This is a genomic window from Acinetobacter sp. YQ_14 (genome assembly GCF_043102985.1).
Lineage (GTDB): Bacteria > Pseudomonadota > Gammaproteobacteria > Pseudomonadales > Moraxellaceae > Acinetobacter > Acinetobacter venetianus.
In genome coordinates, this window is the sequence record NZ_JBICJJ010000024.1 from 346030 (window position 1) to 441030 (window position 95001).

A 95001-nucleotide genomic window follows, 5' to 3' on the forward strand; every position below is an offset into this window, starting at 1 on the left:
CAGCCCCACCTGCACGAATTTTTTGCTCACTATAACCCCCATAAATTTCATCTTCATCACGTTGCGAATATAAACCATTGGCCTTGAAAGATAAAAGATTTGCAATTAAAGGCCCTGCAATATATGCATTGGTTTGATAAATATTTCCTGATTTTGAGTTTTCTTGTAATGTCGTATCTAGCTTAATTGATCCAGTCCATTCATTGGTATTTTTCTTGGTAATAATGTTAATTACCCCGCCCATGGCATCAGAACCATATAAGCCTGACATTGGACCACGAATCACTTCAATTCGCTCAATCGCACCAATATTAGGTAACCATCCCTGTTCAATTCCAGAGTTATCACTATTTGGTCTTACAGAACGCGTGTTTACTTTTTTTCCATCAACCATGATGACTGTGTAAGCACTCCCCATACCACGGATACTAATATCACTTGAACTTCCACCGCCCGTGACCACAACCCCAGGTACATCTTTCAACGCATCAGTAACATCGCGATAAGCTTTTTTATTAATTTCTTCTTGTGTGAGAACTGAAATAGAAGCAGCAGCTTTTTTAATATCTTGCTCAAAACCACTTGCTGTGATCACAATTTTTTCTAGTTGAGTAACTTCGTTTGTCTGAGTATCGTTCGCATTCGCGATTGCCATCATACTACCAAGAACAGAAATGGCGAGTAGTGATTGACGAGCTAATTTATTGGACATATTCCCACCTAAACATGACAAACCTTAAGATTTGCTTAAAAAATTTAGGAGAATTCTAACAAAAAATAAATAAAACTCAATACAAATGATAATTATTATTATTTATATATTCATCTTTTTTTTCCTACATCTTGTTATGAAACAAAGAAAAATATTTACTGATATTTTTCTGACATGAAAAAAGCCCTCGAAAGGGCCTTTTCCAATAGATGATATTTCAAGTTTTTTTACTTAAAATATGCGCCTTCTGCTTGGCTATGGTCAGTTTGATCAACGACACGCTGTAACTCAGGAACGTGTTGCTTTAATGTGGTTTCAACACCTTGCTTCAAAGTTACATCAATCGCTGAACAACCTTGGCAACCACCACCGAATTTTAATACAGCAGTTAGACCGTGTTCTGCATCATCCTGAACTTCAACAAGACTACAGTTACCACCATGCCCTTCTAAGCTCGGGTTAATTTCAGATTGAAGTACATAAGTAATACGCTCTTCAATTGAAGCATCGGGACCAACACGTGGAACCTTCGAGTTAGGTGCACGGAATGTTAATTGTCCACCAAAACGATCTTTGTTGTAGTCAATTACAGCATCAAGCAAATATGGAATTGATGGTGCATCTACATAGGCTGGAAAGTCTGGATAATCCTGCTTATAGTCTGTTGGCACAACTTCTTCAGGTGCACTATAAGCCATACAACACTCTGCACGTGGTGTACCCGGATGCTCTACAAAAACACGAACGCCAATTCCTGGAGTATTTTGCTTTGCTAATAAATCACGTAAATACTCTTGTGCAGAGGGAGTAATCAAAAGGTTTGGAATTTCTTCTGCGACAGCAGTGTTGGTGTTCTCAGTCGACATAACAATAATCCTCAAGCTGATGTCGTTATATTAACCGAAGATGGAGGGTAATTAAAAAAAATCAACCATTTTTGTAGGAATTATATGCAAGATCATTGTTTATTAAGTTTTTAATGGCATTATTGCTTAGACACTGATCAATTTAAAACATTTATGTTACATCTACCCTTTAGCCATACTGTGACTCTTATCATTATCACAGTTGCAATTTCTTTATTGGCATTCTCCAATCAGGCAGTGATGAACCGTCTGATTTTTTGGCCTCCTGCAATGCAACGTGGTCAATTTGATCGTTTCATTACCCATGGTTTTGTCCATGCTGATGGTACACATTTACTTTTTAATATGATTACCCTGTTCTTTTTTGGGAATATCATTGAAAGTTTTTATCGTCAATTTTTTTACGACATGGGCTTTGTGTTGTTTTATCTTGGTGGTTTGATTTTTGCGATATTACCAAGCTATTTGAAACATAAAAATGATATACGTTGGGCAAGTCTTGGGGCTTCTGGGGCCGTATCTGCAGTTTTATTTGCCTATATTCTGTTTCAACCTTGGAACTTAATTTTTGTATTTTTCATTCCAGTACCCGCGATTATTTTTGCAATTTTATATGTCGCTTATAGCATCTGGTCAGGGAAACGCGGCAATAGCAACATCAATCACAGCGCTCACCTTTGGGGAGCTGCTTATGGTGTCGTCGTGACAATCTTATTAGAGCCTAGAGTCATTCCACACTTCCTTAATCAACTGACTAAATTACCTTTTTAAAATCTGAAAATAAATTCAATTGAAAATAAGCCTCATATTTGAGGCTTTTATATATCGTGATTGATACAAATATCAGTTAAAAATTTCATTTTTTATCTAGTAGAAAATCGAATATACCCTTAAAGTTTTTATGGAATAAACATAAAGATTGGGATGAAATCATGAAAAAAACTTTATTGTGTTTGAGTGCATTATTCTTTGTTGGATTATCAGGTTGTGCTGTACATACACCTCACGGCAGTGTTGTCGTTGATCCAGATCATAATCATGGTGGTTCAGGTAATTTCTGTCCTCCTGGTCAAGCGAAAAAAGGTCGCTGTTAATCAGTTTCCCACCTAAGCTCATTGCAATGGGCTTAGGTATTCTAAACCTCCTACTAAGCATCTAAAATAAGATTTACTCCATCAGATAATTGCAAAAAACATCACAATTTTTCTTTTCGTAGATTTCATTTCCGTAAAACCCATATACTATATAGGGAAATGTATTTTATTCATTTTTATGGGATTTCTAAGATGAATCTAATCCAGCCCTGTGTCGTTACCGAAATATTGAATAAGGTTCAACATGCAGATGATTGGATTAATTTTCTAGAACAGCTCAATCTCCATTTTAATGTTCAAGCATCACAGCTTTTAGCCGTTGATCTGGAAGTACAAGCTCTGTCTTTCAGTGTCCATCACGGCGTAAATCTTGATGAAAATCAACTCGAACAAGCCGCTTTAAAACAAATCCGTCTAGCCATAGATGATGACCCTCGCTTAAAAAAAATGTTACTAGCACCAATGAATGGTTGGATGCATTGTTCACAACATTTTCAAGAACATGAAATCACCCGAACTGAAGTCTATCAACAAGTATTACAACCCCTAGATTTAAGATTCTGTTCTGCGATTCAAGTCATATATGATCAAAAAGTTTGTGTTATTTTAGCTTTCCTCAGTAGCCAAGATCGAGGTAGCTTAAATTGTTCAGAATTACAACCGATCTATGAGATTTTGCCAGTTTTACAACAAAAAATTCAGCAATATCGACATCATTTTGAATATTCTACAATGACGCTTCTCGGATCACAATTGATCCAAAAGATGAAGCAGCCGATTGCGATTATTAATCTAAATGGTGATATCTTAGAGATAAATGCTGAAGCAGAACAATTATTTGAAAATAATGAGCTGATTCAAATTAAACAGCGTCGTTTTAGCCTGAATGAACATCATCAGCAGCTGTTTGATCAAAACCTAATAGAATTAGAAAGAAATTATAAAAATCATAGACAACTTGATTGTAAAGTACAGACGAAAATCATGATGCTCAGCGATGATTTATTTCTAACATTAGACTTACTTAGCCCAGAAAAGACGCATAAAATTTTTGGATTACGTCCCGTTTTACTTGCAACATTTTCTGGGCTTCAACACCGCCCTAAATATCAGAAAGAGCTTTATACACAATTATTTATGTTTACACCTGTGGAACATAAGATATGTGAGCAATTACTAGAAGGCAAAACGACCAAAGAAATTGCGCTCTCTCATGAAATCCAGTTAGATACGGTTAAAAAACATCTAAAATCTATTTTTAAGAAGACCAAAACCAATCGGCAAGCTGGATTGATCCAGCTATTAATGCAGTTTCTATAAATAGTTTAAAGATCTTTTTACTATGCAATTTCAGCTGGAAATGCAATCACTTGGTCTATCTTCATCTTATTCATCGAGACCATCAACAAACGATCTATTCCCAAGGCTATTCCTGAACATTCAGGCATATTAGGTAAAGCCGCTAATAAGTTCTGATCAGTCGGAATTGTTGGCAAACCTTGCTTTAACCGCTCAGTATTATCGGCTTCAAAACGAGCGGCTAAAACATCTGCATCTAACAATTCATCATATGCATTGGCAAGTTCTAAACCTTCGATATAAACCTCGAAACGCGCTGCAACAAGTTCCCCATCTTCATCTTGTTTTACCTTCGCTAAAGAGGCCATTTCAGGAGGAAAATCAGTCAGAAAAACAGGCCCATCAAAACCTAAGCTCGGCTCAACAAAATGGGAAAATAATAAATCCATATACGCTAGGCGATCATCACCTAGATCAAGATTCAATCCAACTCGATTTGCTACGCTCTTCAACTGCTCTAAGCTTGCTTGTAAAGGATTAATCTCTAAACGATCTTGGAATGCATGCTTATAGCTTAAAAGATAAGGACGAACTTCACCAAAACGGTGTGATAGGCAAAGCCCCAGTAAATCAGCTGTTTCATGCATTAATCCTTTTAAATCTAAAGCTGGCCGATACCATTCCAACATTGTAAATTCACTATTGTGCTTACGACCATGTTCATCATCACGAAATACTTTACAGATTTGATAAATTGCCCCACTACCACTGGCCAATAAACGTTTCATTGGAAATTCAGGTGAAGTCTGCAAATATTGCGTGTTTAACTTGCCATAAATATGACGCTGCACTTGTACTGATGCTAAATGAACATCCGTCACGCCTGCCTGTGAGAGAATAGGAGTTTCCACTTCCAAAACACCACGCTCAGCAAAAAACTGACGGATTTTTTGATACATTGCTGCACGTGCTTTGAGTGCATCGATAGAACATGTCGGTTGATAACGATTCATAGCCCCACTCACGCTTTAGGTCCTCCATGTGCAGCCCATTCACGGCGCAATGGATAATTCTTACGCAGTAGATCAAACGCTGTTTGTTCAACCTTGCCCGCATCAACACAAGCACGAAGTTGTCGATCATCTTCAGCAATATTATAAATTTGAGTCAAATGCTGTTTGAGCGCAGTTTTTAAATCACGCTGCTCAAAATACTGTTCTACATGAGGCAATTGGCTTTCAAATCGTTTCGATGCCTTATAACCGAAGGTATTACAAAATGCCTCATAGATCATCTGTGTACCTCTCGCTTTACCTTCCAAGCTATAACCTGCGATATGTGGCGTTACCAGAGCGAGCTGATCGAGTAATTGCTGTGAAATTTCTGGCTCAAACTCAAACACGTCTAATACCACTTGGCGTTTTGTCTGCTCAATATTTTCAATTAATGCAGATTGCTGAATCACAGCTCCACGCGCACTATTAATTAAAATTGTTGAATTTTTCATTTGAGCAAAGGCAGCTTGATTAAATAAATGCTGTGTTGGATATTCACCTGAATTTGTTAATGGTACGTGGATTGAAATCGCATCAGCTCTTTTTAAAAGCTGCCCAAAAGCGACATTTTCAATTCCATCAAGTTGTACATATGGATCATAACCGATCACATGCCAACCAAGGAGTTGTGCCATTACAGCAAGACGGCTTCCAACATTGCCCAGACCAATAATAGCTAAAGTAAAGGCTTTATTTTTTTCTAATAGATCAATATTTAAATGCAATAAAGCAGTAATTACATATTCAGCTACGGCTTGAGCATTACAACCCGCGGCATTACTCCATCGAATATGTTTTTGCTCTAAAGCTTGAATATCTAAATGGTCAGTCCCAATCGTTGCGCTCCCCACAAACTTAATTTTTGTTTGATCAATAAGATCATGATTTACTTTTGTGACTGATCGCACTAGCAATGCATCAGCATTTTCAACATCAGCATGTGTAAGTGTTCGTCCAGCTTTATGCTGAATTTCTGCAAATTCCGCGAAGAAATAATCGGTAAATGCCAAATTTTCATCTGCGATAATTTTCATGCAGAACTGTCCTATAGAAAATCAGCACTTATTATCCTTAGCATAGGCAAAATTGACAATTCAAATCTGTTTAACTTGCATACAATATTGCAATAAGCACTAAAATTTTGGTGCATTGTTGCGATGTATTGCCAATCCCGAATCCTATTTTTAATTTTATAATAGGCTTATCCCCCTTTCTTTCTCCTTTCACTATGTCTCTTTATTCTCCTTATAAAGGCAAAAATGGTCTTAAACGAATCTTTGACGCGACAGGCTATTCACTTGCTGGATTCAAGGCCGCTTTTAGCCATGAAGCCGCGTTTAGACAAGTCATTTTGCTCAATATAATTCTGATTCCATTGAGCTTCTTTGTTCATGTATCGGCGTTAGAACAAGCATTAATGGTCGCTGTTTGCCTATTAGCAATTATCGTTGAGTTATTTAATTCAGCTATCGAAGCTGTTGTAGATCGTATTTCTTTGGAAAAACATGAATTGTCTAAGAATGCGAAAGATATGGGGAGCGCAGCTCAATTTGTTTCTTTAGCCATTATTTTCTTTACTTGGGTAATTATTTTATTTAAATAAAAAAGGGGTTGTCTCTTTACTGGGTAGAAACAACCTTAAAAATGAACTGTTTTAAAAGAAAACCTGAATTTATTTATAAACTCAGGTTTTCTTAAGTATTTTTTACTATTACTTACCGCCAAAAACGTAAGCAACACCTACACGACCACCGAATTCATTACCACCTGCGAAACCCAAAGCCCCGCTAGCAGAAATACGATCAGTAAATGATGTTACGACACCAATAGAACCGGCAGTTTCACCTTCATAATGGCCTACACCACCAAATACAGCAACTTGACCTGGTTGAATACTAGGTACAGCTTGTTGAGCTGCCAATGCAATTGCAATACCACGGTAAGCTGTACGCTCTACATCATCAACTCTAGTATTTAACTGATTAACACGATTGTTTAATTGATTAATACTACGATCAAAAGTAGCTACACGAGTGTCAGTGTAGCCTTTAGCACTGGCCAGAGTTGCTTTATCACCATCAACAATAGCTTTGTTGACACGTGTACTTTCTACTGCTGCCTCATGGCGCAATGTTGTTGCGGTATTATCCGTATGCATTTTTGCAGATACTAAAGTTGCCGTATCCGCCATATTCATTTGTTTAAGATTTACTGCATCTGAATCTGCTGTAGCGGCAGCTACATGAATAACCTGACGTTCACCACCAACAGAGCCCACTGAAACCGTATTATCTCGATCAGATGTGGACGCATTTCCTAACACAACTGCATTGGTTGCATTAGTATTTATATCGTTACCCAAAACGAAAGTATTATCTCCATTTACTGTATTGTTATTACCCACAGCATAACTAGCATTGCCACTGACGACGTTTGGATCACCAATTGCACCCGAATGATTCCCAGTGACTTGATTTCCCACACCTATCGCAATTGACTGCTCACCTTGTGCAACAGCACCAACGCCAATTGCGATAGATTGCATCCCTTCTGCTTTAGCTAACTCATCACCATCATTACTTTGCAGTGCTACAAATGGCGAACCATTTGCATTTGCATCCGTATATGCTTTCGCCTGTTCTAAAACAGATGAACTGCTTTGGTCTGTATATTGTTTAGCATTGTTTAAGGTTGTGGCTGCTATACTATTTGTATGTGCCTTGGCATCTGCTAATGTTTTTGCGTTGGTATCCTTCACTTCATTGCGAATCACTGTAGCCATATCTGCCGTCGTTTTATTCGCAGATGCTAATGTTGACGCATTTCCATCTGCAATTGCTTGATCTAAACGTGCGGATTCAGTTGCCGCTTCAGAACGTAATGTTGTTGCTGTATTATCAGTATAAGTTTTTGCATTTGCTAAAGTTGATGTATTTCCATCTGCAATTGCTTTATCTAAACGAGCAGACTCGGTTGCAGCTTCAGAACGTAATGTTGTTGCCGTATTATCTGTATATGCTTTTGCATCGGCTAATGTCTGAGCATCACCATTTGTCACCTTTGCAATTTCCTGATCTAAACGCTCGGTTTCGGCTGTAACTTCTGCTCTTAATGTCGTCGTCGTATCATCAATATATGTTTTGGCATCAGCTAATGTTTGAGCATCCTGCTCTTTAAGTTGTTTTAAATTGACAGCTTGATAATCAGTAGTGGCTTCTGCTAAATGATTAATATTTGTGTAAGCTGCATCTGCATTATATAAAGAAGCATCTGTTAATCGTCCCTTTGATGATAAAAGTATACCTTCCTTACCCACAGAAAACTGACCATTATCAATATCTGCATCACCAACAAGTAAGTCTTCATTAACTTTGAGCTCTCTAGCATCAACCTTCCCAGTGCTAATAAAGCCCTCTTTTTCTGTTGAAAAGAGTTTATTTTTCACACCTAACTGTGTATAAGTTGTCCCACCAAATTCAGTAATATTTAAACTTTTAGTATCAATCCTTTGATTTGCATTAACTCTATCAGCAAACACATTAGGCGCTTGTACAGAATTTGGAGCATTTACATCTTCTTCTATCAATGCAAATGCACTATTCCCCGTCATGGTTGCTGTTAGAACAACAGCCAATATTGAAAGCTTAGGTACATAAAGTTTATTGCATTCTTTGTTTCCATCACCATAATTTTTTTGATGTAAACATCTATTCCATAATTGATTCATATATTCACTCCTACACTTTTCTTAAATACTCCATTAATGATTTCTGATATATAAATATTAGGAATTATTAAGGGAATGTATTAAACATTGTCAGTAGGTAATACATTACTGAATCATAATTTTGTGATCCATTCCCCAATTGGGGTATAAAAATACTTGATATAAGCTTAAATAAATTTATTTTTTAATTATTTTTACAGGTTAATTTTCGTAACATTCGGCATATATCTAACATATTGTTAAATATATGCAGATATAAAAATGATCTAAAATGCGAAGCCAATCCCTACTACAAGGCCTTTCTGCTCAGTATCCCATTTAAAACTACCACTTTTATAATCCTGAGATACATAACGATATCCAACTCTAAAGTTGATAGGTGCTGAAAATATTTTCTGGCGATATCCTACATATGCTTGAGCAATTTGTGTTTGTTCAGTGCCATAAGTATATTGAGCAGCAATGTTCCAAGGAGATTCAGTATTGTAACGCAAACGCGCACCACCAAAGTATTCAAACCAATCTTTTCCTACAGCAACCACTTTCCCCAAAGCGCCTAAATTCCCCTCTAAATCCGTATAGTTAAATCCCAAAGTAGGTTCAATCACCAAACCTTTTCCCTGCGGATACTGCTCATAGGCTCGATAATAAATTCCTAAATTACTTAAATTCACTTTTGTTGATAATGCAATCGGATATGAATAAACCTGTTTTTCTTCTTCAGTCTTCACGTATTGAATATCTGAATAAACGCCCCATTTACCTTTAGCAACTTCAAAATGTCCCATTAATGCTTTATCTAATGAATCTAGCGTATATTTGAATGGTTGATCTAAATGATAATTCATTCCTTGATAACCAATTTTTCCATCAATATCCGCAGCAAACCCATAAATATTTACAAACACTTTGGTATCACCAATGAAAGAATCTTTGAGACTTTCTGCTTGTGCATGGGGAATAAATAATCCACAACTCAGAATATACAGGCAATATTTATACATTTATTTCTCCAAAAACCGTTTATAAAAATTTAAGTATGATTCATGTATTTTTAATATGAATTAATTTATTAGTAACGTTTTCTCAGAATATTTTCTATGTTAGAAACGTAAAAAATCCCTGCATTTGCAGGGATTTTTTACGACTTAGACGATGATGTGATTACATCATGCCGCCCATACCACCCATACCGCCCATATCTGGAGCAGCTGGTTTATCTTCTGGAATGTCAGTAATCATACATTCTGTAGTCAACATTAAACCAGCAACAGAAGCTGCATGTTCAAGTGCAGAACGCGTTACTTTAGCAGGGTCAAGAATACCCATTTCTAACATATCGCCATATTCACCAGTTGCAGCGTTATAACCGAAGTTACCTTCACCCGCTTTAACTGCATTGATTACAACTGAAGGCTCATCACCTGCATTTGAAACGATTTGACGAAGTGGCGCTTCGATTGCACGACGTAAGATGTTGATACCAGCTGTTTGATCTTCGTTAGCGCCTTTTAGGCCATCTAACACATTTACAGCTCGCACTAATGCAACACCACCACCAGCAACAACACCTTCTTCTACCGCTGCACGAGTAGCGTGAAGCGCATCATCTACACGGTCTTTCTTCTCTTTCATTTCAACTTCAGTTGCTGCGCCGATTTTGATCACTGCAACACCGCCAGCTAATTTAGCAACACGTTCTTGAAGTTTTTCTTTGTCGTATTCAGAAGTAGACTCTTCGATTTGAGCGCGGATTTGCTGTACACGCTCAGCGATTTGCTCAGCATTACCAGCACCATCAACGATTACAGTATTTTCTTTAGATACAGTAATTTTGTGTGCAGTACCTAGATCTTGTAGAGATGCTTGCTCTAAAGACATGCCCACTTCTTCAGAAATTACAGTCGCACCAGTCAAGATCGCGATATCTTGAAGCATTGCTTTACGACGGTCACCAAAACCAGGTGCTTTAACCGCACATACTTTGATAATACCGCGCATGTTGTTTACAACAAGTGTAGCAAGCGCTTCGCCTTCAACATCTTCAGCGATGATAAGAAGTGGTTTACCTGTTTTAGCAACAGCTTCTAATACGGTAATCAATTCACGGATATTGCTGATTTTTTTATCAACAAGAAGAATGAATGGGTTTTCAAGTTCAGCAGTCAACGTATCTTGCTTGTTCGCGAAGTATGGAGAGATATAACCACGATCGAACTGCATACCTTCTACAACGTCTAAAGCGTCTTCGAAGCCAGAACCTTCTTCTACAGTGATAACACCTTCTTTACCAACTTTTTCCATTGCTTGCGCAATAAGCTTACCAACAGTTGTGTCAGAGTTTGCAGAGATTGAACCCACTTGTTCAATTGCTTTGAAGTCATCAGCTGGTTTAGCGTTAGTACGGATATTTTCAACAACAGTTTTTACTGCGATATCGATACCACGTTTCAAATCCATTGGGTTCATACCAGCAGTTACTGATTTGATCCCTTCATTTAAGATTGCTTGTGCAAGTACAGTTGCAGTTGTTGTACCGTCACCTGCGATATCATTTGTTTTAGAAGAAACTTCACGAACAAGTTGAGCCCCCATGTTTTCAAACTTGTCTTTTAAAGAAATTTCTTTAGCAACAGTTACACCATCTTTAGTGATGTGTGGTGCACCGAAAGAACGATCGATAACAACGTTACGACCTTTAGGTCCTAAAGTTACTTTTACTGCATCCGCAAGTACGTTTACACCTGCAATCATTTTTGAGCGAGCTGAATCACCAAATTTTACGTCTTTAGCTGACATATTAAACTCCGAATCTTTTTAAATACTTAATCTGATAATAAATGTGAGTTATGTGTCGATTAGCCTTCAAGCACAGCTAAGATGTCTGACTCTTTCATGATTAAGAGTTCTTCACCGCTTACTTTAACTGTTGTACCCGCATAAGTACCAAACAATACTTTGTCGCCAACTTTAACGTCTAAAGCACGAACACCGTTGTCAGTGATCTGACCATTACCCACTGCAATTACTTCACCTTGAGACGGTTTTTCAGCGGCAGAACCTGGAAGTAAAATACCACCAGCCGTTTTCGTTTCTTCTTCTACACGACGAATCACAACACGATCATGTAATGGACGAATGTTGCTCATAATTAACTCCATCAGACTTAGTCTTTTTTGATAAATTGTTATGACAAGTCAAAAACGCCATAACAAATTTTGATATGCCACTTTTTTGGGGATGAAAAAAAAGGCTTCAAGGGGAAAAGTGAAAAAAAATCTATTTTTTGATGCTTTTTCAAACACTGATTTCAATCACATTGCATTTATCTGGAAATCAGTGCTTTTCGAAGCTGTTTTTATCCTCATTAAACCAATAATGTTCAATCACACCATTATCCAATATCACGTTAAAACTATTAGAAAATCCAAAACGTAATCGATTTGATGTTGCCGTCCCAGCATGGATATCAAAAATAGGATATTCAAAACCCAATTGAAAAATTTGATTTAAATCGTGGACAGCAACTTTATGCAAGTGCCCATGCAATAAACCAAAAAGGTGAGTCTTACCCCACTGCTCTAAAGCCATTTTCCCAAGCACTGGACAATCTTTATCGCCATGATCGTTTGGAAATGTATAAAACGGTTGATGAAATACCACTAGTTTTAATTTATGGGCAGGAGCATGTTTGAGTTTTTCATAAGTTTCATGAATTTGCTCTAAAGAAATATGTCCTCGCGTATGGTAACGACGACGAATGCTGTTCATTCCCACAATATAAAAATGCTCTGTTTCCATAGTCGTTTCTAAACGACCAAAAAAAGCTTGATAACGAACAAATGGTGAAAAAAAACGATTCCAGACATGATAAAGCGGAATGTCATGATTACCAGGCACAACTAAGTACGGAATCGACAACGAGTCTAAAAACTGTCGACATGCATAAAACTGATTAAATCGAGCGCGTTGTGTTAAATCACCACTCACTACAATCGCTTCTGGACGATATTGTTTACAAAACTTTCGTATTGCATCCAGACAAACATCTCGCTCAGTTCCAAAATGCAAATCAGAGAGGTGTAATAACATTTGGAACCATAACTTTTAAAGATGATTTTTGAACTGAGAAATTTAGTGGTGTCTCCAACTCCATAAGTTCTCCATCAATCGCAACCGTAACTTTATCTTTTTTGCAGCCAACTGTAATATTTTCTGCACAAAAAGTATAAACATCAGGCGTTTGCTCTATTTTCCCTTGAATTAATTTTAATAACATTTTCAATAAACTAAACCGATCACTTTTGGCTACAACTACACCAGCTAGTTTTCCATTGGCCGCGCATTCAGCAATTCTTAATTTCATATCACACAATTGCAATTGATTATTTCCAAAGAAAATCAAGGGAGTCGCGACTGGATATTTCTGCCCATCAACATTAATAGACAGTTTCAAAGACTTATGTTCACGCAATAACACATCAAGTCCTGAAGTGTATGCATTTAAGGGAAAACGCCCGAAGTGCTGATTATATAGTTCTCGTTTTTTGATAAATAAAGGATAAAGCCCAAGGCTAGCATTATTTAGATAAATCTGATCATTAATTGTAGCAACATGAACTTCACGAAATTTACCCGTTGCAATCACGTCTGCTGCCGCAAAGACATCAATTGGAATATCTAAAACACGGGCAACATAATTAAAAGTTCCTAATGGAATAACCCCCATCGGAATATTGGTATGCATTAATCTTTTCGCAACTGCATTTAATGTTCCATCTCCACCAGCAGCCACCACAACACCACGTAAATCAGCCTGTTGATGACGTGAAAGCACAGATTTCATCATCTCGTCAAAATCAACCTTTTGATTTAGTTCAAAAACCTGTATTTCAAAACCATGCTGCGTCCAAAACGTCATTAAGCGTTCATAGACTTCATCTTGTTGCGCAGCATGAAATCCAGATTTTTGATTGTAGATAATCGATAAGGGGCGCAAATTTTGATTCACTCAGTTCACCCTTTGAAATTGTGCCTCCATATTTTTGTGCATAAAATCAACAAATAAAAGCCCGTTTATGTAAATTTTGGATGATGATTATTCAATTTATCAATAATAATTCTCAAAAAAATAAAATCAAATAAACAGTTGTTTTTAAATAAAATTTTTAATAAAAATAACATGCATAAAAAAAACATATAAGCCTAAAAAAAACTGACAAAAAACTTAAAAACAATAACTTAAGAAAAAATATACAGCTTTTCATTAACCTGCCATATGATCCAATAGTCTTATTTTTTTTATGATTTTGTGCTTTAATACAGCCACTTTTTTTACTTCATCTATTTTCATTGTAAACCAATGAATAGAATTGTACGTCGTACACACTTTAAAAAGGCATGACCATGACCCAAGTGAACGCACCAGAATTCGTTCGTCACCCTAAGCTTATTGCATGGGTGGAAGAAATTGCAAAATTAACCAAACCAGCAAAAATCGAATGGTGTGACGGAAGCGAAGAAGAATATCAACGTCTGATCGACTTGATGATCGCTAACGGCACCATGCAACAACTTAACCAAGAAAAACATCCTGGTTCTTATCTTGCAAATTCTGACCCTTCTGACGTTGCTCGTGTTGAAGACCGCACTTACATCTGCTCTGAAAAACAAGACGACGCTGGTGCAACAAATAACTGGGTTGCTCCTGCAGAAATGCGTACAAAATTAAATGGTTTATTTGATGGTGCAATGGAAGGTCGTACAATGTACGTGGTTCCATTCTCTATGGGTCCTTTAGGTAGCCACATTGCACACATCGGTATTGAATTAACTGATTCTCCTTACGTTGCTGTTAGCATGACTAAAATGGCTCGTATGGGTAAAGCGGTTTATGACGTGCTAGGCACAGATGGCGAATTCATCCCATGTGTACACACAGTTGCTGCTCCACTTAAAGATGGTCAGAAAGATGTTGCTTGGCCTTGCAACAACGAAAAATACATCGTTCATTACCCAGAAACCCGTGAAATCTGGTCTTACGGTTCTGGTTACGGCGGTAATGCTTTACTTGGTAAAAAATGCTTAGCACTTCGTATTGCATCAGCAATGGGTCGTGAACAAGGTTGGTTAGCTGAGCACATGCTTATTTTAGGCGTGACAAATCCACAAGGCGAAAAACACTACATCGCAGCAGCATTCCCTTCTGCATGTGGTAAAACAAACTTCGCAATGTTAATTCCACCAGCAGGCTATGAAGGCTGGAAGATTGAAACTGTAGGTGACGATATTGCTTGGATCAAACCAGGTGAAGATGGTCGTCTATATGCGATCAACCCAGAAGCTGGTTTCTTCGGTGTAGCACCTGGTACAAATACCAAGACTAACCCAAACTGTATGGCGACACTTCATAAAGATGTAATTTATACAAACGTAGCTGTTACAGACAATGGCGAAATTTGGTGGGAAGGTCTGTCTAAAGAAGTTCCAGCTAACTTAACCAACTGGAAAGGTCAACCACACGTTGATGGTGAAAAAGCTGCACATCCAAATGCACGCTTCACTGTTGCAGCAGGTCAATGCCCATCTATCGATGCTGACTGGGAAAATCCAGCTGGTGTACCAATTTCTGCGTTCATCTTTGGTGGTCGTCGCGCAGACACTGTACCTTTAGTATCTGAAGCTTTTGATTGGGTTGATGGCGTTTATAAAGCTGCAACAATGGGTTCAGAAACTACTGCTGCTGCTGTTGGTCAACAAGGTATCGTTCGTCGTGACCCATTTGCAATGCTTCCATTTGCGGGTTACAACATGGCTGATTACTTTGGCCATTGGTTACAACTTGGTCAAGAAGTTGGTGCTAAAGCTGAAGCTGCTGGTAATAAATTACCAAAAATCTTCAATGTAAACTGGTTCCGTCGCGATGCTGAAGGCAACTTCGTATGGCCTGGTTTTGGTCAAAACATGCGTGTTCTTGAGTGGATTATTGATCGTTGTGAAGGTCGTGCAGAAGCGACAGAAACTCCAATCGGTTTAGTTCCTACATATGAACAGTTGAATTGGGCTGGTATCGACTTCTCTAAAGAACAGTTTGATACAGTAACTTCTCAAGACAAAGATCAATGGATCAAAGAGATTGAAAGCCACACTGAGCTGTTCACTAAACTTGGTGCTCGCTTACCTCAAGCACTTAAAGATCGTCAAAATGAATTATTAAATGCAGTAAAATCTGCTTAATTCATTTTTCCTCTTGCACAAAGAGGGATTAAGAAAAATTAAAAGGTCGCTACGGCGGCCTTTTTTTATGGCTTTTCGAAATTATCAATTAATCCCCTAATTAACCACAACTATTCCCATTAAGCTTTAGAGGAAATAAATTGCAAAATTAACAAATATTAACAATAATGATAATAATAGTATTTCTCATTTATTTTATATGGTTGTCGGTATGAGTTCTTCCCCTCTGTTCAAACGTAGTCGATTGTTTTTAGCTATCTCAACGTTAATTAGTATTAGTTCATATAGTTATGCACTCGATGATGAGACACAACAACTCCCAACGATTAAAGTTCAAGCCACTCAAAATGACGACAGCAGTGAAAAAACTAAAGCTTACAACATTAAAAATAGTTCAAGTGCAACTAAACTCAATATTGAAGCCAAAGAAATTCCACAAACGGTCAATGTGGTAACACGTCAACAGATTGATGATTTCGGACTGACTAGCTCAAGAGATATTTTAAACAACACCCCAGGCGTAACCGTTAATTCACTTGAAACCGAACGCTCAGTGTATATGGCACGAGGATTTGAAATCTCCAACATTCTCGTTGATGACATAGGCTTCCCTTCAAGTGTATGGAATTATAATGACACCAATCCAGATAGCTTCTTTTATGATCGTATTGAAGTGATCAAAGGAGCAGATGCACTGACCAATGCTTTCGGTGATCCAAGTGCGACTATTAACTATATTCGTAAGCGTCCAACCAAAGAGTTTCAAGCGAATGCTGGATTGAGCTATGGTTCATGGGATACGCAACGCTATGAAGCCGATGTATCAGGTAGCTTAACACCTAATGGTAATATTCGAGGTCGCCTCAGTGCTTTTGAACAAACTGGCGACTCACATTTAGATCGCTACTCTTCTGAGAAAAATGGTATTGCAGGCGTATTGGAAGCCGATCTTACAGATACTACGCTATTGACCGTTGCGGCCAGCCAAGAAAAAAATAAGCCCAATGCCAATAACTGGGGTGCTTTACCTCTGATGGATTCTTCAGGCAAACAAATTAGTTATGATCGCTCATACAACCCAAACCCAGACTGGGCTTATTGGGACAATACATCTCGAAATGCATTCATCGAGTTAAAGCAAAAGTTCTTCGAAACTTGGTCTGCTAACCTAAGTTACAACTACAATGAAAAAGAACGCCAAAGCCAGCTACTTTACTACTATGGCTATCCAAATGCGGATGGTTCAAATGTAGATCTTACAGCTTGGGGTGGAAAAGAACATAACAAGTTACAAACTGCTGATTTTAACTTACAAGGCAAGTTCGATCTTTTAGGGCGTGAGCATGAAGCAATTTTAGGCTATACATTCTCTCAAAGTGAACAAAATGATAAGCAAAAATCTGGGACTATCCTCGATAGTAATATTGGAACATGTACCAGAGGTATAGTACCAAATACCTATGAAGCACAATGTACAACAGGCTGGGCAAGCTGGACACCAAACAATGTTTCATGGAGTGCTTTTTCAGATGCAGCAGATTACACGCAACGCAATCAATCTGTTTATGCAGCAACACGCTTACATTTAACGGAAGATCTCAAACTCACATTAGGTGCGAACTATGTTCAAGCCAAAAGTGAAGGGACAAGTTATAGTGCGCCAATGAATTATGATGAAAGCAAAGTTTCACCATATGCTGGTATTACCTATAACTTCACGCCTGAGTATACAGGCTATATGAGTTATACCTCTATTTTCCGTCCACAAACCTCAATTGATGAGACAACTGGTAAAGTAGCGGATCCAATTGAAAGCAAAAGCTATGAAATTGGAGTAAAGAGTGCATGGTTAGACAACAAACTTACAGGTACACTTGCTATCTTTAGAACTGAAGAAAATAATTACCCACTTAGACCAACTGATAGCCATCCGCTTAATCGTACCTCTGCAATCAGTGACTTACGTTCACAAGGTGTAGAATTTGGTTTAGCAGGACAATTAACTGATCAAGTCAATGTATCTTTGGGTTACACTCAATTTAGTCTCCAAGACTTAAAAAATGGTGGTGCAGCCCGAACCTACAATCCGACCCAAAGTTTCAACTTACTAACAACCTACTCCCCTACCCAATTACCGAAATTAAAAGTTGGTGCTGGCGTAAAATGGCAGAGCAAAATTACACGCTTTGATCCGACTTACTCGACTTATCTTAAACAAAGCGATTATGCCTTGCTGAATTTAATGGCGAGCTATGAAGTTAGTCCAAACTTTACCATTCAAGCTAATGCAGATAATGTCACCGATAAAAAATACCTCAATAGCTTCACTGATGGGCAGGCATTTTACGGAGAACCAGCCAACTATACGGTAGCTCTTAAATTTAAATACTAATAAAAAAAGCCCTCTTAGATAAGAGGGCTTTTTTTAAATGCTTAAGCAGCCACTGTGGTATTTGGTTTATTTGCTAGATAAGCTTCTAAACTTTCAACTTCGCTCGGTGCAAAATTCAAACCCAACTTAGAACGTCTCCACAAGACATCCTGACTGTTCGCCACCCACTCAAAACGGCATAAATAATCTACTTCACGAGCATACAAACCTTGTCCAAAGTGCTGTCCAAGTTGCTCAACTGAACTTGCCTCGCCCAGAATATCCCAGATACGTGAACCATAAGCTGAAGCCCAACGTTTAGCAAGCGCTTCTGATGCATCAGTGACCTGAGCACGAATTTCAAGAATTAACTGCTCTACTGACTCCATATTTTCGCCACCAGGTAAAGCTTCTGTTGCAGTCCAACTTCCTTTCATTTCAGGGAAAAATGCTTTTAACTGCTGCATAGCCGACTCAGCCAGCTTACGATAAGTCGTCAACTTACCGCCAAATACTGAAAGCAACGGCGCTTGATCTTCTGACTCTTTTGATAAAGCCAAAGTATAATCACGAGTGATCGCAGATGGATTATCCGACTCATCATCACACAATGGGCGTACACCAGCAAAAGTCGAAACAATATCCGCTTGAGTCAATTGTGTTTTGAAATGCTCATTACTGACCTTAATCAAATAATCTGTTTCTTCCTGCGTAATTTTTACTTGTGCTGGATCACCTTGATACTCACGATCTGTAGTTCCAATCATCGTGTATTGGTCTAAATATGGAATTGCGAATACGATACGACGATCATCATTCTGCATGATAAATGCTTTATCACCTTCATATAGCTTCGGCACAATGATATGACTACCTTGAATTAGACGGATACCATAAGGTGATTTCAGCTGTAAATCTTGTTTAATGAATTGTGCAACCCAAGGTCCAGCAGCATTCACTAATGCCTTGGCCTTAATCTGGAATTGACCTTTTTCATTTTCTAAATCAATAATCCAGTATTGACCTTCACGTTGAGCAGACAAACAACGTGTACGTGTTACAACATCTGCACCTTTTTCACGCGCATGCATTGCATTTAACACAACAAGTCTAGAGTCATCGACAGCACAGTCTGAATACTCAAAACCACGGGTAATAGCTGCTTTTAACGGACTATCTTCTTTAAAATAAACGTTATTTGAACCTAATAGCTTTTCACGCTTACCTAAATGATCGTAAAAGAACAAACCAGTACGAATCAGCCATGCAGGACGTAAATGAGGACGATGCGGCATGATAAAACGCATTGGTCGAATAATATGAGGTGCTTTTGCCAATAACACTTCTCGTTCAGCCAATGCCTCACGCACTAAACGAAATTCTTTATGCTCAAGGTAACGTAAACCACCATGAATGAGCTTACTGCTTGCAGATGATGTATGGCTTGCTAAGTCATCTTTTTCGCATAAGAACACAGATAAACCACGCCCAGAAGCATCCGCAGCAATACCAACACCATTGATACCACCACCAATAACCGCAAGGTCATAAACTTTGTCATTTGACTGAGGAGAAGTTTGCATAAATCACCGCAAATTTTCATTATTGTTCAATATTGAAAATTAAAGCATATCAAATGAAAATAAACAATTAAAATTAGCCAAAAAAATGCCAATTAATAGACATTTTTAGATGAATGGTAAAAAATGAAAATGATTTAATGAAATTATGAAAATTAACTGTAGGACTGATTGATAAAGCGTTATGTTGTATTAATCTATAAAAAAATTGAGCCAAACTTTCGCTGGCCCAATAAAAGTAACAATTTTTCGAAAATGAATATTTATTTGGCGATAATTAACCCGATTCCTAAATCTCGGATGATTTTAGTATATTGTTCGTTAGGTTGCTGATCAGTAAAAATACAATCCACTTGCTTAAGCGAACCTAAACGAATCATGGCATTACGACCAAATTTGGTACTGTCCGCAGCAAGAAAAACTTGTCTCGCACTTGAAACGATTTCCTGAGATACACAGACTTCCTGAAAATCAAAATCGAGTAAAGTCCCATCTTCATCAATACCACTAATTCCAACCAAAGCATAATCCGCTTTAAATTGTTTGAAGAAATCAGCTGTTGCCTGTCCAATTACACCACCATCAGGACGAACACGACCGCTAGCAATCAAGACTTCAAAGTCTTCTTTGGTGCTTAGAATTTTCGCAACATTTAAGTTATTGGTGATGATTTTTAACCCCGTATGATTCAGCAATGCATGAGCAATGGCTTCTGTCGTGGTCCCAATATTAATAAACAGAGAAGCATGGTCTGGTACTGCCGCGGCAACAGCTGCTGCAATGATCCTTTTTTCCTCAAGCATATGACCTACGCGCATTGTATATTCAGTATTTTCAACACTTGAATCATGCGCCGCACCACCATGATAACGACGTAACAAGCCTTCATCCGCCAATTGATTAATATCACGACGGATAGTTTGAGGCGTAACATCGAAATACTGAGCAAGTTCTTCAATACTTATATAGCCACGTTCTCTCACTAACTCGAGGGTTTTTTGTTGGCGTAGTATCAAGCTCATGCTCATTCGTCCTATGTTATTTTACGTCATAAAATTTGGGCTATTTTAACTTAATCCTCTGCCCAATCTCGAGTACGTCCAACAGCTTTTAACCAACCCTTATAGAGTTTTTCAGTTTCAGCTTGTGAACACTCAGGAGTGAAAGTATTTTCGATGGTCATTCTACTCTTTAATTCATTGAGATCCGACCAGAAACCGACAGCCAAACCAGCAAGGAAAGCAGCACCCATGCCTGTTGTTTCTTTCATTGCAGGACGTTCAACAGATGTTCCCATGATATCCGCTTGGAATTGCATCAAGAAATTATTCGCTGTTACACCACCATCCACACGCAAGGTACGTAACTTTTCACCCGAATCTTGCTGCATCGCATCCAAAACATCACGCGTTTGGTAAGCAATCGACTCTAATGTCGCACGGATAATATGTTCGATACTGACCCCACGAGTAATACCTAAAATTGCACCGCGCGCTGTTGGATCCCAATAAGGTGCACCTAGACCTGTAAATGCAGGTACAACATAGACGCCATTGCTATCTTTGACTTTGGTTGCATAGTATTCAGAATCATGCGAATCATTGATCGCTTTCAGTTCATCACGCAACCACTGCACGCATGAACCACCATTAAATACTGCACCTTCTAGCGCATAATTCACTTCACCACGTGGGCCACATGCAATCGTTGTTAATAGACCATGCTCTGATTGAACAATACGTTTTCCAGTATTCATCAATAGGAAGCAGCCAGTCCCATAGGTATTTTTCGCCTGTCCAACTTCAACACACATTTGACCAAATAATGCAGCTTGTTGATCACCAGCAATACCAGCGATAGGAATACCAACTTCTTGACCGCTAATGGTATGTGTATAACCGTAGACTTCTGAAGAGCTTCGAACTTCAGGCAGCATTGCTTTTGGAATATTTAAGGCTTCAAGCAACTTATCATCCCACTCAAGCGTTTCAATGTTAAACAACATCGTGCGTGAAGCATTGGTATAGTCAGTTACATGAACTTGGCCATTGGTCAATTTCCAAAGCAACCAAGTATCGATCGTACCAAATAAAAGCTCGCCACGTTCTGCACGTTCACGGCTGCCTTCAACGCGATCAAGAATCCACTTAATTTTAGTCGCTGAGAAATACGGATCAAGAACCAAACCCGTTACTTTATGAACGTAATCTTGCCAGCCCTCTTGACGAAGTTGATTACAAATCTCATTGCTTTGGCGGCTTTGCCATACAATTGCATTGTAAATAGGTTTACCTGTCTTTTTATCCCAGATGACGGTAGTTTCACGTTGGTTGGTAATACCAATCGCTGCAATTTGGTCACTTGAAATACTCGCTTGCGCTAAGGCTTCAACCCATACTGCGCTTTGAGTTGCCCAGATTTCCATAGGATCGTGCTCAACCCAACCCGGTTGTGGGTAAATTTGCGTGAATTCACGCTGAGCAATACTGATGACATTTGCATCGTGATCCAATACGATCGCACGTGAACTCGTTGTACCTTGATCAAATGCAACCACATATTTTTTTTGACTATCTGTAGAGATCATGACATACCTATCCAGACTTGCTTTCGTCTAGTGCAATAAATTAAACGCCCGTTAAAAAACGGGCTCCAATACTGCAAAAAAGCAATGACTTCTGTATTAAATAAAAAACTTGGCAGATTATATGCAAAATTGTTCGAAAACGAAAATTCTTTTCTATAACTTTGAACCTAAATTCGATGAATAGCCTTTGTTTTAAAGAATCCTCACAATTCAAAATCTATTTTATGCGATACTTGAACCAGAAATAACAGGACCATTGATATGAAAAAAACGAATTTATTTTTTATTATGAGCGGAACCCTTTTGATCGCGGCATGTCAAAGCAGCCCACACCAATACAACGGCGTGACCGGTTATCAAATTGAAAGTAAAACAGCAACTTCTGCAACGCTTGCATATACATTGGCTGGTCGTAGCAATCGTGATATTGATGAGAAAAAGCTCCAACATGCCTGCAAACAAGTGCTGGGTGTAGAGAAAAATTACAAACTTTCAGTGCTGAGTGTGAATGAAATTGTGAATCCAACACAAGAAGAGCAATACGGCGTAAAAATTGGAAACAGTCGCGCAACTTTTGGTCTATCGAACTCTCCAGATTTAAACAATAGCGAAGGTTATGCAACACGTCAGGCACTTGAAACCCGCCCTTCAACGCTAAAAGTCGTTCGTTATACTTGCTCTTAATAAAATAAATTCAATAATAAAGGATGTGTGAGCCGTTCTTGACTCACACATCACATCATTTTTATATTTTTAAAACATCGTGAATTGAAGCGTCTTTATCAAAAACAGATTTCGCAAATGGACATAAAGGAATAACTTTTACTTGGCGCTCCCTTACAAAAGCAATCAATTCATCTAAAAGTTGTCGCCCCACGCCTTGACCTCGAAAGCGCTCGTTTACATCTGTATGATCAATGATCAGCATTGAATCACCCGCCCATGTATAAGCCATTTCCCCTGCGACTAAATCACCTTGAATCAGTTTAAATACACCATGCTTCCCATCATCTACTTGCTCAAAACTCATAAATCACCTTTATTCGCTAAATGCGTCATCAAATCAAATTTGATTTCACATTGATGTTTTAGCATGAGGTTGAACGAGCTTGTGTTGAGTTTTGATATCGTAGTTGAAAAATGATTCAGGCAGTAAATTACTATTTCGTGCGATAAAAACTCACATTGCGAAACTCTTTTGCCTCATCTAAATCTGGCCAAGTCGTCGCACTCCGCTCATCTATTTTTAAATATTGAGGATGACTAAAATTTTTAACTCGACTATCTGCAACCCAAACTTCTGGCGCGAATTTTAAAAACTCGTCTAAAAAGAAACGATTACATTGATCATAAAGCACATCAGCAGCAAGCAGTACATCGACTTGTTCTGACTTGTACAAATCATCAAGGTATTCAAGTTCAACATTATTCAATAATGCATTTTCGCGACATGATTCCAAACTAATTTGATCAATATCACAGCAAATTACGCGCTTTGCTCCTGCCATTTTTGCAGCAATCGCAACCACACCTGAGCCAGCCCCAAAATCAAGCACAACTTTATCTTTCACATGATGTGGTTCAGCAAGTAACCATTGCGCCATCGCCAGCCCTGATGCCCAACAAAAGATCCAATACGGTGTTTCATTCCAAATACGGCGGATGACTTCATCATCCAAACGATCTGTGGGAAATACTGGAGGAATTAACCACAATGAAATCGGTGTTTCAGGTAACTGCTGTGCCAATAAATCAGTGTTTGGAATAACTTCATGCAAAGCTTTAAGCAATTGCTCAGGTGCTTTCGCAAATTGAAAAGTACAACTCATATTTCTTTCATTCTTGAAAAAAGCCCCTCTATTCAGAGGGGCTAAAATATTAACCTAAAGCTTTTTCTGCGGCTTCTACCGTTTGACGAATCAAAGTGGTAATTGTCATCGGGCCAACACCGCCAGGTACAGGCGTATATGCAGAAGCAATTTCTTCAATACCTACCAGTTGAATATCACCAACACCACCGCCATCACGAGGATGGAATCCAGCATCAACAACAACTGCACCTTGTTTAATCCAATCTTTTTGGATCAATTCTGCTTTACCTACAGCACCCACGATAATATCGGCTTGTTTAACAAACTCAGCAAGGTTCTGTGTACGTGAATGGCAAATCGTTACCGTTGCGTTCGCTTCCAATAACATAGCAGCCATTGGTTTACCTAAAATAGCTGAACGACCAACAACAACAGCATGTTTACCCGCGATTTCGATATTGTTTTCTTTTAAAATCGTCATGATACCTGCTGGCGTAGCAGAACCATAGGCTGCCTCCCCCATTGCCATGCGACCATAACCAAGGCAAGTTACACCATCTACATCTTTTTCTAAAGAAATCGCATCGAAACACGCTCTTTCATCAATTTGTTCAGGTACTGGATGTTGAAGCAAAATGCCATGAACATCTGGATTGGCATTTAATTTTTCAATTTCAGCAAGTAATTGTTCAGTTGTGGTTTCTTTTGGAAGTTCTACTTTCAAAGAATCCATGCCCACACGACGGCAAGCATTCCCTTTCATACGCACATAAGTTGCAGATGCACCATCATCACCAACTAAGATTGTTGCTAAAATTGGGGTACGACCCGATTTTGCTTTTAATGCTTCTACACGTACCAACAAATCCGTTTCAATTTGTTTTGCCAATGCACGACCGTCTAAAACCAATGCCACAGCGCATCTCCAAAGTGGGTATGAATCAATTGTGTAAATAATACATGATAATTTCGCCAATATTCTTTTAGATGTTGTTTTTATGTGCATATTCGCTATAAACACTATTGTTTTTTTTCTAAAGATTGCTAATATGTGCATCACCAAGAGATGGCGGGGTGGCAGAGTGGTCATGCAGCGGACTGCAACTCCGTGTACGCCGGTTCGATTCCGACCTCCGCCTCCATTGGTAAAGCCCGAGTGGTGAAATCGGTAGACACAGGGGATTTAAAATCCCCCGCCCACAAAGCGTGCCAGTTCGAGTCTGGCCTCGGGCACCATCTTTCAACTAGTGTTTGATGGTGCAAATAAAAATCCAGCGTAAGCTGGTTTTTTTATGTCTAAAATTTAAAGAAATAAAAAGCCAAGTATTGAAACTTGGCTTTTTGCATTACATAACTAAGCCACTTGCTGTGCTGTATTCACTGGCATAAGATTCGCATCTAGACTAAGTTGATGCTGTCTGCTTTCATCAACAATATAAGTTGCTTGCTTAATAGAATCTACAAAATTCCATTGAGATTGTACTTGTGCATTATCAAATTGTACGACCAAGTAACCTCTTTGATTTAAATTACAATAATTTAGTTCATCAATTAATGTTTTAAATGCAAATTCAAACTGCTGCAATTGCGCCAAAGGAATATTGAGGTATTTTTCAAGTCCCGGTGAAGACACCGAACTCGTTGCCAACTCGACACCAACATATGCCCCATCTTTACTATATAAATTTGAAGACCAAGCATTGTGCGTATCTCCTGCCAAAACAACAATTTTCTTTTTCAACTGCGCTAATGTACCGTAGAAAATTTCACGTTCAGTGAAATAGCCATCCCAAGCATCTAAATTATAAGGTGCAGTGGTAAGGACTCGTGCTTTTTCTTGTTCTGTAAGTGTTGGATCATTATTTTGCAAACGAACTTTTAGTGTTACCAGCTCAGTGATTTGCGTATTCATTTTTGTAAGCGTGTCAGCACTTGGATTACCAGATGTAATTTCAGCCAAAGAAAGTAACAACTCAGCTGGAATAAACATTTTCGCCATTAAAATCTGCTGACCTAGCACATTCCATGTTGCAGTTGACTGTTGTAATTTTCCAAGCAACCAATCACGTTGTTCGAACCCCATTAAAGTACGTGCTGGATTGGTAAGGTCTGCTTGGAATTTAGTAATATCTAAGCCTGTAGCTGTTAAATAATTTGCATAATCCAACTGTTCATCGCGTGCAATAATACGTGTATCTAGCATAGTGAGTTGAACAAGATTACCGAAATCGAATTGGCGATAGATTTTTACATGCTGGTCATCAACAGGACGAATTGGCATCCACTCAAAATAGGCTTGTAGAGCCGCCAGTTTACGATCCAAGAAAGAACCTTCATTTTCTTGATGATTCTCCGCCCCATCTTTCCACGTATCATTCGCTAACTCATGGTCATCCCAAATCACAATAAATGGATGACGATGATGAGCAGCTTGTAAGTCTTTATCTTTACGATACAGTGCATAACGTTTGCGGTAGTCATCTAATTTAATAATTTCTTTATTGTTATCCGCTGGCAAAGTACGACCAAGTTTTTCGGCATCTTCAGTTGCATAACCATCAGCGCCATATTCATAAATGTAGTCACCCAAATGAATAACCACATCTACATTTTGCTTTGCCATTTCACGATAAACGTAAAAATAACCCGCAGGATAATTGGAACATGAACAAACAGCAAAACTCACTTTAGTTGTTGTTGTTGGCAAAGTTTTGGTCTGTCCTACTGGAGAAATCTTATCTCCAAAAATAAAACGGTAAAAATAACTTTGATCAGGAATGAGGCCTGTTGCATCCACCTTTACGGTAAAATCTTGTGATGCGGATGTTGTCACTTTATCTGTTTTAATGATTTGTTTAAATTCTTGATCTTTTGCGATTTGCCATGTCACTTGCAAACGTGCGCTCGCCTCATTCGGGGTTAAACGAGTCCATAAAATTACGCGATCTTGCAGTGGATCACCACTTGCTACTCCATGTTCAAAATTCACCTGTAATGTCGATGATTCCTTGTCAGAACTATCATTACATCCTGTAATCCCAACCGATAAAGATAATGCCCCAAAACCAAATAAGCTGTTTTGAATGAGTGCCCGTCTCGAAATTTTTGCTGTCATTTGATAGCTACCTTCGTTTTATAACTATAAATGATTGAAATTACGCTGCTTAGATGAACTTTTGATCTCAGTTTGATGAAAGAATCATGAAAACACCCTCATATCGCTCACTTTTCATCAGATAAATGCATGAATTGATTGAAAAGAAAGCAAATAACAAGTTTAACTCTTGCCAAGTTTTAAAGTGTCCTCTATTATTGCGCACATGCCCGAGTGGTGAAATCGGTAGACACAGGGGATTTAAAATCCCCCGCCCACAAAGCGTGCCAGTTCGAGTCTGGCCTCGGGCACCATCTTTCAACTAATGTTTGATGGTGCAAATAAAAATCCAGCGTAAGCTGGTTTTTTTATGCCTAAAATTTAAGAGAATAAAAAACACCTTAATTCAAAATAAACTAAGGTGCTGTATATTTATCAATAGACTACATCATTCAATACCAATAATTTTACCATTCGCATCATGATGAATGACTGTTATCTTCTGTTGGCGACCACTCTGAATCTGTTGCTCTGGCATTTCGAAATAACGTGCGTAATCGACCAGTCCTTTTTGAACAACATGCGTTTTATGCACACGCTTGGCTGGTAAAAAACCCCACAACAGCAATGCTACTGCACATGCAAATAAAGCCGTTGCACCATGCTCAACACCATTACTGAAAGCCGCCATGAGACGTTGCGCCAAATGCGTTTTCTGAAATTCGACCAGCAACCAAATTAAAATAAATGGGCGCCATAATAATAACCACCCACCCCACATCATTGCAGTCGTCGTGGTAGAAGCATAACGCTTATGCCAAGGAAGCTGACGACGTAAATCAATAATCAAACTATTTGCTTTCATTGCTCTTTACTCAGCAAAATAAGTCTTTCGACTCAACGAATTCCACGATCTGGGCTAATCCAACGCGCTCGCTTCTCTTCACCACGTACTAACACCTTAGGAAAGGCGACAATCGTTGCCGTTATCGTAATTAACCAAAATACAAAGGGATACCAGATCATCCAATAGTAGTTTTTCCCCAAGTTCGGTTCATAACGACTATCCATCCATTTGCTTAAGGCAAACTGAATTAAACAGGTCGCCCCTAACCAAATGCCGCTACCATATGGTAAAAAAGGTGAACTCACAACCGCTAATGCAGGTATTGCCAAGACAAAATGCAGCAGCCAAATTACAGCTATAATAAGCATCAAATATGACCAAATGAGTGTCAAACAAAGTTCAAACATCAAAGGCCATAAAAAATTTAATTTAGGAATAAAAAATACATCAATGTTTTTAACGAGGACTTGTGCTCCCCCCATTGCCCAGCGTAGACGCTGTTTCCATAAGCCATTTAAGGTTTCTGGCATGAGTATCCAAACTAATGCATTCGGTTCAAATCGCACGTCCCAACCTGCACGCTGTAATTTCCATGTGATATCAATATCTTCCGTCAACATATTTGGAGACCAATAATCGACTTGATGCACTGCACTTTTACGAAATGCTGTTATCACACCTGATACGGTAAATAAACGCCCAAAAGTTCGTTGTGCACGCTTGATCATACCGACAATCGAAGAAAACTCTCCAACCTGAATCCGTCCTAATAAAGTTGATCGGGTACGTATACGTGGATTACCAGTGACTGCAGCAACCGTTGGATCTTCTAAGAAATGACGGATCATCCATTTGGCAGCATGCGGATCCAATAAAGCATCACCATCAATCCCAATTAGAAACTCAGCATCCGTCATCAAACTACCCGCCTGTAAGCCCATCGCCTTGCCTTGGTTTTGTGCTAAATGAACAACTCGTAGTTTTTCATATCGTGCTGCAAGCCGATCTAGTACCTCACCAGTATTGTCAGAACTACCGTCATTGATCGCAATGACCTCGAAGTTAGGATAGTCCAATTGCAAAGCATGACTGATGGTTTCTTCTGCATTGTCGCCTTCATTAAAGCAAGGAACTAATACGGCAACTTTTGGATACTCAGCCAAGGCCGCAGTTTGCTGATATGGTGGTTCCTGACGCTCCTTCCAATAAAAAATAATTGCCCCCATCATCCATAGATAAGACATGAATAATGGGTAATAAAATACGAACTTGATGGCATGCGCCCACAATGATGCAATAATAGTCATTAAGTTGACTCCATTAAGGCACAAGCTGTGGTGATTTTAATGCGAAAGCCTTATGCATAATCTCTACATCAGGATGTCCTTTAATTGGATCATCTGGATAATAAGCAACATGCATAGCTCCTTGCTGATAAAGGGACTTGATGGTTTCAGCCATTTCTTCAGAAGGAACTTTTTGATCGTTACGCCAATTAATGGCTTGTAACTCCATCACCGTTTTCTTAATCCCATTAGGATATTTTTTGACGCGATTTAAAATATCGGTATAGAACTGATTTGGATTTTTTGACTGCTCCATATAAGGCATTGCCATAATCGCAGTAAAATCATAACGATTTAATGACTGTTCCAACGATTGTGCATACCAGTTTTCTGCATAAGGATTAAGTGCAACTTGTGCATAGAGATTACGAGCAGTCAATAAATAAGGTTGATATAGACGAACCTCAGCGGCTAACTGCATTGCAAAATCATCTAAGTAATTTGTTTTGTAGGCAGTCCACTTTTGTAATTCTGCATCATTACTTCGTATTTCTGCTAAATCAGTTGGTAACCCCTGCTTTGCGTAGGCAGCCAAAGCATCAGAGCTTGCATCTTCATAATCTGACAAGGTCACATCATCATGAAACAACAGACCATCAAACGGCGTTGATTTAGCTAAATCTTGGTAAATCTCTTTGATCGTTTGACGCGCGTCAGGAGAGAATGGACTAAGACGGATATATCCCATATTTAAATGTTCGCCAGTTTTGGCTTGTTGGGTCTCCACTAAATCCTTTGAGACAGGATCTGTTTTCGGTAATTCCCAAGCCAATAATGGCATCCACGCATATAAACGTTGCACTGGTGTACGGGTCTGAATTTGCCATGCAACACGATTGAACAAATCAGCACGCATTGGAATATGACGATTTGGAAAATACACCATATCCGCAGAACCATTGGCATCAGGATCAGAAAAAGCTTGTAGATAAACAGTATTTACACCCATCGCGTTAATTCGATCGAGCAAATTTCCTAGATTACGTTCTTGTTGTTGAGGATCTGGATCATAGATGTAATCCAAATCGACATGCATAATCTTCTGCGGACGATTATTGTCATTTAAATTGAGTTCACGGTTTTTAATTTCTTGTGCCAATGCACTCGTCGACATATTTCCTTGTACAAGAATACGGCTCATATTCTGCAACGATTGTTTTGCATGATCCGCACCATCATCCAGCGTAATCGTAATCGGCATTCCCAACTGTTTGGCAGTTTGTACCAGTTGCATATTATAGCGACCATATGGCCAAACCATGACACGCGGAGAACGAAGTCCATGTGATTTCAATAAATCATTATTCTTTTTTAAATCTTGGAATATACGAGACTGATAGTGCTCGTCACTTTCATAGGTTTTACTAGCAGAATCATAAATACGTGTAATCGCGGCAGGTTCTAAATTACCTTGCGGATTTCCAACAATTCCTTGATGTAGATGATAACTATGGCTAGCGATTTCAACTAGTCCACTATTTTGCATCTCTTTAAGTTCTTTCCAACTTAAAATTTTATCTCGTGAAATTGCTTCACCACCAAAGTCAACTTTCTGACTTTCTTTAGGCTCCAACCAAGAACCAACAACAGCAAGAACAACAGGAACTTTTTTTGCGCGGATAATAGGATATGCATTTTGATAAAATGATTGATAACCATCATCTACGGTCAGTAAAACAGGTTTACTCGGTAAACTATATTTACCTTCATGCGCCTTTATAAGTTGATCAACATTGATAAAGTGATAGCCATTATTTTTTAACCAATCAAGATGTTCACTAAACTGTTGGGATGTGACCGCATAACTTGTAATCAAAGCATCTTTTCGATCAGTAATTTCATGGTATCCAATAATAGTTAATGCTGTCGCATCAATTTTAGGTGTTGCTGCTAAGAGAGTTGTATTTGCAGCAACACCGACGACTAGACCTATAATCAATTTATAGGTCGACGATACGATACCTGTTGGCATAGGGATATTTTCTCAAAATTAGAAAATGATTGACTGCAAAACATGCCTTTGAATTTTACATTTTATTGGCAGGTAAAATTTATAGTACGTTAGCTGTCATTTAGGAAGGTATTTATAATTTTGAAAGCTGAAAACAATCTTAAAATTTAATGTGAAATTTTATATATTGATATGATTTTTTATTATAAAAAATACCCCCAATATTCAAAATATTAGGGGTATTTTAAATTAGTATTCAATGAGCTGAAAATTGGGGTCTTCTGCGCGATCTTGTAGATAACAACGCTCTTTACGATAGAAATAACGATACAAACGATTTACCCAATCTCCTCGACGAAAAGTTTGGATACGTTTGTTTACTCCATCATATTCAAGTAGCAAAACATTACCATCTTCTGGTGAAAGCAATGTAATTTTATAACTATACTCAGCGTGCGGATGCGAAGGACTTAATTCTTTTATAATTTCTACTTTGTTATCACCATCCATCCAATAGTGCTTATCTGTCAGAGCTTTTGAGTTGACCCAGAACCCTGTTTCTGCACCATCATAAGTATCGATCATAAAAAAATTATTTAGCTCTTTCAAAAGCTCTGACGCGGTAATATCCAAATAATCATTCATATCTACCTCTACTCACACAATTTTTATCATTTGCTTTGATAAAGCATCATATTTTTGTAATTTACCTTATGAGATCAATAGATTAACCCCTCTATCAACCATCACTTTAAAGCAATTTTTTCCAAAAGGTAAATTTAAATCACATTTTTCAAGAAAAGTTTGATTCAGAAAACATTGCTCTTTTACTCAAAGATATACAGAACTGTCTATAGAATCAACAATTTTGTGCAGAATGTTGCAAATTTTTAAAATAAAAAAATCTTTATAATTCAAAATAATAGAATTTTTTAGAAAAAATAGTTTGTATATTTTTTGTACCCGACTAAAACACTCGTAATTAAACCGAAAAAACAGGCTTTTTCACGAGTGTTTGATCTTAAATTTTTATTATTGATCTCGGGTTTTTACATCAAATAATTCAATTTCAAAAATTAGATTTGAATTGGCGGGAATAATTTTACCCATCTTCCGTTCACCATAAGCCAAATGCGCTGGAACGATGAGTTTACGTTTTCCACCTACACGCATTCCCATGATGCCTTGATCCCAGCCTTTAATAACCCGCCCTGTTCCAATTACAGTTTCAAAATAATTGCCGCGATCAAGTGAGGAATCAAACTTTGTGCCATCCTCTAACCATCCTGTATAGTGAGTCGTAATCAAAGCACCTTTAACAGCTTCTTTTCCTTCACCGACTTTTAAATCAATAATTTCTAGTTCTGCACTCATTTCTCTCTCCAACTAACCTTAATGTGTTACTGTAACTTTTGCCACTGTATATCAACTTGGCCTTTATCACTAAGCAGCGTCCACTCACCATCCATAATATTGAGTTGGAGTTGCATCGTTCGCTCACATAATTGTTCAAGTGCTTCTGTTGTTTCAGGTGTAAGCTGCCAAACTTCAACATTACTTAACGTCTTGATCTTGGTATTTTTCTGCCACCAATCATTTGCCTGTGATCCATAGGTGACAATAGCGACTTGCTTACAACGTGCACTGGCTTTTTTAACTTTATCTTCAGATGGACACCCTACCTCAATCCATTTCTCAAGCAAGCCCGTTAAATCTTTTTGCCAAAGTGCTGGTTCATCAGTCTCGAATAAGTCCTTAGTGAATTCTAGACCTTCATCAGCATAACGTGCATAAGCAAGAATACGCACCATCAAACGCTCAATTGTTTCAGATGGATGCAAAGCAAGTGTTAACTGGTAATCTGCGTAGATATGATCATCCATATTGGCGATGTTAATATCTGCTTTATATATCGTTGCTTTTAATGCCATTACAACTTTCCAAATCAGGGGAACATAAAATTTGGCGCTAAGCATACTCTATTTTTAGCAGAAGAATGAGATGATTCGATCTGGTTGTTTTATTCCGCTTCATTTAAACGACAAGCCAATAATTCCGTTTCAAACAACAACCAATCTTGATTTGATTGGCAAATAATCTCTACTCGATTATCTATGCTCTCTTCTACAGATTTATAATTGAACTGCTGCGGATTGAAGTTAAAACTTTTCCAACCTTGATCTGTATTAAAAATCCCTTTGATACGCACCCAATCTTGCTGCGCACAAAGCAAATCTAATAAATCATAAAACTTGAATTGCCAACGTTTGGGTAATTTCCAACCTGCCACCGTATAACCCTGTGACGTTTCAACATAATGGTATGGAAGTTGTTTTATGGCAGGTACATCTTCACTATTTGCCTGCATACTTTGTTGTTTTAATAAAGGTTGTATTTTCCGCTGTAAAGGTTGCTGAATCATATCGAGCTGCTGAATATTTACAATACCATGATCAGCCTCAATCCAATGCCGCACATAGGCTTTATATTCTTGTTTCAACTCTAAATAGGCTTCTCTATCCTCATCACTCATACAATCTATATGAGAAATCACGACAATTTGTGCTGCTTTGAGCTGGTCGGTATATAAATTTTGTTCAACCCACGCTTGATCATGTAAACGACTACCGTCAACAACGATGACTAAAGCACGCATATCCAATGTCTTTTGCCAATGCAGCTCAGTTAACTGTTCTAATAATTGCGCTGGATGCCCCAATCCCGTTGGCTCTATAAATAAGCGATCAGGTTTACTTTCACTTAATAACCGAGATAGTGCAATTTGCATTGGAAGTTGACTACTGCAACAAAGACAACCACCTAAGAGTTCTTTGACTGCATAGCCTGGCTGTTGAGAAATTAACTGTTGATCTACCCCTATTTGACCAAACTCATTCATTAATACCGCCCAAACTTCATTTTCTGGCTTTTGACTTAATAAATGTTGGAGCAGCGTTGTTTTTCCTGCACCAAGAAAACCAGAAATAATATGTGTAGGCACAGCACGAGAAGCAATCAGTTTCACATAGTTCTCAAAATGAATTTTTCAAATATTTTATAGATAAAGTTTATAAAAATGCAGCTAATTTAACTTTCCAGCATGATAAAACACAAAACTCATTTTTATCACATTATGATAAATAGTTATCACTTATGATCTAATATTATTATCAATATTGATAAAACAATAGTTTTATACAATTCAAACAAAACGGATATTAATCATCGAATGTTCTAAACACGTAAAATTAGAGCTTATTTTTTGAGCTAAATTACATATTTTCATACATTTTATCATGCTTGATATGCTCATTTATTTACAATGCAGCAACATAAAGTTAATTATTATTTCATATTGTTAAGCTAGTCGTAAAAGATTGTTAAGGATATTGATGTAAAAAATATTGGCACTTAGCATTGACCACATGCCGAAATGCGAGATTTTGCATACCGCAAATGAATCAAACTTCAGCTGTATTTCAAATGAAATTAAGGATGCCAAACATGAAACTTATTAAATCATTATTAGCTGCTTCATTAACTCTTGCTGCTGCATCAACTTTTGCTGCACCTCAACAAGCTCCGGAAACTGAAGACAAAGTTGTAGTGTCTACTCAAGAGCAACCAGAAACTCAAGGTCAAGCTGCTACTGATGCGACTGCAAGCGAAGCACCTGCTTCAGCACCAACTGCAACAAACTAAATTAGACTAAAAGGTTCCTCCAGAACTTTTGAGCGCCATTAATTATGCTTATCGCATGATTAATGTTAAAGATCGAACCATGCTGCGGTTCGATCTTTTTATTTTCAAGTGACAAAGTGCTTAAATCAACATTGCGTTGATTTTTTGAAAATACTACACGAAGGTTGCTGTACTTCTTCTAAACGATGAACTTTACGCTGCTCTGCCGCTTCAAAGCGACAACGCTTCCAATCCGTATCTAAATTTAATGCTGGAACTTGTTTAGGTTGACGCTCCTCATCAACAGCAACCATAGTGAAATAGCACGTGTTGGTATGACGAATCGTTCGCTTTTGAATATTCTGCGCTTCAACTCGAATTCCGACTTCCATGGAAGTACGACCGACATGATTTACACTCGCTAAAAAAGTGACCAATTCACCAACATAAATTGGCTCTTTAAAATTTACTTTATCGACGGATAAAGTTACTACATAACTACCTGAATAACGACTCGCGCAAGCATATGCAACCTGATCGAGTAATTTTAAAATTGCTCCACCATGAACATTACCTGAGAAATTTGCCATATCTGGTGTCATTAAAACTGACATCGTCAATTCCGACTGATCATCAGGTGCTTGATTTAATTGGTCTAAAGGAGACATGAGTAAAACTCGTAAAATACGCAACCCCATTATTATGATGTATTAATTCATGTAAACATATGCAAAAATGATTAAATTACCATCAATTATTTTTATACTCTTCTTATTTAGTATTTCAAAATGATTACATCAAGGTCATTTTTATCTGATTTGTCATTCATTATAAAAATCACATTTCAGATAAAAATACCTATTATACAGAAACTTGAACATTAATTCGTTGTCTGTATCAAGCCAGTTATACCATTCACAATCATATCAATCGCAATCGTACCAATTAGCAAAGCAGATAAACGCCCAACAATATCAAAATAGCGGTCGATATATTTGGCATGTTTATAACGTAAATGGTCATGAGCAAATTTCATTAAAATAAGAATGCTACACGTTAGTATCAAAGTCACTGCGATCACAGCCATTGCCCCAGTAAAGGGTACACTTATACCTGTTACAACAGCAGCACTGATTGTGCCTGGTCCAATCATAAATGGCATGGCAATTGTCCCAGCTAGATGTTCGGGAGCACCGCGCATTTCACCAATCGTTTCTGCGCCCTGAAAAACATAACGATAGCCAATCACTAAGAAGATCAATCCACCAAAAATTTGAAAAGACTCAAATCTAACATTTAGATAGCGACTAAAAATACTTTCCCCACCCCATGCAAATAAGACAAATACGGCAAAGGCAATGAAACAACCTTGTATTAAGGCTTTACTAAATACCTTTGCGTCAGTATTTCGAATCATCCCAATCATGTAAACACTCATTAGAAAGGGATTCAGTAATGAGAAAAATAGTGCAAATGCATGAATATATGTAGAAAACATAAACATCCTATTATTTGTTCAACTTTTTGATCATCTCGATTGAAATGATGCCCAACGATTCACCTTTAAGATTTTATCAATTGTCTGCATTTATTAGTTGCATTCTGAAGCTGATCATCTTTATCTAAACTTAAAGTCGCTCCTACGCCTAACAAGCTCATATATAGGTTTGCTTGCTGATAGTTAAGCTCTTTAACTTTAAACTTAGCACCTTGATCCGTATAAAGTACATCATCCACAAGCTTTACCTTATATGAAATCAGATCTTTGCGATCATCCATACATAATAAGCCTTTACCTTGTTGGTCGAGCATTGGTACAGACCAACTCTCACCAACTTTTCCAGACCAACTCCCTGAAAATGGCAATTGGGTCGTAGCGAGATTATTAAATTGTGTAGGTGTCATTGTAGTTATAGAAGTACATCCAGCTAAAGTCATTAATAAAACACTGGATAAAAACAATTTCCGCACAAGCAACTCCTAACGACATCTAAACAAATAATTTTTACATATTCGTTATGTTCAAATTTACATAGGATGTATTTAAGTAGTATTTGAAATGTAAACTTGAAGGATAAATATTCTTTTATTTTCTGATCATTAAGATGCAAATTTTTTCTGATTCCAAAAAATAAAAAGCCTTTGTTTTCACAAAGGCTTCTTAAGTATTTGGCGGAAGTGGTGTCCGTATAACAGTAGTCCAAAGCAATCCAATTAAATATCATAAAATTATATTTTTCAATTGTTTGAAATTTTAACAATCCAAACAGGTCTTGTCTATTCCAATCATTTCCAGTATTTTATGTGGGGTAGGTTGAGGGGTAAAAAAGATCATGCCAAAGAAATCTAAAGAGCTATCAGCACTCGGCGTAGCAAAAATTAAAGCGACTGGACGACATTCTGTTGGCGGTGTTGACGGTCTTTGTCTAAATGTCGAAGGCAATTCTCGTGTCTGGATTTTACGTGCAGTTGTTGGGAAGCGTCTAGATAAAAATGGAATGTTAAAACCCCATCGCCGTGATATTGGTATTGGCCCCTATCCTGAAGTTTCATTAGCTGAAGCTCGCGCTAAAGCAACTGAATTAAGACTACAAATACGAAGTGGCATTGATCCAATTGCACATAAACAAGAACAACTTGAAAAGCTACGTACCCAGCAGTTAAGGAACAAAACATTCCGTGAATGTGCCAAAGTTGTGATTGCCAATAAAACCCGTGAACTCAAAAATGAAAAGCATATTGGACAATGGTCATCAACACTGGAAACCTATATCTATCCAACTTTGGGTGATCTCACCATTAGCACCATTACCAAAGTAGATATAGCAGAAGCCCTCAAGCTTATCTGGATTGAAAAGAATGAAACGGCTAAACGTATTCGTGGTCGTATAGAAACCATTTTTGATTATGCTAAGGCAATGGGATATTTTGAAGGTGACAATCCTGCTGAATGGAAAGGCAATCTTGAACCTATCTTAGGTAACTTAAAACAGGAATCACGACCTCACCCATCCCTACCTTATGAACAGGTCTATGAATTTATTCAGCACCTAAGACAGAAAAAAGGGATTTCACCTAAAGCTCTAGAATTTACAATTTTAACTGCATGTCGTTCTGGGGAAGTTTTTGGAGCTAAATGGCAGGAAATTGATTTTAAGAATAAGGTTTGGATCATTCCTAAAGATCGCATGAAAGCAGAAAAGGAACATCGTGTACCTTTGTCTCAACAAGCGATTAGCTTGCTTAAATCAGTTCAAGAAAATACTCACCTACAAGATTTTATCTTCCCTGCTCCAAAAAATGGCGCAATGCTTTCAGATATGTCTCTAAATACACTGATCAAACGCATGCATGGACAAAAGCTAAAAGAAAATGGCTTAGGCTATATTGATCCAAAACAAAATCGAACGATTACCACACATGGATTCAGATCAACATTCCGTGACTGGTCAGCCGATAAAACAGACTACCCTCGTGAAGTCTGTGAGCATGTATTAGCACATAAGCTACCAGACGAAGTTGAAGCCGCTTACCTACGTGGAGGTTATCTAGAGAAACGTAAAGGTCTAATGGCTGATTGGGCAAAGTTTTGCTATCAAAACGATGACTGATGATGGACTTAAAAAACATTATATATTAACAGCATAAACAAATACAAAGATAATTATGGTGTAAATTTAGCCCAAAATATAAACATAATTCAACCACAATTATAGATCTAAAATATGCTCCTGAAAGTGCTGTAGGCTTTTAACTCGATTAAGTAAATCATCTTTAAACGAAATCGAAAATCTATAATTTCTCAATCTAGAATACTTTCAAAGTATATTTATTGATTAACAGTTAATTGCCCCCTTTCATGACTACACTAGAGAAACTTTAGCATCTATTTCAATGAGCAAATTAATATTTGAATCGAAAAAAATAAGCTAATTACTGAACTTTATGTCTTCAATTAAAAGAACATTATATTTCCACCTATGTTAACCTGATGAGTTTTGCCTAAGAAACCTAGTATTATGGATACCAAACAACTTAAGGTTGAAGTAGGTCAATTTCAATGGTCCTTTTTGTTGCCCAAATATTGGGGTATATGGATCGCAATCTTTATTCTAATGATATTCGCTTTAATTCCTTGGACTCTTCAATACCGTATAGCGCACTTTTTATCAGATATAGCATGGAAAGTGCTTAGTTCAAGGCGTAAAACTACAATTAAGAATCTATACATTTGCTTTCCCGAGAAAACACTCGAAGAAATAGAAAAAAATGCAAAACAAGTTTTTGACAATGCAATGATTGGCGTATTCGAAGCCTTAAATGCTTGGTATCAGCCAAAATGGTTTAAGCATCGGATTCATGTCCACGGCTCTCAGTATCTGCAAAATTGTAATAATCAAGGTATTTTACTCCTAGGTAGCCATACAACACTTTTAGATGCTGGTGGTTTCGTTAGTAGTTGTTTTTTTAATTTAGATGTTGTCTATCGCCCACAAAACAATGCTCTATTAGACATGATTATCACAAGATGTCGCTCATCCATTTATCAAAATCAAATTCCAAAAAATGATATGAAAGGATTAATTAAAAATCTAAAATCTGGACATGCGATATGGTATAGCCCTGATCAGGATTTTGGATTAAAACAGGGAGTTATGGCTCCTTTCTTTAATGTTCCTGCTGCAACAATCACAGCACATAGGCGTTTAATGAAAATAACAAATGCCATAGCAATCCCTATTTTTTTCTATAGAACTGGAAATATCAAAAACCCGCAATACCATATCTTACTAGAACCACCTTTAGAGAATTTTCCAAGTGACAATGAATTAACTGATGCAACTAGATTTAATCTAATTCTTGAAAATCAAATCAGAACCCAACCAAATCAATATATGTGGTTCCATAGAAGATTTAAAACTAGACCCGAGGGTGTGGAAAAAATATATTAATCATTTATTTTGACAATAAATGATTTTTATTTATCTAAATGAAGATTAAATTTGACCTAATGATTATTAAAGCGTATAAAGCTAAGTCTCTATTGCGGGATGGAGCAGTCTGGTAGCTCGTTAGGCTCATAACCTAAAGGTCGTTGGTTCAAATCCAGCTCCCGCATCCAATCTTATGCTTTTCGATATTCTTTATATGCTAATTTCATAATAGAAATTGCAATTTTATAAGCTTAAACAAGCTAAATCTATTACCATCTAGAAATAAAATTAAATTATTTATCTAGCATATAGAAAATCTAAAGTAACTACTTGAGCACATTTATGAGTAATTTCCATTTTGAAGGATTTTGAAGATTTGCAAACAGCCAGAACATGTAATGGTGATGAAATTAAGGTTAAAGTTATCCCTCTAAAACGTAAACAAAATTCAGCTAATGGATTCATTTGGGTCGAAGTAGGGAAAAAAATCCTCTTAGATTCAGGAAAAGAAGTTGAGTTTAACCAAGATGGAAAAAGCTTCTATATTTCAACCAATAACCTTTACTATCTTATTTAAATAAAATAAAGATTGCAAATATACAATTAGAGCGTATAGTTATCTTAAAGGATCAAAAGTATTTTTTGTCTTATTAAAATTCTCACTATGCATTAATTCATATATTTCCGCTTATCTGATATTTTAGTCACACATCTTATTATTTTAAATCTATTCCACCACTTATTTAAAACTCTAAAAATAGAGTAAGGATCTCTCATGTCTAACAACATTAATGGCACAGTAAAATGGTTTAATGAAACCAAAGGATTTGGCTTTATTTCAGCAGATAATGGTCAAGATGTTTTCGCCCATTATAGCGAAATCTCAAATAATGGCTTTAAAACTTTATTTGAAGGCCAGCGTGTAAAATTTGATGTAATACAAGGAAAAAAAGGATTTCAAGCAAGTAATATATTAATTTTGCCTGTACATTCATAAACCTGTGTTATAATAAGTTTTGATCGAATCCGTAGGCGATGCGGTAATATTTGAGCAGTTATTAGAAAAGCGTATTCCTAAAACTAGGCCTTGATCGAGCTATAATCGACAAGTTCAAATATAACGCAAAGCATGAGATCGCATCATGCCGATCAAAAGCCCACTTACCATTCAAGTGGGTTTTCTAAACCTAACTTAATGGTTTAAGATAAAAACGTATTATGAAATATTATCGTACATTTATCATTATATTATTAACCTTACTTTCAGCATGCCAACGGAGCGATGATGAAACAAAAGTCAATCTTGAGTTTAATGAAGCAGATAAAAAGATAACTGAATATTTAGATATATTGAATGATCCTAATTCAAATATCGAAGTAAAATCAAAAATACTCTGCAAGAACCTTCCTCAAATTTACGAATATGAATATATTCCAGCATTAATGAAATCGGTACCAAATACATATAGTACGAATCAGTTACTCTTGGAACAAAAAAATATGGTTAACTACTACAGAGAAAAGTTAATGATAGCGTGTTAAAGTCGAAAAATATTCGACACTATAGCAAATATCCAGTTTATAGCCTAACATAACCAGAGTTAGGTTTTTTTTATCTATTTGAATCCATATGCAAGTACCTTTCCAAAGAATATTTGAATAATTCATATGTACTACTATTATTTAAAAAATAAACATTTATTAAAAACCCGCCTGAGCGGGATTTTTTACTTTATATAATAACTATTTCCATCTATGCTATTAAAAACCCAATCTAATGTCGGATAAATAATCTCACCTTTTACTAAAATATATTCAACTCTTATACTTTGAATTTGTGTAGGCTGAAATGCACTTGAGGATTTCACTTCTAAATATCTAGCATGTGCCTTTCTCTCATTACCTTGAAAATCAACAACTGTAATGTCTTTTAGCATCTAAAACTCCAATTTAATTAATTATAGTATGCTTAGTAAAGAGCAAACACAAATGATAATTTAGCAATAATAGAGTCTAAAAAATAAAAGCTTATCAACTCAAATAAATTAACAATATATATTGTTAATTTATGTACCCCTACTTGAAATCCTATCCCTCATATTCTAAAAATTAAACCATATTAACCAGACACTTAATTATAACTCACTTTCACAATGAAATATTAATTAGATAAACTATTGATTTACTCCACATATCAAAACATATTAGTCTTATAACTACCGCAATGTAATTTACTTTAAAGTGTACTATAAATACTCCTCGGTGAAGTTAAGAAGATAAAAATGTCAGGATTCAAAAGTTTTTCTCAAAAAACTACTAAAGATGAAGATACTCGACAAGTTCAAAATATTGAGCATTCACAAGTAAATTCTTCTACTGAAACTCAACCTACCCCTCCAGACACTGGAAATGATTTACCTGACAACAATGATCAACCTGATCCAAATAATAAATAATTTCTTATTAACAGCACTTCAAACCCTATCTTGAAGCGTTGTAACTATAGATAGTAAATTAGTGCACTAATTTATTTTTCACTTCATTACTTTTCAATTTGAACTGTTTAGTTACTTGAGAAATTGTAATCATTCAAATTCAAACTGATATAAAAGGCCTCTCAGATATGTGGGGCCTTTTTTAATTGGCTCCGTATTTAACTAATTAAAGAAAAAATGAACAGCCACTAATTTTGTAGACATCGTTAAGTTAGATGGACTGCTCCCAGTATCCTAGACATTAGACAGCCTCATTTTGAAACTGCCTCAAATGCTTCTGGGCTCATTCCATCAAGGTGCGAATGGCGCCTAATCCGATTGTAAAACATCTCGATATAATCAAACACATCTGCACGTGCCATTTCGCTTGTTTTATAGATTCTCTTTTTAATTCTTTCCTTTTTCAAGCTGCTAAAAAAGGATTCTGCAACAGCATTATCCCAACAGTTTCCGCGACGACTCATACTTGGAACCAAATTATGCTTCTGACAGAATTTCTGCCAGTCTCCGCTGCTGTATTGTGAGCCTTGGTCTGAGTGTATGATCACAGGTTTATTGGGTCTGCGTCGCCATACTGCCATGAGAAGTGCATCCAAAACGATATCCTTAGCAAGCGTAGGTTTCATTGACCAACCGATGACTTTCCTTGAATATAAGTCGAGAACCACAGCCAGATATAACCAGCCTTGCCATGTGCGGATGTAAGTAATATCAGTCACCCAAGAGGTGTCTAGAGTGTTTACGACAAATTCTCGATTTAAATAGATGGGTGGCACAATCTGAGGACGGCCTCGACCATAGCTTTTATGTCTCTTATACCCTCGTACAGCTGTAATACCATTGTTTTTCATGATCTTCAGTACACGATTAGGACCACAGCCTTCACCTAATTCTTTAAGGTCTAAAGTAATTCGTCGGTAACCATAGATACCATAGCTAGCATCATAAGAAGAACGTATGAGCTGTAATAAACGCTTGCCTTCAAGGGTTCTACTTGATTCATGTTCATGTTCATGTTCATGTTCATGTTCATGTTCATGTTCATGTTCATGTTCATGTTCATGTAACCAAGCGTAATAGCCAGAGCGAGCGATCTTTAATACCCGACACATCATTTTAATCTTAAATTGATGGCTGTATTCAAGGATGAATTGATACTTTACTCGGGCAGGCTTGCAAAGTACCTTGCGGCCTTTTTTAACATATCTCGTTCCTCTTCAGTCTGTTTAAGCTGACTTTTAAGGCGTAGGATTTCTTTCTTTGCTTCAAGCAATTCATGTTCATCATGATTGTTGTATAATGGATGTACCGCTTTAAGCCATTTATAAATACTGTGTTGTGATACACCTAAACGTTCTGCCACTTCACTGACAGAATACCCTCTTTCAGTAATCAATTTTACAGCTTCATCTTTAAATTCTGGGGTATAACATTGTCCACTCATAATGTTTTCTCCTATGCAAAAAGAATAGACCATATTTGTCTAGGAGAGTGGTGACAGTCCAAATGAAGCTGGCGTGTGTCTAGGATATTAGTGGCTGTTCATATATGTCATGGAACTGGGCTATTTGTTCTGATCCAAACTGCTGAACGCCCCAATAATGACACTCCGATATAACCCCTTACTTAGAGGCGTTTACCATCTTCACTTAATTGCATCTTGCCTGAATAGAACTTACCTGAAGTTGGTTCTAGAAATTTTCCTTTTACATACATGTTATGATCATCAGCATCTTGAACCATGTTTGTCATAAACTCTAAACCTAAGCGTGGTTTGTTCGTATAAGGTGCTGGACAATTCACACAAAATTCTGAACGTGCTTTACCATTGAGATGTGGATAAAGATAAACCGTTTTTCCTTTATAAGTTCCATCCCTAGATTTTCTAATTTCTACAATTGCAGCTTGTTCACTTGAGCGATCACTAATCACTCGCCAATATCCTTCAATCGAAGCAGCAAAAGTTGTTAGACTTGTGAACATAATCGAGAGGCACACGATTCCTTTCATGGGCACTTTTTTAAACATATTTACTCCAAACTTCCTAAATTTAAGCTTAATTATTTTTAATTAAGGGAATTACTTAATCCTTTATCCCTTAAGTAATAGAATTGAAATTCTTAGGGCAAAAGAAAGACTGAGCTTTAGCTTTCCCTTGCCTTCTAGAAATTTTATTGTTGCTGAACTTGTTGTGAAATTTTCAGATCATTCCAACGATTGGCACGTTTAAATGATCCCACATCATTGAATCTTACACCCATGTCACGCATGACTTTATGTGCAACAGGTACTGTCATTTGACGAAGATAAAATGGTTCTTTGACAACAAAGTGGTGAATCGCATGTGTTGAACCAAAGTTAAAGCAGAACAACTGGAATGGCATCATCCACCAAGGAGTTAAAACCTGAGTTTGTTGAATCACATTTCCCAACTCAACATCCCCATAATAATGCATGTTACTGGTTACAAAGTGTAAGCAGAAAGTACGTAATACATTTGGTGCAATCAAGATAACAGTCAGAATATTTATAATATGCATGACCTGTAAGGTTGTTGCTGACCACGCAATCGGCGCATCTACAAAACCTGAGATGGCATTAAGTGCATGAAACCCTAAAAATACATACCAAAGTGACCAGTGAATCAAACCCAATGGGAAATAAGCAGCCAGACTACGTTTAATGATTCTTTTACGTGTTTCCGCATCATCAAAAGCCAGTACCCTAAAGAAAACCGCTAGCCCATTATCACCTGTTGCGAGAAGACGGCGAATTCCCCAACGCTCCCCATTCCATAATGATCTTTCTTCAACATCAGTTTCCGTACCAGAAGTTTTATGATGATTAAAGTGTAATTCACGACGTGCCCACGGGTTAATCGTACTTGGACGAGCCAACCATACCAATGCCATCATTAAATGATGTGCCCAAGGCTTTTTACGGAAATACATCCAGTGTATTAAATCGTGTTCTAATTCATGTGTTAGTGAAGCAAAAAAAGCAATCAGTGGAATGGTTAACCACACGGAAAGCTGATGTACAATATAGAAATAAGCTGTAACACCCATCCCTAACAATGAAAACGCCAAAATCAAAGCACCAATGGTATTTTGGTGGTTTAAAATTGAATATCGCTTTCTTAATGCGACACCCTCAGCAGTTACAATGCGCTTAATATGCTCATTTTTTTGAGCATCGGTCATATCTGTTGGGTCTTTATAAATGTAGCTCATTTATTTTTCCTTGATTCCCTGATAGTTCTACTTTATTTATATCTCCAATAATATTCTTTACTGGCAGCGCCAATTTATTGGCTATTGATGCCAATTGAGTAAGGGCAGAAAATTTCAAGCAAAAACCTGAAAAAAAAATCGTATACTAAATTGAGGAATAGCAATTAAAAGTTATAGGACATAACATGCCACAGACTGCAACAGCATTGACGAGTTGGGTTAAAGCAATTCAGAAAGCCCTTGAAAAAGCAGGTTGTGATAGTAAAATTTTAATTGAAAAGGCGGGGTTGGATCTTCAGGCATTACATGATCCAGATGCAAGATACTTATTACAACAGACAGCACATTTATGGAAATTAGCAACTGAAGCGACTCAAGACTCTTGTTTTGGACTTAAGGTCGCTAGCCAAGTCAATCAACATACGTTTCATGTACTCGGGCATTCTCTTGCAACAAGCACTACGTTAAAAGAACTGTTCTTAAGAATAATTAGATATTTTAGGTTAGTGACCGATATCCCTAATCTAGAATTTTATGAGAAAGGTCAAAATCACTACTTTATTATACATGTTCCTGATGAGGTACAGCCCGAATCAATAGATGCTTTTATTTCAGTTTTTATCCGTTCCAGTCGAGCTTTACAGGGTTCACTTTTCACCCCATTAAGAATAGAGTTGAGACGTCCTGAACCAGCTGATATAGAAACTTATCGGAGAATTATAAAAGCGCCACTGATTTTTAATGCTCCCAAAGACATGATTATTTTTGATACAGCAAGTATAGAGATACCTTTAGAGGGTGCTAATCCAATACTCTCTCAGGAGTATGATGAAATTATCATGCGTTATTTGGCTCGCTTTGATAAGGAAAATATTCAGGCACGTATAAAGATAAAAATCATTGAAAATTTAGCGGCTGGGGTGATTCAACAACAAGAGATAGCCAAAAGCCTTGGACTTAGTACGCGTAGCCTGCAACGTAAACTTTCTTTAGAAAATACCACTTTTAGTGAAATATTGGACAATACTCGACAGGAACTAGCTATTTCTTATATAAAAAACAAGTTATATAGTATTACAGAGATTGCTTATATTCTTGGATTTACGGATGTTAGTAGCTTCACACGGGCTTTTCGACGCTGGACCAACCTATCCCCTTTACACTATCGAGAACAATGTAGTTAATCGGATTTATTCTACAAAACTTTAATTAATTAAAAAACAATAAGATATAAAAAAAAGACAAAAAAATCAAAAAAAATGTAGTGTTTCCCCCGTAGAGAGAATTTTTGTTCTTTCGACTTTACTAAACTGACCTACGTTGGCCAACACAAACCAAATTAACTTAAACGTAGGAAAAGATTTATGAATATCACACCATCCCAGTATCAAATGCTGAAACGACCGGAACTTGAACAACTCACTGGCTTATCACGCTCATCAATTTATGATCGACTCGATCATAAATCTAAGCGCTACGATCCAACGTTCCCCAAACCAGTCAAATTAGGTTATGCCACTCGCTGGCGTCTCAGTGAGATTCAGGGTTGGATTGAATCCAAAGCATCTATCAGAAATCAAGATTAATTGGTGAGCTAACTCCTCATTCCACATGCATACATATATAAGCGTATATCAGCACCATTAAGGTTTTAGCGATACGACGATGCCGTTATTGAGAATTTAGGTATTAATTCTATATACATTATACTCATATAATAAACAGTATTATATTAGTAATGCATATAAGAAATCAATACACAGTTGTTATGTCTGTTGTGTTGATCACATGCATTCAATCATTCATTAGAAATGATTGAATGATATTGAATACCTACTCACTCAAGGATAGATACCTAAAGTATCTATCCACTGTATCCGATTATGCAAGCCCCCTTCTCTGACACTGCTCAAAACAGTGTCATGGGGAAGCTATACCTAAAATTTGTGTTGATGTGCCTCTATCCGTAAACAGGAGCATATCCGTGAATAAGAAACATATTAACAAACAAAAGCGTAGTTTACCTCAACCTCTCCGCGGTTTAGCACTACTGCAAGAAGTTATGCATCAACATAAGCACGTCCATCTAGGAAATGAAATAAAGTCACAGATCGCACAATGTTCTTTGGACAATATTGTTGAGCCAATCATTAAAAAGTCGGAATTCGTTTTACTCATCATGAATGCACCAACTGAAATCGTGCGTCTAGTAGAACATCAGCAGGCACATGGAAAAACGACTTATAGTCTGGATTTTGATCCAAGCATTCGTCTACTGGTAAAAAACTTTCAGGAATTGATTCTCGCTAAGCCTTGTGAATCTATTACTGTAGGAATCGAATGCCAAGCATTTGATACAGCCTTAAAGAAGTTTAAACCTAAAGGGTTAAATAGATTGGCTTATCGAGAAGCTGGGCTTTCTAAATTTGATTATGAAGGTTTTATGGTAATCACATCGATGTTTAATTATTTGGCAAAACTTATTCGTGAATACATGAATCAACCTCGAATTAAACGGAAGATTCGAGATCGTGACGCAAATTGCCGAACAAATAAAAAGAGATGTATTGAAGTCTCTAAAGCACTGTTTCAGAACTACTCCAAAGTACTCGTTGTTCGAATGGACTTCGCATTGCAAAGAGACATTGAAACACTGACCAAGAATATGCATGACATTGATCAGTATCAATCTAAAAATGATCTTGCTTATATAAAAGAATGTTTGGGTAAATTATTGGATATGAAGTCCTTTAATCCATTAATGAAAGACGTTATTGGCCACATCATACGTTTTGAATATACCGTACGTACAGGTTTCCACTTTCACGCATATTTCATGTTTGATGGGAATAAACATCGTGAGGACATTACCATTGCTCAGGTTATTGCTCAGTTTTGGAATGAGAGAATTACCAAAGGGCTTGGTGTTGCTCATATATGCAATATGAAGAAATCATCCTACCGATATGACGGTATTGGCATGATTCACTATTCAGATGAATTAAAACAGCAATACCTCTTCAGAACCTTCGACTATATCTGTAAGACAGATCAATTCTTCATATTCTTAAACAAAAAAGGTGCACGTCGTTTTCAGTTTAGTGATCTGCCTGAACCGAAATCTAATGCAGGTCGCCCTCGTAAAGAAATCAACAAACAACTTCCCCTGTTTAACGATAACAATAATATGGAGCAAAAGTAATGACTAAAGTTCTTGATACATTAGAAACCCAAGGATCACTCACTTTCCTTCAAGACATGCTCTTTGCTCACATCATCGAATGTTTAAGTAGGCAGCATATTTCTAATCCTACGTGCAAACTGGCGAGTTATTATGCATTGGCCACTAAGCTTCAAACCGTAAAAAGAACGACTATTTTTACGATGAAACCGACTGATTATCAATATATCCCAAATCTTTATTTGACCACACTTGGTCATGAGTCCATGCCACTGATTCAGGATATTAATTTCAATTCGTTAATCTCTCATCCTCCGTCGTTCTTATGTTTCCATCCAATGATCTCAGCAGTTGTACAAAAGATGATTGCTCACCATTTGCCATATAGACCAACCAATAACCATGTTCAATATGAATCCATCATTGATCAGTGTATTAGCGATTTTAAAGTGAGTACCACAACTCGTGATTTTCAGACGCAGCTTCGAAATTGGAATACACGATTTAAAAGTGGTATGCGTGAATATGATTCCTTTATGCAAAAGATTCAGGAAACAACTGATCGCTTTGAAGTACATTCATTGATCGTTCAACGTCACCTTAAGCAGAATGGTCAACCACTCGAATTTGATGATATTGGCTTTACAGATCAATTGAATGAAGAAGTAGTGATGGAAAAGGCCAAATCTATCACTAAGGCTGTATGGCGAAATAAGAGTAAAAATAACGTCATTGGTGTTTTATCAAAACGGGAGATTGACCTAGCGGGTACTGATACAGTGAGACTCATCTTTTTTGTAGAAAAGGAATTTTCAGATCGGGAAGATTTTCGTAAATCTGTTCTCTATCGTGATCTATCCATTTTTTTTACTGATCATCATGTTGATCGAATAGCATTGGGTCGTATCAGCTCAATGAATGCTGGAATAACGCCCTTATTCCAGCAACAAGAGCTTAATTACTACGATTTGAATCAGAACTACGTAGGAGACCGATTGAAACACCTTAAAGCACAATTGGTAGGCTCAGACTTCTGGATTCGTGTGAGGAGTAAACAATCCACAATCAAAGTTGAACGTAGCCCGAATCTAGATTAAAACTCACCTTACCCCATAGAACAGTCCTCAATGCATGCAAAACATCATTGGGGATTTTTTTATGTGTATGAACCGACTTTGAGTATGGTGAACTGAATAAAAATTAGAGTTTAAAAATAGGGCTGGAAAATCCAACTCTCAATTTAGTGATTCCAAACCCTTCCTTTCTTGACCGATTTGATTCTATTGAATCCAACATTTGATGTGGGGTAAGTTGAGGGGTAAAAGCATAGATAAAAAATAAGCCCTTGTAAAAACAAGGGCTTATTTCGATATTTGGCGGAAGCGGTGAGATTCGAACTCACGGAGGACTCACACCCTCGTCGGTTTTCAAGACCGGTGCATTAAACCGCTCTGCCACGCTTCCAATGGCGGCTATCATATAAATAAAAATTCAACTTGGCAAATCTTTTATTTAAAAAATCACATCGAACGCTCAAAATAAAAACAAAAACAGCTAATTTGATGAATTTTCGTGCTTTTCATATCGAATTGAATTGATATACCAAAGTTTTTTTCCTAATGGCGTATGAACTTCGACATCATCATCGACTTGTTTACTGAGTAAAGCTTTAGCCATTGGAGACTCAATTGAGATATGCTGTGGATGATGGTCATAAATTTCATCAACTCCAACAATTCTGAGTGTTTTCTGCTCACCCTGATCATTTTCTATTTCAACCCAAGCCCCAAAATATACTTTTCCGTCCTGTTCGGGCACATAATCGACAATTTTTAATTCTTCTAAGCGCTTACCTAGATATCTAACACGTCGATCAATTTTCCTAAGCAATTGTTTATTATACTGATAATCTGCATTTTCCGATCGATCGCCTAAACTTGCTGCCCAATTTACTTTTTTGGTAATTTCAGGTCGCTCGTCATGCCAAAGTTTTTTTAGCTCAGCAACTAATAAATCATGTCCAGTGCGAGTAATTAAATTCGATTTCATAGTTAAAAATACGCTAATACAACATTTTACTTACAAGTTTTTGCATTGTATTCCTTATTTAACCATCGCAAAAGTGTATAAATTTTATTCTTTTTCAAATCAGATGTTTGTGATGTATTTCTCTCTTTTTTATTGTTCAAAATTTGACAATCACTTTTTTGACGCTTATTATGCGCCCCTAAGTTAGTTTTTGTTTATTTTTTATACTTTTTGTAAATGTTGTGAAACATTTACATTGCGTCCCTTTAACTCAATGTCATTTTGAATGACGTTCATGACTTGCCCACCCCTTATTGAATTTATCAACTTTAAAAAGCTAAAGCCGTGTTTTGCTGAGCTTTTAGGGCATAAATTACCTGTAGCGGAGACAACATGCACAGTAATTCAAGTTCTGGGTCTAGGCCTAGCCTTAACTCTTTATATTCCAAACGTCCATTTCAAGCTTTAGCCTTAGGTGTTGCGATTCTACCTTTTAATAGCTTGAATGCAGAAAAATCGCATCAATACAACACTGTTGTAAACACAAATGTTTTAACTGTCGTTGCAGTTGAAAATCCAACCACAGTTTTTAAAGAAGGTCAGTTCTTACATGGTTTTGGTTATGACTTAGCACGTAACTACGCACAAAGCCTGAATGTAAAACTTGATTTTAAAACCGTACCTGATAATGCCACCGCATTAAAATGGGTAGCACAAGGTAAAGCAAATCTTGCGATGACTACAGCGAACCTTGCTTCGATTGAGGCTAAACAGCTTGTTTCATTTTCAGCGAGTTGTGGCGATCAAGGTACTTTAAGTAAAAATGGTTTAAATCCTCAATTGAATTGGGTCTTTAAACAAGCAGATGATCCGCTTACTTTAACAGCAAGTGGTTTTGTTTGCCAAAGTAAGCAAGCTGGTACTACACAACAGTTAGCATCTTTTTATAATCGAAATGTGGTAAAACCAGAGTCATGGTCAACGATTCAGAAAGATTTAAATCAGCGTTTACCGATTTATAAAGCCAGCTTTAAGCAAAGTGCAGCAAAGTATGATTTAGATTGGCATCTCTTAGCCGCGATTGGTTATCAAGAGTCTTATCTAAAACCTACATCAGTGTCTCCCACGGGTGTACGAGGCCTAATGATGCTAACGAGCGGTACTGCTCGAGCAATGGGTGTGACTAATCGTACTGATCCTGTCCAGAGTATTCAAGGTGGTGCTAAGTATTATGATTTGATGTTAGATCAATACGATGACATCCCTTTTCCAGATCGTAACTGGTATGCCCTAGTCGCTTATAATATGGGGCCTGGTGCAGTGAACCAGATTCAGAAACGAATCAAAGCACAAGGTAAAGATCCAAAACAATGGGTTAACCTGTATGACTATTTAGAGCGTAACAAAGCACGCAATGGTCGTTACAAGCAAGCTTTACAATATGTCACGCGTATCCGCACTTATTTAGAGCACATGAAAACCAATAATCGTATTGAGGTCTAACCCAATAAGCATAAAAAAAGCTTACCATTTGGTAAGCTTTTTTTATGCGAAAATAAATTAAGCAGTTTGCTCAAGTACTTTCTTGAATAAATCTTTTTGCTCTTGGCTTGGCTTAGCAGTTTGTAAAGCCATAAGCTGAGACATGTCGCCTTGTACTTTGATTTTGCCCGTCATAAATGCTTGCATCGCAGCAGCCATATCAAACTCAAGAAAAACTTTACGCAAAGTTTCAGCATCCATATTTAGAGTTGTTTTAGCATTTGAAGACAAACCCTTTTGGATTTTACCTGCATCTAAAGCTAATTCGGTGTTACCAGCTGCATCTGTTACAACTAAGTTAATCGCTAAATTCGCAAGCGCCGGTGGTAAGTTTAAATCACCCGCTTCAGCAGTAAGTTTTTCAACAGTTGCAAACCAATCATCAGTTAAAAATGCAGCCATGATTATTCCTCAAATGTATTTGTTCAATTTCTTGTGCCGGCTATCCAGACGACATCTCATGAAGCAATTTGCTCGTGCCCTGTTATAGCATGTAATTTTTATTTTAGGCTATGATTTTTTGTACGCACTATTCAATTTTTAAAAAAATTATAAAAAAAAGACACTTAATAAAGTGCCTTTTAAAAAATTTTACATTTTACTCAGCTGCAAAACTCAGATTTACCACATCAAGACGGTTTTTCATCTCTTCTGGATCTTTCATATCAAACTCACGTTGACCGTCCAATGCCTCAAAATCGAATAAATCGCGATCCGCTAATTGTGACGGTGAAACGTTCTGTAAAGCGCCGAAGATACTGTGTAAACGTTTTGGATGCTGCTTATCCCATTCACGTAACATATCATTGATAATCGCACGCTGTAAGTTCTCTTGAGAACCACATAAGTTACACGGAATGATTGGGAACTGACGTAATTCAGCATATTTAATGATGTCCTTTTCTTCTACATACGCTAAAGGACGAATCAAAATATTCTTTTTATCTGATGAAAGAAGTTTTGGCGGCATCGCTTTTAAACTTCCTCCATGGAATAGGTTCAAGAAAAAAGTCGCCATGATGTCGTCACGGTGATGACCTAATGCAACTTTAGTTGCACCAATCTCTTGAGCAAAGCCATAAAGCGAACCACGACGTAAACGCGAGCACACAGCACAATATGTTTTGCCTTCAGGTGTTAAACGTTTAGTAATGGTATAGGTATCTTTTTCAAGAATGTAATATGGAATCTTGTTCTCTTCCATATAACGCGGCAAAACGTCCTCAGGAAAACCTGGTTGCTTTTGGTCAAGGTTTACCGCAACAATGTCAAAATTGATCGGTGCAATACGTTTGAACTGCAACAAGATATCGAGCAAGGTATAACTGTCTTTCCCGCCAGATACGCAAACCATGACTTTATCGCCATCTTCGATCATGTTGTAATCACGAATTGCATGCCCTACTTGACGACGAAGCTTTTTCAACAAACGATAATACGCTGAACTTGTCGGAAGTTCTGGCTTGAAATTAAATCCTTGGTTGGACTCCACTGGCGCGTACATAGACGTGATTTACTCATAAACAAAATAACCGACAGATTTTATCTCATTCCGAAAAATTGCGCATCTAAAGAATTTTTCAATTTCTTTCAATCGTCATATTTCGATTTCATACTAGATAAATTGTGATCAAAATAAGTACAAATTGTCTGGATTGCTTATATTTCAAACTTTTCCACAGTTTTCCACAAAAGCTGTGGATAAAATTGTGGATTTCTTAGCTATTGACAAAGTGCTTTTATCTTAAAATAAGGCTTCGCATTAAATTGATCATTTTTTAACCAATGTTTTTATCAAAATAAAATCAACAACTTATATAAGTCAATAGTTAATTTTCAAAAAAAATATTTAATTTTTTTTTGCTGAACATTCGAGCAAAATGACTTGCTTTTTGTTAGACAGTGAAAAATAAAAAAATTGTAGTCAAAGTACTTTTTATGATTTTTTTTGTTAAACTGCTGTGAAGAACTTAAGCATATGTTTTGTGAATATTATAACGATGGATAAAACAACTTATTTTTTTGCCCTTTGCTTGGGGACAATCGGTTTTCTAAATGGTTCAGTGTCAGCTTACGCTGGGCAGACGATTTATCAATTTAAAGATACCAATGGCACAACCCTACTCACAAACAAGAAGAAAGCTGAATATAGTCATTTAAAAGTTGTCAAAGCAACTTACTACCCTGATAGTAATATTCATAGCTATTCAAACTGGGGAGCAAGTGAAGCATCTGTATTGCCTAGTTATAGTCGCAATAAAAATGCTTTTGATCAGCTGATTCGGCAAGCCGCGCAACAGCATGGGGTTTCAGAAGGCCTCATTAAAGCCGTTATGCATACTGAATCTGGTTTTAATATCAAGGCTCGTTCGCCTGTAGGTGCTCAAGGATTGATGCAATTAATGCCTGCCACTGCGCGTCGTTTTAATGTCAGCAATGCTTATGATCCGCAACAAAATATTTTTGCAGGGGCCAAATACCTTAGTTGGCTTCTCAAGCGTTTTAATGGTGATACACGTCTTGCAATCGCAGCGTATAACGCAGGTGAAGGGAATGTTGATAAATACGGCGGGATTCCCCCTTTCCGTGAAACACAGGATTACGTCCGTCGCGTTACCAGTAGATACCAAAATCTTTATGCTTCAGGTTTAGGCAATAATCTTTCAGAATCAAGTAATAATAATCAGACAGGGCAAGTATTAGCGCAATCAGCTAACTACACGAGTTCTAACAATTCCAGCTCTCCAACCACCACTCCACCACCTAAACAATATAATCGTCAAATTATCACACTTGCTGATGGTACTTTTACAGATGCACCTGCTGGAACCTATACCACAGCAAATGCCGTCGCTTCCGCGCACATCCGTTTGAGTGATTAAGAATCTATAACCAATTCTCATGTGATGATTTTGTTATCTATTTTTGTTCAAAATGACTTTTAAGTAACTGTTTCTCTGCTAATTCATTATTTTATTAGCTAAATGTATCTGCACATAATTTTTGCTTGAATTTTTAGGGTTCACCCTGCATATTAACGTTATGATTTATAATTTGTAAATCAGATCACTTTTTCTCTATAAGAGGGTTTTCTCAATGATGCGGATTGGTTTGTTCTTGCTTACCAACCTCGCGGTACTGGTTGTAGCTGGCATTATTTTGTCACTCTTCGGTGTCGGTAGTTACCATGGCGCGGGTGGCTTAAACCTAGGCAACCTATTAGTCGTCTGTTTTGTGTTTGGTATGGTGGGTTCGATTATTTCCCTACTCATGTCAAAGTGGATGGCTAAAAAAACCACTGGAACTGAATTAATCGACCCTAATGCACCTCGTAATCAGGCTGAAGCGTGGTTATTACAAGAAGTTGCTCAACTCTCTCAACGTGCAGGTATTAACATGCCTGAGGTTGGTATATTCCCATCTTATCAGTCAAATGCATTTGCGACTGGTTGGAATAAAAATGATGCGCTGGTAGCTGTTTCGACAGGCTTATTAGAGCGTATGAATAAAGATGAGCTTCGTGCAGTACTTGCACATGAGATTGGTCACGTTGCTAACGGCGATATGGTGACACTTGCTTTGATTCAAGGTGTTGTAAACGCCTTCGTCATGTTCTTTGCACGTATTGCTGGTGACTTTATTGATCGTAATGTGTTTGGTCGTGAAGATGGTGAAGCACCCGGTCTTGCATATTTTGCGATTACCATCGTACTTGATATCGTATTTGGTATTTTGGCGTCTGCGATTGTGATGTGGTTCTCTCGTCAACGTGAATATCGCGCAGATGAAGCTGGCGCACGCTTAGCAGGTAAACAGGCAATGATTTCTGCATTACTTCGCTTACAAGCAGAATCTGAAATGCCTGATCAAATGCCTAAAGAAATGAAAGCATTTGCAATTGCGGAAGGTAAGGAACAAGGTTTTAGCTTAGCGGCTTTATTCCAAACCCACCCAACAATTGAACAACGTGTTGCTGCGTTACAGCAATTAAATGTTCAATAATCAAAAATAGATGAAAAATAAAGCCTCCATTTGGAGGCTTTATTGTTTTAATCACAAATTCGTTAACTAGCTTTGAAAGATTGATAGAGCTGCCATGCATAGCTAAAACCAGCCCATAGTGCAATCAGTAATAACAAAACAACAGCTATTCCTAATAAGTCTGGAATACGTAACCAAATCCAGCTTACGATAGGATTTCGCCAAAAAGCTGATTTTTTTTGCTTTTGCTCTAAAGACTCATGTAAGAATGGATGTACCACATGAATATCATTGTCAACCTGATATTCCTCACGAATATGATCATGTACGATTTCTAATGTCTTGCGACTTGGGCGAATAAATACATCAAATAACGTTCCAACGATTGGTACAAATCCAACCAACATATCCATGATGGCTAATTTAACCACCCCATTTAATTTATGTTGAGGAACTCCAACCTCTCGTGCTTTTTTAAAAGCATAAAGTGTCAAAATAAATCCAGCGATATCACCTGCAAAAGGAACTGTACTTAACGCAGCATCGGCGCCCACACCTTGCTTAGTAAATGGGATACGCACCAAACTATCCATCGTATTTGCAAATTTAGCTAAGTCCCGTTCAACAGCAATTGCTTGCTGTTGAGTTAATTTTTTTTGTTGGGTCTGATTAGACATTCATTTAACCTAAACAACGTTTATGTATTGAGAATAAAGTAGTTTTTTAGTTTTGTCGGTACAATTATTATTACTTACTAGAATAAAATCATCGAAGCAATAAATAAGTACACTATGACGCCTGTTGCATCACAAATCGATGTCACCAAAGGTGCGGATGCACTAGCAGGATCAAGCCCGACCTTATTTAAAATAAACGGTAGGCTCATGCCAATTAAACAGCCCATTAACACAATACCCATCATGCTAAGAGCCAATACCAACGCAACCATTTCATCCCCTCGAAAATATCCAAGTAATGATACGGCGACTGCCATGGTGCCGCCCAAACATAATGCAACAAGGCTCTCACGTCCGAGTAGATTAAACCAATCTTTGAATTGAACATCACCTGTTGCTAAAGCTCGAACCATGAGTGTAGAGGATTGTGAACCTGCATTTCCACCGCTACCAACTAACAAAGGTAAGAAAAAGACCAGTACTAAGTTCTGTGCAATCACATCTTCATAATGTGCAATACCAATTCCAGAAAGTAAGCTACCAAATACTAAGAACACCAACCAAAATACGCGTTTTTGATATAGCTGCAAAATCGGCGCAGATTTGATGCTTAATTTAGTAGATGCATTGACCGCCCCCACCTTTAAGAAGTCTTCTGTAGCTTCCTCACTTGCGACATCCATTGCATCATCATAGGTTACGATTCCCACCATCATGCCTTGTCGATCAATAATTGGCAGCGCCAATAAATCATAGCGAGCAATAGTCTTTGCAACCTCATCTTGATCCGTATCCACATAAGCAGTTAAAACATCAGTGACCATGAGTTCATTGATATTTTGTTCCTCGGCAGCAAGAATGAGCTGTTTTAATGACAAAACACCTAAAATTTTACGCGCTTCATCTAAGACATAAGCAAAGTAAATGGTCTCTGTATCAGGCGCTTCTAATCGCAACATCTTAATCGCTTCTTTCACCATCATCTGCGGTTTTAAGGTTGCATATTCAGAGCTCATGATCGCCCCTGCCGTACCTTCCATGTAAGAAGACAACTGGCGGATATCTTCACGTTCGGCTTGAGCTAAGGCTGGAAGCAATGCATTTTGTTGCTCTTCGTCTAAACACTTAAAAACATCGGCACGTTTATCAGAAGACATTTCACCAATAATTTCTGCCAAGGTATTTCTAGGCATAACTTTAGCTAATTTCACTTGCTCATTTGGGGAAAGATAGGAAAAAACATAAGCACGTTCAGGCAAATGTCTGAGTAACAACTGACTTTGATCAATAGATAACTGTGTCAATACATCAGCAATATCTACGGCCTTGAACGTTTTAATTGATTCAAGGGCAAGTTCAATGTGATTATTCTTTAATGCATCACTTAATAAATATAAAAAATTGTTGTAGCTCATGTCTGCCTCTTCACTACAAATCATCAGTAATGAAGATTCAAAGACAGTTTATTATTGTACTGTCGTCAAACGCTCTTCATTCTGACTTTGATCAATATAAAAATATGTAATTTTAGAAAAACTACAACTCTGCGTGTCCATTTAGGGAATTAATCCTCATTTAACCGCTTATACGGCACGGCAATACTACAAATATTTCTTTTTATTCTCAACTTAGACAACAAAAATGAACAATTCAAATTGTGAAGAGGCGCATGACTTTCAACTTGAACTGTTCATTGATGAGTACTGCAAGTCATTTGGCTAGATCGTTTCAGTTTTGATTTTCGGTTTAAACAAAGTGGTGACTAGTACATACATAAACGGAATAAAGATCAGTACTAAAATCGTTCCGAACACCACCCCACCAAATACGCTGTAACCAATTGCTTGTCGACTTAATGCCCCTGCACCGCTTGAGAACATAAGTGGGATCACACCAGCACCAAAAGCAATCGATGTCATCAGAATTGGACGAAGACGCAAACCTGCTGCCTCGAGTGCAGCATCCAAGCTACTTCTTCCTTGTTGTTGCAGACTTGCAGCGAATTCCACCATTAAAATGGCATTTTTACATGACAAACCAATTGTGGTGAGTAATGCAATCTGAAAATAGATATCGTTGGCAAAACCAAACAAATAACTAAAAATAATCGTTCCACCAACACCAAGAGGAATTGCAGCCATCACCACCGATGGAATTGACCAACTCTCATAGAGCGCAGCCAAGCATAAGAAAATAAAGGCGACAGAGATGAGATACAACCAAATTGCTTGATTGCTAGACTGTTGTTCTTGATAAGACAATCCACTCCAAGCCAAGCCAACATCAGGCATTTGATCAACTAAACCTTGAATTGCCTGCATTCCCTGTCCACTACTAAAACCGTTCGCTGCGTCAGCATCTAAACTGATTGCAGGATACCCCATAAAACGCTCAAGCATCGGTGGCGCACCTTGCCAATCAATCTGACTAAACTGATTAAATGGCACCATTTGTCCATTGGCATTTTTTACATACCAAGCACTTAGATCTTCAGGTTTTGAACGATATGGAGCATCACCTTGTAAATAAACACGCTTGATTCGACCACGATCAATAAAATCATTGATATAACTACCGCTCCAAGCAGTAGATAAAGTTCTATTGATTTCACTGACATTCAGGCCATGAATCATTGCTGCTTTATGATCAATTTTGATATTTAAAACAGCTTGGTCATCATTGCCTTTTTTATCTAGATTTTCGACAGAATCAATTGCATTACTTTGCTGCTGTAATTCTTTAAAAGAATCGACCAAACTGTCGCGTCCTGAGCCTTTGATATCTTGCAACCAAAAATCAATTTTGTCTGAATTACCTAGACCACGAATCACTGAAGGCATGACCACCATGATGCGAGCTTGATTATTTTTAGAGAAATATTTCATAGCTCTGGCACGAATTTGCTGTGCGCTGTTTTCAGTTCCCTTGCGATCGTCCCAATGTTTTAACGATATAAAAGCTTGCCCTAAATTTTGCCCGGTTCCTGAAAAATTTCTTCCGTGAATAACCATTACACCATTTAAATTTGCTTTCTCATGTTCAAGGAAATAGTCAGAAACAACCTTACCGACTTCTTCTGTCCTAGTCATCGGCGAACCTTGCGGAAGGCTAAACTGCACACCTAATAAACCTTGGTCTTCTTGAGGTAAAAAACTGGTTGGCAAATCACGATAAATCCAAATAAAACTAAAGATTAATAAAGACATCACAATCAAAGCGATCGCTTTAATACCAATCACCTTACTAGCAACATTGAGATAGCATGCTTTAATATAATCTAAACTTTTATTAAACCAGACAGCCCATCGCGCTTGTTTTTGTTGTGGTTGCAATAGAATTGCACACAAAGCAGGTGTCAAAATCAAAGCCACTAACAGGGACAACCCCATCGCAACAACCAGCGTAATAGAAAACTGTCGATAGATGATCCCCGTCGCACCACTAAAAAACGACATCGGAATAAAGACTGCCGTCAATACCAGCGTGATCCCCACCAAAGCTCCACTGATTTCTTGCATTGATTGAATAGCAGCTTGTTTCGCGGTTAGCTGCTGTTCATGCATTAAACGCTCTACATTCTCCACCACGACAATCGCATCATCAACCAACAAGCCAATCGCTAATACCATGGCGAATAAAGTCAGTGTGTTAATGCTCATACCAAGAACGGCAAGAACGGCACAAGTTCCCAAAATTACAACGGGTACTGTCACTGCTGGAACTAATGTAGCTCGCCAGTTTTGTAAGAAAATAAACATCACAAGCACAACCAGCCCTATTGCCTCAACTAACGTTGAAACGACTTGTGACATTGACTCTTTTACAAAAGGTGTATCATCTCGTGGATAAACAACAAAATATCCTTCTGGTAAAGTTTTCTCTAAGCGTGCTACTTCTTTATATACAGCATCGGCAACTTGCATCACATTTGCACCGACTGTTAATGATAAAGATAGACCAGAAGCAGGATAGCCATTTAAGCGGTTAAAGACTTGGTAATTTTCAGCACCGACCTCAACCCGTGCTACATCTTTGAGATAAACAAAACTGCCAGCTGTATTGGCTTTTATAACAATATTTTCAAACTGTTCAGGGGTACGTAATAGTGAACCTGAGGTTACTTTAGCATTGAGATATTGATGATCTATCGTCGGTAAATCACCAACCGCTCCAGCAGCAACTTGTGTATTTTGATTTTCAATTGCAGTGCGAACATCACTGACCTGTAATTGATAGCTTTGTAATTTTTGAGGATTAAGCCAAATCCGCATTGCATATTGCGAACCAAAAACATTGACCTCGCCAATTCCTTCAATACGGCTGAGATTTAACTCAAAATTATTGGTTAAGTAATCAGAAATATCGATATTTGTTGATCGGCCAGATTTATCTCCAAGACCGATGACCATGAAAGAGTCACTTAATGACTTTCTAACATTCACGCCTTGACGTTGTACATCTTCTGGTAAACGATTAATTGCACCATTAACTGCGTTTTGCACTTGAACTTGTGCTTGATCAGGATCAGTACCTTGCTTAAAGTACAAACTGATTCTGCTATTGCCACTCGCATCGCTACTGGAACTAAAATACAGTAAATGATCAATCCCTTTAATCTGCTGTTCAAGCACCTGTGTCACACTATCCTCAACCGCTTGTGCATCAGCACCACTATAAGTCGCAGCAACTGTAATTCGAGGTGGGGCAATATCGGGATAACGTTCAACGGGGAGATTGAGTGTCGAAAAAATACCAAATGCCATCACCAAAATCGCTAGCACGGTTGCAAAGATCGGACGCTCAATAAAAAACTTAGATAGCATGGCTGTTCATTCCATATGCTGAAACAGTCAATTTTTCAAATGATAATCATTTTGGGAGTTGCGTTTGTGATCATTACCGAGCAATCAAGTAAACGCTATCTCTTTTAACATATCATTTCAAAATACAAGGAAATGAGGAGAAATAATGGATTTTAAAATAACAGTATTTATAAAACACGATGCCCAAAATATTGAGTCATCAAAATCATGCGATATAAATTAATTTACAGTCTAATCAAATACTTCACAAATTAAGATTGACACCATATCAACTAAAACAGATATTAGCACGCCTAACTCTCTCCTCCCCATTTTACTAGGCATTTATGAAGGCCAGCTTAAAAAGTTTTAATATTCTGCTACTTATTCTACTTCCAGCACTCATCACTGGCGGTTTGCTCATTTTTGCAGGAAATTTATCAGACGGTTTACGTCTAGGCTTTTTATCCTTACCTGGCGTGCTTTTTATTTATCTAGCCATTTCACGCAAAAAAAGATACTGGTTGTGTTTTTCATTGATCTGGTGGTTCATATTTCTACTTGATTCACTCTTAAGATCAAGCACTTGGTTTTTATTTAGTAGTGATAATGAAGCGTACTTCATAATCGAAGCGATTGCCAATACTAATCAGCAGGAAATTTGGGAGTTTCTACAGCTTCATCGAGTAGCCGTAATCGGTGTACTCACTGGCTTAGTGCTTCTGATTGCTTTCTATAGTTACGCAATTTATAAAGTTGTAAAACCAGAACATTTTCAGCAGCTTTGGCAAAGTCGTTTATTCCGTAGCCTGATTATTTTCTTGACTTTACTCTGCTTGACAAGCCATATCATGAAACCGTCTCGAAAAGTACATCCATTCGTCTTTTGGAGTGATTATCAGACTAAAATTCAGGATTTTAGAGGTCGTATAAAACAGCATAAAAATGTTCATAAACAATGGGATGTCAGTGCACATAAAAACCTAATACAAACAAGACAATCTCAAGGTAAACAAACCCATGTCTTGGTTGTTTCTGAAAGCTTAACCAGTTTAAATCTCGGTGTTTGTGGATATTCTCGTGACACGACTCCAGAGTTAAAAAAACGGCTATCAGAAATCAAAGTATTTTGTAATGCGTTTTCTCCATCACCATCGACCATTAATGCTTTACGTGTTTTACTTACTGAAAGTCCCGCTGCTGAACATGACAAATATTCACCTGAAAGTGTTTTAGCATATGCCCGTGCAGCAGGTTATAAAATTTATTGGTTAAGTAACCAAGATGATAGTTACCTTTCATCATTGTTCGGTTCTTATGCAGACCAAGCAATTTATAAGAATAAACGTTCAGGTCGTAGCAGCACCTCATTAGATGAAAATCTCATTCCAATTTACCAACAAGCTTTAGCCGATCCAGCACCTAAAAAGCTCATCATTCTTCATTTAATTGGTGCACATCCTAATTATCAAGAGCGTTATCCAGTCGCTTTTAATAAATTTACCAGTGATAGTAATGATCTAGTTGAAACAGATCTGAAGAATAGAAACATTGATCCTTGGATTCGCGCATTAAGAAATGATTATGACAATGCCGTGCTATACGAAGATTCTTTGTTAGCTAAATTTCTGGATACATTACAAGCTGATCATATTCCTGACTTTAGATCATTTACTGTAGTTTCCGATCACGGTAATGAGGTTGGACATGAAATCGACTATGCAGGTCATAGTCCCAACACCAAAGCTGGTTATCAAGTTCCTGTCATTATGTGGTCGGATAGACAACGTATCGCAGGTGTAAATAATACCAAAACATTAAACACCGCCGAATTAGATAATAACCTGATGCACATTATGGGCTTAAAAGATAAATCGTCTAGCCATCAATCCTATTGGCAAGATGATAATTATCATTTTACTCCAGAAGCAAATTGGCCTTACTGGCAAAATAAATCTTAAAAGATTTAGTCCATCAATCAGCTTTATTTTTTGGTAAAACTGATTGGCTCGGTTTTTATTTATTCGCCTTAGAAATCCTATAGATTTCACAAAACTATCATCTTTTTGTCATCCGTTTGATAAAAAACACTTGCAAACTAGTTGCTTGATAAAAACGCATGAGCTTATTTATGTTAAAAAAAGCAGTCATTTGTCTTAGCCTAATTAGCCTTGTAGGTTGTAATGACGATAACAACGATCACTCAAACTCAAAGCAACCTACTTATGAATTTCCCCAAATATTAGTGGTTGGTCATCGTGGTGCAAGCGCTCTTCGACCTGAACATACACTTGAGTCTTACCAGAAAGCAATTGATGATGGTGCTGACTTCATCGAACCAGATTTAGTATCGACTAAAGATGGCGTATTAGTAGCACGTCATGAAAATGAAATCAGTGGAACAACTAATGTCGCAGATGTACCTGAATTTGCTGATCGTAAGAAAACCAAGGTAATTGATGGTGTTACACTAACAGGCTGGTTCACTGAAGACTTTACACTAAAAGAATTACAACAATTAAAAGCGCGTGAGCGTATCCCACAGTACCGTCCTCAAAACACCCAATATAATGATTTATATGACATTCCAACATTGGATCAAATCATTGACCTTGCAAATACAAACTATAAGAAAACTGGAAAAATTATTGGTTTGTACATTGAGACCAAACACCCTACTTATTTCCAAAATCAAAATTTAGGCATGGAAGATAAGTTGCTACAAACACTGGCAAAGTATCAGTATACGCGAGACATTGCACCGATTTACTTACAGTCATTTGAAGTGGGCAATTTAAAATATCTAAAACAGCAGCTTGATCTCCATAAAAGTGTGAAACATGCACAACTCATTCAGCTATATGATGAACAAACTGCGCGTCCAGCGGATTACGTTGCAGCTGAAAACCCAACAACTTACGGCGATATGGCAACGGCTCAAGGCTTAAAAAATGTATCAAGCTACGCCAATGGCGTTGGGCCATGGAAAGTCTATGTCTTTAAAGATGCGGCGATGACCGAAACCACATCATTTATTAAAGATGCACATGATGTTGGACTAAAAGTTCACCCTTATACTTTCCGCCCAGAAAACAACTTTTTACCTGACTCTCTTAAATGTAGTTCAAAAGCAGATGAACGTTGTGAAACAGGCTCAATCAAAGAAATGCAGCTTTACTTTAAAGCTGGTGTAGATGGCTTCTTTACGGATGATCCTGCGATTGGTCGTAAAGCAGTTCAAAACTATTTATCAACTCAGAAACAATAATCTTGACTTAAAAGGGCAGTTAAACTGCCCTTTTCTTATTGGTGTGAAGCCGCGAATTGCTTTTGTTTTACTTGTTCCCATTGCCACCAACCATAAGCAGCTAATCCAACAAAAACTGCATACAAGGCCGCTGTTAAAAACAAATCCTTATAAATAAACATGCCCACATAAATAATATCGACAAAGACCCACAACACCCACGTTGCAATATGTTTTCGGCTCGTCCAATAAGTTGCGAGTAAGCTAAAAGCAGCAAGTTGAGAGTCTAACATCGGCACTGCCGCATCAGTAAAATGCTTTAATACCAAGCCAAAGATTAAACCACCAATTGCAGCGATCAGCATTTGAATGATTACCGTTTGTGGAGCAATCGCTTCAATTCGAATTTCGTGATCTTCACGTTTCCCTTTCAACCAATAATAAAAACCGTAGAAATTCATCACCATGAAGAAAAATTGCAGAATGGTCTCGCCATAAAGTTTATACGTATAAAAAAGATAACCATAGAGAACGAATGCCACGAAGTTAAACCACCAACACCACATATTACGTCTCACCGTCAATGCGACACCAATGATACTGATTACAACAGCAATAATTTCTAAAGGAGACAAAACAAAACTTCTATCTAAATCACATCACCACATTATGAAAAAAACCAAAAATTAAGCAATCCTAAAATTTATCTTCTGAATCATTCTATTTTTAACTTTATTCTCAAACACGACTATTTTTCAACCAAAGCTTGTGCTATAAAAATCTAAATTCATTTTAAATATCACACATGTTGATCCATAAAGTTTCTTCTCAATATCCGACTCAATTCACCAATTGCATTTCAATCCATGCAATGTGGCGACGTGTCTGCATTTTTATGCGAGGAGACTTTGCAAACATAGATATGATGTCCATTTAAACAAGACATCAATTGCAAAAAGGTCGCCTCAGTAGCGACCTTTTTTATTGCCTAAACATCCATTTTTTATAGTAAATCACTTTGTTAATACAGGAGAATTTCCATGTCACAAACCCAACAGAAGAACTTTATTCAAGCAACACAGGGACAACCGACTGTAGTATCTACTCACCCTCGCCTTGCTACAGTCGGTCAATTTCTTGCAGTCGTATTCATTTGGTCTTTTACACCATTAGCAGCGGTATTGACTGTGCAAGAACTTCATTGGGCGTGGGGATTATTCCTACGATTTAGTCTCGCGATCCCTCTTGCATTGATTTGTCTATTTTATTTTCGACTTAAATTGATTGTGACTAAACAAGCGATGATCAGCTATGCAGCAGGTGCATTGGGCTTATTTGGTTCGATGTCTTTTTGCTATCTGGGTGCAACAAAAGTTTCATCAGGAATGATTTCTATTATTTATGGTACTGCGCCTTTGTGGACAGGCTTAATATCTGTATTGATTTTAAAACGTGAGCATTTTTTACAACGTCAATGGTATGGATTAACGCTAGCAATTGTAGGTTTATCTTTTACATTAGGAATTGGAACTGATGATATTCAACTCGATATGTTAGGAATTGGGTATGAAATTATCGCTGTTTTACTCTATGTTTTATCTATGTTTGCTGTGGCAAAGATTGGTGCTGAGATTCACCCCATTATTCAAACGACGGGTTCAACGCTGATGTCGTGGTTAGGTTATTTATGTCTGTTACCTCTATTTATCTCAGAAGCACCAACTCATTTTCCGAGTATTCAGACAGGCTTAGCCGTATTGTACAGTGCCCTATTTTCCTCAGTTTTGGCCATGATTTGCTATTTTCATTTGATTCAAAAGCTCAATCCAACAACAGTGATGCTCATTACAATTCTTACACCTGTTTTGGCAACCATTTGGGGCATATATTTCAATAACGAACGATTAAGCTCACATCTGGTTATAGGATTAGTCTTGCTTTGCTTGGGATTATTCTTATATGCATATCGGAACAGACCAAAATATCTTTAACTCATCTAAAACTGGTAGGTCAGCAGAATGATCTATCAGTTGGTAGTATCTCTCACCCTGACACAGTAAACTAAATTGGCTTTTTCGAGATTTGCTCAAGGATGAAAGAATCTATGCGTCGTTATTTTTTATGGATTTGGTTTAGTTTATTTTTGGTTTTACAAGGTTGTGTTCATGCAACGATCCAACCGACGGCATATCAAAAACAAACAACTGAATTAAAACAACGCTATTATCAAGCCAAAACAACGACACCTGATGGTACAGTTTTAGCCTTTACTGTATACCAACCTCAGTTAAAAGCGGGTCAAGATGCTCCTTTAATTATTCATACGCATGGTTTTGGTCTATCTCGCATGAAACGACCAGAAATGAGCTTGTATGGATTCTTACTTCCAACAGGACAAATCGCCAAGAAAGCATGGAAAGACGGCTATTGGGTGATTAGCTATGATCAACGTGGACATGGTAATAGTCAGGGCAAAATCCGTTTAACAGATCCTAAAAAAGAAGCTCAAGACGTTATTAGCATCATGAATTGGGCGGAAAACAACCTTCCTCAATTAGCAAAAAATCAAAATGGCGTTCGTGCAGGTATGATCGGCGAATCTTATGCTGGCGGCGTGCAATACCTTGCGTCCGCTCTTGACCCTCGCCTACAAGCGATTGTCCCAATTACGACATGGTATGACATCGTCAATAGCCTTGCACCCAATGGTATTCCAAAAAGTAATTGGATTAGCTTTCTTAATTTAATTGGTGATTGGTGGAACTGGAATAAATTTGACCCAGATTTAAAACAAGCTTATCTCGACACCCAACAAGGTCAGTTAAAAGCTTCGACCTATGACTTTTTAAAAACACATCAAGCCAGTTGGTTCTGTAGCCATAATCAAGCACCTCAAGCAGATGCACTAATTATCCAAGGATTTAGAGATGTGTTGTTTCCCTTTAATGAAGGCGTTAAAGCAGCGCAATGTATACAACAAGCTCAGCATGAAGTTCATTTAATTGGTGTACAAGGTGGTCATTTACAACCATTCGCACAAAGCTCTCCTTCAGGTAACACACCATTTTGGTATATTGGGAAATCTGTCAGCTGTGGCAATGAGCAAAAATATGATCTACAAAAAACCGTACTGGATTGGTTCAATCAAAAACTGAAAGATCAAAATACAAATACAACTCTTCCTGAACTATGTGTGGATGATAGCCCCATTCAACATCTCGCTGATTTAGCTGCAACAGAGCAATACACTTTAACCAAAACATGGATTGAACCCACCACAACTCAAGCCGTGTTTATTCCCATTCATACTTCGACTGAATCATCTCAACTTACTGGCTCACCTCAACTCAAATTAAATGTGCAAACTACAGATCAAAGTACGCCGACATTGTTCATTTCGGTTGCTATCAAATCAAAAGCATCTGGAAAATATGACATTTTAAATGAACAAACAGCACCATTTAACTCCTCAAAAAAACAGGCTTATGATCAAATCGTATTAGGTACGACAACAGAACAAGAAATTGAATTGCCGAGCGTCAATGGACAGCTTAATCAAGGAGATACTCTAGGTCTGTTAATCAATACTGAAAGTATTTATTATCAAAGCATTCAACAGCCTAAAATTGAGGCATGGGTTTCTGGAAAAATTATAATGCCTAAGCTTTGGAAATTAGAAAGTCCATAGTAATTATTATATTAAAAAATCGAGAGTGACATTTACCACTCTCGATTTGCAATCAACTCTTCCATTTCAATTTCTAGATAACCTGAATCCTGCACAACCATCATCATTGCCTCAGCAATATAGTCAGCAGCAGTATCATCTAAGCTTGAATCTAAGTCTTCAAATTGTGGTTTCATCTCATTGATTTCAATCATCGTCTGATGGGCAAAACGATAGATTTCTGATTCAGATAAATCAGTGCGACTAACTTTTTTTGAAAACTGGTGAATATGTTGTTTGACTTCAGCAACCAGAATATCGGGATAATATTCATCGTCAAACATTGGGAGAAGTAAACTTTCAAACATAACAAATAATATGTCAATAAAACGCCATGCTTATATCACAATCTCGTACAAATCACGATATTTAGACATAAAAAAAACGATAGTTTCCGACCACCTTTATTATCGTATATGGAATGGATACATCTTCCGCTCAAATGGATAGATGAATTTATAAAATAAATCAAAAATTAAACTGATAATTCAACAGCATATTTTGATAATTGATCAAAAGTAATTGAAGCACCCCCACAAACAATTACCAGTACATCATCTGTTTCAGTGAACGCTATTTTCTGATCATAAAGCACTGATAAAGTAGCACCGCATGCTGGTTCAACCAGTGTCCGATGGTCATCTAAAAACTTTAGGCAAGCGCGTACAGTTTCCCCATCTGAAACTGTAAGTCCACGCACATCATTATTTTGAGAAACACGAAAAGCTTGTTCACACACTTTTTTTGCAGCGAGTGTCGTTGCAATACCTGTAACTTGATCTAGTGTGACATGCTCACCCAGTTGAATGGATGTGTTCAATGAAGCTGTTCCGACTGTTTCTACGGCGTAAATTGGAATATCCAGATGATGCTTTTGCAAGCCTTGTGAAATACCAGAAATTAGACTGCCACCACCAACAGATAACACAACAGCTGTAGGACGAATGCCTTCAGCAATCACCTCATCAACAATTTCAGCAACACCATCCCAAAGATACTGATGATCAAAAGGATGGATATAAACTGCATGATCATTTACAAAAGAAAGCGCAAGTTCATTGGCATCTACCCATGAATCACCATGAACAATAACCTCAGCACCCTCACTTAACATCAAGTCAATCGCTCTTTGAGATGTGGTTTTAGGCACAACAACCGTTACAGGAATATTTAAAACTTTTCCCATGTAAGCAACCGAAATACCAGCATTACCACCAGATGAACTAATGAACTTGGTAGCCCCCTGTTCAACATATTTTTGGCAAGCATTTCCAATGCTTCGTTGTTTAAATGAACCCGTTGATTGTGAAGACTCCATTTTCAACCAAACATTGCAGTTATTTAATTCACTTAACTTACTGGATTTAATCAACGGTGTTTTCATATCAAATATCATTTCATGGTTATTAAATTAAAAATCATTTATGGTCGGTCTCAAAAGGAATCGACCATGTTGTATGACCAAAATATTAGTTTTGTTTGGCACTGAGACTCTTAGCAATTTTTGCAAGATCAATAAACTCTTCACGCATTTGATAAGGATCAGGTTTTGCTGATTGTTGGGCTAACTGGATGATTTGGTCCCAGCCCATCGCACCATTGTACTGACCACCTTTTAATTGCTGAGCGTATGATGCAACTGCGATTGCAAAACGGGTGTCATTATTGGCTTGGGCGAGTGTTTTACTTTTCACATTAACCGCTTGACTCAATAAAATACTTTTTTCTTGATTTGGCAATTTATAACGTAAATTCACGAAAGCATATTCAGATTTTTTAGCAGTATCCGATTTTATAGGTGCTTGATAACGTGAATCATTTAGCCAGCCTTGCTGACCGACAGGAATAATTTCATAGATCGCAGTGACATTATGCCCAGCGCCTATATCACCAGCATCAACCTTATCGTTATTAAAATCCTCTTGTTTCAACATACGATTTTCATAGCCAACTAAACGATATTCTTTGACAGTTGCTGGATTAAACTCTACTTGTATTTTGACATCTTGGGCAACCGTTGCCAGCGTAGAAGATAGCTGACGTTGTACCACTTTTTTCGCTTCATTTTTGTTATCGATATAGCTGTAATTACCATCACCAGCATCAGCGATTTGTTCCATTAGCTCTTCATTGTAATTACCCGTGCCATAGCCGAGCGTTGTCAATGAAATACCACTTTTACGCTTCTCCGCAACCATGCCTTTTAAGGTATTAAAATCAGTAATACCTACATTAAAGTCACCATCAGTCGCTAACAAAATTCGATTAATCCCATTTTTAACAAACGCTTTCTCTGCTTCTTTATAGGCCAATTGAATCGCCTGCTCACCAGCCGTTGCGCCACCAGCTTGCAACTGATTAATCACACGTAAAATCTTATCTTTCTGCTCACCTGATGTCGGCTCAAGTACTAACTTTTCCCCACTCGCATAAGTGATAATCGTCACTTTGTCCTGTGGGCGTAATTGTTCTGTCAATATTCTTAAGGTTTGTTTAACCAATGGTAACTTATCATCTGCATTCATACTGCCAGAAACATCGACAAGAAAAACTAAATTAGCAGGTGGTAATTGTTTCGTGCTTAAATCTTTGGCTTGAATCCCAATTTTGATCAACTTGGCATGTTCTTTCCACGGTGAATCAACCGTTTCAGTGATCACAGAAAAGGGATGTACGCTATTTGGTTGCGGATATTGATAATCAAAATAATTAATCATTTCTTCAGCACGAATTGTATCAACTGGCGGTAACCTCCCATCATTCAAATAACGGCGAGTATTGGTATAACTCCCCGTATCAACATCAATGCTGAAAGTAGATATTGCATCATCAGCAACTCGATGAACTGGATTGACCTCATTCTTCTGGTACTTCTCAGTATTCTGTTCTAATCGCGGTCGCTCAATACTTGGCATTACAGCAACATAAGCTGTTGGAGCGATTAATTTACGGGAGCGATCTGCTCCAAAATTTGCAGTTGATACTGGTGCCGGCGCAAGCTCAGTAGCAATCCCACTATATTTAGCTGGGTTACTACATGCCACAACCATATAACTCAGTAGCGTTAACCCAAATACTTTTGTTGATTTTTGCATCTCTTATTTCCCCTAATTTTGTTTTGTATTTTCAAATAAATAGTCATATTGAGAGCATTGTAAGCAAAAAAATAAAGATACACCGTGTCCGTATGTATCTTTATCTACATCATTTCTCTTTAATTTTATTTAGCAACAAGCATCGCTTGCCAAACTTTTATTGCATCAACAGTCGCTTTAACATCATGTGCTCTTACAATGCTTGCACCTTGCTGAATACTCAATATATGTCCCATCACACTCCCCACAGCACGTTCCTGAGCAGGGATACCATTTAGCGCCTCACCAATAAATCGCTTACGAGACAAACCCGATAAAATAGGGTAACCCATTCGATTAAGCTTCCAAAATTCATTCAGCAATTGAAAATTTTGCTGTGCATTTTTAGCAAAGCCAAAACCAGGATCAAGGATAATATTTTCAACTTTAATACCTACTGCAAGCGCTTGATCAAGACGTTGTTGTAACTCTTGAATCACATCTTCAGTCACATCTTGATATTGATCCAACTGATTCATATTAGTGGGTTCACCACGCATGTGCATCAGCACGACAGGAATATTCAAGTCAGCTGCTGTTTCTAAAGCCAGTGGTCGAGTTAATGCCCGTACATCATTCCAAATATGCGCACCAGCATCAACAGCCGCACGGATAACCTCTGGTTGACTGGTATCAATTGACATCACCACATCGTATTTTGAAAGTGCTTCTACGACAGGAATGACACGGCGTATCTCTTCTTCAACTTCAACAGCTGATGCATTAGGACGTGTTGACTCTCCACCAATATCAATAATAGTTGCACCATCAGCCATCATCTGCAAAGCATGTTTAACAGCTTGGTCTTTTTGATGATGCTGCCCGCCATCACTAAATGAATCAGGCGTTACATTCAAGATTCCCATAACATGAGGTTGCGATAAATCTAATGTAAAACGACCACCTTGTAATTGTCGCTGTGGTAATGGCATCAACTGCATCAAAACTCTCCACACTTTAATGATGGTATTTTAACAACAGATAATGCCTGTCATGACTGATTTATTTTCAACTTAGTCTAAAATCCAAACAAAAAAAGAGCGACCGAAGCCGCTCTTTTTATTACAACGAATATTAGCCCATTGCTGGCAAAGGTGGTGGTGTAGATGGACCATCTTTAGGTGGTTCAAATTCAGCCACAGGGTTCTCAGCAACATACACTTTCGGTGGTTGTGGTTCACGACCTTCCATGATGTCTCGGATTTGGTCACGATCAATCGTTTCCCATTCCATCAAGGCTTTTACCATTGCATGTGCGATATCTTTATTATTTTCCAAGATATCACGCGCAACCTTATATTGTTCATCTAATATACGACGAACTTCTTCATCAACTTTTTGTTGCGTTGCTTCCGAAATCGTACGGCTACCAACATTACCAAAGAAACCATTTTGGTTTTCATCTTCATAGACCATTACGCCAAGTTTATCTGACATACCGTATTTCGTAACCATTGCACGCGCCATTTTCGTTGCACGTTCAAAGTCATTCGATGCGCCGGTCGACATTTGATTGATGAAGACTTCTTCAGCAATACGACCACCAAACAAGATTGAAAGTTCATTCAACATCTTATCTTTATAGTGGCTCGTTTGATCTTGTTCTGGAAGCTGCCATGTCACACCAAGCGCCCAACCACGTGGCATAATAGTAACTTTATGCACAGGGTCTGTACCCGGTAAAATTTCAGCAACAATCGCATGTCCCGCTTCATGGTAAGCCGTCGCACGACGTTCTTCTTCACGGATGACCATCGACTTACGTTCTGGCCCCATGTAGATTTTGTCTTTTGCATCCTCAAAGTCATGCATATCGACCGTGTTTTTATTACGGCGAGCAGCAAACAATGCAGCTTCGTTCACTAAGTTTGCTAGTTGTGCGCCAGAGAAACCAGGTGTACCACGGGCAAGGACTTTAACATCAACACCAGTTACAGACGGAAGCTTCTTCAAGTGAACATTTAAAATTTGCTCACGACCACGTATGTCTGGTAAACCAACCATCACTTGACGGTCAAAACGACCTGGACGAAGTAATGCTTTATCAAGAACATCTACGCGGTTAGTCGCAGCAATCACGATAACGCCTTCATTGCCTTCAAAACCATCCATCTCAACAAGCATTTGGTTTAAGGTTTGCTCACGCTCATCATGACCACCACCTGTACCTGAACCACGATGACGACCAACAGCATCAATCTCATCAATAAAGATGATACAAGGTGCATGGCGTTTCGCTTGTTCAAACATATCACGAACACGCGATGCACCAACACCAACGAACATTTCGACAAAGTCAGAACCAGAGATACTGAAGAAAGGTACTTTAGCTTCACCAGCAATTGCTTTTGCTAATAATGTTTTACCTGTACCTGGAGGGCCAACCATCAATACACCACGGGGAATGGTCGCACCAAGACGTTTAAATTTGGCAGGGTCTTTTAAGAAATCAACGATTTCAACCACTTCTTGTTTTGCTTCATCACAACCAGCAACATCACTAAACGTTAACTTAATTTGATCTTCAGATAACATTTTTGCTTTTGATTTACCAAAACTCATAGGGCCATTTTTGCCGCCAGCACCACCACCCATATTACGCATGAAGAACATGAATAATAGGATAATAAGTAAGACTGGGAAGCTCGCAATGAGAAGTTGCATCAAAATGCCTTGACGTTGCGGCGCTGTACCCTCAACCACTACATTTTGTTTATTCAAGCTTGGTAGCAATTCAGTGTCTTCTACTTGTGGACGAACCGTTTCGAAAGAAGAACCATTGGATTTTTCACCACTAATATTTAAACCGTCAATTGTGACTTGTTTAATCTGCCCAGCATTCACCGCTGCCACGAAATCTGAGTATTTCATCGCTGCAGGTTTATTGCGGTCACTGACGTTGCTAAAAATCAAAATCAGAACACCGAGTATGATGAGCCACAATACGGCATTCTTGAAGTAATCGCTCAAGGCTTTATTCCCATATCAATCTAATTTGATCATACCTAATCTTGGCTGACCTTCACAAAAACAGCAATGAATTTGCGTTGCAAAAAACTTAAAAGGTACAAAATGCACAATTTTTAACAACTTGGCAAGTACACTTTTTATTGCAATGCCTTTTTACGACCTTGCCCAATCAAAAAAACCTCTTTTGATCGCGCACGTGAAGCCGCAGGTTTGGCTGTTTTTAATACATCAAAACTATCGACCACTTGTTTTCTGAACTCATCAAAACCAGAACCTTGGAACACTTTAACCACAAACTGTCCGTTTGGTCCTAATACTTTCTGAGCAAAATCCAAAGCCAATTCACATAAGTAAATTTGACGAGGTTGATCAACAGCCCTATTACCTGATGTATTGGGGGCCATATCAGAAATTACAATGTCTACTTGACGCCCATTTAAAATATTTAACAATTTTTCAAAAACTTCTTCTTCTCGGAAGTCACCTTGTAAAAAGGTCACATCTGGAAGTGCATCCATTGCTAAAATATCAGAGGCAATGACTAAGCCATTTGCACCGACTAATTTACCAGCGATTTGAGACCAACTTCCTGGTGCTGCACCTAAGTCAACCACCGTCATACCAGGTTTGATCATTCTATATTTTTCTTGGATTTCGAGTAGCTTATACGCTGCCCGAGCACGATAGCCCTCCTTTTGTGCCTTTTTCACAAACGGGTCATCTAAGTGCTCTCTCATCCATGCACGACTGCTTTTAGACAATTTTTGATTGGTAATGCGTGTCGCCATAACTCACTAAATTAAAAAAACTTCTGATAAGTCATTGTACGTGAAAATTACTCTCATTACAGTACGGATGTACTTCATTCACACGAAGTTTTACAGATTTTTTCCGATAAGTATAATTGATGATTCCAAGTGTGTTTTCACACAATTTATTCTACATGCTGGCATGCTAAATCTATCTAAGATTCGGGATGCAAGTTATACTAAGTCGTTTTTCCAATCAGGTATTTTTAATGGCGGCTTTATCTATCCATGAACGTAAACGTTTACGTCAAATTGGTCATGCACTTAACCCAGTTGTAATGATTGGCAGCCAAGGTCTTACAGAAAGCGTCATTGAAGAGACAAATCGTGCACTTAATGATCACGAATTAATCAAGGTGAAAATTGCTGGTGAAGATCGTGATGCTCGCGCCGCTGTCATTGATGCGATTGTTGAAGCAACTGGCGCAGAATCTGTACAGAAAATCGGTAAAATTGTTTTGCTTTATAAAAAAGCTGCAAAACAAAACCAACATCTTTCTAACTTAGTTCGCTTTGCTCATTTAAGTAATAAGTAAGATCAATGGCAAGTTATGAACTTTCCGCTTTCGATCGCTTCAGTGCCATTACTGTCGTTGGAGCAATTGAGCAAGAGACCCCAGCCACGTTAAATATTGGCTTTTGGGTACGAGATCCCAATCAGTTTTTAATTTACCCAGAACAAATTGCAGCACATCCACGCCAAGACTATTTATGGGAACAAACTTGCTTTGAAATTTTTATTGGTGTGAAAGATCAAGATTTTTATCGTGAAATTAATCTTTCCCCATCTCAAGCTTGGCAAGTTTATCAATTTGAAGAATATCGTTTTCCAGAAGAGATGCCGCCCCTCGCAGCATATGACATTGAATTAAATCATTTACAACGTACCCATTATGGGTTGAATGTAAGTTTAGATTTATCTCAATTTATGCGACAGCACCAATTAAAGTGGGCTGATCTCTATCTTGGTTTAAATGCTGTATTGAATACCACACAAGGTATGCATTATTTTGCAATGCAACATAGCAGCCCTCAAGCTGATTTTCATAATAAGCGCGATTGGCTACACCAATTCTAAAAATAAAAAAGCGAGAAAAGACTTTCTCGCTTTTTTTAACTTACCACTAAAGTACAGAATTAGCTTGCACGAACTTTATTCCAAGCTTCAACCGCTTGCTCTTTAGTACGTTTAAAGCTGCCAACCAAAGTATCTTTATGTTTCACAGAGATTTGGCTGATGTCATCTTTTAATTCTTTACTTACTTTAGTTAAATCTTCGATTAAAGCATTTAACTCAGTTTTTAATGCATTTGTTAATTCAACCAAGTTACCTTGTGAAGAATTAAGTTGAGTTTTTATCACTTCAATACGCTCTAAAAGGTCTTGCTTGATTTGAGCAAGTTGACCTTGAATATTTTGATTTAACTCTTTAGCTTCCGCCTCGATTTTCTCTTGAGTTTCAGCAAGTGCTTCTTTTACCTGCTCTTGAGTTTCTGTGATCACTTCCTTTGCTTGTTCTTGAGTTTCAGCAATCACTTCTTTCGCCTTAGCAGTTTTCTCAGCAACAACTTCTTTTGCTTTTGCTGTTTTTTCTGCAACCACTTCTTTCACCTCAGCAGTCTTTTCAGCGACAACTTCTTTCACTTCAGCTGTTTTCGCAGCAACAGTTTCTTTAGCCTTTGTTGTTTTTTCAACAACAGCTTCTTTCACTTCTTCAGTTGCAGCTACAGCGTTTTGATTCTCAGCCATGTTGGTTCCCCTCATTATTGATTGTTGATTTTTTGGCTTAATATAAGATAAAGCTCTTTCTAGTTGGACCAATAAAAAATTGTTAGACAATTTGCATAATATCTCACGATGCCGATAAAAGAATGAGTTATTTGGCAATAGACAGATTTGTACTTAAGCTTTTAAGAGAATTCGACCAATTCCTGATTTTATAAATAAAACACATAGACTTTTCACGTTCTCATGCGTATAATGCGCTGTTAAGTTACAAGCGAGCAGACTGGAAGGAGGGGCATGTTTTTAATAGACAGCCTGCCTTTTTTTATGTCTTCTCGCTTTTTTACAGCCTTATTTTTGTGGTTTTAGTTCAGGAGCTTTGGTTTGAGCACCCCCGCCATTTTAGCCCTCGCAGATGGAACGGTCTTTAAAGGAACGTCTATCGGTGCATCGGGATGTACGACTGGTGAAGTCGTTTTTAATACTGCAATGACTGGTTATCAAGAAATCTTGACTGACCCTAGTTATGCGCAACAAATTGTGACGTTGACTTATCCTCATATTGGAAATACAGGCTGTAATAGCGAAGACGTTGAATCAGGTCGCATCCATAAAGTATGGGCGAATGGTTTGATTATTCGTGATCTTCCTTTATTACATAGCAACTTCCGTTCTGAACAATCATTAAGCGAATATTTAGAGCAACACAATGTTGTTGCTATCGCTGACATCGACACACGTAAGTTGACTCGTATTTTACGCGACAAAGGTGCACAAAATGGTTGCATCCTTGCTGGTGAAAATATCACAGAAGAAGAAGCAATTGCGAAAGCACGTGAATTCGGTGGTTTAACTGGTTTAGATCTTGCGAAAGAATGTTGTGATCCTGAAGGCTTTGAATGGACTGAAGGTTCATGGACTTTAGGGAATGGCTTCACTCAACCAGAATTAAAATACCATGTAGTTGCATACGATTATGGTGTCAAAACCAACATCTTACGTATGCTTGCAGACCGCGGTTGTAAATTAACAGTTGTTCCTGCACAAACACCAATTGAAAAAGTTTTGGCGTTAAATCCAGACGGCGTGTTCTTGTCAAATGGTCCTGGTGATCCAGCAGCATGTGACTATGCAATTGAAGCAGTTAAAACACTGGTTGATACAACAAACTTACCTGTATTCGGTATTTGTTTAGGTCATCAAATCCTAGCACTTGCTTCTGGTGCGAAGACGATGAAAATGAATCATGGTCACCACGGCGCTAACCATCCTGTACAAAACCTTGAGAATGGTACAGTGATGATTACTTCTCAAAACCATGGCTTTGCTGTCGATGAAAATACTTTACCTGCAAACTTAAAAGTGACACATCGCTCACTGTTTGATGGTACAAACCAAGGTATTCATCGCACTGACAAACCAGCATTTAGCTTCCAAGGTCATCCTGAAGCAAGTCCTGGTCCACATGACTGTGCCCCATTGTTCGATCATTTCATCGAACTTATCGAAGCAGCTAAGAAGTAATTAAGGAGCGAATAATGCCTAAACGTACGGATATTAAAAGCATCTTAATTATTGGTGCTGGTCCGATTGTCATTGGTCAGGCGTGTGAGTTTGACTATTCAGGTGCGCAAGCATGTAAAGCGCTTCGTGAAGAAGGTTACCGCGTTATTTTGGTAAACTCTAACCCAGCGACCATCATGACTGACCCTTCAATGGCGGATGCAACTTATATCGAGCCAATCACTTGGCAGACTGTTGCTCAAATCATCGAAAAAGAGCGTCCAGATGCAGTCCTTCCTACTATGGGTGGTCAAACTGCATTGAACTGTGCGCTTGCATTAGATGAGCACGGTATTTTAGAAAAATACAATGTTGAATTGATCGGCGCGAGTAAAGATGCAATCGAAAAAGCGGAAGACCGTAAACTTTTCGATATCGCAATGCGCAAAATCGGTTTGGAATGTCCAAAAGCTGCTATCGCTGAAACAATGGAAGAAGCTTTAGCTATCCAAGCTGGTTTCGGTTTCCCTGTCATCATTCGTCCATCATTTACGATGGGTGGTTCTGGTGGTGGTATCGCTTATAACCGTGAAGAATTCCTTGAAATCTGTGAACGTGGTTTTGACCTCTCTCCTACTCACCAATTATTGATTGATGAATCATTGATTGGTTGGAAAGAATACGAAATGGAAGTTGTTCGTGACAAAAACGACAACTGTATCATCGTATGTGCGATCGAAAACTTTGACCCAATGGGCGTTCACACAGGTGACTCAATCACTGTAGCTCCTGCGCAAACATTGACAGACAAAGAATATCAATTGATGCGTAATGCATCTGTTGCAGTTCTTCGTGAAATCGGTGTTGAAACAGGTGGTTCAAACGTTCAGTTCGGCATTAACCCGAAAGACGGTCGCATGGTCGTGATTGAGATGAACCCACGTGTATCACGTTCATCTGCGCTTGCATCTAAAGCAACAGGTTTCCCGATTGCAAAAATCGCGGCGAAACTTGCAGTCGGTTACACCCTTGATGAATTGAAAAATGACATCACTGGCGGCGTAACACCAGCATCTTTCGAACCATCGATTGACTATGTTGTAACGAAGATTCCACGTTTCAACTTCGAAAAGTTCCCACAAGCTGAGCCAGTATTAACCACTCAGATGAAATCTGTGGGTGAAGTAATGGCGATTGGTCGTAACTTCCAAGAATCTGTACAAAAAGCACTTCGCGGTCTTGAAGTTGGTGTATGTGGCTTTGATGAAAAAGTTGAAGCAGGTACAGCCAATGCCAAAGACATCATCTTAAAAGAACTTAAAGTGCCTGGCCCAGAGCGTATTTGGTACGTTGCTGATGCATTCCGCCACGGTTTCTCTTTAGATGACGTATTTGAAGCAACAAAAATTGACCGTTGGTTCTTAATTCAAATCGAAGACATCATTAAAACAGAAGCTCAAGTAAAAGCTTTAGGTTTTGGTGACTTGAATGCTGACAATATCCGTTCATTCAAACGTAAAGGTTTATCGGACCTTCGCATTGCGAACTTAATGGGTATTTCACAAAAGCAATTCCGTAAACAACGTTGGAACTTGGGTGTATATCCTGTTTACAAACGTGTTGATACATGTGCTGCTGAATTTGAATCAGGTACAGCATATATGTATTCAACTTACGATGAAGAATGTGAAGCAAATCCATCTAATCGTGACAAGATCATGGTGATTGGTGGTGGTCCTAACCGTATTGGTCAAGGTATTGAGTTTGATTACTGCTGTGTACACGCTGCGCTTGCAATGCGTGATGACGGTTACGAAACTATCATGGTGAACTGTAACCCTGAAACAGTTTCTACCGATTATGACACATCTGATCGTTTATACTTCGAACCTGTAACACTGGAAGATGTACTGGAAATCGTACGTACTGAGAAGCCTAAAGGCGTAATCGTACAATATGGTGGTCAGACTCCATTGAAATTGGCTCGTGCTTTAGAAGAAGCTGGTACGCCAATCATTGGTACATCACCAGATGCGATTGACCGTGCTGAAGACCGTGAACGTTTCCAACAGATGATTCAACGTTTACAGCTCCGTCAACCAAATAACAGCATCGTAAAATCTGCTGAAGAAGGTATTTCAGAAGCGGCGAAAGTGGGCTATCCACTGGTTGTTCGTCCATCTTATGTATTAGGTGGTCGTGCAATGGAAATCGTATATAACGAAGAAGAGCTTAAACGCTACCTTCGTGAAGCAGTACAAGCATCTAATGAAGCACCTGTCCTACTTGACCGTTTCCTAGATGATGCGACTGAAGTTGACGTAGACTGCGTATCTGACGGTAAAGATGTTGTAATCGGCGGTATCATGCAACACATTGAACAAGCAGGTATTCACTCAGGTGACTCTGCATGTTCGATTCCTCCTTACTCTCTTTCACAAGAAGTTCAGGATGAAATGCGTCGTCAAACGGTAGCAATGGCTAAAGAACTTGGCGTTGTTGGTTTAATGAACGTTCAGTTTGCTGTAAAAGGCAATGACATTTACGTACTCGAAGTAAACCCACGTGCATCACGTACGGTTCCATTCGTGTCTAAATGTATTGGTGAATCTTTGGCAAAAGTTGCAGCTCGTTGTATGGCGGGTCAATCACTTGAATCTCAAGGTTTCACTAAAGAAATTATCCCAACACGTTTTGCAGTGAAAGAAGCGGTGTTCCCATTCGCTAAATTCCCTGGTGTTGACCCAATGCTTGGCCCTGAGATGAAATCGACAGGTGAAGTAATGGGTGTAGGTCATACATTTGGTGAAGCATTCTATAAAGCAGTGTTGGGGTCAAATGAACGTTTGCCTGGCTTACCAACTGAAGGCGAAGTTAAACATGCATTCTTGTCTGTTCGTGAATCAGATAAGAAATACATTACTGACATTGCTCAAAAGTTAATTGCTTATGGCTTCAAACTTGTTGCAACTAATGGTACTTACCAAGTACTTCAAGCAGCTGGTTTAGAGTGCGAAGCAGTGAATAAAGTCACTGAAGGTCGCCCTCATATTGTAGACCGCTTGAAAAATGGTGAAATTCATCTTATTGTCAACACAACTGAAGGCAAACAAGCTCAGTATGATTCAGCGATGATTCGTCGTGCTGCCCTCCAAGGCAAAGTGTATTACACAACGACAATCAACGGTGCTGAAGCAGTTTGCCAAGCATTTGCTGTGAAATTGCCAATGGATGTATACCGCTTGCAAGATTTACAAACTGTAGGTTAATTCTCTACCGATAAGTCCCGTCACCTTATCGGTGGCGGGCTTTTTCTTTTTTTTAATCCTGTATTTTCCCAACCAATTTAGAGGGGACTAAAATGCAACGTTATCCTATGACTCCCGAAGGCAAGGTTGCCTTAGAGAAAGAATTACAACAGCTAAAAACAGTGGATCGCCCTCGTATCACGCAGGCAATTGCTGAGGCACGTGAACACGGTGACCTCAAAGAAAATGCTGAATATCATGCTGCTCGTGAGCAACAAGGTTTCTGTGAAGGCCGCATCCAAGATATCGAAGGTAAGCTCGGCGCATGCCAAGTGATCGATGTAAAAGACCTTGAGCAAAATGGTCGTGTTGTGTTCGGGGTAACAGTTACTATTGAAAACCTTGATACTGAAGAACGCAAAACTTACAAAATCGTAGGTGATGACGAAGCAGATTTTAAAATCAATAAAATCTCAGTGAACTCTCCAATTGCACGTGGTCTTTTAGGTAAGAGTGAAGGCGACGAAGCGAAAATTCAAACACCACAAGGTGAAGTTGAATACGAAATCGTAAGTGTGGAATATCTTTAATATTCTATATGCAATTAACCCCTCGTTTTGAGGGGTTTTTCTTCTCAAGATACACTGTGGAAATTCAATGGACTCATCTTTGATCAACTCTCCTGTTAAACATTGGTGTGAGTTCGAATTTATTTCCAAAACAGTGAAAAATCCTAATATCCATATTAAAGGTAATTATTCTTATTACTCAGCCTATTGGGATCAGGGTTTTGAACGTTGTGTTGTCCGTTATTTACATGACAAACCATCTTCGCCTGAGAAGCCAATCGATCAACTCCATATCGGTAACTTTGTTTGTTTTGGTGCTGAATGCGTGATTATGATGGGTGGCAATCAACTCCACCGCCCAGATTGGATTTCGACCTTCCCTTTTGATACACGCAGCTTTCTACCCGCTGGTGATACTGTGATTGCTGATGGTTGTTGGATTGGCAGTCGAGCAATGATCATGCAAGGGGTTAAATTAGGTGAAGGCGCTGTGGTCGGCACAGGTGCTGTGGTCACTCAAGATGTGCCGCCTTATGCTGTTGTTGGCGGAGTTCCTGCCAAAATTATCAAATACCGTTTCTCTGAATCTGATATTGAAAAATTGCTATCGCTCAAACTCTATGACTTTGATGAAAAGCAGATTTTAAAAATGCGTGAAGAATTGCAGACAGATGATGTTGAAAATTTAATAAAATACTTTTCTAATTAAATAGAGAAATTGAATATATTTTTTTAAAATGATAAATTTTTAAAAAATTTCAGAGTTTTATAGTAAATGGATAAAAGATATCAAGTTTTTGTCAGCTCAACTTTTAAAGACTTAGAGGAAGAAAGAAAACATATTATTCAAACTTTAATGGAGATGGATTGTATTCCAGCAGGAATGGAATTATTTCCCGCAGCTGATGAGGAACAATGGGACTTTATTAAAAAAGTAATTGATGACTGTGATTATTATCTCTTATTAATAGGTGGTAGATACGGCTCTTTAAGTCCAGAAGGTATCGGTTACACTGAAATGGAATATAATTATGCTGTATCCAAAGGGATGAAAGTTATTGCTTTAGTTCATGGTGAGCCTAATAATTTAGCTCAGATCAAATGTGAGAGAGACCCTCATTTACAAGAAAAACTAGAACAATTTAGAGCTAGAGTTTGTACAGGTCGACTTGTAAAGTTTTGGAAAAATTCAGATCAAATTTCAGGCATTGTTTCTTTAAGCCTATCGAAAACAATAAAGACTTACCCAGCAATTGGTTGGGTTAGAGCAAACTTGGTTCCATCTGAAGATACTGCCAAAGAAATTCTTAAATTGAGAAATGAGATTACAATTTTAGAAAATAAAATTCAGAACTTAAAAAGTAGGCCCGAAGGTATAGAAAACTTATCGCAAGGAGAAGATACCTTTAATATAAGAATTAATTTTTCTGCAAAAAAAACTAATGAAATTGAATTTTCATCACATGAAATAGTATTAAAAATTACATGGAATAATGTTTTTTCCTTCATATCACCTATGCTTTTAGACGAATGTACACAAGAAAATTTAAATGATGATATGCCTCAGATAATTAAAGTTTGTGGTAAGAAAGAGATTAATAGTTATATTTCTGACAATAATTTAAATAGTGAAAGAAATTTTTATCTTTATAAAAACGACTTTAATATGATCTTAGTTCAATTCAGAGCATTAAAACTGATCGAATTAAGCACAAAAAAACATCCCCCATCCGACAAAAATATTTATTGGACTCTTACATCATATGGCGATCAATTAATGACTCAACTTACTGCAATAACAAAATAACCTAATTGTATTAATTATATAAATATAAAATTTAATCTTAGTGCTACATTATTGAATATACAAGCTTAAATCCTCACTATCCCTATAAATTTACTAGGTTTTATTCATCTCGCAATCGGTTTAATATAAAGCCATAGACAGTATTTTAAACAAAAATTTCACAAGCAATCAGACAGTAATAATAAGGAGCAATCACCATGACTTATCAAAAAATCCTCGTTGCCATAGATGATTCAGAAATTGCAGTAAACGTGATCCAAGAAGCTGCACAACTCGCAAAAGCACTGAATAGTGAAATCACAGTCGTTGAAGTGATGACCTTAGACCCTTACCTAGCTGATGCCTATCTTAAACTTGGTCAAAGCAATGAACTGATCGAACGCGTACGCAGTTATGTACAAGAAAACATAGATAAAGCAGAGAAAAAATTTGAAGAGCTTGGCTTAACCGTTGGAACACAAATACTTGAAGGTTTTTCAATACACGAAGAAATTATCGGTGCAGCACAGAACTTAGGCTCTGATCTTATTATTATGGGATCACATGGTCGTACAGGCATTAAAAAATTTATATTAGGTAGCGTTGCCCAAAAAGTATTAGGAGAAAGTCATATTCCTGTTTTGATCGTGCGTTAATTATGTTTATGAAGATTTAACCATCGAATCTTATTAATTTAAAATCAAAGCCAGTACAAGAGTAATCTTGATACTGGCTTTTTTATATTTATTCTGATGCTAATTGAATTGGTTTTGCCTTTTCTAATACATCTTTTGGTAATTCAGTCGTAGAAACGATAGTTAATGACTGCGTATTTGCTTGAAGGTTTTCTTTCTTAAGATCATTTAATACGACATTCGTATCTTTTGTACTTAGGCTATACATTGCACCTGTCGCAGGATCAATGATCAACAAACCAAGTAAGCCACCAAAAACAATATTTCCAACATACCAACCATTAACGTGTGCTGAAACATTCACAGTTTTAGTTTCGTAGCCTTCTTTTTCAAAGATTACAGTATATTTTTCAGGTACAAAGAAACCTGAGCTTCTTTTCAAACTTACAGTCACAGGTGCTTGTCCTACATGAACTTTTTTACCTGCTTTATTTAAAATCGTAATATTACTGAGTTCTGGCGTACTCTCAAATGTCATTGTCTGAGTTCTACCAGACATAATGCTCGCACAACCAGATAAACTAAGCACAGCGATCCCACAAATAACAGCTAATTTTTTCATTTAATTACCAAATATACATATGTATTCTTTATGTATAATTATTGTAATTAAAAAATAAAATAACAGCAATATCCTTTTATACAAATCAGTCTATTTATTTTAGGATCAAGGAGTCCAACTAAAAACCTTTAAATTAATTTTATTATTTAAGAGATAAATCCCCTCGTCGGCCAATAATTGTTGTTGAATATTCTCTCCTTTTTCATTTATACGCATCACACTTATTTTTCCTTGTGAATTAATAACGCGATGCCAAGGAATACGACTCTCCTGATCCAAATGCTTGAGAACATAGCCAACCAATCGCGCATGCTTAGGAATACCCGCTAACTTTGCAATCTGCCCATAAGTTGCTACTTTCCCATAGGGAATTAAAGCAATAACCTCTAAAATCTGTCGATGCAACTCATTACTATCTTTCACAATTTCCTCTCAAAAAATCTGTTAGCATATTGAAAATCAGAACGAATTTTCTAAAGAACAATTAAAAATTGATGGACAGAGGAACATAAAAATGCGATCAAAACTGATATTGCTTACAGCCTTATGTCTGACCTTTACAGCTTCATGTACCACCAGAAAACCACCGGTGAAAATTACACCATATAAATACAAAATTGACGCAGCAAGCCATCTTCCCGTCGTCTATGTAAGCTTTGTCTACACGACCAATCGTCCTGAAGCAAAAGTATTTGATACGCGTTTGCAAATGTACAAAGAGTTAGAGATTTTAAACCGCTACTTCCTTGATGAAGATAATCAAAAAATCTTTAAGTTTAGAATCAATCATTACTACTCTTATCAAGACTTCAGCAAACGAAAATGTGAATTGGCAAATCGTTTGAATCAGCCCACTGCCCTCATTCCCGACAACATTCCCGGCGCTGTTAAAAGCTGTTTCCCAAAACGTAAAAGCAAAGAAGTGTTTTTTATTATTTATGACGCATACAATCAAAAACTCAAGTACAACGATATTACCAGTTGGGGATTTAGAAATCAGGGACAACCTTTTATCTTGATCGATTGGGAACGACTCAACTATCAAACACAAGCCGCAAGTATCCATGAAATGGGACATGCTTTTGGTTTAGGACATGTTTGTGCACCGAGAGCAAAGAAAAGTACACCAACCAATATTATGACCAGCTACGACTGTAAATTAGGTAGCGGAGGTCTACGTAACTTAGGTTTTACCTCAGAACAATTAAATACTATTTTGCAAAATTATGCCAAATACCCTTAGATTTTCAGCTCAATAAAACAACCTAATGCATTCTTTTTAAATTGATAATGACTTTGATCCAAATGTTGCGTTAGATAGTCACTTGCCTGCTTAAATTGTTTTTCATTCACAGGATATGGCTGCCAAAAAGTTTCTAAATTGTCTGTAAAAATTGGATACAGTTGCACAATTTCTTCATTAACATTAATACGAGCAATCATGCCATAAGGTAAAGCCTGATGCTTTTTATATTCACCATTGCTATTAAACACCCCATTTCCTATCCCAAAAACTACTGGTTTATCATAAATATATTGAATCGGCTGAATCGTATGTGCGCCATGTCCAATGATCAGATCAACATCGATTTGGGTAAATAATTTAGCAAGACTTTCTTGCTCTGGATGAGTTGTTTTGAAATCAATACCCCAATGACAAATCAAGATGACCTTATGGTTAGGATGACGTGTTTTATAATGGATAATCTGTTCAAATAAAATCGTATTTAGACAAGCAACTCCAGCACTCTTCCCTAATGCATAAAAATCATAATCTTGATAGGCAATATCCCGATGCCAATAACCATTAAAAATCGCAAAGGTTTTTTGCACTGTTCTAATCTCAAAAAACTGATGTGCTTGTTGTTGATCTAATCCAGCACCAATATACTGGATATTCGCCTCATCAAACTGCTGTAAGGTGTATCGTAAACTGGCAGCGCCATAATCCTTTAAATGATTATTTCCGAGACAGACTGTATTTAGATGAACTCTTTTAAATTCTTGGATCGTTTCTTTCGCTTCGGCACCCAAAATAAATGCTTTCTTATCTTGTAGAGGAGAATCTTTTTCTGAGTTAAAGACTGCCTCAAAATTCGCAATATTCAGATCATTTTCATTAAAAAAGGCTTTGATTTTTTCAAATGAATGTTGATAACCATAGCGTTGTAATGCGTCATCATTTCCTTTGCATTTTCGAATCTCAGTGTAAAACTCACCAAAGTAAGTATCACCGATGATATTGATCCATTCACTTTTTGCTTGGATCGACTTTAATGGAATCAATCCCTCTGTAAAATAATGATAATAAGGAATAATGTGATCAATGCGTTGAATTGAATCAAATAAACAAAAGATACCAATGGTTTGATTTTCTGCTCGATAGGAAAAATAAATCTGTTTATTCGCATATTCCAAATACAACACGGCATCTAGTTGAGAGCACGTTAATATCGAGCTGATCGGTGTCAGCGTATTGCCTTTGAAGCTTAGCTGCTTCTGAAAGACTTGTTGAATGATCTCAATTGGCATTAAAAAAATTGCTTCTGCCAGTTGATAAATCGCTCTAATGGTTTGAACTTGTGTATCAAGTTTAAATTTTTTTAATTCTTTCTGTAATGCGATCTGTGCCTGCTCACGACCACCTAATAACTGATTCAATAATTGCAAAGCTAGTTCTGGTGGTTGGGCAAATGCGATGTACTGTAATAGCTCTAAAACAGTATAAGCTTGTTTTTTTGAACGTCCGAAAAGGTTGTTTTGTCGACTTCCCTCTAGCTCAATCTTTTGATCCAATTTTAATTTTTCAGCTTGAATCATTTGCATCGCAAGGTACAAAACGATCCAGTTATTACAATCCACCGAAAGCGATGTTTGCCAAATCGAATGCTGAAAGTCTTCAGATTTAATCTGCGTTATTATTTTAATTTCTTGAGATAAATCCATTTATTTAAACCTCAATTTATTCATTTTCAAAATGCTGAACATAAGCAATATATCCAGACAAATTATGTTCCTGATCATCTATTCGAACGCGAAAACGATCATGTCTCACATAGAATGCATGTAAAATTTTATCTGGCCGCGCCATATACATTGCAACTTCAGGGTAAAAGAAACCTGTCCGTTGGAACTCAGTCCGAAACTCGATAAGCTTTTTCAAATCATCAAAATGTGATTGCTTGAACAGTTCTGCTAAACTGAGCATCTTCATTCTCTCAATCATTTGATACGCAGCCATCATTAACTCTAATAAGGTGGCATAACTGGTCTTTCGATTGCGAATAAAAATCATATGTCTCAGGTAGTTTTTCATACCAAAGAGAAAATACTTTTCCTCTGGGCAAATTTTCGTTAGTTCATTGGTACAGTAACTGAGCCAATGATCATGATAGCGCTCATATCTTTCAGAAATAAAACGTTCAAACATGAGCTTTACTGTACTTAATAATTTTTCTTCTGGTTTTAGTTGATACAACCGCAATAAGGCCAAAGCAGCTTCACCGTCATAATAAACAATGCGAAATTTTTGCTTTAATTCCATATTTGGATAATGCAGTACATGAGTCGTTTCACCTTCTGAATTTACCATTGATAAAATTCCATTGGCTAACTTTTTAGCATAATCCAGATATTGATTATCTCCTGTAAGCTCTTGATATTTAGTGAGCATTAAGATTGCAGCGGCATTTGCGCCTAACTTAATTTCATCTAATTTTTCTGGTTCACTTGCATCTAACATATGAGCAAGCTGAGGTTCTTGCTCGAAATAAAAATGAGCCAAGGCATAATCAATTGCTGACCTTATTTTCTTTAAATGCCCTTCATGATTATCGATCATTAAGGTTTCGATTAGAGCGTAGTTCGTGGTGCAATGCCGAATCGTATTGTAATTTCGAATACTCCGATCATAGGCAGGAAAACATCCATAAATAAATCTGCCATCTTCTTGAATCTGTGAAGTGATGAATGCTGCATTTTGCTTAATCATTTTTATAAAATGTTGCTTTTTCGGTTCCATCAAGTATCGAACACCATTTTCGGTGAACTGGCTTTGCAACTGAATCAATTGATTGTTTTCATAGAACATAGCATAGGTATCAAACGTCCATACCTGTTGCAATTCTTTAAGATTGATCTGCTTTTTTGAATCATCGTATTTTCGTAAAATACTGGTGTTGAGGTTAGCTTCATCAAAAAAGTTAGGTTTGTTATAGCTTAACCCTCGAATGATAGCTCGGCCATAAAGTTCTTGCTCTAAGAAACAACATTCAAAATTTTCATCGAAACTAATGCCTTTTCTATAGTGATTATTGTGAAATTGGTTTCTCACTGTTTGCTCAACATCATCCCATTGCTCTTTTTGAACGTTGAAAACAAAGTCAAATTTTAAAAATTCAGGTAAAGACTGTTGTGCTTCATATTGCTGATATAAAAAACTAAATAATTGTGCTTTGGCAGTAGAAAAACTCGAATACGCTGAATTCCAAACTTTGCAACGTTCCTCTCTTTCTCCATATGAAAAAAACAAGACTGTTTTCTCTACTTGCGTATAGAGTTGTACTTTTTCTAGGTAATCGAGTAATTGACTTTTTAACTGATCAATTCCTGAAATCAAAGTTGTTGTCATATTTTAAGTTTCTAGAATTTATAAATATTTTAGACAAGATAGCATAATTCTTTATCAATGAAATCAAACAAAAAAGAGAACCCGAAGGTTCTCTTTTTTTCATATCAATAATTAGAACAGATTAAGTTGGTTGTTATTGATGAGATCATTTAATGTCGTATCAACATCAATGGTAAGTAATGTCACACTGTCATGTGTTCCACCAGCACCATCACGGTCAATACTGATTGTGGTTGATGTTCCATCAGAACTTACACTCACATATCCAGCTAATGATGCTGCACTTCCATCCCCAGCATAACCTACTAAGAGATTAGAAATATCAATCACATCAGCATTTGGATCAGTTGCTGTATCACCTACATGGAAGTCATTCCATGTATCGTGACCATTACCTCCTGCATCATCAGCATTGTTTAAGACGTTGAAGATGAGAGTATCAGATCCTCCAGCAGCACTTTCAATGATGTCATTTCCAGCAGTACTGGTTACGATATCGTCAGCAGAACTCAAGTTGAAGTGCTGTCCTAAAGAGATCGTAAGCGTTGATGTCACCTCAGTTCCATCAAACGATACTAATTTATAATCAATCACATCTGTTGCTGATGAAACCACCATGTCACGTTGATAGTAATAAGAACCATCGTTATATAGATACAGCGTACCTTCTGCTGTATCTATAGATTGACCAGCAGCTAACTCATACTGACCTGTTACAGGATTCATGACATAAAGTTGTGTTCCAGTTGTTGTATCTGCAACACCGCCTAATGTATCACCTTCCAAGATATTGCCATGGATCCAATCCGCTGTTGGACTAGTCGCGGTGTATTGATCTACATAAGTGATGTTCACATCAGCATTTGTACCAACGCTCATTACCGCACCACCAATCAATGGTGTTTGAACAGTTGTGACGACACGATAAGTACCTGCTGCAAGATCAAGTGTCGATAAATCAATTGATGCGATTTCACCTATTGCAAGAACAATGCCTGAATGTAAATCAGAAGCAACTGTTGTCCATGTTGTTGGGCCTGTTTGAATTTGCAGTGCTAAGGTCACGTTAGCGTTACCTAGACCTAATGCATTTGCTGTCAACGATCCAGACTGAGCCATACTATCGTTAATGCTAAATGTTCCGCTGGTATAAGTTTGGGTAGTACCTAAAATACCGAGTGTCGTTCCGTTAGCATTGAAATAGTTATTATCCACTACATTTTGCACATCGACTAATGAATCTGCAGTATCTGCATTTGCAACAGGTGCTGGGATAACCGCATCTAATGATGGATCAACAGGGTCCCAAGTGAAGCTAACATCATTCGATCCAATTTGGATATGTAATGATGCAGTACTATCAGCTAAGCCATTTGTAGGATCAGACAATGTGTAAGTGAAGCTATCCACTTTACCAATATTTGCTGGATTTACATCTGGTTGATAGCTATAGCTACCATCGGAATTGATCGTTAACGTACCGTAGTTGCCCACGATTACTGTAGGAACACCTGCAACAATAGTCTCAACGTTGGTATTGCCTGGCTCTGCTGACGCGATATTAGTTACTGTCGTTGATGATGTTATGAAATCATGATCATAATTTGCACCATAAAGTGCTGAATTATCGTCAGAAATCACATTTCCAGTAATCGCATCACCAGTTAATGTAGGTGTTTGGCTAATATCACCATGGTTCAGTGTAATATCGGCCGTTACGTTACCAAGAGCTGTAAGCAACGTATTACTTTCCATGAACAATGTGTATGTTCCAGCAGCTAAGTTTTTAACCTCGAACTGGATCGTTGAGCCGAAGATACCTAATACATCGAGTAAACCAGTACTAGCACTATCTTCGATTACAGTCGTTGTACCATCTGGGTTAGTACGAGATAGAACAACATGTAAGCCATCGATTAAAGTACCAAGTGAACCAAAATCAACTGAAATTACTGCATCAGTGAGATTTCCAGGGTCGACTGTAAAGTTAGCAGAACCACTGGAACTACCAATCACAACACCGCCTACACCTAATAACCAATTATAGCTAATTGCATTATCTAGATTTTCAACTGTAACTGGATACTCGTAATCAATCGAAGCGACATCAACATTGCTAAATGCATCAATTGGCAATGGATCATTAATCACAGCTGGTTGTGATGGATCTGCTGCATTCCATGTCATATCAATCGTATTACTATCTAGATGAACATAGAATGTCGCTTCTGAAGTGTCTCCGCTCATTGGGTCAAATAAAGTGTAGGTAAATTGATCTACTTGACCAAGCCCAGACATACTCGCATTTGGTGTATATGTATAATCACCATTTGGATAGATAACTAACTCACCATATGTTCCTGTAATAGTTGTACCAGCTGGATCAATCGACATCCCATTCACTTCACTAATCACGGTGTTTGTTGTTGCGATATCTACATCACCATTTGTATTTGGATCAGAGATTAGATTTCCGTGAACTGCTGTTGCTTCATAGCTGTCGATAATATGTGGATTATATACATCCATCGTACCAGTCAGAGTACCACCTAAGCCAACACCGATCAGTCCATCATATGCCATGAATGCACGGTAAGAACCTTCCGTTAATCCACCGACTTGAGCAACTGGTGTAGAGCCTAACAATGTTAAATCTATTAGTGATGCATCTGTACCACCTGTAATAGACTCCCATTGTCCTGTTGTTTCATTGAATTTTTGGACTACTAAGTTATAGTCACCTAAAGCTGCAGCGCCTATTAAGGTACTGAAGCTAAAGGTTGCGACACCTTCTAAATTTTCTGCTACAGAAAACTCAATTGCATCTGTACCTAATAACTGGAAGTCCAACCCAGCCAATGAAACTAAAGCAAGATAAGAAGAAGAACCCAATGCAGCATCATCTTCAACTAACAATGGTTGAGGATCGAGTTTAGCATCGACTAGGTTATCGGCAGCTCTGATTGATCCAAGATCAATATAAAGCGTTGCTTGAGCCATATCTCCAGTCGCAGAATCAAGTAATGTGTAATTAAACTGTTCTACTTGACCAATGCCTGCACCATCAGGAAGTGGCGTGTAAACATAACTACCATCTTGATAGAAGGTAATTGAACCATAATCACCAGTGATGGTTGTACCACCAACACCAATCGCAACTCCATCTACACTAGCTACATAAGTTGTTGGGGTAACAATATCAACTTCACCACTATCATTAACATCAGTAATTACATTACCTTCCGCATCTCCAAGCTCATAACCACCGACTTGCGTTAAATCATAGGTATCCATCGTTCCAGATAAAGTACCTAAGACGCTTGCACCCAATAGACCGTCGAAAGTCATGAATGCACGATAAGTACCCTCATCTAGACCTTCTAAGGTAGCGCCAGGAGTTGCACCAATACCTAGAAGACTTAAACTAATCAGTGATGCTTCACTATCACCATGTATAGATTCCCATTGACCAGTTGTTGAGTTGAATTTTTGGACAACCAGTAAATAGTCGGACAGTACATCTGCATCAATTAAAGAACTATATGTAAATGTCGCAGTTCCCTCCTCATTTGCACCAACACTAAAGTTAACTGAGTTCGCGCCAAGTTGTAGATCTAGTCCAGCCAATGAGGTCAGAATTAGATATGTAGCGCTACCTAGAGCAGCATCATCACTGATTAATAATGGCTGTGGACTTATTACTGCATTGTCATAATTATCAAAGGCTGCTAAAGGATTCGCATCAATATCTAATGTTCCTGTATCAGTACCAATATTTCCTGCTTGGTCTGTCGCAGTAACAGTTACGATGTAACCTCCATCAGCTAAAGATGGCAAAGTATTGTCCGCTAAGGTCCAAGTGCCATCACCATTATTTGTTGCGTTATAGTCTATGCCATTTACTGTTACAACGATTAAGGCTGTTGGATCATCAGTTGTACCAGTTAATTCAGGTGTATCGTCATTTGTTGCTAAATCGTCAAATGTTACACTCGGTGCAGTGACATCAATTGTAAGCGTAGCAGCATCTGTACCTACGTTGCCTGCTGCATCAGTTGCCGTTACCGTGATTGGATAAGCAGCTATAATTAAAGCTGGTAAAGTGTTATCCGCCAATGTCCATGTGCCATCGCCATTGTTGGTCACTGGGTAATCGATACCATTCACATTAACAACAATCGTTGCGGTTGGGTCATCCACCGTACCCGTTAACTCTGGGGTTGTATCATTAGTAAATACATCAGCTATCGTAACCACTGGCGCTGC

The 95001-nt window shown here is 37.7% G+C and carries 81 protein-coding genes, 5 tRNA genes and 2 pseudogenes (1 of these 88 only partly in view); 37 read left to right on the plus strand and 51 right to left on the minus strand.

Translation table 11 applies throughout. From position 1 onward, the window contains the following. Together ACF8D3_RS14830 and nfuA are read right to left on the minus strand one after the other, a co-directional pair. Positions 1-712: the beginning of a ligand-gated channel protein gene (locus ACF8D3_RS14830; protein ID WP_392472151.1), read on the minus strand. It extends 1298 nt beyond the left edge of the window; only the first 712 of its 2010 coding nucleotides appear in the window; it begins with the start codon at positions 710-712; the stop codon falls past the left edge of the window. Between the two features lie 227 nt (positions 713-939). Beyond that, positions 940-1578, minus strand: a complete 639-nt coding sequence (gene nfuA, locus ACF8D3_RS14835) for a Fe-S biogenesis protein NfuA (RefSeq protein ID WP_004878363.1) — start codon at positions 1576-1578, stop codon at positions 940-942. Between the two features lie 153 nt (positions 1579-1731). Here nfuA and ACF8D3_RS14840 point away from each other — a divergent pair, with 153 nt between their 5' ends. From ACF8D3_RS14840 to ACF8D3_RS14850, 3 genes are all read left to right on the plus strand, one after another. Further along, positions 1732-2349, plus strand: a complete 618-nt coding sequence (locus tag ACF8D3_RS14840; protein WP_392472154.1) for a rhomboid family intramembrane serine protease — start codon at positions 1732-1734, stop codon at positions 2347-2349. Between the two features lie 161 nt (positions 2350-2510). After that, a complete protein-coding gene (locus ACF8D3_RS14845; protein ID WP_004878361.1) occupies positions 2511-2672 on the plus strand; it encodes a hypothetical protein in 162 nt (53 codons plus the stop codon). Between the two features lie 192 nt (positions 2673-2864). Then, the gene (locus ACF8D3_RS14850; protein ID WP_392472155.1) at positions 2865-3992 is read left to right on the plus strand and encodes a helix-turn-helix transcriptional regulator; all 1128 of its coding nucleotides are present in this window, start codon (positions 2865-2867) and stop codon (positions 3990-3992) included. 20 nt (positions 3993-4012) lie between these two features. On the opposite strand, the gene epmA is transcribed toward ACF8D3_RS14850, so the two are convergent. Both epmA and ACF8D3_RS14860 read right to left on the minus strand, forming a co-directional pair. Next, positions 4013-4984: an EF-P lysine aminoacylase EpmA gene (gene epmA / locus ACF8D3_RS14855; protein ID WP_392472157.1), complete on the minus strand. Its 972-nt coding sequence runs from the start codon at positions 4982-4984 to the stop codon at positions 4013-4015. An 8-nt stretch (positions 4985-4992) separates the two neighbouring features. Beyond that, a complete protein-coding gene (locus tag ACF8D3_RS14860) occupies positions 4993-6060 on the minus strand; it encodes a 4-phosphoerythronate dehydrogenase (protein WP_392472159.1) in 1068 nt (355 codons plus the stop codon). Between the two features lie 194 nt (positions 6061-6254). On the opposite strand from ACF8D3_RS14860, the gene ACF8D3_RS14865 reads away from it, so the two are divergent. Then, positions 6255-6629: a diacylglycerol kinase gene (locus ACF8D3_RS14865; RefSeq protein ID WP_019383919.1), complete on the plus strand. Its 375-nt coding sequence runs from the start codon at positions 6255-6257 to the stop codon at positions 6627-6629. A 108-nt stretch (positions 6630-6737) separates the two neighbouring features. On the opposite strand, the gene ACF8D3_RS14870 is transcribed toward ACF8D3_RS14865, so the two are convergent. The 6 genes from ACF8D3_RS14870 to ACF8D3_RS14895 all read right to left on the minus strand — a co-directional run bounded on the left by ACF8D3_RS14870 (position 6738) and on the right by ACF8D3_RS14895 (position 13764). After that, positions 6738-8753 carry a YadA-like family protein gene (locus ACF8D3_RS14870; protein ID WP_392472161.1) on the minus strand — a complete coding sequence of 672 codons (2016 nt, stop codon included), beginning with the start codon at positions 8751-8753 and terminating at the stop codon, positions 6738-6740. A 266-nt stretch (positions 8754-9019) separates the two neighbouring features. Continuing rightward, complete coding sequence (locus ACF8D3_RS14875) at positions 9020-9757, minus strand: hypothetical protein (RefSeq protein WP_392472163.1); 738 nt, start codon at positions 9755-9757, stop codon at positions 9020-9022. 160 nt (positions 9758-9917) lie between these two features. Further along, on the minus strand, positions 9918-11552 hold the full coding sequence (gene groL, locus ACF8D3_RS14880; protein WP_004878354.1) for a chaperonin GroEL: 1635 nt from the start codon (positions 11550-11552) through the stop codon (positions 9918-9920). Positions 11553-11611: 59 nt separating this feature from the next. Further along, a complete protein-coding gene (groES, locus tag ACF8D3_RS14885; RefSeq protein WP_004652030.1) occupies positions 11612-11902 on the minus strand; it encodes a co-chaperone GroES in 291 nt (96 codons plus the stop codon). A 187-nt stretch (positions 11903-12089) separates the two neighbouring features. Then, positions 12090-12845: a metallophosphoesterase gene (locus ACF8D3_RS14890; RefSeq protein WP_061393614.1), complete on the minus strand. Its 756-nt coding sequence runs from the start codon at positions 12843-12845 to the stop codon at positions 12090-12092. Further along, positions 12826-13764: a diacylglycerol kinase family protein gene (locus ACF8D3_RS14895; RefSeq protein WP_007481736.1), complete on the minus strand. Its 939-nt coding sequence runs from the start codon at positions 13762-13764 to the stop codon at positions 12826-12828. The genes ACF8D3_RS14890 and ACF8D3_RS14895 overlap by 20 nt, the downstream gene beginning before the upstream one ends. Positions 13765-14159: 395 nt before the next feature. Here ACF8D3_RS14895 and ACF8D3_RS14900 point away from each other — a divergent pair, with 395 nt between their 5' ends. Both ACF8D3_RS14900 and ACF8D3_RS14905 read left to right on the plus strand, forming a co-directional pair. Then, positions 14160-15989 (plus strand): phosphoenolpyruvate carboxykinase (GTP), encoded by a 1830-nt coding sequence (locus ACF8D3_RS14900; RefSeq protein WP_392472167.1) that lies wholly within the window; start codon positions 14160-14162, stop codon positions 15987-15989. Between the two features lie 199 nt (positions 15990-16188). Further along, a complete protein-coding gene (locus tag ACF8D3_RS14905; RefSeq protein WP_392472168.1) occupies positions 16189-18381 on the plus strand; it encodes a TonB-dependent siderophore receptor in 2193 nt (730 codons plus the stop codon). Between the two features lie 41 nt (positions 18382-18422). Here ACF8D3_RS14905 and glpD read toward each other — a convergent pair whose 3' ends face one another. The 3 genes from glpD to glpK all read right to left on the minus strand — a co-directional run bounded on the left by glpD (position 18423) and on the right by glpK (position 22527). Continuing rightward, positions 18423-19943 carry a glycerol-3-phosphate dehydrogenase gene (gene glpD / locus ACF8D3_RS14910; protein WP_392472170.1) on the minus strand — a complete coding sequence of 507 codons (1521 nt, stop codon included), beginning with the start codon at positions 19941-19943 and terminating at the stop codon, positions 18423-18425. 260 nt (positions 19944-20203) lie between these two features. After that, complete coding sequence (locus tag ACF8D3_RS14915) at positions 20204-20962, minus strand: DeoR/GlpR family DNA-binding transcription regulator (RefSeq protein ID WP_004878346.1); 759 nt, start codon at positions 20960-20962, stop codon at positions 20204-20206. 50 nt (positions 20963-21012) lie between these two features. After that, the gene (glpK, locus tag ACF8D3_RS14920) at positions 21013-22527 is read right to left on the minus strand and encodes a glycerol kinase GlpK (protein ID WP_007481743.1); all 1515 of its coding nucleotides are present in this window, start codon (positions 22525-22527) and stop codon (positions 21013-21015) included. Between the two features lie 261 nt (positions 22528-22788). On the opposite strand from glpK, the gene ACF8D3_RS14925 reads away from it, so the two are divergent. Next, a complete protein-coding gene (locus ACF8D3_RS14925; RefSeq protein ID WP_023012997.1) occupies positions 22789-23211 on the plus strand; it encodes a hypothetical protein in 423 nt (140 codons plus the stop codon). A gap of 61 nt (positions 23212-23272) precedes the next feature. Here ACF8D3_RS14925 and ACF8D3_RS14930 read toward each other — a convergent pair whose 3' ends face one another. From ACF8D3_RS14930 to folD, 3 genes are all read right to left on the minus strand, one after another. Continuing rightward, a complete protein-coding gene (locus ACF8D3_RS14930; RefSeq protein ID WP_007481745.1) occupies positions 23273-23557 on the minus strand; it encodes a GNAT family N-acetyltransferase in 285 nt (94 codons plus the stop codon). 130 nt (positions 23558-23687) lie between these two features. Then, entirely contained in the window at positions 23688-24356 is a 669-nt protein-coding gene (locus ACF8D3_RS14935) for a methyltransferase (protein WP_007481747.1), read from the minus strand. 49 nt (positions 24357-24405) lie between these two features. After that, positions 24406-25254, minus strand: a complete 849-nt coding sequence (gene folD / locus ACF8D3_RS14940) for a bifunctional methylenetetrahydrofolate dehydrogenase/methenyltetrahydrofolate cyclohydrolase FolD (RefSeq protein ID WP_004878340.1) — start codon at positions 25252-25254, stop codon at positions 24406-24408. Positions 25255-25406: 152 nt separating this feature from the next. Between folD and ACF8D3_RS14945 the strand changes: the two genes are divergently transcribed. Next, positions 25407-25480: transfer RNA gene (locus ACF8D3_RS14945), tRNA-Cys, on the plus strand. Between the two features lie 8 nt (positions 25481-25488). Then, positions 25489-25574 (plus strand) — tRNA-Leu (locus tag ACF8D3_RS14950). Positions 25575-25692: 118 nt separating this feature from the next. Here the strand turns inward: ACF8D3_RS14950 and ACF8D3_RS14955 are convergent. Continuing rightward, positions 25693-27453 (minus strand): alkaline phosphatase D family protein, encoded by a 1761-nt coding sequence (locus ACF8D3_RS14955; protein ID WP_392472173.1) that lies wholly within the window; start codon positions 27451-27453, stop codon positions 25693-25695. Between the two features lie 207 nt (positions 27454-27660). Here ACF8D3_RS14955 and ACF8D3_RS14960 point away from each other — a divergent pair. Further along, positions 27661-27746, plus strand: a tRNA-Leu gene (locus tag ACF8D3_RS14960). 134 nt (positions 27747-27880) lie between these two features. Here ACF8D3_RS14960 and pgaD read toward each other — a convergent pair. The 7 genes from pgaD to ACF8D3_RS14995 form a co-directional block, all read right to left on the minus strand. After that, on the minus strand, positions 27881-28297 hold the full coding sequence (pgaD, locus tag ACF8D3_RS14965; protein ID WP_023012994.1) for a poly-beta-1,6-N-acetyl-D-glucosamine biosynthesis protein PgaD: 417 nt from the start codon (positions 28295-28297) through the stop codon (positions 27881-27883). A 32-nt stretch (positions 28298-28329) separates the two neighbouring features. Then, positions 28330-29586, minus strand: coding sequence for a poly-beta-1,6-N-acetyl-D-glucosamine synthase (pgaC, locus tag ACF8D3_RS14970; protein ID WP_392472176.1), 1257 nt, complete (start codon positions 29584-29586; stop codon positions 28330-28332). Positions 29587-29599: 13 nt separating this feature from the next. After that, positions 29600-31597 carry a poly-beta-1,6-N-acetyl-D-glucosamine N-deacetylase PgaB gene (pgaB, locus tag ACF8D3_RS14975; RefSeq protein WP_392472178.1) on the minus strand — a complete coding sequence of 666 codons (1998 nt, stop codon included), beginning with the start codon at positions 31595-31597 and terminating at the stop codon, positions 29600-29602. A 228-nt stretch (positions 31598-31825) separates the two neighbouring features. Further along, complete coding sequence (locus ACF8D3_RS14980) at positions 31826-32221, minus strand: hypothetical protein (RefSeq protein WP_004878335.1); 396 nt, start codon at positions 32219-32221, stop codon at positions 31826-31828. Positions 32222-32608: 387 nt separating this feature from the next. Next, entirely contained in the window at positions 32609-32950 is a 342-nt protein-coding gene (locus tag ACF8D3_RS14985; protein WP_004878334.1) for an FKBP-type peptidyl-prolyl cis-trans isomerase, read from the minus strand. A gap of 26 nt (positions 32951-32976) precedes the next feature. After that, entirely contained in the window at positions 32977-33507 is a 531-nt protein-coding gene (locus tag ACF8D3_RS14990; RefSeq protein WP_004878333.1) for a YaeQ family protein, read from the minus strand. Positions 33508-33596: 89 nt separating this feature from the next. Beyond that, the gene (locus tag ACF8D3_RS14995; RefSeq protein ID WP_061393622.1) at positions 33597-34601 is read right to left on the minus strand and encodes a GTP-binding protein; all 1005 of its coding nucleotides are present in this window, start codon (positions 34599-34601) and stop codon (positions 33597-33599) included. 479 nt (positions 34602-35080) lie between these two features. On the opposite strand from ACF8D3_RS14995, the gene ACF8D3_RS15000 reads away from it, so the two are divergent. After that, positions 35081-35278 carry a hypothetical protein gene (locus ACF8D3_RS15000; protein ID WP_004878331.1) on the plus strand — a complete coding sequence of 66 codons (198 nt, stop codon included), beginning with the start codon at positions 35081-35083 and terminating at the stop codon, positions 35276-35278. Between the two features lie 125 nt (positions 35279-35403). Here ACF8D3_RS15000 and ACF8D3_RS15005 read toward each other — a convergent pair whose 3' ends face one another. From ACF8D3_RS15005 to ACF8D3_RS15015, 3 genes are all read right to left on the minus strand, one after another. Then, positions 35404-35925 (minus strand): acyl-CoA thioesterase, encoded by a 522-nt coding sequence (locus ACF8D3_RS15005; protein ID WP_004878330.1) that lies wholly within the window; start codon positions 35923-35925, stop codon positions 35404-35406. 212 nt (positions 35926-36137) lie between these two features. After that, positions 36138-36755 (minus strand): MarC family protein, encoded by a 618-nt coding sequence (locus tag ACF8D3_RS15010; protein ID WP_004878328.1) that lies wholly within the window; start codon positions 36753-36755, stop codon positions 36138-36140. 65 nt (positions 36756-36820) lie between these two features. Then, on the minus strand, positions 36821-37228 hold the full coding sequence (locus ACF8D3_RS15015) for a J517_1871 family lipoprotein (protein ID WP_392472182.1): 408 nt from the start codon (positions 37226-37228) through the stop codon (positions 36821-36823). A gap of 362 nt (positions 37229-37590) precedes the next feature. Here ACF8D3_RS15015 and ACF8D3_RS15020 point away from each other — a divergent pair, with 362 nt between their 5' ends. The 5 genes from ACF8D3_RS15020 (at position 37591) to ACF8D3_RS15040 (ending at position 41188) form a co-directional block, all read left to right on the plus strand. After that, positions 37591-38868, plus strand: a complete 1278-nt coding sequence (locus tag ACF8D3_RS15020) for a tyrosine-type recombinase/integrase (protein ID WP_392472184.1) — start codon at positions 37591-37593, stop codon at positions 38866-38868. A gap of 408 nt (positions 38869-39276) precedes the next feature. Next, complete coding sequence (locus tag ACF8D3_RS15025) at positions 39277-40209, plus strand: lauroyl acyltransferase (RefSeq protein ID WP_392472185.1); 933 nt, start codon at positions 39277-39279, stop codon at positions 40207-40209. A gap of 93 nt (positions 40210-40302) precedes the next feature. Then, positions 40303-40379, plus strand: a tRNA-Met gene (locus tag ACF8D3_RS15030). Between the two features lie 170 nt (positions 40380-40549). Then, entirely contained in the window at positions 40550-40768 is a 219-nt protein-coding gene (locus ACF8D3_RS15035; RefSeq protein ID WP_392472187.1) for a transposase, read from the plus strand. A gap of 198 nt (positions 40769-40966) precedes the next feature. After that, entirely contained in the window at positions 40967-41188 is a 222-nt protein-coding gene (locus tag ACF8D3_RS15040; protein WP_019384804.1) for a cold-shock protein, read from the plus strand. Positions 41189-41918: 730 nt separating this feature from the next. Here the strand turns inward: ACF8D3_RS15040 and ACF8D3_RS15045 are convergent. Further along, positions 41919-42128, minus strand: a complete 210-nt coding sequence (locus tag ACF8D3_RS15045; RefSeq protein WP_392472188.1) for a hypothetical protein — start codon at positions 42126-42128, stop codon at positions 41919-41921. 345 nt (positions 42129-42473) lie between these two features. On the opposite strand from ACF8D3_RS15045, the gene ACF8D3_RS15050 reads away from it, so the two are divergent. After that, complete coding sequence (locus ACF8D3_RS15050) at positions 42474-42647, plus strand: hypothetical protein (protein ID WP_019384807.1); 174 nt, start codon at positions 42474-42476, stop codon at positions 42645-42647. 290 nt (positions 42648-42937) lie between these two features. Here the strand turns inward: ACF8D3_RS15050 and ACF8D3_RS15055 are convergent. The 3 genes and pseudogenes from ACF8D3_RS15055 to ACF8D3_RS15065 all read right to left on the minus strand — a co-directional run bounded on the left by ACF8D3_RS15055 (position 42938) and on the right by ACF8D3_RS15065 (position 45889). Further along, positions 42938-44130, minus strand: a protein-coding gene (locus ACF8D3_RS15055; protein WP_392472189.1) for an IS3 family transposase whose coding sequence is annotated in 2 segments (ribosomal slippage) — positions 42938-43890 and positions 43890-44130 — 1194 coding nt in all. Because the reading frame shifts where the segments join, the coding sequence is not laid out codon by codon here. A gap of 107 nt (positions 44131-44237) precedes the next feature. Then, positions 44238-44714: pseudogene (locus ACF8D3_RS15060) on the minus strand (DUF2147 domain-containing protein). A gap of 143 nt (positions 44715-44857) precedes the next feature. Next, positions 44858-45889 (minus strand): fatty acid desaturase, encoded by a 1032-nt coding sequence (locus ACF8D3_RS15065; protein ID WP_392472231.1) that lies wholly within the window; start codon positions 45887-45889, stop codon positions 44858-44860. 215 nt (positions 45890-46104) lie between these two features. On the opposite strand from ACF8D3_RS15065, the gene ACF8D3_RS15070 reads away from it, so the two are divergent. The 4 genes from ACF8D3_RS15070 (at position 46105) to ACF8D3_RS15085 (ending at position 50197) form a co-directional block, all read left to right on the plus strand. Next, positions 46105-47103 (plus strand): AraC family transcriptional regulator, encoded by a 999-nt coding sequence (locus tag ACF8D3_RS15070; RefSeq protein WP_392472191.1) that lies wholly within the window; start codon positions 46105-46107, stop codon positions 47101-47103. A 180-nt stretch (positions 47104-47283) separates the two neighbouring features. Next, positions 47284-47505, plus strand: a complete 222-nt coding sequence (locus ACF8D3_RS15075) for a helix-turn-helix transcriptional regulator (RefSeq protein WP_392472193.1) — start codon at positions 47284-47286, stop codon at positions 47503-47505. A 398-nt stretch (positions 47506-47903) separates the two neighbouring features. Continuing rightward, entirely contained in the window at positions 47904-49121 is a 1218-nt protein-coding gene (locus ACF8D3_RS15080; RefSeq protein ID WP_392472195.1) for a hypothetical protein, read from the plus strand. Further along, positions 49121-50197: a hypothetical protein gene (locus ACF8D3_RS15085; protein ID WP_392472197.1), complete on the plus strand. Its 1077-nt coding sequence runs from the start codon at positions 49121-49123 to the stop codon at positions 50195-50197. Before ACF8D3_RS15080 ends, ACF8D3_RS15085 begins: the two co-directional genes overlap by 1 nt. Before the next feature lie 277 nt (positions 50198-50474). Here the strand turns inward: ACF8D3_RS15085 and ACF8D3_RS15090 are convergent. Both ACF8D3_RS15090 and greB read right to left on the minus strand, forming a co-directional pair. Continuing rightward, positions 50475-50564: transfer RNA gene (locus ACF8D3_RS15090), tRNA-Ser, on the minus strand. A gap of 90 nt (positions 50565-50654) precedes the next feature. Next, complete coding sequence (gene greB / locus ACF8D3_RS15095) at positions 50655-51149, minus strand: transcription elongation factor GreB (RefSeq protein ID WP_392472198.1); 495 nt, start codon at positions 51147-51149, stop codon at positions 50655-50657. 372 nt (positions 51150-51521) lie between these two features. On the opposite strand from greB, the gene ACF8D3_RS15100 reads away from it, so the two are divergent. Continuing rightward, a complete protein-coding gene (locus tag ACF8D3_RS15100) occupies positions 51522-52631 on the plus strand; it encodes a transglycosylase SLT domain-containing protein (protein WP_392472200.1) in 1110 nt (369 codons plus the stop codon). Positions 52632-52688: 57 nt separating this feature from the next. Here the strand turns inward: ACF8D3_RS15100 and ACF8D3_RS15105 are convergent, their stop codons facing one another. Together ACF8D3_RS15105 and ttcA are read right to left on the minus strand one after the other, a co-directional pair. Continuing rightward, a complete protein-coding gene (locus tag ACF8D3_RS15105) occupies positions 52689-53072 on the minus strand; it encodes an SCP2 sterol-binding domain-containing protein (RefSeq protein ID WP_004651955.1) in 384 nt (127 codons plus the stop codon). Positions 53073-53268: 196 nt separating this feature from the next. After that, on the minus strand, positions 53269-54174 hold the full coding sequence (gene ttcA, locus ACF8D3_RS15110) for a tRNA 2-thiocytidine(32) synthetase TtcA (RefSeq protein ID WP_004878305.1): 906 nt from the start codon (positions 54172-54174) through the stop codon (positions 53269-53271). Between the two features lie 496 nt (positions 54175-54670). Between ttcA and ACF8D3_RS15115 the strand changes: the two genes are divergently transcribed. Both ACF8D3_RS15115 and htpX read left to right on the plus strand, forming a co-directional pair. After that, complete coding sequence (locus ACF8D3_RS15115) at positions 54671-55552, plus strand: lytic transglycosylase domain-containing protein (RefSeq protein ID WP_392472233.1); 882 nt, start codon at positions 54671-54673, stop codon at positions 55550-55552. Positions 55553-55766: 214 nt separating this feature from the next. After that, on the plus strand, positions 55767-56672 hold the full coding sequence (gene htpX, locus ACF8D3_RS15120; protein WP_004878303.1) for a protease HtpX: 906 nt from the start codon (positions 55767-55769) through the stop codon (positions 56670-56672). Positions 56673-56734: 62 nt separating this feature from the next. Here htpX and ACF8D3_RS15125 read toward each other — a convergent pair whose 3' ends face one another. The 3 genes from ACF8D3_RS15125 to ACF8D3_RS15135 form a co-directional block, all read right to left on the minus strand. Then, positions 56735-57328, minus strand: a complete 594-nt coding sequence (locus tag ACF8D3_RS15125) for a DUF4112 domain-containing protein (protein WP_061526926.1) — start codon at positions 57326-57328, stop codon at positions 56735-56737. Between the two features lie 77 nt (positions 57329-57405). Continuing rightward, on the minus strand, positions 57406-58743 hold the full coding sequence (gene mgtE / locus ACF8D3_RS15130; RefSeq protein WP_392472204.1) for a magnesium transporter: 1338 nt from the start codon (positions 58741-58743) through the stop codon (positions 57406-57408). Between the two features lie 303 nt (positions 58744-59046). After that, complete coding sequence (locus ACF8D3_RS15135; RefSeq protein ID WP_392472206.1) at positions 59047-62151, minus strand: efflux RND transporter permease subunit; 3105 nt, start codon at positions 62149-62151, stop codon at positions 59047-59049. A gap of 326 nt (positions 62152-62477) precedes the next feature. Between ACF8D3_RS15135 and ACF8D3_RS15140 the strand changes: the two genes are divergently transcribed. Both ACF8D3_RS15140 and ACF8D3_RS15145 read left to right on the plus strand, forming a co-directional pair. Then, the gene (locus ACF8D3_RS15140) at positions 62478-64091 is read left to right on the plus strand and encodes a phosphoethanolamine transferase (protein WP_004878297.1); all 1614 of its coding nucleotides are present in this window, start codon (positions 62478-62480) and stop codon (positions 64089-64091) included. Between the two features lie 170 nt (positions 64092-64261). Continuing rightward, positions 64262-65398: a glycerophosphodiester phosphodiesterase gene (locus ACF8D3_RS15145; protein WP_312101975.1), complete on the plus strand. Its 1137-nt coding sequence runs from the start codon at positions 64262-64264 to the stop codon at positions 65396-65398. Positions 65399-65433: 35 nt separating this feature from the next. Here ACF8D3_RS15145 and pnuC read toward each other — a convergent pair whose 3' ends face one another. Next, positions 65434-66012, minus strand: coding sequence for a nicotinamide riboside transporter PnuC (gene pnuC / locus ACF8D3_RS15150; protein ID WP_312101972.1), 579 nt, complete (start codon positions 66010-66012; stop codon positions 65434-65436). Positions 66013-66417: 405 nt separating this feature from the next. Between pnuC and ACF8D3_RS15155 the strand changes: the two genes are divergently transcribed. Further along, positions 66418-67368 carry a DMT family transporter gene (locus ACF8D3_RS15155; RefSeq protein WP_392472208.1) on the plus strand — a complete coding sequence of 317 codons (951 nt, stop codon included), beginning with the start codon at positions 66418-66420 and terminating at the stop codon, positions 67366-67368. A 113-nt stretch (positions 67369-67481) separates the two neighbouring features. Further along, entirely contained in the window at positions 67482-69065 is a 1584-nt protein-coding gene (locus ACF8D3_RS15160; RefSeq protein WP_312101966.1) for a CocE/NonD family hydrolase, read from the plus strand. Between the two features lie 32 nt (positions 69066-69097). On the opposite strand, the gene ACF8D3_RS15165 is transcribed toward ACF8D3_RS15160, so the two are convergent. From ACF8D3_RS15165 to rlmE, 6 genes are all read right to left on the minus strand, one after another. Continuing rightward, complete coding sequence (locus ACF8D3_RS15165; RefSeq protein WP_061518987.1) at positions 69098-69412, minus strand: DUF5713 family protein; 315 nt, start codon at positions 69410-69412, stop codon at positions 69098-69100. Positions 69413-69579: 167 nt separating this feature from the next. Next, entirely contained in the window at positions 69580-70488 is a 909-nt protein-coding gene (locus tag ACF8D3_RS15170) for a pyridoxal-phosphate dependent enzyme (protein ID WP_392472209.1), read from the minus strand. 85 nt (positions 70489-70573) lie between these two features. Continuing rightward, positions 70574-72199 (minus strand): VWA domain-containing protein, encoded by a 1626-nt coding sequence (locus tag ACF8D3_RS15175; RefSeq protein ID WP_312101958.1) that lies wholly within the window; start codon positions 72197-72199, stop codon positions 70574-70576. A 125-nt stretch (positions 72200-72324) separates the two neighbouring features. Further along, positions 72325-73179: a dihydropteroate synthase gene (gene folP, locus ACF8D3_RS15180; protein ID WP_007483049.1), complete on the minus strand. Its 855-nt coding sequence runs from the start codon at positions 73177-73179 to the stop codon at positions 72325-72327. Positions 73180-73312: 133 nt separating this feature from the next. Beyond that, positions 73313-75208, minus strand: a complete 1896-nt coding sequence (ftsH, locus tag ACF8D3_RS15185) for an ATP-dependent zinc metalloprotease FtsH (protein ID WP_004878287.1) — start codon at positions 75206-75208, stop codon at positions 73313-73315. Positions 75209-75345: 137 nt separating this feature from the next. Next, on the minus strand, positions 75346-75996 hold the full coding sequence (rlmE, locus tag ACF8D3_RS15190; RefSeq protein ID WP_004878286.1) for a 23S rRNA (uridine(2552)-2'-O)-methyltransferase RlmE: 651 nt from the start codon (positions 75994-75996) through the stop codon (positions 75346-75348). A 230-nt stretch (positions 75997-76226) separates the two neighbouring features. Between rlmE and yhbY the strand changes: the two genes are divergently transcribed. Together yhbY and ACF8D3_RS15200 are read left to right on the plus strand one after the other, a co-directional pair. After that, the gene (yhbY, locus tag ACF8D3_RS15195; RefSeq protein ID WP_004878285.1) at positions 76227-76553 is read left to right on the plus strand and encodes a ribosome assembly RNA-binding protein YhbY; all 327 of its coding nucleotides are present in this window, start codon (positions 76227-76229) and stop codon (positions 76551-76553) included. Positions 76554-76558: 5 nt separating this feature from the next. Then, entirely contained in the window at positions 76559-77095 is a 537-nt protein-coding gene (locus ACF8D3_RS15200) for a DOMON-like domain-containing protein (protein ID WP_392472210.1), read from the plus strand. A gap of 59 nt (positions 77096-77154) precedes the next feature. Here the strand turns inward: ACF8D3_RS15200 and ACF8D3_RS15205 are convergent, their stop codons facing one another. After that, positions 77155-77766 (minus strand): hypothetical protein, encoded by a 612-nt coding sequence (locus ACF8D3_RS15205; protein ID WP_392472211.1) that lies wholly within the window; start codon positions 77764-77766, stop codon positions 77155-77157. Between the two features lie 360 nt (positions 77767-78126). On the opposite strand from ACF8D3_RS15205, the gene carA reads away from it, so the two are divergent. From carA to ACF8D3_RS15235, 6 genes are all read left to right on the plus strand, one after another. After that, on the plus strand, positions 78127-79266 hold the full coding sequence (gene carA / locus ACF8D3_RS15210; RefSeq protein ID WP_130134495.1) for a glutamine-hydrolyzing carbamoyl-phosphate synthase small subunit: 1140 nt from the start codon (positions 78127-78129) through the stop codon (positions 79264-79266). A gap of 14 nt (positions 79267-79280) precedes the next feature. After that, entirely contained in the window at positions 79281-82514 is a 3234-nt protein-coding gene (gene carB, locus ACF8D3_RS15215; protein WP_004878281.1) for a carbamoyl-phosphate synthase large subunit, read from the plus strand. Between the two features lie 92 nt (positions 82515-82606). Beyond that, the gene (greA, locus tag ACF8D3_RS15220; RefSeq protein WP_004878279.1) at positions 82607-83083 is read left to right on the plus strand and encodes a transcription elongation factor GreA; all 477 of its coding nucleotides are present in this window, start codon (positions 82607-82609) and stop codon (positions 83081-83083) included. A 67-nt stretch (positions 83084-83150) separates the two neighbouring features. Continuing rightward, a complete protein-coding gene (locus ACF8D3_RS15225) occupies positions 83151-83771 on the plus strand; it encodes a CatB-related O-acetyltransferase (protein ID WP_392472212.1) in 621 nt (206 codons plus the stop codon). 66 nt (positions 83772-83837) lie between these two features. Continuing rightward, positions 83838-84869: a DUF4062 domain-containing protein gene (locus ACF8D3_RS15230; RefSeq protein WP_061515890.1), complete on the plus strand. Its 1032-nt coding sequence runs from the start codon at positions 83838-83840 to the stop codon at positions 84867-84869. Positions 84870-85066: 197 nt separating this feature from the next. Continuing rightward, complete coding sequence (locus ACF8D3_RS15235) at positions 85067-85504, plus strand: universal stress protein (protein WP_392472213.1); 438 nt, start codon at positions 85067-85069, stop codon at positions 85502-85504. Positions 85505-85592: 88 nt separating this feature from the next. Here ACF8D3_RS15235 and ACF8D3_RS15240 read toward each other — a convergent pair whose 3' ends face one another. Beyond that, complete coding sequence (locus tag ACF8D3_RS15240) at positions 85593-86105, minus strand: hypothetical protein (RefSeq protein ID WP_392472214.1); 513 nt, start codon at positions 86103-86105, stop codon at positions 85593-85595. A gap of 105 nt (positions 86106-86210) precedes the next feature. Then, positions 86211-86528, minus strand: coding sequence for an MGMT family protein (locus tag ACF8D3_RS15245; protein WP_392472216.1), 318 nt, complete (start codon positions 86526-86528; stop codon positions 86211-86213). A gap of 91 nt (positions 86529-86619) precedes the next feature. On the opposite strand from ACF8D3_RS15245, the gene ACF8D3_RS15250 reads away from it, so the two are divergent. Continuing rightward, positions 86620-87348: a hypothetical protein gene (locus ACF8D3_RS15250; protein ID WP_061392417.1), complete on the plus strand. Its 729-nt coding sequence runs from the start codon at positions 86620-86622 to the stop codon at positions 87346-87348. Here ACF8D3_RS15250 and ACF8D3_RS15255 read toward each other — a convergent pair. The 3 genes and pseudogenes from ACF8D3_RS15255 to ACF8D3_RS15265 all read right to left on the minus strand — a co-directional run. Then, entirely contained in the window at positions 87345-89051 is a 1707-nt protein-coding gene (locus ACF8D3_RS15255; protein WP_392472217.1) for a CapA family protein, read from the minus strand. The two genes, ACF8D3_RS15250 and ACF8D3_RS15255, sit on opposite strands and share 4 nt — an antisense overlap. Before the next feature lie 16 nt (positions 89052-89067). Next, positions 89068-90735, minus strand: coding sequence for a poly alpha-glucosyltransferase (locus tag ACF8D3_RS15260; RefSeq protein ID WP_392472218.1), 1668 nt, complete (start codon positions 90733-90735; stop codon positions 89068-89070). Positions 90736-90846: 111 nt separating this feature from the next. Then, positions 90847-94977: pseudogene (locus ACF8D3_RS15265) on the minus strand (beta strand repeat-containing protein); the annotation flags it as partial. Between the last annotated feature and the right edge of the window lie 24 nt (positions 94978-95001).

Bases quoted from the DNA above. Each gene is read 5' to 3' on its own strand.
- yhbY (WP_004878285.1), top strand. From the start codon at position 76,227: ATGGCGGCTTTATCTATCCATGAACGTAAACGTTTACGTCAAATTGGT.
- ACF8D3_RS15240 (WP_392472214.1), bottom strand. From the start codon at position 86,105: ATGAAAAAATTAGCTGTTATTTGTGGGATCGCTGTGCTTAGTTTATCT.
- ACF8D3_RS14845 (WP_004878361.1), top strand. From the start codon at position 2,511: ATGAAAAAAACTTTATTGTGTTTGAGTGCATTATTCTTTGTTGGATTA.
- ACF8D3_RS15085 (WP_392472197.1), top strand. From the start codon at position 49,121: ATGACTAAAGTTCTTGATACATTAGAAACCCAAGGATCACTCACTTTC.
- groL (WP_004878354.1), bottom strand. From the start codon at position 11,552: ATGTCAGCTAAAGACGTAAAATTTGGTGATTCAGCTCGCTCAAAAATG.
- ttcA (WP_004878305.1), bottom strand. From the start codon at position 54,174: ATGTACGCGCCAGTGGAGTCCAACCAAGGATTTAATTTCAAGCCAGAA.
- ACF8D3_RS14865 (WP_019383919.1), top strand. From the start codon at position 6,255: ATGTCTCTTTATTCTCCTTATAAAGGCAAAAATGGTCTTAAACGAATC.
- ACF8D3_RS15165 (WP_061518987.1), bottom strand. From the start codon at position 69,412: ATGTTTGAAAGTTTACTTCTCCCAATGTTTGACGATGAATATTATCCC.
- ACF8D3_RS15020 (WP_392472184.1), top strand. From the start codon at position 37,591: ATGCCAAAGAAATCTAAAGAGCTATCAGCACTCGGCGTAGCAAAAATT.
- ACF8D3_RS15000 (WP_004878331.1), top strand. From the start codon at position 35,081: ATGAAACTTATTAAATCATTATTAGCTGCTTCATTAACTCTTGCTGCT.
- folP (WP_007483049.1), bottom strand. From the start codon at position 73,179: ATGCAGTTGATGCCATTACCACAGCGACAATTACAAGGTGGTCGTTTT.
- epmA (WP_392472157.1), bottom strand. From the start codon at position 4,984: ATGAATCGTTATCAACCGACATGTTCTATCGATGCACTCAAAGCACGT.
- glpD (WP_392472170.1), bottom strand. From the start codon at position 19,943: ATGCAAACTTCTCCTCAGTCAAATGACAAAGTTTATGACCTTGCGGTT.
- htpX (WP_004878303.1), top strand. From the start codon at position 55,767: ATGATGCGGATTGGTTTGTTCTTGCTTACCAACCTCGCGGTACTGGTT.
- ACF8D3_RS15105 (WP_004651955.1), bottom strand. From the start codon at position 53,072: ATGGCTGCATTTTTAACTGATGATTGGTTTGCAACTGTTGAAAAACTT.
- ACF8D3_RS15145 (WP_312101975.1), top strand. From the start codon at position 64,262: ATGTTAAAAAAAGCAGTCATTTGTCTTAGCCTAATTAGCCTTGTAGGT.
- ACF8D3_RS14935 (WP_007481747.1), bottom strand. From the start codon at position 24,356: ATGAGTTGTACTTTTCAATTTGCGAAAGCACCTGAGCAATTGCTTAAA.
- ACF8D3_RS15205 (WP_392472211.1), bottom strand. From the start codon at position 77,766: ATGGCTGAGAATCAAAACGCTGTAGCTGCAACTGAAGAAGTGAAAGAA.
- ACF8D3_RS14850 (WP_392472155.1), top strand. From the start codon at position 2,865: ATGAATCTAATCCAGCCCTGTGTCGTTACCGAAATATTGAATAAGGTT.
- carB (WP_004878281.1), top strand. From the start codon at position 79,281: ATGCCTAAACGTACGGATATTAAAAGCATCTTAATTATTGGTGCTGGT.
- ACF8D3_RS15140 (WP_004878297.1), top strand. From the start codon at position 62,478: ATGAAGGCCAGCTTAAAAAGTTTTAATATTCTGCTACTTATTCTACTT.
- glpK (WP_007481743.1), bottom strand. From the start codon at position 22,527: ATGATCTCTACAGATAGTCAAAAAAAATATGTGGTTGCATTTGATCAA.
- rlmE (WP_004878286.1), bottom strand. From the start codon at position 75,996: ATGGCGACACGCATTACCAATCAAAAATTGTCTAAAAGCAGTCGTGCA.
- ACF8D3_RS14955 (WP_392472173.1), bottom strand. From the start codon at position 27,453: ATGACAGCAAAAATTTCGAGACGGGCACTCATTCAAAACAGCTTATTT.
- ACF8D3_RS15010 (WP_004878328.1), bottom strand. From the start codon at position 36,755: ATGTTTTCTACATATATTCATGCATTTGCACTATTTTTCTCATTACTG.
- ACF8D3_RS14930 (WP_007481745.1), bottom strand. From the start codon at position 23,557: ATGAGTTTTGAGCAAGTAGATGATGGGAAGCATGGTGTATTTAAACTG.
- ACF8D3_RS15025 (WP_392472185.1), top strand. From the start codon at position 39,277: ATGGATACCAAACAACTTAAGGTTGAAGTAGGTCAATTTCAATGGTCC.
- ACF8D3_RS15115 (WP_392472233.1), top strand. From the start codon at position 54,671: ATGGATAAAACAACTTATTTTTTTGCCCTTTGCTTGGGGACAATCGGT.
- ACF8D3_RS14840 (WP_392472154.1), top strand. From the start codon at position 1,732: ATGTTACATCTACCCTTTAGCCATACTGTGACTCTTATCATTATCACA.
- ACF8D3_RS15255 (WP_392472217.1), bottom strand. From the start codon at position 89,051: ATGGATTTATCTCAAGAAATTAAAATAATAACGCAGATTAAATCTGAA.
- ACF8D3_RS15075 (WP_392472193.1), top strand. From the start codon at position 47,284: ATGAATATCACACCATCCCAGTATCAAATGCTGAAACGACCGGAACTT.
- ACF8D3_RS15200 (WP_392472210.1), top strand. From the start codon at position 76,559: ATGGCAAGTTATGAACTTTCCGCTTTCGATCGCTTCAGTGCCATTACT.
- ACF8D3_RS15065 (WP_392472231.1), bottom strand. From the start codon at position 45,889: ATGACCGATGCTCAAAAAAATGAGCATATTAAGCGCATTGTAACTGCT.
- ACF8D3_RS15155 (WP_392472208.1), top strand. From the start codon at position 66,418: ATGTCACAAACCCAACAGAAGAACTTTATTCAAGCAACACAGGGACAA.
- ACF8D3_RS15250 (WP_061392417.1), top strand. From the start codon at position 86,620: ATGCGATCAAAACTGATATTGCTTACAGCCTTATGTCTGACCTTTACA.
- pgaD (WP_023012994.1), bottom strand. From the start codon at position 28,297: ATGAAAGCAAATAGTTTGATTATTGATTTACGTCGTCAGCTTCCTTGG.
- ACF8D3_RS15170 (WP_392472209.1), bottom strand. From the start codon at position 70,488: ATGAAAACACCGTTGATTAAATCCAGTAAGTTAAGTGAATTAAATAAC.
- ACF8D3_RS15100 (WP_392472200.1), top strand. From the start codon at position 51,522: ATGCACAGTAATTCAAGTTCTGGGTCTAGGCCTAGCCTTAACTCTTTA.
- ACF8D3_RS14915 (WP_004878346.1), bottom strand. From the start codon at position 20,962: ATGAGCTTGATACTACGCCAACAAAAAACCCTCGAGTTAGTGAGAGAA.
- ACF8D3_RS14985 (WP_004878334.1), bottom strand. From the start codon at position 32,950: ATGAGTGCAGAACTAGAAATTATTGATTTAAAAGTCGGTGAAGGAAAA.
- ACF8D3_RS15135 (WP_392472206.1), bottom strand. From the start codon at position 62,151: ATGCTATCTAAGTTTTTTATTGAGCGTCCGATCTTTGCAACCGTGCTA.
- ACF8D3_RS14870 (WP_392472161.1), bottom strand. From the start codon at position 8,753: ATGAATCAATTATGGAATAGATGTTTACATCAAAAAAATTATGGTGAT.
- ACF8D3_RS15175 (WP_312101958.1), bottom strand. From the start codon at position 72,199: ATGCAAAAATCAACAAAAGTATTTGGGTTAACGCTACTGAGTTATATG.
- ACF8D3_RS15045 (WP_392472188.1), bottom strand. From the start codon at position 42,128: ATGCTAAAAGACATTACAGTTGTTGATTTTCAAGGTAATGAGAGAAAG.
- pgaC (WP_392472176.1), bottom strand. From the start codon at position 29,586: ATGACTATTATTGCATCATTGTGGGCGCATGCCATCAAGTTCGTATTT.
- pgaB (WP_392472178.1), bottom strand. From the start codon at position 31,597: ATGCCAACAGGTATCGTATCGTCGACCTATAAATTGATTATAGGTCTA.
- ACF8D3_RS14980 (WP_004878335.1), bottom strand. From the start codon at position 32,221: ATGAATGATTATTTGGATATTACCGCGTCAGAGCTTTTGAAAGAGCTA.
- nfuA (WP_004878363.1), bottom strand. From the start codon at position 1,578: ATGTCGACTGAGAACACCAACACTGCTGTCGCAGAAGAAATTCCAAAC.
- ACF8D3_RS14905 (WP_392472168.1), top strand. From the start codon at position 16,189: ATGGTTGTCGGTATGAGTTCTTCCCCTCTGTTCAAACGTAGTCGATTG.
- ACF8D3_RS15070 (WP_392472191.1), top strand. From the start codon at position 46,105: ATGCCACAGACTGCAACAGCATTGACGAGTTGGGTTAAAGCAATTCAG.
- ACF8D3_RS14925 (WP_023012997.1), top strand. From the start codon at position 22,789: ATGAAAAAAACGAATTTATTTTTTATTATGAGCGGAACCCTTTTGATC.
- ACF8D3_RS15230 (WP_061515890.1), top strand. From the start codon at position 83,838: ATGGATAAAAGATATCAAGTTTTTGTCAGCTCAACTTTTAAAGACTTA.
- groES (WP_004652030.1), bottom strand. From the start codon at position 11,902: ATGAGCAACATTCGTCCATTACATGATCGTGTTGTGATTCGTCGTGTA.
- greA (WP_004878279.1), top strand. From the start codon at position 82,607: ATGCAACGTTATCCTATGACTCCCGAAGGCAAGGTTGCCTTAGAGAAA.
- ACF8D3_RS15260 (WP_392472218.1), bottom strand. From the start codon at position 90,735: ATGACAACAACTTTGATTTCAGGAATTGATCAGTTAAAAAGTCAATTA.
- ACF8D3_RS15050 (WP_019384807.1), top strand. From the start codon at position 42,474: ATGTCAGGATTCAAAAGTTTTTCTCAAAAAACTACTAAAGATGAAGAT.
- ACF8D3_RS15040 (WP_019384804.1), top strand. From the start codon at position 40,967: ATGTCTAACAACATTAATGGCACAGTAAAATGGTTTAATGAAACCAAA.
- ACF8D3_RS15005 (WP_004878330.1), bottom strand. From the start codon at position 35,925: ATGTCTCCTTTAGACCAATTAAATCAAGCACCTGATGATCAGTCGGAA.
- ACF8D3_RS15125 (WP_061526926.1), bottom strand. From the start codon at position 57,328: ATGTCTAATCAGACCCAACAAAAAAAATTAACTCAACAGCAAGCAATT.
- ACF8D3_RS15225 (WP_392472212.1), top strand. From the start codon at position 83,151: ATGGACTCATCTTTGATCAACTCTCCTGTTAAACATTGGTGTGAGTTC.
- ACF8D3_RS14900 (WP_392472167.1), top strand. From the start codon at position 14,160: ATGACCCAAGTGAACGCACCAGAATTCGTTCGTCACCCTAAGCTTATT.
- ACF8D3_RS14860 (WP_392472159.1), bottom strand. From the start codon at position 6,060: ATGAAAATTATCGCAGATGAAAATTTGGCATTTACCGATTATTTCTTC.
- greB (WP_392472198.1), bottom strand. From the start codon at position 51,149: ATGAAATCGAATTTAATTACTCGCACTGGACATGATTTATTAGTTGCT.
- ACF8D3_RS14875 (WP_392472163.1), bottom strand. From the start codon at position 9,757: ATGTATAAATATTGCCTGTATATTCTGAGTTGTGGATTATTTATTCCC.
- ACF8D3_RS15160 (WP_312101966.1), top strand. From the start codon at position 67,482: ATGCGTCGTTATTTTTTATGGATTTGGTTTAGTTTATTTTTGGTTTTA.
- ACF8D3_RS14990 (WP_004878333.1), bottom strand. From the start codon at position 33,507: ATGGCATTAAAAGCAACGATATATAAAGCAGATATTAACATCGCCAAT.
- mgtE (WP_392472204.1), bottom strand. From the start codon at position 58,743: ATGAGCTACAACAATTTTTTATATTTATTAAGTGATGCATTAAAGAAT.
- ACF8D3_RS15235 (WP_392472213.1), top strand. From the start codon at position 85,067: ATGACTTATCAAAAAATCCTCGTTGCCATAGATGATTCAGAAATTGCA.
- ACF8D3_RS14890 (WP_061393614.1), bottom strand. From the start codon at position 12,845: ATGTTATTACACCTCTCTGATTTGCATTTTGGAACTGAGCGAGATGTT.